The organism is Streptomyces sp. Y1 (assembly GCF_041053115.1).
Lineage (GTDB): Bacteria > Actinomycetota > Actinomycetes > Streptomycetales > Streptomycetaceae > Kitasatospora > Kitasatospora rubellomurina.
On sequence record NZ_CP163445.1, the window covers coordinates 3,247,454 to 3,360,702 of the forward strand.

At 73.3% G+C, this 113,249-nt stretch carries 102 protein-coding genes, 1 tRNA gene and 3 pseudogenes (2 of these 106 running past the window's edge); 43 read left to right on the forward strand and 63 right to left on the reverse strand.

What is annotated here, in order from left to right:
• The 10 genes from AB2U05_RS13565 to AB2U05_RS13610 all read left to right on the forward strand — a co-directional run.
• A protein-coding gene (locus tag AB2U05_RS13565; protein WP_369183330.1) for a hypothetical protein crosses the window boundary here: on the forward strand, window positions 1-332 show its 3' portion. 124 nt of this gene lie to the left of the window's left edge; the window shows 332 of its 456 coding nt (coding positions 125-456); its start codon lies beyond the left edge, outside the window; its stop codon occupies window positions 330-332.
• A gap of 50 nt (window positions 333-382) precedes the next feature.
• Window positions 383-532 (forward strand): hypothetical protein, encoded by a 150-nt coding sequence (locus AB2U05_RS13570; RefSeq protein WP_369183331.1) that lies wholly within the window; start codon window positions 383-385, stop codon window positions 530-532.
• Window positions 533-538: 6 nt separating this feature from the next.
• Window positions 539-4,027: a hypothetical protein gene (locus tag AB2U05_RS13575; RefSeq protein WP_369183332.1), complete on the forward strand. Its 3,489-nt coding sequence runs from the start codon at window positions 539-541 to the stop codon at window positions 4,025-4,027.
• Window positions 4,027-4,875, forward strand: a complete 849-nt coding sequence (locus tag AB2U05_RS13580) for a hypothetical protein (protein WP_369183333.1) — start codon at window positions 4,027-4,029, stop codon at window positions 4,873-4,875. Before AB2U05_RS13575 ends, AB2U05_RS13580 begins: the two co-directional genes overlap by 1 nt.
• A 9-nt stretch (window positions 4,876-4,884) precedes the next feature.
• On the forward strand, window positions 4,885-6,024 hold the full coding sequence (locus AB2U05_RS13585; RefSeq protein ID WP_369183334.1) for a hypothetical protein: 1,140 nt from the start codon (window positions 4,885-4,887) through the stop codon (window positions 6,022-6,024).
• Entirely contained in the window at window positions 6,024-7,214 is a 1,191-nt protein-coding gene (locus AB2U05_RS13590; RefSeq protein ID WP_369183335.1) for a hypothetical protein, read from the forward strand. Before AB2U05_RS13585 ends, AB2U05_RS13590 begins: the two co-directional genes overlap by 1 nt.
• Window position 7,215: 1 nt before the next feature.
• Window positions 7,216-8,019 (forward strand): hypothetical protein, encoded by an 804-nt coding sequence (locus AB2U05_RS13595; protein WP_369183336.1) that lies wholly within the window; start codon window positions 7,216-7,218, stop codon window positions 8,017-8,019.
• A 91-nt stretch (window positions 8,020-8,110) separates the two neighbouring features.
• Window positions 8,111-9,232: a peptidoglycan-binding protein gene (locus AB2U05_RS13600; RefSeq protein ID WP_369183337.1), complete on the forward strand. Its 1,122-nt coding sequence runs from the start codon at window positions 8,111-8,113 to the stop codon at window positions 9,230-9,232.
• A 14-nt stretch (window positions 9,233-9,246) separates the two neighbouring features.
• On the forward strand, window positions 9,247-9,525 hold the full coding sequence (locus AB2U05_RS13605) for a hypothetical protein (protein WP_369183338.1): 279 nt from the start codon (window positions 9,247-9,249) through the stop codon (window positions 9,523-9,525).
• Between the two features lie 35 nt (window positions 9,526-9,560).
• Complete coding sequence (locus AB2U05_RS13610; protein ID WP_369183339.1) at window positions 9,561-9,839, forward strand: hypothetical protein; 279 nt, start codon at window positions 9,561-9,563, stop codon at window positions 9,837-9,839.
• Between the two features lie 56 nt (window positions 9,840-9,895).
• Here the strand turns inward: AB2U05_RS13610 and AB2U05_RS13615 are convergent, their stop codons facing one another.
• Window positions 9,896-10,078: a hypothetical protein gene (locus tag AB2U05_RS13615; RefSeq protein WP_369183340.1), complete on the reverse strand. Its 183-nt coding sequence runs from the start codon at window positions 10,076-10,078 to the stop codon at window positions 9,896-9,898.
• A 109-nt stretch (window positions 10,079-10,187) separates the two neighbouring features.
• Between AB2U05_RS13615 and AB2U05_RS13620 the strand changes: the two genes are divergently transcribed.
• The 3 genes from AB2U05_RS13620 (at window position 10,188) to AB2U05_RS13630 (ending at window position 12,861) form a co-directional block, all read left to right on the forward strand.
• Window positions 10,188-10,814, forward strand: coding sequence for an HAD family hydrolase (locus tag AB2U05_RS13620; protein WP_369183341.1), 627 nt, complete (start codon window positions 10,188-10,190; stop codon window positions 10,812-10,814).
• 102 nt (window positions 10,815-10,916) lie between these two features.
• Entirely contained in the window at window positions 10,917-12,101 is a 1,185-nt protein-coding gene (locus tag AB2U05_RS13625) for a helix-turn-helix domain-containing protein (protein WP_369183342.1), read from the forward strand.
• A gap of 472 nt (window positions 12,102-12,573) precedes the next feature.
• Window positions 12,574-12,861 carry a hypothetical protein gene (locus AB2U05_RS13630; protein ID WP_369183343.1) on the forward strand — a complete coding sequence of 96 codons (288 nt, stop codon included), beginning with the start codon at window positions 12,574-12,576 and terminating at the stop codon, window positions 12,859-12,861.
• 496 nt (window positions 12,862-13,357) lie between these two features.
• Here AB2U05_RS13630 and AB2U05_RS13635 read toward each other — a convergent pair whose 3' ends face one another.
• The 5 genes from AB2U05_RS13635 to AB2U05_RS13655 all read right to left on the reverse strand — a co-directional run bounded on the left by AB2U05_RS13635 (window position 13,358) and on the right by AB2U05_RS13655 (window position 18,802).
• Window positions 13,358-13,597, reverse strand: coding sequence for a helix-turn-helix domain-containing protein (locus tag AB2U05_RS13635; protein ID WP_369183344.1), 240 nt, complete (start codon window positions 13,595-13,597; stop codon window positions 13,358-13,360).
• 527 nt (window positions 13,598-14,124) lie between these two features.
• Window positions 14,125-14,197: transfer RNA gene (locus AB2U05_RS13640), tRNA-Arg, on the reverse strand.
• Between the two features lie 277 nt (window positions 14,198-14,474).
• On the reverse strand, window positions 14,475-17,198 hold the full coding sequence (locus AB2U05_RS13645; RefSeq protein ID WP_369185947.1) for a glycosyl hydrolase: 2,724 nt from the start codon (window positions 17,196-17,198) through the stop codon (window positions 14,475-14,477).
• Between the two features lie 315 nt (window positions 17,199-17,513).
• Window positions 17,514-18,416: a M48 family metalloprotease gene (locus AB2U05_RS13650; protein WP_045709556.1), complete on the reverse strand. Its 903-nt coding sequence runs from the start codon at window positions 18,414-18,416 to the stop codon at window positions 17,514-17,516.
• Window positions 18,417-18,439: 23 nt separating this feature from the next.
• Window positions 18,440-18,802 (reverse strand): BlaI/MecI/CopY family transcriptional regulator, encoded by a 363-nt coding sequence (locus AB2U05_RS13655; RefSeq protein ID WP_045696357.1) that lies wholly within the window; start codon window positions 18,800-18,802, stop codon window positions 18,440-18,442.
• A gap of 332 nt (window positions 18,803-19,134) precedes the next feature.
• On the opposite strand from AB2U05_RS13655, the pseudogene AB2U05_RS13660 reads away from it, so the two are divergent.
• Window positions 19,135-20,336 (forward strand): annotated as a pseudogene (locus AB2U05_RS13660) (IS110 family transposase).
• 9 nt (window positions 20,337-20,345) lie between these two features.
• Here AB2U05_RS13660 and AB2U05_RS13665 read toward each other — a convergent pair.
• Window positions 20,346-20,675 (reverse strand): darcynin family protein, encoded by a 330-nt coding sequence (locus AB2U05_RS13665; protein WP_369183345.1) that lies wholly within the window; start codon window positions 20,673-20,675, stop codon window positions 20,346-20,348.
• Window positions 20,676-20,794: 119 nt separating this feature from the next.
• Here AB2U05_RS13665 and AB2U05_RS13670 point away from each other — a divergent pair, with 119 nt between their 5' ends.
• Both AB2U05_RS13670 and AB2U05_RS13675 read left to right on the forward strand, forming a co-directional pair.
• On the forward strand, window positions 20,795-21,502 hold the full coding sequence (locus AB2U05_RS13670) for a TetR/AcrR family transcriptional regulator (RefSeq protein ID WP_369183346.1): 708 nt from the start codon (window positions 20,795-20,797) through the stop codon (window positions 21,500-21,502).
• A 142-nt stretch (window positions 21,503-21,644) separates the two neighbouring features.
• On the forward strand, window positions 21,645-22,481 hold the full coding sequence (locus tag AB2U05_RS13675) for a hypothetical protein (RefSeq protein ID WP_369183347.1): 837 nt from the start codon (window positions 21,645-21,647) through the stop codon (window positions 22,479-22,481).
• A 72-nt stretch (window positions 22,482-22,553) separates the two neighbouring features.
• On the opposite strand, the gene AB2U05_RS13680 is transcribed toward AB2U05_RS13675, so the two are convergent.
• The gene (locus tag AB2U05_RS13680; protein WP_369183348.1) at window positions 22,554-24,806 is read right to left on the reverse strand and encodes a serine hydrolase; all 2,253 of its coding nucleotides are present in this window, start codon (window positions 24,804-24,806) and stop codon (window positions 22,554-22,556) included.
• Between the two features lie 298 nt (window positions 24,807-25,104).
• Between AB2U05_RS13680 and AB2U05_RS13685 the strand changes: the two genes are divergently transcribed.
• The 3 genes from AB2U05_RS13685 (at window position 25,105) to AB2U05_RS13695 (ending at window position 27,500) form a co-directional block, all read left to right on the forward strand.
• The gene (locus tag AB2U05_RS13685) at window positions 25,105-25,845 is read left to right on the forward strand and encodes a GPP34 family phosphoprotein (RefSeq protein WP_369183349.1); all 741 of its coding nucleotides are present in this window, start codon (window positions 25,105-25,107) and stop codon (window positions 25,843-25,845) included.
• A gap of 585 nt (window positions 25,846-26,430) precedes the next feature.
• Window positions 26,431-27,294 (forward strand): helix-turn-helix transcriptional regulator, encoded by an 864-nt coding sequence (locus AB2U05_RS13690; RefSeq protein ID WP_045696343.1) that lies wholly within the window; start codon window positions 26,431-26,433, stop codon window positions 27,292-27,294.
• Window positions 27,291-27,500 carry a DUF397 domain-containing protein gene (locus tag AB2U05_RS13695; RefSeq protein ID WP_045696341.1) on the forward strand — a complete coding sequence of 70 codons (210 nt, stop codon included), beginning with the start codon at window positions 27,291-27,293 and terminating at the stop codon, window positions 27,498-27,500. The genes AB2U05_RS13690 and AB2U05_RS13695 overlap by 4 nt, the downstream gene beginning before the upstream one ends.
• Before the next feature lie 130 nt (window positions 27,501-27,630).
• Here the strand turns inward: AB2U05_RS13695 and AB2U05_RS13700 are convergent, their stop codons facing one another.
• Both AB2U05_RS13700 and AB2U05_RS13705 read right to left on the reverse strand, forming a co-directional pair.
• Window positions 27,631-28,746 (reverse strand): ADP-ribosylglycohydrolase family protein, encoded by a 1,116-nt coding sequence (locus AB2U05_RS13700; protein ID WP_045696339.1) that lies wholly within the window; start codon window positions 28,744-28,746, stop codon window positions 27,631-27,633.
• Between the two features lie 170 nt (window positions 28,747-28,916).
• On the reverse strand, window positions 28,917-31,505 hold the full coding sequence (locus tag AB2U05_RS13705; RefSeq protein WP_045696337.1) for a bifunctional FO biosynthesis protein CofGH: 2,589 nt from the start codon (window positions 31,503-31,505) through the stop codon (window positions 28,917-28,919).
• A 182-nt stretch (window positions 31,506-31,687) separates the two neighbouring features.
• Between AB2U05_RS13705 and AB2U05_RS13710 the strand changes: the two genes are divergently transcribed.
• From AB2U05_RS13710 to AB2U05_RS13720, 3 genes are all read left to right on the forward strand, one after another.
• The gene (locus AB2U05_RS13710; protein ID WP_369183350.1) at window positions 31,688-32,983 is read left to right on the forward strand and encodes an outer membrane lipoprotein carrier protein LolA; all 1,296 of its coding nucleotides are present in this window, start codon (window positions 31,688-31,690) and stop codon (window positions 32,981-32,983) included.
• A gap of 126 nt (window positions 32,984-33,109) precedes the next feature.
• A complete protein-coding gene (locus AB2U05_RS13715) occupies window positions 33,110-34,042 on the forward strand; it encodes an ABC transporter ATP-binding protein (protein WP_244178762.1) in 933 nt (310 codons plus the stop codon).
• Window positions 34,029-34,931, forward strand: a complete 903-nt coding sequence (locus AB2U05_RS13720; protein ID WP_369183351.1) for an ABC transporter permease — start codon at window positions 34,029-34,031, stop codon at window positions 34,929-34,931. Before AB2U05_RS13715 ends, AB2U05_RS13720 begins: the two co-directional genes overlap by 14 nt.
• On the opposite strand, the gene rarD is transcribed toward AB2U05_RS13720, so the two are convergent.
• Both rarD and AB2U05_RS13730 read right to left on the reverse strand, forming a co-directional pair.
• Entirely contained in the window at window positions 34,921-35,925 is a 1,005-nt protein-coding gene (rarD, locus tag AB2U05_RS13725) for an EamA family transporter RarD (protein ID WP_045696333.1), read from the reverse strand. The two genes, AB2U05_RS13720 and rarD, sit on opposite strands and share 11 nt — an antisense overlap.
• Before the next feature lie 167 nt (window positions 35,926-36,092).
• Window positions 36,093-36,941, reverse strand: coding sequence for an SDR family oxidoreductase (locus tag AB2U05_RS13730; protein WP_369183352.1), 849 nt, complete (start codon window positions 36,939-36,941; stop codon window positions 36,093-36,095).
• Window positions 36,942-37,093: 152 nt separating this feature from the next.
• Here AB2U05_RS13730 and AB2U05_RS13735 point away from each other — a divergent pair, with 152 nt between their 5' ends.
• Window positions 37,094-37,429 (forward strand): helix-turn-helix domain-containing protein, encoded by a 336-nt coding sequence (locus AB2U05_RS13735; protein ID WP_045696425.1) that lies wholly within the window; start codon window positions 37,094-37,096, stop codon window positions 37,427-37,429.
• A 26-nt stretch (window positions 37,430-37,455) separates the two neighbouring features.
• Window positions 37,456-37,650: a DUF6011 domain-containing protein gene (locus AB2U05_RS13740; RefSeq protein ID WP_045696329.1), complete on the forward strand. Its 195-nt coding sequence runs from the start codon at window positions 37,456-37,458 to the stop codon at window positions 37,648-37,650.
• 48 nt (window positions 37,651-37,698) lie between these two features.
• Here the strand turns inward: AB2U05_RS13740 and AB2U05_RS13745 are convergent, their stop codons facing one another.
• A complete protein-coding gene (locus AB2U05_RS13745) occupies window positions 37,699-39,681 on the reverse strand; it encodes a hypothetical protein (RefSeq protein ID WP_369183353.1) in 1,983 nt (660 codons plus the stop codon).
• A 239-nt stretch (window positions 39,682-39,920) separates the two neighbouring features.
• On the opposite strand from AB2U05_RS13745, the gene AB2U05_RS13750 reads away from it, so the two are divergent.
• Complete coding sequence (locus AB2U05_RS13750; RefSeq protein ID WP_045709408.1) at window positions 39,921-40,637, forward strand: chitinase; 717 nt, start codon at window positions 39,921-39,923, stop codon at window positions 40,635-40,637.
• Window positions 40,638-40,699: 62 nt separating this feature from the next.
• Here the strand turns inward: AB2U05_RS13750 and AB2U05_RS13755 are convergent, their stop codons facing one another.
• Window positions 40,700-41,710 (reverse strand): oxidoreductase, encoded by a 1,011-nt coding sequence (locus AB2U05_RS13755; RefSeq protein ID WP_369183354.1) that lies wholly within the window; start codon window positions 41,708-41,710, stop codon window positions 40,700-40,702.
• Window positions 41,711-41,778: 68 nt separating this feature from the next.
• Between AB2U05_RS13755 and AB2U05_RS13760 the strand changes: the two genes are divergently transcribed.
• The 3 genes from AB2U05_RS13760 to AB2U05_RS13770 all read left to right on the forward strand — a co-directional run bounded on the left by AB2U05_RS13760 (window position 41,779) and on the right by AB2U05_RS13770 (window position 45,564).
• Complete coding sequence (locus tag AB2U05_RS13760) at window positions 41,779-42,186, forward strand: MerR family transcriptional regulator (RefSeq protein ID WP_045696320.1); 408 nt, start codon at window positions 41,779-41,781, stop codon at window positions 42,184-42,186.
• A 162-nt stretch (window positions 42,187-42,348) separates the two neighbouring features.
• A complete protein-coding gene (locus AB2U05_RS13765) occupies window positions 42,349-45,021 on the forward strand; it encodes an MXAN_6230/SCO0854 family RING domain-containing protein (RefSeq protein ID WP_369183355.1) in 2,673 nt (890 codons plus the stop codon).
• An 18-nt stretch (window positions 45,022-45,039) separates the two neighbouring features.
• Complete coding sequence (locus AB2U05_RS13770; protein WP_369183356.1) at window positions 45,040-45,564, forward strand: GNAT family N-acetyltransferase; 525 nt, start codon at window positions 45,040-45,042, stop codon at window positions 45,562-45,564.
• A gap of 22 nt (window positions 45,565-45,586) precedes the next feature.
• Here AB2U05_RS13770 and AB2U05_RS13775 read toward each other — a convergent pair whose 3' ends face one another.
• Window positions 45,587-46,099, reverse strand: a complete 513-nt coding sequence (locus AB2U05_RS13775; protein WP_369183357.1) for a winged helix-turn-helix transcriptional regulator — start codon at window positions 46,097-46,099, stop codon at window positions 45,587-45,589.
• A 111-nt stretch (window positions 46,100-46,210) separates the two neighbouring features.
• On the opposite strand from AB2U05_RS13775, the gene AB2U05_RS13780 reads away from it, so the two are divergent.
• Window positions 46,211-46,708 carry a hypothetical protein gene (locus tag AB2U05_RS13780; RefSeq protein ID WP_369183358.1) on the forward strand — a complete coding sequence of 166 codons (498 nt, stop codon included), beginning with the start codon at window positions 46,211-46,213 and terminating at the stop codon, window positions 46,706-46,708.
• Window positions 46,709-46,755: 47 nt separating this feature from the next.
• Here AB2U05_RS13780 and AB2U05_RS13785 read toward each other — a convergent pair whose 3' ends face one another.
• The gene (locus tag AB2U05_RS13785) at window positions 46,756-47,874 is read right to left on the reverse strand and encodes an esterase family protein (protein ID WP_045696310.1); all 1,119 of its coding nucleotides are present in this window, start codon (window positions 47,872-47,874) and stop codon (window positions 46,756-46,758) included.
• 135 nt (window positions 47,875-48,009) lie between these two features.
• On the opposite strand from AB2U05_RS13785, the gene AB2U05_RS13790 reads away from it, so the two are divergent.
• Window positions 48,010-48,408 carry a helix-turn-helix domain-containing protein gene (locus AB2U05_RS13790; protein WP_045709413.1) on the forward strand — a complete coding sequence of 133 codons (399 nt, stop codon included), beginning with the start codon at window positions 48,010-48,012 and terminating at the stop codon, window positions 48,406-48,408.
• Between the two features lie 12 nt (window positions 48,409-48,420).
• Here the strand turns inward: AB2U05_RS13790 and AB2U05_RS13795 are convergent, their stop codons facing one another.
• From AB2U05_RS13795 to AB2U05_RS13820, 6 genes are all read right to left on the reverse strand, one after another.
• Window positions 48,421-49,023, reverse strand: a complete 603-nt coding sequence (locus AB2U05_RS13795) for a ClpP family protease (protein ID WP_045696306.1) — start codon at window positions 49,021-49,023, stop codon at window positions 48,421-48,423.
• Between the two features lies 1 nt (window position 49,024).
• The gene (locus AB2U05_RS13800) at window positions 49,025-49,663 is read right to left on the reverse strand and encodes an ATP-dependent Clp protease proteolytic subunit (RefSeq protein WP_369183359.1); all 639 of its coding nucleotides are present in this window, start codon (window positions 49,661-49,663) and stop codon (window positions 49,025-49,027) included.
• 121 nt (window positions 49,664-49,784) lie between these two features.
• Complete coding sequence (locus AB2U05_RS13805; protein ID WP_369183360.1) at window positions 49,785-52,223, reverse strand: FtsX-like permease family protein; 2,439 nt, start codon at window positions 52,221-52,223, stop codon at window positions 49,785-49,787.
• Window positions 52,217-52,975 (reverse strand): ABC transporter ATP-binding protein, encoded by a 759-nt coding sequence (locus AB2U05_RS13810; protein WP_063773502.1) that lies wholly within the window; start codon window positions 52,973-52,975, stop codon window positions 52,217-52,219. The genes AB2U05_RS13805 and AB2U05_RS13810 overlap by 7 nt, the downstream gene beginning before the upstream one ends.
• A 190-nt stretch (window positions 52,976-53,165) precedes the next feature.
• Window positions 53,166-53,555, reverse strand: coding sequence for a nuclear transport factor 2 family protein (locus AB2U05_RS13815; protein ID WP_045696301.1), 390 nt, complete (start codon window positions 53,553-53,555; stop codon window positions 53,166-53,168).
• On the reverse strand, window positions 53,552-54,715 hold the full coding sequence (locus AB2U05_RS13820; protein WP_369185948.1) for an MFS transporter: 1,164 nt from the start codon (window positions 54,713-54,715) through the stop codon (window positions 53,552-53,554). The genes AB2U05_RS13815 and AB2U05_RS13820 overlap by 4 nt, the downstream gene beginning before the upstream one ends.
• Window positions 54,716-54,946: 231 nt before the next feature.
• On the opposite strand from AB2U05_RS13820, the gene AB2U05_RS13825 reads away from it, so the two are divergent.
• Window positions 54,947-55,534, forward strand: a complete 588-nt coding sequence (locus AB2U05_RS13825; RefSeq protein WP_369183361.1) for a TetR family transcriptional regulator — start codon at window positions 54,947-54,949, stop codon at window positions 55,532-55,534.
• A 24-nt stretch (window positions 55,535-55,558) separates the two neighbouring features.
• On the opposite strand, the gene AB2U05_RS13830 is transcribed toward AB2U05_RS13825, so the two are convergent.
• From AB2U05_RS13830 to AB2U05_RS13840, 3 genes are all read right to left on the reverse strand, one after another.
• Window positions 55,559-55,720, reverse strand: coding sequence for a hypothetical protein (locus AB2U05_RS13830; protein WP_369183362.1), 162 nt, complete (start codon window positions 55,718-55,720; stop codon window positions 55,559-55,561).
• A 124-nt stretch (window positions 55,721-55,844) separates the two neighbouring features.
• A complete protein-coding gene (locus AB2U05_RS13835) occupies window positions 55,845-56,753 on the reverse strand; it encodes a hypothetical protein (protein ID WP_045696292.1) in 909 nt (302 codons plus the stop codon).
• A 154-nt stretch (window positions 56,754-56,907) separates the two neighbouring features.
• Window positions 56,908-57,675, reverse strand: coding sequence for a nucleotidyltransferase domain-containing protein (locus AB2U05_RS13840; protein ID WP_369183363.1), 768 nt, complete (start codon window positions 57,673-57,675; stop codon window positions 56,908-56,910).
• 222 nt (window positions 57,676-57,897) lie between these two features.
• Between AB2U05_RS13840 and AB2U05_RS13845 the strand changes: the two genes are divergently transcribed.
• Window positions 57,898-58,611, forward strand: coding sequence for a hypothetical protein (locus AB2U05_RS13845; protein WP_369183364.1), 714 nt, complete (start codon window positions 57,898-57,900; stop codon window positions 58,609-58,611).
• 91 nt (window positions 58,612-58,702) lie between these two features.
• Here the strand turns inward: AB2U05_RS13845 and AB2U05_RS13850 are convergent, their stop codons facing one another.
• Window positions 58,703-59,302: a TetR/AcrR family transcriptional regulator gene (locus AB2U05_RS13850; protein WP_279616856.1), complete on the reverse strand. Its 600-nt coding sequence runs from the start codon at window positions 59,300-59,302 to the stop codon at window positions 58,703-58,705.
• 364 nt (window positions 59,303-59,666) lie between these two features.
• On the opposite strand from AB2U05_RS13850, the gene AB2U05_RS13855 reads away from it, so the two are divergent.
• Window positions 59,667-60,131, forward strand: a complete 465-nt coding sequence (locus tag AB2U05_RS13855; protein WP_157882259.1) for a DUF6542 domain-containing protein — start codon at window positions 59,667-59,669, stop codon at window positions 60,129-60,131.
• Window positions 60,124-61,800, forward strand: a complete 1,677-nt coding sequence (locus AB2U05_RS13860) for an LCP family protein (protein WP_369183365.1) — start codon at window positions 60,124-60,126, stop codon at window positions 61,798-61,800. The genes AB2U05_RS13855 and AB2U05_RS13860 overlap by 8 nt, the downstream gene beginning before the upstream one ends.
• 67 nt (window positions 61,801-61,867) lie before the next feature.
• Here AB2U05_RS13860 and AB2U05_RS13865 read toward each other — a convergent pair whose 3' ends face one another.
• The 20 genes from AB2U05_RS13865 to AB2U05_RS13960 all read right to left on the reverse strand — a co-directional run bounded on the left by AB2U05_RS13865 (window position 61,868) and on the right by AB2U05_RS13960 (window position 86,164).
• Window positions 61,868-62,938: a thiamine pyrophosphate-dependent enzyme gene (locus AB2U05_RS13865; protein ID WP_045709418.1), complete on the reverse strand. Its 1,071-nt coding sequence runs from the start codon at window positions 62,936-62,938 to the stop codon at window positions 61,868-61,870.
• Window positions 62,935-64,932: a 2-oxoacid:acceptor oxidoreductase subunit alpha gene (locus AB2U05_RS13870; protein WP_369183366.1), complete on the reverse strand. Its 1,998-nt coding sequence runs from the start codon at window positions 64,930-64,932 to the stop codon at window positions 62,935-62,937. The genes AB2U05_RS13865 and AB2U05_RS13870 overlap by 4 nt, the downstream gene beginning before the upstream one ends.
• A gap of 192 nt (window positions 64,933-65,124) precedes the next feature.
• Window positions 65,125-65,787 (reverse strand): response regulator transcription factor, encoded by a 663-nt coding sequence (locus AB2U05_RS13875; protein WP_045703613.1) that lies wholly within the window; start codon window positions 65,785-65,787, stop codon window positions 65,125-65,127.
• Window positions 65,788-65,884: 97 nt separating this feature from the next.
• Window positions 65,885-66,898, reverse strand: coding sequence for a polyprenyl synthetase family protein (locus AB2U05_RS13880; protein WP_045703639.1), 1,014 nt, complete (start codon window positions 66,896-66,898; stop codon window positions 65,885-65,887).
• A gap of 324 nt (window positions 66,899-67,222) precedes the next feature.
• Window positions 67,223-68,857, reverse strand: coding sequence for an NADH-quinone oxidoreductase subunit NuoN (gene nuoN / locus AB2U05_RS13885; protein ID WP_045709420.1), 1,635 nt, complete (start codon window positions 68,855-68,857; stop codon window positions 67,223-67,225).
• Entirely contained in the window at window positions 68,854-70,485 is a 1,632-nt protein-coding gene (locus AB2U05_RS13890) for an NADH-quinone oxidoreductase subunit M (protein WP_369183367.1), read from the reverse strand. The genes nuoN and AB2U05_RS13890 overlap by 4 nt, the downstream gene beginning before the upstream one ends.
• A 31-nt stretch (window positions 70,486-70,516) precedes the next feature.
• Complete coding sequence (nuoL, locus tag AB2U05_RS13895; RefSeq protein ID WP_045709421.1) at window positions 70,517-72,412, reverse strand: NADH-quinone oxidoreductase subunit L; 1,896 nt, start codon at window positions 72,410-72,412, stop codon at window positions 70,517-70,519.
• A gap of 14 nt (window positions 72,413-72,426) precedes the next feature.
• A complete protein-coding gene (gene nuoK / locus AB2U05_RS13900; RefSeq protein WP_045703619.1) occupies window positions 72,427-72,726 on the reverse strand; it encodes an NADH-quinone oxidoreductase subunit NuoK in 300 nt (99 codons plus the stop codon).
• Window positions 72,723-73,604 carry an NADH-quinone oxidoreductase subunit J gene (locus AB2U05_RS13905; RefSeq protein ID WP_369185949.1) on the reverse strand — a complete coding sequence of 294 codons (882 nt, stop codon included), beginning with the start codon at window positions 73,602-73,604 and terminating at the stop codon, window positions 72,723-72,725. Before AB2U05_RS13905 ends, nuoK begins: the two co-directional genes overlap by 4 nt.
• Window positions 73,604-74,206, reverse strand: coding sequence for an NADH-quinone oxidoreductase subunit NuoI (nuoI, locus tag AB2U05_RS13910; RefSeq protein WP_045703621.1), 603 nt, complete (start codon window positions 74,204-74,206; stop codon window positions 73,604-73,606). The genes AB2U05_RS13905 and nuoI overlap by 1 nt, the downstream gene beginning before the upstream one ends.
• A gap of 6 nt (window positions 74,207-74,212) precedes the next feature.
• On the reverse strand, window positions 74,213-75,541 hold the full coding sequence (gene nuoH, locus AB2U05_RS13915) for an NADH-quinone oxidoreductase subunit NuoH (RefSeq protein WP_369183368.1): 1,329 nt from the start codon (window positions 75,539-75,541) through the stop codon (window positions 74,213-74,215).
• Window positions 75,538-78,069 (reverse strand): NADH-quinone oxidoreductase subunit G, encoded by a 2,532-nt coding sequence (locus tag AB2U05_RS13920; RefSeq protein ID WP_369183369.1) that lies wholly within the window; start codon window positions 78,067-78,069, stop codon window positions 75,538-75,540. The genes nuoH and AB2U05_RS13920 overlap by 4 nt, the downstream gene beginning before the upstream one ends.
• Entirely contained in the window at window positions 78,066-79,427 is a 1,362-nt protein-coding gene (gene nuoF / locus AB2U05_RS13925; RefSeq protein WP_045703627.1) for an NADH-quinone oxidoreductase subunit NuoF, read from the reverse strand. The genes AB2U05_RS13920 and nuoF overlap by 4 nt, the downstream gene beginning before the upstream one ends.
• Complete coding sequence (nuoE, locus tag AB2U05_RS13930; RefSeq protein ID WP_369185950.1) at window positions 79,427-80,236, reverse strand: NADH-quinone oxidoreductase subunit NuoE; 810 nt, start codon at window positions 80,234-80,236, stop codon at window positions 79,427-79,429. Before nuoE ends, nuoF begins: the two co-directional genes overlap by 1 nt.
• Window positions 80,237-80,253: 17 nt before the next feature.
• Window positions 80,254-81,651, reverse strand: a complete 1,398-nt coding sequence (locus AB2U05_RS13935) for an NADH-quinone oxidoreductase subunit D (protein ID WP_369183370.1) — start codon at window positions 81,649-81,651, stop codon at window positions 80,254-80,256.
• Window positions 81,651-82,364 (reverse strand): NADH-quinone oxidoreductase subunit C, encoded by a 714-nt coding sequence (locus AB2U05_RS13940; RefSeq protein ID WP_045703629.1) that lies wholly within the window; start codon window positions 82,362-82,364, stop codon window positions 81,651-81,653. Before AB2U05_RS13940 ends, AB2U05_RS13935 begins: the two co-directional genes overlap by 1 nt.
• Window positions 82,361-82,915 (reverse strand): NADH-quinone oxidoreductase subunit B family protein, encoded by a 555-nt coding sequence (locus AB2U05_RS13945; RefSeq protein ID WP_045703631.1) that lies wholly within the window; start codon window positions 82,913-82,915, stop codon window positions 82,361-82,363. Before AB2U05_RS13945 ends, AB2U05_RS13940 begins: the two co-directional genes overlap by 4 nt.
• 146 nt (window positions 82,916-83,061) lie before the next feature.
• Window positions 83,062-83,421, reverse strand: coding sequence for an NADH-quinone oxidoreductase subunit A (locus AB2U05_RS13950; RefSeq protein ID WP_030060100.1), 360 nt, complete (start codon window positions 83,419-83,421; stop codon window positions 83,062-83,064).
• Between the two features lie 932 nt (window positions 83,422-84,353).
• The gene (locus AB2U05_RS13955) at window positions 84,354-85,049 is read right to left on the reverse strand and encodes a response regulator transcription factor (RefSeq protein ID WP_045692400.1); all 696 of its coding nucleotides are present in this window, start codon (window positions 85,047-85,049) and stop codon (window positions 84,354-84,356) included.
• Window positions 85,046-86,164: a sensor histidine kinase gene (locus AB2U05_RS13960; RefSeq protein ID WP_369183371.1), complete on the reverse strand. Its 1,119-nt coding sequence runs from the start codon at window positions 86,162-86,164 to the stop codon at window positions 85,046-85,048. The genes AB2U05_RS13955 and AB2U05_RS13960 overlap by 4 nt, the downstream gene beginning before the upstream one ends.
• Window positions 86,165-86,376: 212 nt before the next feature.
• On the opposite strand from AB2U05_RS13960, the gene AB2U05_RS13965 reads away from it, so the two are divergent.
• Window positions 86,377-86,949 carry a hypothetical protein gene (locus AB2U05_RS13965; RefSeq protein WP_369183372.1) on the forward strand — a complete coding sequence of 191 codons (573 nt, stop codon included), beginning with the start codon at window positions 86,377-86,379 and terminating at the stop codon, window positions 86,947-86,949.
• A gap of 58 nt (window positions 86,950-87,007) precedes the next feature.
• On the opposite strand, the gene AB2U05_RS13970 is transcribed toward AB2U05_RS13965, so the two are convergent.
• On the reverse strand, window positions 87,008-87,955 hold the full coding sequence (locus AB2U05_RS13970; protein WP_369183373.1) for a DMT family transporter: 948 nt from the start codon (window positions 87,953-87,955) through the stop codon (window positions 87,008-87,010).
• A gap of 176 nt (window positions 87,956-88,131) precedes the next feature.
• Entirely contained in the window at window positions 88,132-88,797 is a 666-nt protein-coding gene (locus AB2U05_RS13975) for a CatB-related O-acetyltransferase (protein WP_208615390.1), read from the reverse strand.
• 265 nt (window positions 88,798-89,062) lie between these two features.
• On the opposite strand from AB2U05_RS13975, the gene AB2U05_RS13980 reads away from it, so the two are divergent.
• The 3 genes and pseudogenes from AB2U05_RS13980 to AB2U05_RS13990 form a co-directional block, all read left to right on the forward strand.
• On the forward strand, window positions 89,063-89,770 hold the full coding sequence (locus AB2U05_RS13980) for a TetR/AcrR family transcriptional regulator (RefSeq protein ID WP_369183374.1): 708 nt from the start codon (window positions 89,063-89,065) through the stop codon (window positions 89,768-89,770).
• An 84-nt stretch (window positions 89,771-89,854) separates the two neighbouring features.
• Entirely contained in the window at window positions 89,855-90,565 is a 711-nt protein-coding gene (locus AB2U05_RS13985; RefSeq protein ID WP_045711476.1) for a peptidylprolyl isomerase, read from the forward strand.
• A 103-nt stretch (window positions 90,566-90,668) separates the two neighbouring features.
• A pseudogene (locus AB2U05_RS13990) lies at window positions 90,669-90,974 on the forward strand (MazG-like family protein); the annotation flags it as partial.
• A gap of 262 nt (window positions 90,975-91,236) precedes the next feature.
• On the opposite strand, the pseudogene AB2U05_RS13995 reads toward AB2U05_RS13990, so the two are convergent.
• The 7 genes and pseudogenes from AB2U05_RS13995 to AB2U05_RS14025 form a co-directional block, all read right to left on the reverse strand.
• A pseudogene (locus AB2U05_RS13995) lies at window positions 91,237-92,571 on the reverse strand (geranylgeranyl reductase family protein); the annotation flags it as partial.
• A 118-nt stretch (window positions 92,572-92,689) separates the two neighbouring features.
• The gene (locus AB2U05_RS14000; RefSeq protein ID WP_045692397.1) at window positions 92,690-93,385 is read right to left on the reverse strand and encodes a demethylmenaquinone methyltransferase; all 696 of its coding nucleotides are present in this window, start codon (window positions 93,383-93,385) and stop codon (window positions 92,690-92,692) included.
• A gap of 129 nt (window positions 93,386-93,514) precedes the next feature.
• Window positions 93,515-94,102, reverse strand: a complete 588-nt coding sequence (locus AB2U05_RS14005; protein WP_045711477.1) for a hypothetical protein — start codon at window positions 94,100-94,102, stop codon at window positions 93,515-93,517.
• Window positions 94,103-94,397: 295 nt separating this feature from the next.
• On the reverse strand, window positions 94,398-95,084 hold the full coding sequence (locus AB2U05_RS14010; protein ID WP_369183375.1) for a hypothetical protein: 687 nt from the start codon (window positions 95,082-95,084) through the stop codon (window positions 94,398-94,400).
• An 88-nt stretch (window positions 95,085-95,172) separates the two neighbouring features.
• Complete coding sequence (gene mqnC, locus AB2U05_RS14015; RefSeq protein WP_369185951.1) at window positions 95,173-96,384, reverse strand: cyclic dehypoxanthinyl futalosine synthase; 1,212 nt, start codon at window positions 96,382-96,384, stop codon at window positions 95,173-95,175.
• A gap of 209 nt (window positions 96,385-96,593) precedes the next feature.
• On the reverse strand, window positions 96,594-98,312 hold the full coding sequence (locus AB2U05_RS14020) for a serine/threonine-protein kinase (protein ID WP_369183376.1): 1,719 nt from the start codon (window positions 98,310-98,312) through the stop codon (window positions 96,594-96,596).
• A 204-nt stretch (window positions 98,313-98,516) separates the two neighbouring features.
• Window positions 98,517-99,386 (reverse strand): menaquinone biosynthetic enzyme MqnA/MqnD family protein, encoded by an 870-nt coding sequence (locus AB2U05_RS14025; protein WP_045692441.1) that lies wholly within the window; start codon window positions 99,384-99,386, stop codon window positions 98,517-98,519.
• A 577-nt stretch (window positions 99,387-99,963) separates the two neighbouring features.
• On the opposite strand from AB2U05_RS14025, the gene AB2U05_RS14030 reads away from it, so the two are divergent.
• A complete protein-coding gene (locus AB2U05_RS14030; protein ID WP_045692393.1) occupies window positions 99,964-100,167 on the forward strand; it encodes a cold-shock protein in 204 nt (67 codons plus the stop codon).
• A 375-nt stretch (window positions 100,168-100,542) separates the two neighbouring features.
• Here AB2U05_RS14030 and AB2U05_RS14035 read toward each other — a convergent pair whose 3' ends face one another.
• Window positions 100,543-101,889, reverse strand: a complete 1,347-nt coding sequence (locus AB2U05_RS14035) for a dicarboxylate/amino acid:cation symporter (RefSeq protein ID WP_369183377.1) — start codon at window positions 101,887-101,889, stop codon at window positions 100,543-100,545.
• Between the two features lie 398 nt (window positions 101,890-102,287).
• Here AB2U05_RS14035 and AB2U05_RS14040 point away from each other — a divergent pair, with 398 nt between their 5' ends.
• Window positions 102,288-103,496 carry an MFS transporter gene (locus tag AB2U05_RS14040; RefSeq protein WP_369183378.1) on the forward strand — a complete coding sequence of 403 codons (1,209 nt, stop codon included), beginning with the start codon at window positions 102,288-102,290 and terminating at the stop codon, window positions 103,494-103,496.
• 94 nt (window positions 103,497-103,590) lie between these two features.
• Here AB2U05_RS14040 and AB2U05_RS14045 read toward each other — a convergent pair whose 3' ends face one another.
• From AB2U05_RS14045 to AB2U05_RS14060, 4 genes are all read right to left on the reverse strand, one after another.
• Window positions 103,591-104,667, reverse strand: a complete 1,077-nt coding sequence (locus tag AB2U05_RS14045) for a LacI family DNA-binding transcriptional regulator (RefSeq protein WP_369183379.1) — start codon at window positions 104,665-104,667, stop codon at window positions 103,591-103,593.
• 20 nt (window positions 104,668-104,687) lie between these two features.
• Window positions 104,688-105,032: a DUF4229 domain-containing protein gene (locus AB2U05_RS14050; protein ID WP_045692389.1), complete on the reverse strand. Its 345-nt coding sequence runs from the start codon at window positions 105,030-105,032 to the stop codon at window positions 104,688-104,690.
• 125 nt (window positions 105,033-105,157) lie between these two features.
• Entirely contained in the window at window positions 105,158-105,685 is a 528-nt protein-coding gene (locus tag AB2U05_RS14055; protein WP_045692388.1) for a GNAT family N-acetyltransferase, read from the reverse strand.
• Between the two features lie 80 nt (window positions 105,686-105,765).
• Complete coding sequence (locus AB2U05_RS14060; protein WP_045692440.1) at window positions 105,766-107,007, reverse strand: MFS transporter; 1,242 nt, start codon at window positions 107,005-107,007, stop codon at window positions 105,766-105,768.
• 256 nt (window positions 107,008-107,263) lie between these two features.
• Between AB2U05_RS14060 and AB2U05_RS14065 the strand changes: the two genes are divergently transcribed.
• Window positions 107,264-108,250: a GlxA family transcriptional regulator gene (locus tag AB2U05_RS14065; RefSeq protein ID WP_369183380.1), complete on the forward strand. Its 987-nt coding sequence runs from the start codon at window positions 107,264-107,266 to the stop codon at window positions 108,248-108,250.
• Between the two features lie 545 nt (window positions 108,251-108,795).
• Here AB2U05_RS14065 and AB2U05_RS14070 read toward each other — a convergent pair.
• Window positions 108,796-109,272 carry an anti-sigma regulatory factor gene (locus AB2U05_RS14070; protein WP_052706598.1) on the reverse strand — a complete coding sequence of 159 codons (477 nt, stop codon included), beginning with the start codon at window positions 109,270-109,272 and terminating at the stop codon, window positions 108,796-108,798.
• 590 nt (window positions 109,273-109,862) lie between these two features.
• On the opposite strand from AB2U05_RS14070, the gene AB2U05_RS14075 reads away from it, so the two are divergent.
• Window positions 109,863-110,603 carry an RNA polymerase sigma factor gene (locus AB2U05_RS14075; protein ID WP_369183381.1) on the forward strand — a complete coding sequence of 247 codons (741 nt, stop codon included), beginning with the start codon at window positions 109,863-109,865 and terminating at the stop codon, window positions 110,601-110,603.
• Window positions 110,600-111,802, forward strand: a complete 1,203-nt coding sequence (locus AB2U05_RS14080) for a zf-HC2 domain-containing protein (protein ID WP_045692385.1) — start codon at window positions 110,600-110,602, stop codon at window positions 111,800-111,802. Before AB2U05_RS14075 ends, AB2U05_RS14080 begins: the two co-directional genes overlap by 4 nt.
• Before the next feature lie 15 nt (window positions 111,803-111,817).
• Here the strand turns inward: AB2U05_RS14080 and purU are convergent, their stop codons facing one another.
• Both purU and AB2U05_RS14090 read right to left on the reverse strand, forming a co-directional pair.
• A complete protein-coding gene (purU, locus tag AB2U05_RS14085) occupies window positions 111,818-112,684 on the reverse strand; it encodes a formyltetrahydrofolate deformylase (protein WP_045692384.1) in 867 nt (288 codons plus the stop codon).
• A gap of 121 nt (window positions 112,685-112,805) precedes the next feature.
• Window positions 112,806-113,249: the 3' portion of a hypothetical protein gene (locus tag AB2U05_RS14090; RefSeq protein ID WP_078859545.1), read on the reverse strand. 72 nt of this gene lie beyond the right edge of the window; 444 of the gene's 516 nt are visible here — the last part of the coding sequence; its start codon lies off the right edge, out of view — the gene reads right to left on this strand; the stop codon is at window positions 112,806-112,808.

The following is a 113,249-nucleotide window of genomic DNA, read 5'->3' on the forward strand; positions in this document are numbered from 1 at the left end:
GCGTGGCCGGCATCCAGACCGCCATCGATCAGACCGGCAACGGGGCGGCGTTCGGGCCGCTGATGGACCTGCTCGGCGCCGGGCTCGTCGGCCCGGGAGGCGGCTTCACCCCGCACGTGCGCCATCGGGTCGACGCGGCCGGCGCCCGCACCGTCGAGGAGATCCTGTACCGCCGCAGCAGCGACGGCCACGACCTCGGCGACCTCCTCGCCCCGCAGCACATCCACGAGTACGCCACCGCCATGCAGACCTCCCTCACCGCCGCGTTCGGCGCCGGCAGCTCGGGAAACGACGCGAGCCCGGAGACGACCGCATCTCCTGGGCTGACCTGATCTACCTCGGCACCGTCCCGCTCCGCCGCACCACCGCCGAGTTCTGGGACATGTCCCCGGCCCTGCTACACGCCCTGATCGACCGCCACCGCATCGCCACCGGTGCTGTCGAGCAGGACGAGCCCGACGACGACGATCCCGGCGCGTACGCGTCCCGGGAGGGCCTGCTGGCCCTGGCCCAGATGCCGATAGGAGGCTGACCCCCGATGGCGGGACCACAGATCGACCTGCCCCGGCTGGTCACCAGCCTCGACATCGACCTGTCCGGAGTCGCCGGGGCCGAGGCGCAGGCCACGCGCGAGGGCACCGCAGTCGGCAACCGGCTCGGAGCCTCAATGGGCGAGTCCGCCCGCGCCCGACTGCAGCAGGCGTTCCTCGCGATCCCCGCCATCGACCTGCACGCCGACGCCTCCGACGCCCAGCGCGAGGTGCAGGAGCTGCGCGCGCGGATGGTGGAGATCTGGGAACGGCCCGTCGATGTCGAGGTCGACACGGCTGCTGCCCGCGCGGAGATCGAGGAGATCCACGCCGCGTTCCGGCGGCTCGCCCTCGATCGGCCGACGATCGGATTCGACCTGAACACCGGCCGGATTCTCACCGAGCTGGAGAGCGTGGCCGGTGCGGTTCGGCACATCGACGACATGCGGGCCGACATCTACGTCGATGTCGATGCCGGCCGAGCGGTCGCTGAGCTGGAGGCCGTGCGCGAGGTCGCGGACCACGTCGGTGAATCGGAGGAGGGGCCAAACAGGGCCGGGCGCTCGCTGGAGCGGTTGACTGCATCGGCGGCTGGCTCGGTGGGGCCGCTGGGGGCTGTCGCCGGGGCGGGCGGCAGGATGGCCACCACTCTCGGCGGGACTATCCCAGTGCTGGCGGGGGTGGCCGCCGCAATGGCGGCGATGGCGCCGGCCGCCGCGCTCGCGGCGACCGCGATGCTGTCAGTCGGCTCGGCAGTGGGCGCGTTGAAAATCGGCACCCGCGGTATCGGGGAGGCGGTGCAGGCGGCGTGGGCGCCGGCAACCGGTGGCGCCGCGGCGGCTGCGGGCGCCGCTCAGCAGGCGGCGACGGCCCAGCGCGCGGTGCAGGATGCGATGCAGCAGGCCGCGGACGCCAACCAGCAGGCCGCGCGCCGGGTCGAGGATGCCCAGCGGGCGGTCGGCGACGCGACGAAGGCGTCCGCGGACGCACAGGTTCAGGCCGCCCGCGCGGTCGCGGCGGCGGAGCGCAACCTCGCCGACGCTCAGAAGGCCAGCCTGGCTGCTCAGCAGGCGCTGTCGGACGCCCGCCGGGGCGCCGAACAGGACCTGGAAGACCTGAACAACCGGCTCGCCGACAGCGGCCTGGAACAGCGCGCCAACACCATGCGGCTGCAGGAGGCCCAGGAAGCGCTGAGCAAGACGCTCGCGGACCCGTCCGCCACGGACCGGCAGAAGGAGGCGGCCCAGCTCGCCTACGACCAGGCTGCCCAGCGGCTGCGCGAGCAGGGCATCGCCCAGCAGCGCCTCAAGTTGCAGGTCGAGCAGGCGAACGCGGCCGGGGTCGAGGGCAGTCAGCGGGTCGCGGCCGCGCAGGCCAAGGTCGCCGACGCTCAACGCACCGTGGGTGACCGGGCCCAGGCCGTCGCCGACGCCCAGGTGCAGGGCGCCGACCGGATCGCGCAGGCAGACCGTGAACTCGCCGACCGCAAGCGCGCCCTGGCGGACGCCCAGATCGAGCAGGCCAAGACCGCCGAGAAGGGCCTGCGGCAGATCGCGGACGCCCAGGAAGCGCTCGCCCAGAAGGCCGGCGGGGCGGCGGGCGGCGTCGACAAGCTGGCCGAGGCCATGGCCAAGTTGAGCCCGGCGGCGCGGGCGTTCGTGGAGGCGCTGATCGGGCTGAAGCCACAGCTCGACGGCCTCAAGTTGGACGTGCAGCAGTCGCTGTTCCTGGGGCTCGGCGACTCGCTGCGGTCCACAGCCGAGCAGGTGCTGCCGGTGCTGCAGGACCGCCTGTCCGTCGCGGCGTCGGCGCTGAACTTGATGGCGAAGGGCGCGTTCGAGGCTGCCGGGACGATGGCCCGCAGCGGGGTGCTCGGGCAGGCTCTGGACTCGGCGACCCGCGGCCTGTACGACATGCGCGAGCTGCCGGCCACTGTGGTGCAGGGCCTGGTCCAGATCGGCGCGGCCGCGGGGCCGTCCTTCGAGAAGCTATCGACGGCCGCAGGCGCCTCGCTGGAGAGGCTGCGGCAGCGCATGGACGCCAGCTTCGCCAGCGGCGGGATGCAGCAGGCGATCGAGCAGGCCATCAGTCTGGTCGGGCAGATGGGCCACGTGCTCGGCAACGTCGGCAGCATTTTCGGCTCGGTGTTCGGCGCGGCCCAGGCGAACGGCGCCGGATTCGTGGCCGCGCTGGACAAAATCTCCGGAGCGGCGGCGACGGCGTTCGGCTCCCCGGAGGTCCAGGAGGGCCTGCGGGCGCTGATGGCCACGATGGGCCAGCTGGCCACCACTGTGGCTCCGCTGCTGGCCCAGGCTCTCCAGCAGCTCGGCCCCGTCATCGGCTTCCTGGCGCCCGGCGTACAGGCCCTGATCGCCGCGCTCGGGCCGGCGCTGTCCGCCGTGCTGACCGCGGCGGGACCGGTGCTTCAGGCCGCCGCGCAGGCGCTGTCGTCGATGGCGATCGCCGCCGCCCCCTTGCTCACGTTGCTCGGCCAGCTGGTCGCCGCGGTGCTGCCGAGCCTGACTCCGCTGCTCGACGGCGCGAACGACATCTTCCAGCAGCTCACCCCGGTGATCGCGGTTCTTGCCCAGGTGATCGGTGCCACGCTGACGCCTGTACTCGGGGTGCTGCCGCAGCTGCTCGACCCCTTCGTCCTGCTGATCACGACGTTGACGGCCACGCTGCTGCCGATCCTGACCCAGCTCATCCAGCAGCTGCCGCTGCCGGAGCTGGCCAAGGCCTTCGTGGAGATCGTCGTTGCCCTGGCGCCTCTCCTTACTCAACTCGCCACACTGACGGTGCAGTTGCTCAATGCGTTGATGCCGATTCTGCAGCCGATCATCTCGCTGATCGTACGGCTCGCTTCGGTGTTCGCTGGCGAGCTGGCTCAGGCGATCACCAGCATCGTTGTGCCCGCGCTGCGGTTGATCACGTCACTCTTGCACGGTGACCTGCACGGGGCGGTCGAGGCGGGGAAGCAGCTCCTGTCCGGGCTGGCATCCGCCGTGGTCAAGATCTTCTGGGACCTGCCGGGCCAGCTCGGCGAGGCGTTCGAGCGGCTGGCGAAGAGCTTGCTCGACGTCGGCAAGAAGATCATTTCCAGCCTGGTCGACGGCATCAAGTCCAGCTTCAACAAGGTGAAGGACACCCTGTCCGGGCTGACGGACCTGCTGCCGTCCTGGAAGGGCCCGGCCGAGCGCGACCAGCAGATCCTCACCCCCGCTGGCCGGCTCATCATGGACGGTCTGATGGCTGGCATCGGCGCCCGGGTCCCGGCCCTGCGCGACCAGCTGCAGGGCATCACCGCCCAGATCGCCGGGTCGCTGACCGGCGACAGCCTCGCCCTGGCGGGCAGCCCGGGCGCGCTGACCGGCGCATACGCCGGGGGCGCCCGGCCGGTGCTGCAGCAGAACACCATCAACATGTACGGATCGCAGGCCACAGGCCAGGAGCTCAGCCGTGAGCTGTCCTGGCAGGCCGGACTGGGGGTGCGGTAGTGGCCGCCATCGGACGCGTGGTGTGGAACGGCCTGCAGATGGGCCCGGGAACCCCCTACGCCATCAGCGACCTGCCCGACCTCGACGACATGCCGGACGTTCGCGCCTACGACGTCGACCGCACCGGCGCGCACGGCACCTGGACCGGCCCGGACTACGTCGGCGCCCGGGTCATCACCATGGGCATCACCCTGCGCGGTGCCGACCCGGACGACCTCGGCCGCCTGGTGATCGCACTCAAGCGGGCGATGCAGCCGACCCCGGCGCCGCTGCAGCTGACCTTCACCGACCGGCAGTTGATGGTGTGGGGGAAGGTTCGGCGGCGGCACATCCCGTACGACGCGACGTCGCTGCAGCGGATCTCCGTCGCGCAGGTGCAGTTCTACTGCACCGACCCCCGCCTCTACAGCCTGGTGTCGTACTCGGCCGGGCCGACAGCCGCGTACGCCCCCGCCTCGGGCCGCTCGTACCCGCGCACGTACCCGTGGCTGTACGGCACGGGCGGCGCCGGCGGCGCGTTGACGTGCGTCAACAACGGGGCCTCCGACACGTACCCGACGCTGCGGATCGACGGGCCGTGCGTACGGCCGAGCATCCAGCTCAGCGAGACCGGCGCCGTCCTCCAGCTCAACAACACCGTCGCGCCAGGCGACTACGTGCTGATCAACACCGCGAACCGGGCCGTCCTCGCCAGCGGCTCGACTCCGCGTCGAGACTGGGTCGTTGCCGGGTCGGACTGGCCCGTCATGCCGCCCGGGACATCGACCTTCGTCTACCGGTCCGATCCGTACGGCGACGGCACCATCCCCACCTACCTGACCGTGACCTGGCGCGACGCCACCCTGTAAGGAGCCCCGATGACGATCATCACCCCGCCGGCGTGGCAGCAGGCCGGTACGTACGCGGCCCGCACCGACCGCCTGTCGGTCCTCACCGGGCTGCTCGGCTACCACGGCAGTTCGGCCGACGAAGCGTCGCTCCGGACGCGGGGCGGCGTGCGTCCGTCCTACCAGCAGCAGCAGTTGGCGGTGGCCGCGCAGGCCACCCCGAACATGACCGTCGCTGTGTCCGCCGGGATCTGCTACGTGCAGAACAAGGACGTGGCGAACTACGGCGCGTACACCGTGGTGAACGACGCCCCGGTGAACCTCACCATCGCGGCGAGCTCGGGCAGCCAGTACCGCAAGGACACCGTATGCGTGCAGGTCCTCGACGCCGAGACCCTGGGCACCGTCAACTCCGCGTCGTTGGTGGTCGTGCAGGGGCCGTACGCGTCGACCTCGGGCGGCACCACGCGCGGCACCCTGCCGCCCAACAGCATCCCGCTCGCGGACGTCGCGGTTGACGCCGGGGTCACCAGCATCACCAACGCCAAGATCACCGACGCTCGCGCCTACCAGGTCGCGGCCGGCGGGGTGCTGCCCGTCGTCTCCACCGCGATGCCGGACCACCCGGCGCCCGGGCAGGTCATGTACGCCACCGACACCGACACGTTCCTCTACGGCACGAGCGCGGGCGCGACGCGGGCCCTCCTCGACTCCGCAGGCGCCGGCGTCGGATCGTTCCGGCAGGCCATGCGCACCAGCGACTCCGCGCCGATGACCAACTCCACCACGCAGACCGCAGACTCGCAGCTGACCATCCCCGTCGTGGCGAACGCCCGGTACGCGCTCGACGCCTGGATCGCCTTTACGGCGACACCCGGCACCGACATAAAGATCGACTGGACCACCCCATCCGGCGCCAGCGGCCTGTACGCGGCGCTGGGCACCGGCATCGCCAACTACACCGACTACGACTCCAGCGCGGTCGCGTTCAACGTCGCCCGAGGCGCCCGAGGGAACGCCGGCACCCCGCAGACCATCAGCTCCCGCGGCACCCTCACCACTGGCGCCACCGCGGGCAGCCTGACCCTGCGCTGGGCTCAGAACACCTCTGGTGCCGGCGCCACCACGGTCCTTGGCGGGTCGTGGATCCGCCTGCAGCGGATGGCCTGATGACGACCCCGGCCGGCGCCCCTGCGGTACACCAGTACACCTACCTGTTCTGCGACCTCGTCACCGACCGGGTCCTCGCCGAGCTGCCCGTCATCGGCGCCGAGTACAGCACCGAACTGAACGGCGTCGGCACGTTCCGGGGCACCGTGCCCCTGTCGGACGACGTCGCCCAGCTCAGCCCGATGGACGCCACCATCCCCGCCCGCACCGCCCTGTACGTCGACCGGGACGGTGTGATCGTGTGGGCCGGGATCATCTGGACCCGGCGGCCGCTCACCTCCGCCAACGGGATCATCTGGGGGATGGAGCTGCAGGGCTCGGAGTTCGCGTCGTACTGGCAGAACCGGTTCGTCAACAAGCTCCTGTCGACGGACTACAACCTGCTCATCTCCAACAAGGCCGACACCCGGTACGTGCCGGATGGGCAGCGGATGTACGACGATCAGGCGTGGATCGTGTGGTCGCTGCTGCGGTACGCCGAGGCCGACCCGTCCGGCGCCGGCACCATCCACGTCGACACCAACCCGCTGGTCAACGCCACCGGCGTGACCCGCTCCCGCACCTACGACCCGGGCCAGCAGCGGCCTGACATCCTCACCTCGATCCGCCAACTCGCGGCCGTCGACGGCGGCTTCGACTGGGGCATCGAAGCAGGCTGGAACGCGGACGGTACCCGGTACCGGCGGTGGGCAGTCTGGTACCCGCGCCGCGGGCGCACGGCCACGCAGACCGGGTTCCTCTTCCAGTACGGGCCCGGCGGCAACGTCGTCGTCCCGGACTGGCCCGAGGACGGCATGGGGTACGCCAACCGCTGCATCGCGCGCGGCTCCGGGGCGGGGCAGGACGTGGTGACCGGCATTGCAGAGGCCCCGGACCACTGGGGTGCCGGCTGGCCGCTGGTCGAGCGCGTCGCCACCTACGACGGCGTGACGCAGGCGAACACGATCCAGGCGCACGCACAGGCCGACCTGTACGCGCACAGCACGGCGTCGACGGCGCCGACGTTCGTGGTCGATGCGGACGCGGATCCGGTGCTCGGCTCCTACACCGTGGGCGACTCCGCCCAGTTCGCCATCGACCCGGGCCCGTATTACCCGCAGGGCCGCGTCCAAGCACTGCGGATCGTCAGCATCAAAGTCTCGGTGACCGGAGGTCCCGAGAAGGTGGCCCTGACCTGCACGGGAGCGTGACATGCCCCAGTACCTGCGCCAGCAGTCCCTCGAGGACCGGGTAGCCGAGCTGGAGCGCCGGCTCGCCGAGCTCACCCGCACCAACCAGGTCGGCAGCACCACGCTGACCAACGGCACGCTGCTGATCCGGCAAGGTGGCCGGATCCAGGTCATGTCCGCCGAGGACCCGACCCGCACCGTGGCGATCATCGGGGACATCGGCATGCCCGACGCCAACGGCACCCCGCAGATGGGCCTCCAACTGCGTCGCGACACACCCAGCAACGAGCTGCTGTTCGCCCAGCAGATGGCCGGCGCCTGGGCCGGCACCGGCTTCCCGACGCAGGGCTTGGCGATGTACGACCGGGCCGGGAACGTGATCATCTCGGCGGACACCACCAGCGGGAAGGGCGCGTCGTTCCCCCAGCGGCTGGTCCCCTTCGCGGGCGCCGGCTTCTTCGCCAGCCCTCGCACGTCCGCCACGACATGGCAGGACCTCCTGGTCGCGTCCATCCCCGGCGACACACCCCGCCTCTCTCTGGTGGTCGGCCTCCTCGGCGATCAGATCGGCGGCGTCAACACGGGCGGCAACTACCGCATCCTCGTCAACAGCACCACCGTCGTGGCCAGCGGCACCATCCCGGCGAACTTCACCTGGATGTACCCGAGCGCGCTGGTCGACATGACGCCTTGGTACGGGCCCGGCACGTCCGTGCGCGTTGCGATTCAGGTCCAACGGACGTCCGGCGCGACCACCGGCGGCACGGACGGCAACGGCGGCAGCATCCGGGCCGAGATGCAGGGCGCGCTCCTGATCGGGTCGTAGGCGGGTAGCCGGGCTGCCCTGTGGGGCGATCTCCCTACTGTCGCAGGGGATATGGCCCTCCCCGGGCCCAACTCCTGCCCCGGAGGCACCCGTGCGTGACGAGTTTGTTGCCCTGCTCGTGAGTCAGGAGGGCTACCACGAGGGTCGCGACAGCGACGGCACGTGGAACAACACCCAGAAGTACAGTCCGGCCGTCCCGGGCCTGGAGTGGTCGCAGGGGCAGGCGTGGTGTGCCACGTTCACCTCCTGGGGTGCCGTCCAGACCTCGGGCATGGGCGACCGGTGGCCGATCACGGCCTCCTGCGCGACTGCCGTGCAGTGGTGGCAGGACCACGGACGCTGGACCGAATACCCGGTCCTGGGCGGCCCGTTCTATCTGGGCTCGGCCGGTCAGGACCACGTCGGTGTGGTCACCGCCTACGACGACCAGTGGATCTACACGATCGAGGGCAACACCAACTCCGGTGGCTCGCCGCAGGGCGACGGGGTGTACGCCCGTCAGCGTCCGCGCCGCGGCCCGGGGTCGCCGTACGGGTACGGCGTGCCGGACTACCCGGAGGGGACGATCAGCGCGGACCCGGCGCTGGGCGGCGTCCCGTCCGCCCGCGTCGGTACGCCGTCTGGTTCGGTCGAGCCCGCTCCCGCCCCCGCGCCGGACCCGACTCCGGCCCGCTACCAGGCCACGATCAACGGGCTCCAGTACGGTTACGGCGCCCAGGGAGACCAGGTGACCGCGGTCGGCGAGGCCCTGGTCGCCCGCGGCTTCGGCGGCCACTACCAGCAGGGCCCGGGCCCGAACTGGAGCGACGCCGACACCAAGAACTACGCCGACTTCCAGCGGTCCCTCGGCTACTCCGGCGCGGACGCGGACGGCGTCCCGGGGCCGGCGTCGCTGCAGCAGTTGCTCGGCTACCTGCCCGGCGGCCGCACGGTGTCGCTCGCGCACCTGATCGCCGCCGCGCAGGCGGACCCGCCGGCCGAGCAGGGCCACCGCACGTACGGGCCCGAGGTGCAGGTCGTCGAGCAGGCCCTGGCCGATGAGGGGCTGCTCGAACAGCAGTGGGTGGATGGCTCGTTCGGCACCCGGACGGTCAGCGCGTACTCCGGGTGGCAGCAGCGCTGCGGCTACTCCGGGTCGGACGCGGACGGCATCCCCGGCCACGACTCCCTCCAGCGCCTCGGCGCCGCCCACGGCTTCAACGTCACCGACTGATCGAGGAGACTCCCATGCGTGACAGCACGCGCCGCACCATCCGCACCTCCCTGCAGACCGCCCTCAGCCTCGCGGCCGCCGCCCCGCTGATCGTGGACGCCTCCGGCATCCCGCAGACCGCCTGGGGCATCGGTGCCGGCCTGGCCGTCGCTGCTGGCGTCACCCGGGTGATGGCGCTCCCGGCCGTGGACGGGCTGCTGCCGTCGTGGCTGCGGATGGCCCCCGCGAAGGCGCCGCTGCCGGACCCGACCGCCGTCGACCCGGCGGCGCCGGACGCCGCGAGCCGCGAGTGACCAGCCCCCCGGCTGACCCGCTTCGGGAACTCGCTGTGGGCCTCGCCGAGTTGCGTGGCGACGTGGGCACCGGACTCGCCGAGATCAAGGGGGCGTTGGCCCTCCTGCGGCAGTCCGACAGCCACACCGGGCAGACGCTCACCGACCACGGCGCCCAGTTGGCCGACCATGAGAGGCGGATCAGCGCTGGTGAGCGTGAGCGCGCTGCCGCGGAGGAGGTTCGTCAGGCTGACCGTCGTCGTCTCCAGGCTCTCGCTGGGCTGGCGGGGGTCGCTGCTGCCGTGGCCGCTGTCGTCCCGGTCGTCGCACGCTGAACCAGCACGCCCCCGCTCGGCTTCGGCCGGGCGGGGGCGCTTCGTCGTGTCCGGGGTCAGCGCTGTGGCGGCGCGTCCGGGTACTGGCCGTCGAAGCCCTTGTACTTGGTGACGGTTTTGCGGCCGCGGCGGGCAAGCAGGAAGACCGGGATCCAGAGGCCGGCGGTGCAGAGCATCATGAAGATGTGGCCGGCGAGGGCGAACGGGCCCATCTTGCGGCGGGTGATGACCTTGGGCACGGAGGGTCCTCCTGCGGGCGTCGGTGGGCCACGAACCTACCGGCGCCCCACGCGACTTCGCCGCGGTGTGGCCGACCTGTGACCAAGCAGTCGGGCGTAGGCTCGTCCCATGCGATCCGTGGTGTTCGACATCGGCGAGACCCTGACCAGCGACACCCGGTACTGGGGTGATTGGGCTCGGTGGCTCGGCGTGCCCACCCACACCATGTCCGCGCTGGTCGGCTCGGTGCTGGCCCAGGGCCGGGACAACGCCGACGCGATCCGCATCATACGCCCGGGCGTGGACGTAGGCGCCGAGTGGCAGGCCCGGCAGGCCGCTGGTCGGGGCGACTTCCTCGATGAGTCCGACCTGTATCCAGACGTCCGACCTGCTCTGGCCCAGCTCCGGGACGCCGGGATGTGGGTGGGCATCGCAGGCAACCAGAACGCCGCCGTGTCCACGCTGCTACGCGAGCTGGAGCTGCCAGCCGACGCCATCGCCACCTCGGCTGAGTGGGGAATCTCGAAGCCGAACCCTGGCTTCTTCGAGCGGGTGATCGGGTGGGCACCGGGTGAGCCTCACGAGATCGTGTACGTCGGCGATCACCCGGTGAACGACGTGGCGCCGGCCCGGGCGGCCGGGCTGCGGACGGCCCATCTTCGTCGCGGTCCGATCGGACTGACCAACTCGGCGCCCGACGCAGACTGGAGCGTGGACTCGCTCACCGAGCTCGTCGAGGTGCTGACCGGCCTATAACAGGATCGCCCCGGCGGCATGGCTGTCGGGGCGATCCTGCGCGGCACCACCCGGGCGCCGGTACCGTTCCGAGTGCGACCACGGAACGGAGCCAGACAGACTATGCCCGGGACCACCGCCACCGCACTCGGCGAACGAGTCAAAACTGCCCGGCACGTCGCCGGGCTGACGCGGCGCCAGGTCTACGACCTGTCTGGCGTGAGCATCAGCATGCTCCGCAAGGTCGAGGACGGCGAGCGCTGGCCATCCGACTCGGTGCTCGACGCCCTGGCCAAGGCCGTCCAAACCACGCCGGAGGAACTGCTGGCCGGCCCGGGCCGCACCGACAGCCGGGTGCACCACGCTATCCCCGCGCTGCAGTGGGTGATCGCCGCGTACGACCTGCCGGACGACGGCCCGGTTCGACCGTTACCCCAGCTCGCGGCCGAGGTTGATCTGGCCGTCGAGGACCGGGTGCAGTCGCAGTACGCGCGCCTCGCCGAGCAGATGCCGTCGCTGCTGGAGGAGCTGTTCCGTGCGGTCGACCAGGCGCACGGTGCCGAGCGAGAACAGACCGCGCATCTCCTTGCGCTCGCGATCCGGTCGGCGGACGCGGTGGCCTACAAGTACGGATACCGGGACCTGTCAGCCAGGTTGGTCGAGCTGATGCGCTGGGCCGCATCGATCGCTGCCGAACCCGCGTTGGAGGCCGCGGCCGCGTATGTCCGCATGGAGACGTACTTCGCCGCCGATCAGCTCGCGCCAGGTCTCCGGTCGCTGCGAGCCGCCGTCGACCGGATGCCTGCACCGGCGACGGCCCCGCTCGCCGCGGCCAGAGCCGCCCTGCACATGCGCGCGGCCGTCACCGCCGGCCGCATGCGGCACGCGGATGAAGCGCGTGAGCATCTGCGCGCCGCCGAGGCCCTGGCCGGACGCGTCCGTGAGCAGTTGTACGACGGCACCGCGGTGGGGCCGGACAGCCTGGAGATTCACCGACTGGCAGTCGCGGTCGAGCTGGGCGATCCGCAGGATCTTCGGGAGGCGGTGACTGCCGCCAGTCGCTGGGCGCCTCCGAGGGAACTGCCGGCCGAGCGCAGGAGCCACTACTACATCGACCTCGGCCGGGCTCAGATGCTGCTGGGACAGCCGCAGCATGCGAAGGAATCGTTGCTGGTGGCGCGGCAGATCGCGCCGCAGCATGTGCGCGAGCACGGGCAGGTGCGGGCCGAGCTGGCCACGATGGTCCGGCTGTCGCGCGGCCGGGACGAGCAGCTGCTGCAGTTCGCGCGTTGGGCCAAGGCGGTCTGAGGGGGTGCCACAGGTTGTGGCACTTCTGGGGGTAGCGGCCGGGGACGCTTAGGGGCGTGACGACGATACCGTCCCCGGCTACTGCGGATGCCGGGAGCATCAGCCCGGCACGGCTCCATGGGGAGGCGTGCATCAACTGCGGCTCGCCGGAACCGCCGCTGGTTCCGGCCGGCCACGTCCACACTCCGACCGGCGCCCGCACGGCACCGCTCGGCTGGGCGGTCGTCGCGCACCCGACGTGTCTCGGGGAGTCGTCGTGACGGCCGTTCCGGCGTCGTGGCCGCCTCCGCCGGCCAGCGTCGTCGCGCTTCGACGTCGACCGGGGCGGCCGGTACGTCAGCGCGGAGTGCCAGCTTGGCGCCCACCACGGCTGTCCGGGCGGCATCCGCGACGAGGCCCGCGTGCCCGTGCTCGTCTGCCTCTGCCTCACCAAGGGCTGCTCGTGCAGCCGCCACCTTTCTGGAGGTACCTGATGCCCACGCCCGCGCCCAAGACGGCGGTGGAGCTCCGGCTGACCCACGGGCCCACCCGCACGATGCGAGTTACTGAGGCCCAGTGGGAGGGCCGCGCGTGCATCGTCGGCACGAACTGCACCGGGGATCAACTGGAAAACGTCGGCGACCTCTGCGACACCTCCACCGCGCCGGGGAGCCTGGGATACCTCAGGTCGGCGTACGCCCACCCGGAGTGCCGTGGGTTGGTGGAGCGACGCCCCAAGCTCGGTCTCGGCGGGGCCGGCACCGTACGGGCGGCCGAGTGAGCGTCGTCGGCGGGGAGCCTGCGCGGCGGGTGCCGGCGCGGGGGACGTGCCCGCGCTGCTACCGGTACGTGGACGGCTGGCTCATCCGAACTGTTGATGAGCGGCATGAGCTGGTCGGGCATGACAACTGCCCGGGGGAGCCGCGGCGCGAGGTCCGGGCCCGCACCTACAACGGCTGATCTCCCCCGCGCCGGCACCCGCCGCGCCACGATGGGTGCCTCAGCAGAGAGGACAGCCGATGAGCGCCGTAGTCCCACCTGACCGTCAGGGCCGTTGGCCCGGACGGCGCCGAGGAGCCGCCAGCCCGAACAGGCAGAAGTTCCACCCCACGATGCCACCGCCGGACGAGATCCCGGCGGTCGAGGAAACGGAGGACGAGATGACACCGCAGAAGGACCCGTCCGGCGGCAGCGGAGGGATCGGCGGCCCGAAGGCCCCGCCGGCCGCACCGAAGAGCCCGCCGCCGCCGAACCCGCCGCCGACCGAGTAGTTCGCGCTACTCGTCGCGGAACAGGGCCCAGCTCGGCACGCCGAGGCCGGACGCGATCCGGTAGATCACGTCGATGCTGATGGCGTGCCGGCCGTTCTCGGCCCGACTGATCGTCCGGTGGTCGAGGCCAGCCCGCTCGGCGAGCTGCACCTGGGAGAGGCCGACCGCGATCCGGTGTCCTCGGATGCGGCGCCCGACCTCCCAGCGGTGGCGCTGGACGGGGTCGTCGTGATCATCAGTGGGCACCAGCTAACGCTTGTGGCCGTTGACCTGCACTGTCTTTGCCAAGCGTGGCAAATCTGGCGACAATCAGTCGCCCCTCGACAGCTCCGCAAGGAGCCCAGTAGCGGGTCCGGAGGTTGCGTATCCCCCGGGCCCGTCAGATGCCGCCTGCCGGCATCCCGCCCCGGCGCCCTTCGGCGCCGGGGCGGTTTTCATTGGCCGAGATTCAGTTCTCATGGGCCGTACCAACCGGCTACGGTGACAACAGAAAGCCCCCCGCCGGTGAATGCGACGGGGGGCTTCCGCGTGGCTGGCCTAGGTTGTCCTCCCCTGCCTGCCACGTTCACGCGAAGGGGGCGTATCCGGCTGCTGCTGCCCACAGCCGCCCCTACGGGTACGACTGTACGCGACGCACCTTACGGGGGCGCAAGAGGTAGTTGAACGTTCTTTTGCCTCGACCGCCCGGGGTTGTGGATTTTTTGCGGACTTTCAAGATCAAAAGGAGCCCCGAACGCGATCTTGTTCGGGGCTCCGTACCTGGTCAGGCCCTGTGCCCCAGACAGGAATCGAACCTGCGACACCGGCTTTAGGAGAGCCGTGCTCTATCCCCTGAGCTACTGAGGCGGGGGTCCGCTCGCGAGCCCCGGGTGGCCGGCCCGGAGGTGGCCACCGAGGGCTCAGTGTAGCGGGTCGGGCGGCTCGGGGGTGGTTGACCGGTGATCTTGCGGGCTCAGGGGTGGGCGGGGACGGGGCGGGGGCGGTGCTGGAGGTCGACGGGGTTGTCGGGGTTGTCGGGGCCGGCCGGGGGCGGAGCCGGGGAGGCCGAGGAGGCCGGACGCGCCGGTGCCCGGCCCGCTCGGGGTGAGCGCGCCGGGCACCGGTGTCGTCGCGGGTGGAACGGTCAGCCCTGGTTGTCGTCGCCCTGGCTGTCGTCGTCCCCGGAGAGCGCGCGCGGGTTGATCGCCCAGATGCCGCGCCCGAAGGTGGCGGCGTAGAGCTTGCCGTCCGGGCCGAGCTTCAGCTGCTGCACCGAGGTGGTGGGCAGGCCCTTGCCGAGGACCGAGAACCGGCTCTCGCCCGGGGCGCGGTAGAACGCGGCGAGGTCGCTGCCGAGGGCGAGGCCGCCGTTCGGCAGGAGCTTGACCGAGGTGGCGGGGACGTCGGGCAGGTTGGCCGAGACGTCGGTCCAGGTCGCGCCGCCGTCGTGGGTCTCGAAGAGGTGGCCGATGCCGGCGCCGGGGCCCTCGGTCCAGGTCCGCGAGAAGCCGTTGAAGGCGACGAAGACGTGCTGGGCGTCCTTCTCGTCGACGGCGAAGGAGGAGATGTAGCGGTTGGGCAGGGTGCCGTCGACGGGCAGGTTCAGCTGGTGCCACCCGGTGCCGTCGGTCTTGCCGACCGCGATGCCGCGGCTGAAGCCCTGGTTGTTGCAGGGGCCGCACCAGCCCGCGTACACGGTGCCGTTGACGGTGGCGACGGCGGTGGCGACGTGGCCCGCGCCGAGGTCGTACGCGGAGGTCCACTCGCTGCCGCTGCGGATCGCGTAGCCCTTGTGCTGCACCCAGACGTGCCGGCCGCCGGCGACCCAGGTGTTGCCGTCCTTCGGGTCGGCGGTGATCGGCGCGATGAAGCGGGCGGAGCTGGTGTCCTTGTCGGGCGGGGCGACCTCGAAGGAGGTGGCCTTGCTCGGGTCCTTCGTCCAGCTGCCGTCGTTGACGGCGCAGTTCTGGGTGACCCACATGTCGAGGTAGACGTACTCCTCGGCGATGTTGCAGCCGTTGGCCGGGTCGACCAGGGTGTCGGCGCCGTCGCCGCCGAAGTTCGATCCCATCACCTTGTCGTGGGCGCGCAGGATCGACTCGCCGTTGTCCTGCAGGCCGCCGCTGACGATGACGCCCTTGCCGGAGCGGTCCGCCGGGTCCTTGCCGACGCCGACCGAGTAGTACTGCAGGGTGTCGATGGTGCCGTCCGCGAGGGACTTCCAGTCCTTGCCGTGGCCCCACTGGTCGAGCCGGCCGTTGGTCGGGCGGGTGTAGATGCCGCCGTCGTTGCCGACGTAGACGTTCGACTTGCCCTGGTAGCTGCCGAAGGCGACGGCGTGCTGGTCGGAGTGGGTGGTCGGCGAGCAGTCGCCGGTCTGCTTGGTCGGGTCGATGCTCCAGCAGGGGAAGCCGTTGTTCCAGTACGGGCCGACGGTCGACCAGTCGGCGCCGCCGTCGGTGGTCTCGAAGACCTCCTCCAGGCCCATGTAGACGTGGTCCGGGTTGGCCGGGTCGACCTGCAGGGACTGGTTGTACCAGGCCTGGATGCCGGGCTGGTAGCCCGGGTCCTGGAGCGCGGAGCCGGAGTTCTTCAGCTTGTCCTTGTCCGCGATCCGGGTCCACGGCCCGAACGGGGAACCGGACTTGGAGACGTAGACGCCCTTGAGGCCGGTGTCCGGGTCGTGCGCCATGACGTCCGGCGACTGGTCGATCGCGTAGTAGCGCGAGCCGTCCGCCGAGCGGGCGAAGGTGACGTTGCCGACGTTCGCGGCGTCGCTCGGCAGGTCGCCGAGCGAGGCCACCCGCTGCCAACTGCCGTCCGCGGCCTTGCTGTAGAAGCCGTTGTAGGTGTCGCCGCCGCGCCAGCCGACCGCCAGGACGACCTTGGACGGGTCCTTGGGGTCGATCGCGATGTCGTTGGCGATGTTCTTGTACGGCGCGCTCGGGTCCGAGGCCTTCGAACCGCCCGGCAGGTAGTCCGGGTTGGGCGCGAACTCCAGCACCCACGGGCCGGTCAGGTCGGTGGCGGAGTGGCTCCAGACGCCGCGGCTGGTGGCCGCCCACACCTTGCCGCCGCCGAAGCGCAGCGCGTGGATGATCGTGGACTCCAGCTCGTTGCCGCCGATGCGGTCGCCGGGCTTGAAGGTGCCGTGCTTCGGGTCGGCGAGCACGTACACGCCGGTGCCGACGTACGAGGTGGCGCCGGTGTTGGACTCGCCGGTGGCGTACCAGAGGCGGCCGGCGCCGTCGAGGCCCAGGGTGCCGGTGGACAGCGTGGGCAGCTTGTCCGCGATCGGCTCCCAGTTGCCGCCGCCGGTGCGGGAGCGGAACACGCCGCCGTTGGCGCCGCCCGCGTAGACGTAGCCGTCGCTGTCGGCCGCGATGCCGGTGATCCGGCCGGTGACGAAGCCGGCGCCGCCGCTGGAGTTGGAGTTGACGTCGCGATAGCGCGGGTCGTCCCCGTTGTAGGGCTGCTTGGTGACGTGCTTCCAGTCGCCCTCGGTGTGCGGCATGGACTGCAGGGCCGACCAGGCGGCGCCGTACGCGCCGGGGGCGACGACGCCGGGCGCGGTGCGGGCCTCGGTGTACTGCGCGACGCCCTCGGCGGAGTTCTCCGCCTCGTCGGAGCCGCCGTCGCCCGCGGTCTCGGCCTGGGCGGTGAAGGCGGCGTGCGGAGCGGCGGTGGTGCCGGAGCCCTGGACCTTGCGGGCGTGCTGCTGCCCGACCTCGGCGAGGTGCTGGGCCTGGCGCGAGCCCGGCTTGGGCGTCCCGGCAGGCGCGGCGAGGGCCTGGGTGGTGGTCAGTCCGAGCACGGTCAGGGTGACGGCGGGCAGCAGCAGCCGTCGACGTTGCCTGTTGGGCACGATGGTGGGTCCTCCCCATGGGCGGGGTCGCGCGGTCGCGCGGTTCCCGGCGGAAATCCGTCCGAAGCTTCGCCGGTCGGGGGCGGGCGACGGAAGGGGGTCAAACGTCACGAATGGTTAAAACCACGTCAGTTAAGACAGTTAACGCAGAACGGAACGGCCTCCCCGCCCGGGTCGGCGCGTGCGGCTCGGGCGCACGCGGACGCACGCGCGTGGTCCGCAACTCGGAAGTGTGGCCCCGGACATGACATCGCACAAGATGTGCGACCAAACCGCCGGTGGCGGCGCCGGGGACGAAGGCACCCGGACCGGGACGTCCTAGGAGGAAAGGACGGCGCCGAGGCAGCGCGCGAAGGCCACGCCGAGGTCCGCCGAAGCCGCGCCGACCACGAGCAGCGCGCCGGCGGCCGGCCAGACCCGGTGCCAGCGGTTCACCGGCCGCTCCCCCTGCAGCGCGGCCGCGCGGTCCGCGATCCGGTGCCGCAGATAGGCCAGGACGGGCGGCCCGGCCGGTCGGCAGGCGCCGGCCAGCGCCGCCCGGGCGAGCGAGCGGACGGCGAGGCGGCGGGAGCCGACCGCCTCCGCGGCGAGCTCGTCGGCCCAGCGCTCGACGCCGTACCCGACCTCGTCGCGCAGCCTCCCGAACAGCGGATTGACCAGCACCGCGGCCTGCGCGAGCGCCGCGTAGCGGTCGTGACGGCAGGCCAGGTGGGCGCGCTCGTGGGCGAGCAGCACGGCGCGCTCCTCCGCCGAGAGGGCGCGCAGCAGCCCGGCCGTCACCACGACCCGGCCCGGCCGGCCGGGCAGCGCGTAGGCGTCGGCCCGGTCGTCGGGCAGCACCAGCAGGTCGCCGGCGGCCGGGGCCGAGCGCACCGCGCCGAGCGCCCGCCGCCGGGCCGCGTGCCGCCGCCACCCGGTCAGCAGGCGCACCGCGACCACGGCGAGGAGGGCCGCGGCCAGCACGCCGAGCCCCCACGGCACCGGGTCGGCCACCGCCAGCGCCCGCCCTTCGCCGCCCCACCGCCCGTGCGGCCGCGGGAGGTTGGCCAGACCGGCGGCGGCGAGCGCGAACAGCCCCCAGCAGGTGGCCGCGGCGGCCGCGGCCAGCAGGGCGGTGAGCACCCGCACGGCGGCGGCGGGCGCGAGGTGGCGCGACACCGCCGGCCCGAGCGCGGCCAGCGCGACCGGGGCGAGGATCACCAGGTAGACGGTGAAGTACACGGTCGGTTCCTCGCTCGGCTCGGTCAGTCCCGGGTGTCGAGCAGGTCGCGCAGGGCCTGCTCGTCCGCCGGGTCGAGCCCGGCGACGAAGTGCTGCAGGACCGCCAGGCGGTCGGCGCCGCGGACGAGCGCCTGGTTCATCTGCGAGGCGACCTCGTCGGCCGGGCCCCGGTTCGGCGCGTAGGCGTGCGCCCGGCCGGTCCGCTCCCGGCCGAGCAGGCCCTTGGTGTGCAGCCGGCCGAGCACCGTGAGCACCGTCTTGGGGTGCAGGTCCGCGGCGCCCAGCGCCTCGTGGACCTGCCCGGCCGTCATCGGCCGGCCCTCGGCCCACAGGACGGCCATCACCTCGGCCTCCAGCGCGCCGTGGTCCCGCCGCTGCTCGCCCACGTCCGCCCCCGATCCTCCGTCACCTCGCGCTGGGGAGACCCTACCCACCCGGGCGGGCGGCGATCCGCCGGGCCCGGGCGGGCCGGGCATCGGGCGGGCTCAGGCGGCTCTACCTTCTGAGCCGGGTTGATCGGGCCATTCGTAAGGTTGGGTTGCCCAGGGGTTCTGGGTGTGGCTATCAGGCGGCTGCCGTTCGTGGCTTCCCTCGCTTCGCCGCCCGGTGCCCCACGACGACTCGGCCGCCGATTAGGAAGTGCGAGCAAGTCGCTGAGTAGAGCAATGCCGGCGAGGTCGTCCGTGGTACGAACTGCACGAACACGCACGTCAGGAGCATGATGAGCCGGATATGGGCGGGGATCGACAGTGGGAAGGGCCACCACCACGGCCTGGCCCTGGACATCGAGGGGAAGACCCTGCTGTCGCGGCGGGTGGCCAACGACGAGCCCGAGCTGCTCAAGCTCATCGGCGACGTCCTCGACCTGGCCGACGACGGCCAGGTCACCTGGGCGATCGACATGACCGGCGGGGAGCCGGCCCTGCTGCTGAGCCTGCTGATCGCCCATGGCCAGGAGGTCCTCTACATCCCCGGACGCCTGGTGAACCGGGCGTCCGACGGCTATCGGGGCGAGGGCAAGACCGACGCCCGCGACGCCTACGTGATCGCCGACCAGGCCCGGATGCGCCGCGACCTGCAGCCGATCCGCCCCCCGGCGACGAGGCCGCGATCGAACTCAAGCTGCTGACCGGGCGCAGGGCCGACCTGGTCGAGGACCGCACCCGGTCCGTCAACCGCCTCCGCGGCACCCTGCTGGGCATGTTCCCGGCCCTGGAGCGGGCCCTGGAGATGACCAACGCCGGCCCGCTGGTCCTCCTGACCGGCTACCAGACCCCGGCGGCGATCCGTCGAACCGGCGCCGCCCGGCTGGCGAAGTGGCTGGCCAACCGCAAGGTCCGCAACGCGAGAGCCCTCGCCGAGGCCGCAGTCGAGGCCGCCGAGCGCCAGTACACCTCCGTCCCGGGCGAGAAGACCATCGCCAGGCTGGTCCACACTCTGGCCTTGGAGGTGATGGCCCTCAACGAGCACATCGCCGAGATCGACAAGCTCATCGAGGGCCGGTTTCGCGAGCACGAACTCGCCGAAATAGTCGAGAGCGTCCCCGGCATCGGCACCGTGCTCGGTGCCGAGTTCCTCGCCGGAGTCGGTGGCAGCCTGGACGGCTTCGCCTCCCCGGACGCTCTGGCGGCCTTCGCCGGCGTCGCCCCCGCGCCCCGTGACTCGGGGAAGGTAAGCGGCAACCTCCACCGGCCGACCGTCTACCACCGCAGGCTCCAACGCGTCTTCTACACCTCGGCGTTGGTCAGCATCCGCTGTGATCCGAACTCGCGGGCGTTCTACGACCGCAAACGCTCGGAAGGCAAGCGGCACGTCCAGGCCGTGATGGCCCTGGCCCGTCGACGGGTCAACGTCCTGTGGGCCCTGATCCGTGACCGACGGTGCTACCACGTCACACCCCCAGTGACCGAGACGGCTTGACAAACGACATTAGGAAGCGAGGGTGCGTTCGAAGTGCTCGTGGCCGTCCTCGATGCCGAGCACGACGTCCTTGAAGGTCAGGTAGCCCTGGCCGACCAGCGGGGTGTCGCGCAGTTCCTCGACCAGGTGGTAGTAGGCCGTCAGGTCGTCGGTCTCGAACAGCGCGAAGTCGCTGAACCGGGTGTAGAAGGCCTCGGCGTCGAAGAAGCGGGCGCGCACCCGGTCCGCGTACTTCTCGATCAGCGGCGCGAGGTGGGCGGCCTTGAGCCGCTGCCGCTCGGTGCGGGGCAGGGCGAGCCACTGCGGCGAGATCGAGTAGCCGAGCATGACCACGTACATCCGCGGGTCCCTTCGTGTGCGGGCAGGCCGAGGAGGCGCGGGAGGGTCCCGCGCCGGCCCAGAAGTGCTAACGGTGTAAGCTAATGCTGACGGTGTTAACAAAGTCAAGGGGAGACGGGATGCCCGACCAGCCGCCCAGCCGCCGCGAGCTGCGGCGCGAGCAGACCGCGGCGGAGATCCTGCGGGCCGCCCGGCACCTGCTGGCCGAGGACGGACCGACCGCGCTGACCCTGCGCGCCACCGCCCGCGAGGTCGGCATGACCGCGCCCGGCGTCTGCCGGTACTTCCCCGACCACCGTGCCCTGGTCCAGGCCGTCGTCACCGACCTCTACCGCGACCTCGCCGCCGGGCTCGAAGCCGCCCGCGACGCCCGCCCCGACGCGCCCACCGCCGACCGGTTCACCGCCGCCGCCCGCGCCCTGCGCCACTGGGCGCTCGGCCACCGCAGCGAGTTCACCCTGCTCTTCGGCAAGCCCGTCCCCGACGCGGGGACCGCCCCCGAGGACCCGGCGCACGACGCGGGCTGGCGGTTCGGGCAGGTCTTCGTGGGACTGCTGGAGCAACTGTGGCTCGAGGGCGCGATCCCGGCCGAGCCCGCCACGGGGACCGTCCCCGCCTGGTGGTCCCAGTTCGACGACCTGCGCGAACACCTCACCGAGGACCTGCCGCTGCCCGTCCTGCACCGCTTCGTCCAGGCCTGGACCCGCCTCTACGGGCTCATCGCCCTGGAGGTGTTCGGTCACCTCGACTTCGCCATGGCCGACCCGGAGCCGCTGTTCGAGGAGAACCTGGGCCAGCTCGTCGACCTGCTGGCCCCCGACCGCTGACCCGGGCCGGGTCCGTAGCATGGCGGGCCTGCGCACAGCGGACAGCGAACAGCGGACAGCGAACAGCGGACACGGCGAGAGGGGCGGGCGGTTGAGCACGGGCGGGCTGACAGGCGGTCTGACGGGCGGGCTGGGACGGCTGGTGGGAGCGGCGGCGGAACTGGGTGACGCCGGACGGCGCGCGGTGCTGCGGGCCGGGCGCTCGGCGGCGGGCGGGCGGTGGGCGCTCTCGGCCCTCACCTCCGTCGCCCCGCCGGCCGTCCCCGCCGTCGAGCCGTGGAAGCTCTCGGTGGGCACGCTGCTCGGCCGCCACCCCCGCACACCGGCGGTGGCACACAAGCTGCTCGGGCTCCTCGACGACTACGGCGCGGTGCACCTGGGGCCGGAGAAGGTCGGCTTCGACGGCCAGGAGATCGACTGGGACAAGGTCGTCGAGATCTGCACCCGCAACGCCTTCGAGGTGCTGACGACCAGCTCGCTGGAACGGGACGTGGACCGGATCCGCGAGTTCCTCCCGCCGGTGCCCGGCCGCAAGTGGGCCGTCACCAAGGCCGGGGAGGCGCTGGCCACCGTCGTCCTCGCCGCCCTCGAACGCGGCTCGGTCGAGCAGCGCCTGGACGAACTGACCGTGCCGGCCCGGATCGTCCACCGCGGCGGCCTGCTCGGCCGCCAGCACACCCTGGACGCCGGGTCCTTCGCGGCCGCCGCCCTGGTCGTCGTCGGCCCGGCCGCGGAGAGCCTGATCGCGACGGCCCGGCAGCGCGGCATCCCGGTGCTGCCCGCCGAGCAGCCCGTCGAGGCCGAGCGGGCGGCCCGCGTCGCGGTGCTGCGCGAGCGCACCGACGCCGTCGCCCGGCTGCTGGGCCGGATCGAGCAGGGCGACCCGGAGGCGGAGGGCGGCCCGGCCGTGCCGCCGGTCGAAGCGGTCCCGCTCGACAAGGCGCCGCTCGACAACGGGCCGCAACCGCACGCCCGTTGATCGGCTGAAACGCGACGTGCCGCCGCCCGGTGGTCCGGGACGGCGGCACGTCGCGTTGCAGTCGCTCAGGCCTTAGAGGGTGCGGAGCAGCCGGGACTGGATGGACGGCGGGTCGAGGTCCGCTTGGAGGGCCACCGGGACCTCCACCTTGTCGTCGCCCGAGCCGACCCGCAGCGAGCCGACCACCTTGCCGGCCTTCTCCTGGTGGCCGAGCTTGCCCGCGTCCAGGGTGACGGTGCCGGAGATGCCGGGGAAGCCCGCCACGACGAGGTCCTTGGTCGCGACGACCGGGACCTTGCCGCCGAGGCCGTCGTCCACCGTGCCGACGACGTCGCCCTTCTTCACCACGGTCTGGCCGTTCAGGCCGTTCTGCGCGGCCTGGATCTGCTTGCCGCTGACCTTCAGCACGGTCGGCAGGATGCCGTCGCCCGGGGCGGAGGAGGTGGCCTGCTGGCCGAGGGTGACGCCGAGGATCAGCCGCTTCACGCCGCCGATGTCCTTGTAGGCGGCCCACATCAGGCAGCCGCCGGCCGGGGTGCTGGAGCCGGTCTTGACGCCGATCACGCCGGTCTTCGGGTTGATCAGGTTGTTGGTGTTGAGGATCTTCGTGTTGTTGAAGTTGGTCTCCGGGGTGGAGACGATCTGCCGGAAGATCTCGTCCTGCATGACCTGCTCGGCCAGCTTCAGCTGGTCCTTGGCGGTGGACTTGGTCTCCGCGTTGAAGCCCGCCGGGTCGGCGTAGGTGGTGTTGGTCATGCCGAGCTTGGCCGCGGTCTCGTTCATCAGCTTGACGAACGCCTCCTCGGAGCCGGAGTGCTGGCGGGCGAGCAGCCGGGCCACGTTGTTGGCCGAGGGCAGCATCAGCAGCTCCAGCGCCTGGTACTCGGTGAGCACCTGGCCCTCGGTCAGGGTGACCCGGGACTCGTCGCTGTTGCCGGACTCCTGCGCGGCCTGCTTGTCGACGGTGAACTTCTGGCCCGCGTCCCCCTTCTTCAGGGGCCACTTCTGCAGGATCAGGTAGGCGTTCATCACCTTGGTGACGCTGGCGATCGAGGCCGGCGTCTCCTGGCCCGAGCTGCCGAGGCTGCCGACGCCGACCACCTCGGCCGCGGACTGGCCCTTGGCCGGCCAGGCGAGGTCCAGCGGGTTCCCGGCGAAGCTGTAGCTCCCGGCGGCCGTCATCCGCACCTTGGCGTCCGGCAGCGGGCGCAGCAGCTGGGCCACCACGACGGCGCCGAGCACCACGGCCAGGAACACCGTCCAGATGGTGATCCGCTTGAGCGCGCGGCGCAGCGGCGACACCGGACGGGAGTTGAGGGTGGCCAGCACCTCCATCGCCTCGGCGGTGTTCTCCGGCGAGGGCAGCGGCTCGGGCGCCGGCAGCGGCGGGACGGGCGGCACCGGGCGCGGGTCGGGCTCGGGCAGCGGGGTGGGGGCCGGGCCGGGCTTCGGCGCGGGCTCGGGGGCCGGCTTCGGCAGCGGCTTCGGCGCGGGTTCCGGCTCCGGCAGCGGCCCGGGCTCCGGCGGCTCGGGAACCGTCCCAGCGGGGACGGCCCCGGCGGCGGACGGCAGCGCCGCGGGGACGGCGGCCGGACGCAGCGGCTCCGGCTTCTCCAGCTTCCCGGCACCGCCGGTGCGCTGACCAGGCTGCCCGGTCTTGGTCAGCACGACGGGGGCGACGGGCTCGGCGGGCGCGTCCTCGGTGTCGGGCTCGCCGCCATCCGCATCCTCGGCGTCCTCTTCGGCCTCCGGCTCGGCGACCGGCGCGCTGGTCCGGATGGCGAGACGCGGGTCGGCACCGGACGGCTTCTCCGCGGCCTTCCCCGGCTCCTCCCCCGCGGCCCGGGGCGCCGACCCGGACGCCTCGGACGTCTCGGAGGCCTCGGACACGTCGGACGCGTCGGACGCGTCGGACGCGTCGGACGCGTCGTCGGCGGAAGTCTCCTCATCGGCGGGCTTCAGCAGCTCCGCCGGCAGCCGCAACGCGGTGGTCCGGTTGTCCACCGGCAGCCTGAGCGAGGTGGTCCGGTTGTCGACGGGCAGCCGCAGCATCGCCGTCCGCTCGTCCGCATCCTGGACACGCAGCTGCACGGTCGAGCCGCCCCCGGTCCCTCCGGCGGAAGGCTCCGCGGAGTCGGCGGCCTTCGCGCCAGCGGCCTTCGCGTCAGCGGCCTTCGCGCCGGACGGCTTCGGGTCGGCAGCCTCGGAAGCCTTCGGGTCCGGTGCCTTCGCGGGCGTGTCGACGGCCGCCGCGCCGGCGCCGTCCCGTTCGCCCTCGCGCTCCCGCTCGCCGTCCCTCAGCACCCTGTCGGGGGACTCGCCCACGTATCCCAGCCTCCTCAACGCCCGGCGGGGCACCGGCGAACCCGATTTCGGGAAGCCGACGCCCCGCCCCGTGTACCTGTACAGTCTCCGCCACCGAGGGCCGATCCGGCCGCGCACACCCCGCCCGACCGGCGCTTATCGTCCGCGCGCGGCCGCGCCGCGGCCTGTTCACCGGTCAGACGCCGTGCCCGCGGCCACCGGTTCCGCGCCTTCACCGCAAGGTCACGATTCGGAGGCGTACTCGACAAGCCCGTGTGAGAGGCGTCACTCTGTCTCTCATCCACGCGGGGAGGCTTGGATGGGCAAGAGCCGCAGAACTGTTCCTGAGGAACTCTTGCTGCTCGCCTTGGACCCGACCACGGGTACCACGGCGCAGCCGCAGACCCTCGACCTCGGACTCGCCGGGGCGCAGCTCGTCGAGCTGTCCCTGGCCGGACGGATCGTACCGGAGGGTGACCGGATCGCCGTCGTGCTCGCACGGCCGACCGGTGACCCGACCCTCGACCACGCACTGGAACTGCTGCGCCGGCGCGGCAGTCCGGTCCGCGCGGCGCACTGGATCGGCGGGCCGCGACTGGGCCTGCGGCAGACCTACCTGGCGCACCTGGAGCGCTGCGGCATGGTCACGGCCGTGCCGGGCCAGGTGTGCGGCGTCCTGCCGACGACCCGGTACCAGGCGTCCGACGACTGCACCAACGCCGCGATCAAGCAGCGGCTGGACACCGCGATCCGCACCGGCGTGCCGCCGGACCCGCGGACGGCCGCACTGGCGGCCCTGGCCCACTCGGTGGGCCTGGGCAAGCACCTGTACCCGGGCAACGAGGGCAGGTCCTCACGGTCGCGGCTGCGCGACCTGATCCGCTACGACCCGTTGGGCGGGATGGTCGCGCACGCCGTGATGGACGTGCAGAACGGCCTGCCGACCCAGCAGAACCGTTCACCCCAGGGTTCCGGGACCGGCTCCGGCCGCTCCGGCGCCCGCGCGGCGGGCCGGAGCACCGGCGGGCGGGTCACCGCCACCCGGGTCGGCGTCCGCTAGTCAGCCAGTCCGCCGGCGCGCCACTGCGCCGGCCCGCCGGCCGGACCGGGTCCGGTCGCACCGGACGGGGCGCGCGCGGCGGCGCCCGGCAGCCCGTCCGCGCCGTCCGAGGAGGCTCAACGCCCCCTCGTGCAACCGGTTCCACCCCAGCACCACGCAGCACCGCGAACCGCACCGAGGGGCGGTCGCCCGCGACGCAAGTCGCCCGGCGACCGCCCCTCCGCCGTCCCCGACGCCGTCCCGGCGCCGCGCCGACGCCGTGCCGCCGCTCCCCCCGGTCCGTCCGGAGGTCCGTCGGGACGTCGGCCCGCGCACGTGCCAGGGGCAAGCGCGCCGCCGCCGGGGTACAGCATGCAGGTAGCAACACTGGTCCGATGCCACCGAGCCGCATTACCAGCTGGGAGCACCCGCTGTCTCACAGAAGCGCTTTTCCGATGGTTCGTCCCCCCGCGCTACTGGGATTCCCGGGCGCCGACCTGGCCCAAGGTGACATGCTGCTCCGAGTCAGGGGGGTTGGTCCCAATGTCCGAAGTGTTCCGAGGGCTGCCGTTCCCACGTTCACCAGAGGTACGGCCGGAGGTCGACGTGTCCGCGAACATCAATCCCACCGTGCGCCGCCGGCGCCTCGGTTCGGAGCTGCGCAGGCTCCGCGAGGGCCTCGGGATGACGGCGGAGGAGGTCGCCGGCCGGCTGATGGTCTCCCAGTCGAAGATCAGTCGGCTGGAGAACGGCCGCCGCAGCATCAGCCAGCGGGACGTCCGCGACCTCTGCGACGTGTACAACGTGACCGACGAGCAGATGCGCTCCAGCCTGATGGACATGGCCAAGGAGTCTCGCCAGCGCGGCTGGTGGCACGACTTCAACGACATGCCGACCCCCTACAGCGTCTACATCGGGCTGGAGGCCGAGGCCTCCTCGATCCGCGCCTACGAGTCCTCCTTCGTCCCCGGCCTGCTGCAGACCGAGCAGTACGCGCACGCCGTCGTCGAGGGCACCCAGCCGGACACCGACGCGTTCGCCGTCCAGCGCCGGGTGCAGGTGCGGATGAAGCGCCAGGAGCGCGTCAACGGCGAGAACCAGCTCGGCAGCCTGTGGACGGTGGTCGACGAGGCGGTGCTGCGCCGCGAGGTCGGCAGCCGCGAGGTGATGGCCCAGCAGCTGAAGCACATGCTGGAGCTGAGCCAGCGCAAGAACATCACCATCCAGGTGATCCCGTTCTCGCACGGCGCCCACCCCGGCATGACCGGGACATTCTCCCTGCTGGAGTTCCCCGAGTCAGCCGATTCCACGGTCGTCTACTTCGAAGGTGTGACGAGCGATCTCTACCTCGAGAAAGAGACGGACGTCCGTCGTTATACCGGTCTCTACGACTACCTGAGGGCGGCGGCGCTCGGGGTCGCGGAGAGCCGGACGCTGATAGCCCAGATTGAAGAGGAATACCACCGATGAGCACTTCCCCCGAGCACGGCACCCGCTGGCGCAAGAGCAGTTACAGCGGCGGCCAGGGCGCCTGTGTGGAGATCGCCGGTCCGACCGCCGGGGCGGTCGCGGTGCGCGACTCGAAGGACCCGCAGGGCCCGCAACTGCGGTTCTCCGCCGATGCCTGGCGCGCGTTCGCGTCGGCGGCGGCGACCGGGCTCTTCGCCTCCGCCTGACCCGACCGGCGCGTCCCGTGCGGGAGTTGCCCGCGGTGGCGCCCGTCGCCTCCCCCGGCGGCGGGCGCCACCGCGGGCAACCGCCGTCCCGGGGGCCGTCGTCCCGGGGGTGTTCGACCGTCCGCGGCTCTCAGCCCGCCACCGGGTAGCGCCCGGCCCAGACCGCCCCCTCCGGGCTCTGCCGGTCGTGCAGTTCGCCGCCGTGCACCAGCTCCAGCACCAGGTCGTCGGCGAGTTCGAGGATCGCGGCGCGCCCCTCCAGCCCGGCCACCAGGCCCGGCGGCAGCGCGGTGTCGCCGTGCAGCACCCCGAGCAGGCTGCCGCAGATCGCGCCGGTGGAGTCGCTGTCCCCGGAGTGGTTGACGGCGAGCAGCAGGCCGGAGCGCACGTCGTGGGCGACCAGCGCGCAGTAGACCGCGATCGCCAGCGCCTCCTCGGCGACCCAGCCCTCCCCCAGCGCCTCGACCCGGGCGGCGGACGGCTCGCCGGCCCGCACCGCGTCCAGCGCGGCCCGCAGCGCGGCCGTGGTCTCCTCGTGCGCCTGCCGCTCGGAGAGCAGCGCCAGCGCGAGGTGGACGCCCTCCTCCAGGGTGCCGCCGCGGGCCACCGCCTGGACGATCACCGCGAACGCGCCCGCCGCGAGGTAGCCGGTGGGGTGGCCGTGGGTGAGTACCGAGCACTCCACCGCGAGCTGGAAGACCAGGCCCGGCTCCCAGGTGGTGAGCAGCCCGAACGGCGCCGCCCGCACCACCGTGCCGCAGGCCTTGGAGTGCGGGTTCTTGGGGTGCTCCAGCGTGCCGAGCCGCTCGCCCTCCGCGCCGGTGAGGCCGGACAGGCAGCCCTGCCCGGGCGCGCGCCGGGCGTACAGCCACTCCTCGCGGCCGAGCCACCCGAGGTCGGGGCGGCGCTCGTCCGGGCCCCAGTCGCGCTGGGTGGCGGCCCAGCGCAGGTAGGCCAGGTGCAGGTCGGTGGGCGGGTGCCAGCTGCCGGTGTCGCGCCGGATGTGGGCGCGGATGAGGCCGTCGACCGTGAACAGGGTGAGCTGGGTGTCGTCCGTCACGGCGCCGGTGCGGCCGTAGGCGGGGACGTAGCCGGTGACCCCCTGCGGACCGTGCCGGTCGAGGATGTCCTCCAGCGGCTCGAACTCGACGCCGGCGCCGAGCGCGTCGCCGATGGCACCGCCGAGCAGACAGCCCCGCACCCGGCTGCGGAAGTCCTGCTGCTGGGCGCGTGACCACAGTGGCATCACGACGGGGCGCCTTTCGTCGGGGTCGGGGGCCGCCGCGCGCGGGGCCTCGGCCGCCGACGCGCCCTGGCACTGTATTCGAAGGCCCGAGCGAATCGGCGGCGTCCCTGCCGACTCGGCTCCCCGCCCCGGCCGCCCCTACGGAGGACGGCCGGGCCCGGGACGCCGCCTCAGTCGAGGACGGGCAGCAGCTCCGGCAGGTGCCCGTCCGAGGCGCGGGCGGCGGCCTGCCGCTCGGCCGGCACCTCGCCGTAGGTGGTGGTGCGCTGCCGGTGCGGGCGGCCCGCCGCCTCGGCGATCGCCTGCAGGTCGCGCACCGACTTGTAGCTGCCGTACGCGGAGCCGGCCATCCGCGAGATGGTCTCCTCCATCAGCGTGCCGCCCAGGTCGTTGGCGCCCGAGCGCAGCATCTCGGCGGCGCCCTCGGCGCCCAGCTTGACCCAGCTGGTCTGGATGTTGGGGATGTGCGGGTGCAGCAGCAGCCGGGCCATCGCGACCACCGCGCGGTTGTCCCGGGCGGTCGGGCCGGGCCGGGCGATGCCGGCCAGGTAGACCGGCGCGTTGGTGTGCACGAACGGCAGGGTGACGAACTCGGTGAAGCCGCCGGTGCGCTGCTGGATCCCGGCGAGCAGCCGCAGGTGGCCGAGCCAGTGCCGCGGGGTGTCCACGTGCCCGTACATCATCGTGGACGAGGAGCGGATGCCCAGCTCGTGCGCGGTGGTGACGACCTCGACCCAGGTGGCGGCGGGCAGCTTGCCCTTGGTGAGCACCCAGCGGACCTCGTCGTCCAGGATCTCGGCGGCGGTGCCGGGGATGGTGTCCAGGCCGGACTCCTTGGCCCGCTGCAGCCAGTCACGGATCGACAGGCCGGTCCTGGTCGCGCCGTTGACCACCTCCATCGGGGAGAAGGCGTGCACGTGGATGCCGGGCACCCGCTCCTTCACCGCGCGGGCGATGTCGAAGTAGGCCGTGCCGGGCAGGTCGGGGTGGATGCCGCCCTGCATGCAGACCTCGGTGGCGCCCACCTCCCAGGCCTGCGCGGCCCGGTCGGCGACCTGCTCCAGGGACAGGGTGTAGGCGTCGGCGTCGGTGCGGCGCTGGGCGAACGCGCAGAACCGGCAGCCGGTGTAGCAGACGTTGGTGAAGTTGATGTTCCGGGTGACGCAGTAGGTGACCTGCTCGCCGACGGTGTCCCGGCGCACGTCGTCGGCGATCCGGCACAGCGCGTCCAGCGCCGGGCCGTCCGCGTGGAACAGGGCGAGCGCCTGGTCGTCGGTGAGCGCGGTCGGGTCGTCGGCGGCCGTCGCCAGGGCCCCGCGCAGGTCCCCGGCCAGCCGCTCGGGGGCGCCCTTGGCGAGCACCTGTTCGCGCAGCACCTCCCAGTCGCCGTACACGTCCTCGAAGTCGGCCCGGCGGTCGGCGGTGCGGCCCTCGGTGTCGATGGTCGCGTGCAGGTCGGTGCGCCCGTACGACTCCGGCAGGTCCTCGGGCTCCTGCCAGGGCAGGCCGCGGACGGGGGCGTCCGGGTTCGCCAGGCCGGTGGCCGGGTCGGCCAGGGCGCGGACGTGCGGGAGCACCCGCGGGTCCAGCCAGGGCTCGCCGCGCAGCACGTACTCGGGGTAGACGGCGAGGCGTTCGCGCAGCTCGAAGCCGGCCGCGGCGGAGCGCTCGGCGAGCCGGTCGATCTGCGGCCAGGGGCGCTCGGGGTTGACGTGGTCGGGGGTGAGCGGGGAGACGCCGCCCCAGTCGTCGATGCCGGCCGCGATCAGCCGCCCGTACTCGCCGTCCACCAGGTTCGGCGGCGCCTGCAGGCAGGCGGCGGGGCCGAGCAGGTGCCGGGCGACGGCCACCGTGGCGACCAGCTCGTCGAGTTCGGCGTCGGGCATGCCGCGCATCGCGGTGTCCGGCTTGGCCCGGAAGTTCTGCAGGATCAGCTCCTGGACGCCGTGGTAGGCGCGGGAGACCTTGCGCAGCGCGAACAGCGACTCGGCGCGCTCCTGGTACGTCTCGCCGATGCCGATCAGCAGGCCGCTGGTGAACGGGACGGAGCTGCGGCCCGCGTCCTCCAACACCCGCAGCCGGACGGCCGGTTCCTTGTCCGGCGAGCCGTAGTGCGGGCCGCCGGGCTCGCTCCACAGCCGGGTCGCGGTCGTCTCCAGCATCATGCCCATCGAGGCGGAGACGGGCTTGAGCCGCTGGAAGTCCGTCCAGCTCAGCACCCCGGGGTTGAGGTGCGGCAGCAGGCCGGTCTCCTCCAGGATGCGGATCGACATGGCCCGCACGTAGGCGATGGTGTCGTCGTAGCCGTGCGCGTCCAGCCACTCGCGGGCCTCGGGCCAGCGGTCCTCGGGCTTGTCGCCGAGCGTGATCAGGGCTTCCTTGCAGCCGAGTTCGGCGCCGCGCCGGGCCACCTCCAGCACCTCGTCCGGGGACATGAACAGCCCGTGCCCGTCCCGGCGCAGCTTCCCCGGGACGGTGGCGAAGGTGCAGTAGTGGCACTTGTCGCGGCAGAGCCGGGTGAGCGGGATGAAGACGCTCTTGGAGTAGGTGATGACCCCGGGTCGGCCGGCCGCTTCGAGGCCCGCGTCGCGCACCCGGGCGGCGCTCGCGCAGAGGTCGCGCAGGTCCTCGCCTCTGGCCTGGAGCAGCACGGCGGCCTCGCCCAGGTCGAGCGCGACGCCGTCCCGGGCGCGGCGCAGGGCACGCCGCATCGCGTTCGCGGTCGGGGGGTTGCTTGCGTCCACGGGGGTTCCGTCCATGGCGCGACCCTACGCCAGGGGGCGTACGCGGGGACCGGTCAACCCTGAGCCGTCTCAGGGTCGGTGTACCCGCGAGGTTCACCCCCGATCTGGCCCCGCAGGGCGATGACGCCCCGCCGGCGGCGGCATCTAATGGGACGGCACAGTCAATCGCTCATGCCCACAGAGGAGTTGAGGACGCCATGACGAACGACACGGCGGTGGCGGCGGACGCGGAGGGCGGCGGCGTGCCGTACCGCTCGCGGCGCCGCATGCTGGTCCGGGCCGGGGTGCCGATCGCGGTGGCCGCGGCGATCGCCACCGGGATCGGGCTGGTGCCCGCGCTGGCCGCCGACTCCCCGCCCGACCTGCCGTCGCTGACGGCCGAGCAGGTGGTGGCCAAGGCGCTCGGCTCCGACGCGCAGTCCCTGTCCGGGACGGTCTCCGTCGCCACCGACCTCGGGCTGCCCACCGCGCTGCTCGGCGCGGCCGGCGGCCTCGGCGCCGCGAGCGGGCACGGCGGGGGCTCGTCCGCCTCGGCGGACCCGCAGGCCAAGCTGCTCGACCTGCTCGGCGGCGACCGCACCGTCCGGGTCGCGGTGGACGGCCCGGACCGCCAGCGGGTCGAACTGCTGGAGGACTCGGCCGGCTACACCGTCGTCCACAACGGCGACCAGGCCTGGGCCTGGGAGAGCGCCACCAACAGCGCCGAGCACTTCACCGGACAGCCCGGACGGCCCGGCGAGCACGGCGAGCACGGCGGGCTCCCGAAGGCCCCGGCCGCCCCACTGGCCGGCACGCCCACCACCCCGCAGGAGGCCGCCAAGCAGTTCCTGTCCGCGAGCGCCGGCACCACCACGGTCAGCGTCGCCGGCACGGCCCGGGTCGCCGGGCACGACGCCTACCAGCTGAGCGTCAAGCCCACCCAGTCCGGCTCGACGCTGGGCGAGGTGCGGATCGCCGTCGCCGCCGACAACGGCGTGCCGCTCGCGGTCGTGGTGAAGACCACCGGCGGATCCACCGTGCTGGACGTCCACTTCACCGAGGTGTCCTTCGCCAAGCCGGACGCCAAGACCTTCGACTTCACCGCGCCCAAGGGCGCCAAGGTCACCGAGCACGCGGCCGGCGCCCAGCCGAAGGGTGCCGCCAAGGGTGACGGAGCCAAGGGTGCCGAGGCCAAGGGGGACGGGGCCAAGGGTGCCGGCGCCGAGGGGCACGGCTCCGAGGTCAACCGCCCGCAGGTGATCGGCGAGGGCTGGACGGCGGTCGTCACCACCAAGCTGCCCGGCGGTGCCGAGGCGCCCCAGGGCGAGGGCAAGGGCAAGCACCAGACCAAGCCGTTCAACCCGCAGACCCTGGCCAAGTCGCTCGGCAAGCCGGTCGACGGCGGCACCCTGATCAGCACCAAGGTGGTCAACGTGCTGCTCACCGACGACGGCCGGGTCTTCGCCGGCGCGGTGACCCTGCCGGTCCTCCAGCACGCCGCCGGGGTGAACTGACGGATGACCGGGACTCCCGTAACGGGGGACGTTACGGAGGAGTCGGTCGGGGGTCGGGCCGCCGAGGTGCGCCCGGCCCCCGCTCCGTCCGCTCCGCCCCCCTCCCTCCCCGCCGGTCCGGACGACGTGATCCGCACCCGCGGCCTGACCAAGCGCTTCCGCGGCGGCCAACTCGCCGTCGACGGGCTGGACCTGACCGTGCCGCGCGGCAGCGTCTTCGGCTTCCTCGGCCCCAACGGCTCCGGCAAGACCACCACCATCCGGATGCTGATGGGCCTGATCGCCCCCACCTCCGGCACCGCCAGCGTGCTCGGCGCGTCGATGCCGCAGTCCGTCGCCACCGTGCTGCCCCGGGTCGGCGCGCTGATCGAGGGCCCGGCCCTGTACGGCTTCCTGACCGGCCGGGACAACCTGGACCGCTTCGACGCCGCCGACCCCACCGCCGACCCGCGCACCCGCCGGCAGCGGGTCGAGGCCGCGCTGGAGCGGGTCGGCCTGAGCGCGGCCGCCGGCAAGAAGGCCCGCGCCTACTCGCTCGGCATGAAGCAGCGGCTCGGTCTGGCCTCCGCGCTGCTGCGGCCGCGCGAGCTGCTGGTGCTGGACGAGCCCACCAACGGGCTGGACCCGCAGGGCATGCGGGAGATCCGGACCCTGGTGCGGGAGGTCGCGGCCGAGGGCACCACGGTGTTCCTCTCCTCGCACCTGCTGGACGAGATCGAGCAGGTCTGCAGCCACGCCGCCGTGATGTCCCGGGGCCGGCTGGTGGTGCAGGGCACCGTCGCCGAGCTGGCCGCCCGGGCGCAGGGCCGGCTGGTCGTCCGCACCCCCGACACGGCGAAGGCCGCCGAGGTGCTGGCCGCCCACCGGGTCGCCGGGCCGGCGGTCGAGGACGGCCGGGTGAGCGGCGAGTTGGGCGCCCTCGGCGAGGAGGTGCTGCCCGGGCTGTGCGCGGCGCTGGTGGCGGCCGGCGTCCGGGTGCACGGGTTCGGGCTGGAGCGGGGCACGTTGGAGGACGCCTTCGTGGCGCTGACCGGGGAGGGCTTCGATGTCGCGGGCTGACGTGTCGCGGGCGGAGGTGTCGCGGGCGGCGGCTCCGCCCGTTCCGGCCGGGCGGGGCCGGGGGACGGCCTCCGGCTACCTCGCGCTGTTCCGCAACGAGCTGCGCCTGGTGTTCCGCCGGCTGCGCACCCGGGTGCTGCTCGGCATCCTGGCGCTGCTGCCGGTCCTGATCGGCGTGGTGGTCAAGCTCAACACGGACAGCCCGCACGACGGGCGCGGCCCGAGCTTCATCGCGCAGACCACCCAGAACGGCGTCTTCCTGATCTTCACCGCGCTGGCCGTGGCGCTGCCGGTCTTCCTGCCGATGACGGTCGGGGTGGTCGCCGGGGACGCGGTGGCGGGCGAGTCCGCCGCCGGGACGCTGCGCTACCTGCTGGTCGCCCCGGCCGGGCGGACCAGGCTACTGGCCGCCAAGTTCACCGCCGGCCTGGTGTTCTGCCTGGCCGGCACCGTGGTCGTCACGCTGTCGGCGCTGGCCGCCGGGGCGGTGCTGTTCCCGCTCGGCGACGTCACGCTGATCTCCGGGGACACCATCGGCCTGGTCGACGCGCTGCCGCGGGCCGCGCTGGTGGCCGCCGTGGTGGCGCTCTCGCTGAGCGGCCTGGTGGCGATCGGGCTGTTCGTCTCGACGCTCACCGGCAGCGGCATCGCGGCGATGGCCGCGACCGTGGGCCTGGTGATCACCGTGCAGATCCTGGACGGCTTCCCGCAGCTGGACGCGATCCGGCCGTTCCTGTTCCCGCACTACTGGATGAGCTTCGGCGACCTGCTGCGGGCGCCGATGTACTGGGACAACATCCTGAAGGACCTCGGGCTGCAGGCCGCCTACGTCGCCGTGTTCGGCTCGGCGGCCTGGGCCCGGTTCACCAGCCGGGACATCAGCGCGTGACGCCGGCCTCCGCCGCCTCGGGCTGGAGGGGCTGAGCCGCTGCGACGGGCTGGGCGGACCGGGCCGCTGCGGCGGCCCGTCCGGCCCGGTCGACCCGCATCTGGCGCAGCGCGTCCCAGGTGAGCACCGCCAGCGCGGCCCACACCAGGGCGAAGCCGGCCCAGCGCGCGGGCGGCATCGACTCGTGGAACCACAGGACGCCGCACAGGAACTGGAAGATCGGAGCCAGGTACTGCAGCAGCCCGAGCGTGGTCAGCGGCACCCGGACGGCGGCCGCGCCGAAGAACAGCAGCGGGATCGCGGTGATCACCCCGCCGAGCATCAGCAGCGCCGAGTGCCCCCAGCCGTACGAACCGGGGACGGTGTGCCCGAAGGTGCCGTGCCCGGTGACCTCCAGGTAGACCAGGTAGCCGAGGGCGAAGGGGAACATGAAGGCGCTCTCCGCCGCCAGGCTCTCCAGCCCGCTCAGCCCGACCTGCTTCTTCAGCAGCCCGTAGGTGGCGAAGGAGAGCGCCAGGATGAGCGCGATCCACGGCAGTTGCCCGAAGGCGACGGTCAGCACCGCGACGGCGACGGCGCCGATGCCGACCGCCGTCCACTGGGCGGCGCGCAGCCGCTCCTTGAGCACCAGGACGCCGAAGCCGATGGTGACCAAGGGGTTGATGAAGTAGCCGAGGCTGGTCTCGACCACGTGTCCGGCGTTGACGGCCCAGATGTAGACGCCCCAGTTGACCGAGATCACGGCGGCCGCACCGGCCAGCATGGCGAGCCGGCGGGGCTGGCGCAGCAGCGGGCGTATCCAGCCCCAGTGCCGCTGGGCGGCCAGCATGCCGACGACGGCGATCAGCGACCAGACCATCCGGTTGGCCACGATGTCGTCGGCGGCGCTGGGCTCCAGCAGCGGCCAGAACAGCGGGAAGACCCCCCAGATGCCGTAGGCCGCGATGCCGTACCAGAGGCCTCGGCCGCTGTCCTGCTGGATCGTCTGTGGCATGGCCGAGTGCCCTCCCGCGCGCGTGTGTCGAAGGGCGACGGTAGCGGGCGGGAGGGCAGCCTGTCATCTCCGTTTTCGGATTTTGGTCATGACATTGCTTGAATGCTGGACGGGTTCGGCGTTTCCCGAGGTCAGACGGTTGCGCAAGGCATCCGCCGGCTGCTCGCTCAGGCGCCCAGGGCCGCCCGGACGGACACCGCCAGCGGCACGGTCGGACGGCCGATCAGCCGGGCCAGGTCGCCCGGGGTGCCGGCCAGCTCGCCGCGCGCGATGCCCGCGTCCACGTCCACCAGCACCTCGGCGAAGCCCTCCGGCAGGCCGGCGCCGACCAGGGCCGCCAGGTGGTCGGGCGCCGGGACGTTGCGGTGCTCGACCCGGCGGCCGGAGGCCTGCGCCAGCTCGGCGGCCAGTTCGCCGAGGCTCCACGCGGTGTCGCCGCTCAGCTCGTACACCGTGTTCTCGTGGCCCTCGCCGGTCAGGACGGCCACGGCGGCGGCCGCGTAGTCCCGGCGCGGGGCGCCGGCCACCCGGCCGTCGCCCGCGCTGCCGAGCACCACACCGCGCTCGACCGTCCCGGCCGCGTCGTCCAGGTAGTTCTCGGCGTACCAGCCGTTGCGCAGCAGCACGTACGGCAGCCCGGAGGCCCGGACCAGCTCCTCCGTCGCCTGGTGCTCGTCGGCCAGCCGGAACGTCGCCGCGCCCAGGATGCTGGTGTAGGCGAGCAGCGCCACGCCGGCCGCCGCCGCGGCCTCGACCACGGCCCGGTGCTGCGGGATCCGGCGGCCGAGCTCGTTGCCCGAGATCAGCAGCACCCGGTCCCCGGCGGCGAAGGCGCCGGCCAGCGACTCGGGCCGGTCGTAGTCCACCACCCGCACGGCCACCCCGCGCGCGGCCAGGTCCGCCGCCTTCTCGGCCGAGCGGACGGCGACCGCCACCTCGCCCGCGGGGACGGTGGCCAGCAGCCCCTCGACGACGAGACGGCCGAGCTGGCCGGTGGCTCCGGTGACGACGTACATGGCAGTGCTCCTTCTGGTGTCCCTGTCCTGACCTCGGAACTCACCCTAGGGATGGCACTAACCTTTCGAAAGTACGCACTTCGAAGTAGGGTACTGATGTGAAGGTAAGCACCGAGGTCCGCGAACTGCCGCCGGCGACCGTCTTCGACCGGATGTGCCCCTCCCGGGGTGTGCTGGAGCACGTCACCAGCCGCTGGGGCGTCCTCGTGCTCGGCGCGCTGCACGAGCGCGGCTACCGGTTCAGCGAGCTGCGCCGCCGGGTCGCCGGAGTCAGCGAGAAGATGCTCGCCCAGACCCTGCAGACGCTGGAGCGGGACGGCTTCGTGCTGCGCGAGGCGCACCCGGTGATCCCGCCCCGGGTCGACTACAGCCTGACCCCGCTCGGGCGGGAGGCCGCCGAGCTCGTCGCGGCGCTCGCGCACTGGTCGGAGCGGCGGGTGCCGGCCGTCGAGGCGGCGCGCGCCGAGTACGACGGTCGGGACGCCTGAGCGTTCGACGACTACCGTCTCTGCCCATGACCGATCCCGAACCGATCCCCGGCACCGACACCGAGCAGGCCGTGCGCCACCGGGTCACCTGCCGACGCTGCCACCGGCCGCTGCACGACCCGGAGTCGCGGATCCTGCGGCTCGGGCCGGAGTGCCGGGACCCGGCCGAGCGGGTCGCCCGGTACGACGTCGACCAGGAGCCGCTGCCGGGCGTGGACTGAGCGGGCCCGGCTCCCGGCCACGGCTTCCGGCCACGGCCCGGGCCTGCGTCAGCCCTTACCGAAGAGGCGGCGCAGCAGGCCGGGGCGGGGCTTCGGCTGCTCGGGCTCGCGTGCCGGCTCGGGCTCGCGCACTGGCTCGGGCTCGGCCGGGGCCTGCGGGGGCGCGGCCGCCCCGCCCTCGCGCTCGGTCGTGCGCTCGGTCTCGCGCGCGGTCTTCCGATCGGTCTTGCGCTCGGTGCGCCGCAGCAGTTCGCGCGCCAGGGCGAGGTCGTCCGGCTCCAGCCAGGGCGCGGCCAGGACCAGCCCGGCGAACGAGCGCTGGATCGTCACCACCCGGCTCCGCTGCGCCTCGGCGATGTGGAGCAGCCGCTGCCGGAGCAACTCCGCGATGTCGGGGCGGGTGTCCGGGTCCGTCCAGCCGATCGCGAGCAGGGCGAAGCCGGCCGCCTCGACCGCCCAGTCCTCGGGCCCGAGCAGCAGGTCGCGCAGCAGCCGGCGGCGCTCGGAGTCCGGCCACGGCTGGTCGGTGCGGTGGTGGGCGAGGCCGAGGCAGGCGAAGGCCTGGACGGCGCGCACCCAGACCTCGGGCTGGCGGGCGAGCAGGGCGCGGCCGAGGTCGTCCTCGCGCGGCATCGGCGGGTGGACGAGGACGCCGAGCAGGTCCGCCGGCGCCAGCCCGACCAGCCGGACGGCGTGGTCGTAGGCGGCGGGGACGGTCGGCCAGACGATCTCGGCGGTGGCGCGGACGAGTTCGGCGCTCTCCGGCGCGGGCGCGGCGACGGCCGGGCGCGGCTCGGTGCCGTCCCAGGCCCAGATCCGGGTGGTGGGCTCGGTCAGCGGCAGCCGGGGGTCGGGCTCGGGGACCTGCTGGTACGCGACGGTGGAGCGCGGCAGCGCGAGGTGGAGCGCCAGCAGCGAGCTGGGCGGCTCCAGGGCGGAGACGGTGCAGTCGATCTCGCTGTCGCGGCCGGTGTCCTCGTCGGCGAGCACCTGGCGCAGCACGTTGACGGTCGCCTCGGTGGTGCCGGCCACCATGCCGAGCCAGGGCTCGCGGTGGCTGAGCCGTTCCAGCAGCTCCTGGGCGTACTCGTGGTCGGGGTGGGCGCGGTGGTGGTCGGCGAGGCCGAGCAGGTGCGCCGGGTCGCCGTCGAGGGCGTGGCACAGCGCGTAGCGGGCCGGGCCGGCCTTGGGGTGGTCGGGTTCGGCGGCGAGCACCCGGTCCAGCCAGGGCAGGCCTTCGGCGGCGCGACCGAGGGCGCCGTACAGTTCGGCGACGTCGACGGCGAGGTAGCTGCTGGAGTCGTCCTGCTCGGGCGGGGTGCGGTCGAGCTCCGCCTCCCAGACGGCGAGCGCCGGCTCGGGGCGGCCGTCCGAGCGCAGCGCGTTGCCGAGCATCACGGAGGACAGGTAGCCGGGGGCCAGCCGGTGCGCCCGCTCGGCGAGTTCGACGGCGCGGGCGGTGGCGCCGAGGCGGCGGGTCAGGCCGGAGGCCATCGCCAGCAGCAGCGGGTGGTCGGCGTGCTGGGCCACGACGGCCTGCACGAACGCCTCGAAGGGGCGTACGGAGTCGGCGAGTTCGGCGGGCAGCGGGTCCGGCAGCGGGCCGGCGGCGCGGGCCACCGCCTGGGCGACGGCGTCCGGGTCGACCAGGGCGGGCAGGTCCTCGCGGGCGAGCCAGGCGGTGTGCGCCCAGGGGCGGGAAGGCTCGTACTGGATCGCCGAGGCGAGCAGGCCCACCGCGCTGTCCCAGTCCCCGGCGGCGGCCTCCACGTGGGCGCGGCAGACGACGGAGCCCAGGAACACCTGGCCCTCCAGCGGGAACAGCTCGCGGGCCGCGGCCGGCCCGCCCGCCGCCGCGCACAACTCGGCCAGCGCCTCGTGCAGTTCGGGCAGCTGCGGGTCGGCGACGATGGCGTCGGCGAGGTGGTCGGCGGCGTGATCGAGCTCGCCGGAGTCGATCGCCAGCCGGGCGACCGCGACCTCGCCCTCCGCCGCCAGCCGCTGGTCGTCCTCGTCCTCGGCGTGTCCCATGGCCCGTCCCCCGTCGTTCTCGCCTGGTGGTGCGCGCACGAGGCTATCCCGCGCGTACGACAGGCGGATGATCACCCCGGCGGCCGCCCCAACTGCCGTGCTGGATACAACCCTTACGAGTGGTTTAGGCCTCTCCTGGTTCACGTTCGAGTGTCCCTGCCGGGACGATGGTCGCGGTGGTTCGCCATCGAAGCACCACCGCGTTCTCCTCCCCCGTCGCCCCTGTCGAATGAGGACCGATGAAGCTCTCCCGCACCCTCGCCGCGGTCGCCTCGGCCGCCGTCCTGAGCACCCTCGCCCTGACCGGCCAGAGCGCCCCCGCGGCCGCCGCCGGCTCCTTCGTGGTCAGCGAGGCCCAGTTCGACAAGATGTTCCCGAACCGGAACTCCTTCTACACGTACAAGGGCCTCACCGACGCGCTCGGCGCCTACCCCGCCTTCGCCACCACCGGCGACGCCGCCACCCGCAAGCGCGAGGCCGCCGCCTTCCTCGCCAACGTCAGCCACGAGACCGGCGGGCTGCGGTACGTCGTCGAGCAGAACACCGCCAACTACCCGCACTACTGCGACGGTTCCCAGCCCTACGGCTGCCCCGCCGGCCGGAGCGCCTACTACGGGCGCGGCCCGCTGCAGCTCAGCTGGAACTTCAACTACAAGGCCGCCGGCGACGCCCTCCACATCGACCTGCTCCACGACCCCTACCAGGTCGAGAAGAACCCGGCCACCGCCTGGAAGACCGCCCTGTGGTTCTGGGACACCCAGAACGGCGCCGGCCGGATGACCCCGCACGACGCCATGGTCAACAAGAAGGGCTTCGGCGAGACCATCCGCAGCATCAACGGCGCGCTGGAGTGCGACGGCAAGAACCCGGACCAGCGCAACGACCGGATCAACCTCTACAAGCGGTTCGTCGGCGCCCTCGGCACCGACGTCGGCGGCGGCAACCTCTCCTGCTGAGGCCCCCGCGGCGGTCGGCGCCGGAGCGGGAAGTCGGCCTGGCCGACTTCCTGCGCGCGGGGTCAGGGCGTCCGGCCGGGTGGGGTGGCGCCGGTGGCGGCGAGGGAGAGGGACCACAGGTGGGTGGCCTCGGTGGGGTCCACGGCGTGGGGGCGGACGCCGCCGGCGTCCATCGGGGTGCCGGGGGCGACGAGGGGGGCGATGTCGCAGTCCTCCAGGTAGCAACCGCCCCGCCCGGCCAGGAGCGGGGAGGTCGCCGCCCAGAGGCCGGTGGCGGCGCCCTGGGCGGGGGTCTTGAAGCCGGCGCCGATCACCGTGCCGTGCTCGTCCACCCAGCCCAGCTCGACCTGCTCGCGCCTGCTCAGCTCGCGCTGCAGTCCGGTGATGATCTTTCCCGGGTGGAGCGAGAACGCCCGGACGCCATCGGCCCGTCCGAGGGTGTCGAGGTGGACGGCGAACAGCGCGTTCGCGGTCTTGGACTGCCCGTACGCCAGCCACCTGTCGTAGCCGGTGCGGAAGTGCGGGTCGTGCCGGCGGATGCCGGTCAGCGCGTGCCCGGCGGAGCTGTACGCCACCACGCGCGCGCCGCCCTCGCCGCCCGCCGCGGCCAGCAGCGGGTACAGCTCACAGGTCAGCAGGAAGTGCCCGAGGTGGTTGGCCGCGAACTGGCTCTCCCAGCCCGGCCCGACGTGCCGTTCCGGGGTGGCCATGACGCCGGCCGCGGCGATCAGGAGGTCGAGCCGGTCGGCGCCCGCCCGGATCCGGGCGGCGGCGGCGCGCACGCTGGCGGGGTCGGTGAGGTCCATCGCCAGCACCTCGACCCCCTCGGCGCACACGACATCGGGGCGGCGGGCGGGCACGAGGACGCGGGCCCCGGCGGCCGCGAGGGCCCGGACGGTCTCCAGGCCGAGGCCGGAGGATCCGCCGGTCACCACGGCCGTCCGGCCGGAGAGGTCGAGGCCGGCCAGGACGTCCCCGGCGGTGCTCGCCGCGGTGAACGGCGAGCCGAGCGGCTGTTGGGCGGTGCGGTCGGTGCGGTCGGTGCGGTCGGTGCGATCGGTGCGGTCGGTCATGCCGGGGACGCTAGGAGCTGGAGTGCGGTCCAGATCAACCCCGCCCCGCCCCGGCCTAGGCTGACCCCATGACAGGCACGGGCCTCGGCATCGGGGAGGTCGCCCGGCGGACCGGGCTGAGCATCGACGCGCTGCGCTTCTACGAGCGCGAGGGCCTGCTCGTCGGCCCGGTCGACCGCGACGCGGGCGGGCGGCGGCGCTACCGCCCGCTGGACGTCGAGTGGCTGGGGATCTGCGTGCGGCTGCGCGAGTCCGGGATGCCGCTCGCGGACCTGCGCCGCTTCGCCGGGCTGGTGCGGCAGGGCCCGGGCAACGAAGCCGAGCGCCTGCGGCTGCTCGACGCCCACCGGCGGCGCGTCGACGAGCAGATCCGGGCACTGGAGGAGTGCCGCTCGCTGATCGCGTGGAAGACCGCCGTCTACGCCGACCACCTGGCCCGCGGCGAGGCCACCGGCCTCTGGGATCCCACGGCCTGACGCCCCGAGAATAATTCGGTGGGCAGCCGCGGACGCTTCCGCTACGGTGGCCGAACAGGCGGCTCCGCGGCGCGCTTCCTTCTCACCCTTCCTCGAAAACCCAGTAGCGCGCCCCCTCTCCGCCTGTTTCTCCTTTCCGCCTCCGTGGGGGGATCTCACCGCATGCCCCGAGCCATCACGGCTCCTCCTTTCGACGCCCGCGTCGATCTCGATCTCGGTTCGTTCCTCCTCCGCCGGCGCGGCGTCGTCGCCGTCGACCCCGAGGAACTGCTGCCCGCCGCCGACCCGTGGAGCACCCGGGGCCTGGTCGCCCTGGACGCCGACCTGGTGGGGCGCGGATACCTGCTGACGACCCAACTGCGCGCCACCCTGGCCCGGTTGGCGCCGATCCGGCTGGCCGAGCTGGGCGACGGGCTGCTCGCCCGGATCGACCACCTGCTCGGCGCGGACCGCGAGCACCTGCCGCTGTTCCGCCGCTTCCCGGACGCCGTGCCGGACCACGCGCACGTCCTCTACAGCCGCCGGATCCGGGCGCTGCTGCTCAACCAGCCCCGCCAGACCTGCGCGCACTGCGGCCGGCGCAGCACCGAGGCCGGGATCGGCGCGCTCGCCCCGTGCGCGCACCTGCTGTGCGCGCCCTGCCTGGACGGCCTGGAGGCGCAGGGCCGGGGCGCCCGGTGCCCGCTGTGCGGCACCGGCCTGAGCGCCGGCACCTACCTCGGCGAGGACAGCTCGGCCGGCCGCAAGGCCGCCGAGGTGTCCGGCCTCGACCAGGCCCTGCGCCCGCTGCGCCTCGTCTCGGCGAGCCAACTGGCCGCCGCCATGGCCGAGTTCCACCGCCTGCTGGCCCGCCGCACCCCGCTCTCCCCGCAGGACCGCGACGACCTGGCCGCCCTGCTCGCGCACGCCCCCGCCGACCTGCCGCAGCGGCTGCCCGAGCGGATCCCGCTGCGCGAGACCAAGGCCGCCGTGCTCGCCGCCCTGCTGCGGCGCGACGGCGCGGGCGCCCTGCCCGTCCTCGCCGAGCGGATCGACACCGCCACCGACGTGCTGCGGCTGCTGTGGTCGTGGTCCGGCGCCGAACCCGACCTGCTGCCCGCCACCGCCCGCCGGCTGCGGCTGCGCAACGTCCCCCGGCCGCTGCGCCGGGGCCTGCTGGAGATCCTGGAGGCGCTGCCGCAGGCCACCCTGTTCGAGGACCTGCGCCGCCACCGCTCGGCCTGGCTGCGCGCGGGCGAGCTGCTGCACCCGTACGAGCACCGGAGCCGCTTCCCCCGGGTGACGGCCGCGTTCGTGCTGCTGCGCGAGACGGACCTGCGCACCCACGAGGTGGGCCGGGAGTTCGCCGAGCCGCCCGCGCCGCTGCGGGTGGTCGAGGCCGGGGAGCACACCCGGCTGGGCTTCACGGGCTTCGCCGGGCGGGTGGAGACCCGGCTCGCCGCCGGGGACGCGGCGGGCGCGGTGCGCGTGCTGGCCGCTCGCCCGGGCGAGCTGGTCCGCCGGCTGCACCACGTGCTGCGGGTGCACGCCGCCACCGCACCGGGCGCCCCGCTGCCGGACGGCCTGGCGGAGACGGTCGCGGCCGCGCTCGCCCGGGTCGCCCCGGGCCCGCTGCTCGGCGCCTACGGGCGGCTGCGCGGAGCCCGTACGGCGGGCGAGCGGCGGCTGTACTTCCCGCGCGGCACGGTCTCGCTGGCGCACGCCAAGGAGGACCACGGCACCGTCGTCCCGGCCGAACTCAGCGACCCCGTCTGCGCGTTGATCGAGGCCGAGCTGCTGCGCCGTGGCGCCGCGGGCGGCGAGCGGTACGAGCTGGCGCTGCTGGACGAGGGCCTGGTGGACCTGGTCGCGCCGTTCGCCGAACGGGCGGCGGCCAAGACGCTGGTGTCCGTGCCGCGCGGCAGCCGGCAGCCGCTGCCGCCCGGGGACCGGCTGCGGCTGTTCGTGCACTGGATGCAGCCGGAGCACCTGCGGGTGGACCTCGACCTGTCGGTCGCGCTGTACGACGCGCGGTGGAACTTCCACGGGCTGTGCGACTACACCAACCTGGTGCACGGCGAGCGCGCGGCCGTCCACTCGGGGGACTTCACGACGGCGCCGCCCCCGGACGGGGCGACGGAGTTCGTCGACCTGGACCTCGACCGGTTGGAGCGGGGCGGCGCCCGGTACGCCGTGGTGATCGTCTTCAGCTACAACGACGTCCCCTTCGAGGACCTGGACGAGGCGTTCGCCGGTTTCCTGGACCTCGGCGCGACGCCCGCCGGCGGCCGGCACTACCACCCGAGGGCGGTGCGCCAGCGGCTCGACCTGCAGGGGGACGCCAAGGTGTCGGTGCCGATGATCGTCGACCTGGCGGACCGCCGCTACACCTGGACGGACCTCAACACCGGCGCGGACGGCGGCTTCCACAGCGTCTACCGGCACCAGGCCGAGGTCGGCGCGCTCAGCCGGGACGTGCTCGCCCACTTCTCCCCCGAGAACCGCGCCACCCTGTGGGACGTCGCCTGCGCCCGGGCCGCGGCCTGCACGGACGAGGTCGCGGTGCGCGGCGCGGACGGCGCACGGCGCTGGCGGCGCGGCGCGGCGGAGACCGTCGAGGAGTTCGCGGCCCGGCTGCGGGCCCTGCGCGACCCGGACGGCGCCGTCGCCGGCCCCCTCACCGACCTGCTCGCCGGGCGCCGCGCCTTCGTCGCCCTGGTGAACGGGGACGTCCCGGCGCCGGAGAAGGCGGCCGGCACGCTGTACCGGCTCTACCCGGGGCCGGTGGACGCGGCGGGCGAGGAGCTGGAACGCTGGACGGCGGGGGATCTCGTCTCGGCCCTCACGCCGGGGTAGCGGAGGTGGCGGGGAACGATGGGCAGTGCGATCGAGTGGGCCGGCGACCCGGTGTCGTTCCGGCCCGCGACCGGCGAGCGGATCGACGAGGTGCTGGGCGTCCTCGACGAGGCGGGCGGCTGGCTGCACGCGCGCGGCATCACCACCCAGTGGCCGACCCGCTTCGACCCCTCCTGGGTGGCCGGTGACATCGCGCGCGGCGAGACCTGGCTGGTGAGCGTCGGCGGCGAGCTCTCCGGGACGGTCACCCTGAACTGGTCCGACGCCCTGTGGACGGACCTCGGCGGCGAGGCCGGCTACGTGCACCGGCTGGCCGTGCGCCGGCGGGCGAGGGGCCTGGGCGGCCTGATCCTCGACTGGGCCGGGGAGCGGGCCGCGCGGCACGGGGCCGACGCGCTGCGGCTGGACTGCGTGGCGCACAACCCCGCGCTGCGCGCCTACTACGAGGGACAGGGGTTCTCGCACCGGGGCGACGCCCCGGGGCAGTGGGGCGAGGCGCCGCCCGTGTGGCTCAGCCGCTACGAGCGGCCGTCCGCCCGGTAGCCGACCCGCCGGCCCGGGGCGGTCACAGGAAGCGGGCGCCCGGCCCCGGTGCCCGGTAGACCTCGTCGGTCGGCAGGTGGGTGTGCCCGGCGGCGCACTCCAGGACGAGCGAGACCGGCTCGTCGCAGCCGTGCGCCTCGTCGGCGACCCGGTGCCGGACGACGACCGGCGGGCCCTGCTCGTCCGCGAGGTACTTGTCGCCCCAGGCCAGCAGGGCCATCAGGGTCGGGCGCAGGTCCCGGCCCTTCTCGGTGAGCCGGTACTCGAAGCGCTGGCGGTCGCCGGGCTCCTGGTAGGGGACGCGCCGCAGGACGCCCGCCGCCACGAGGCCGTCGAGCCGGGTGGAGAGCAGGTTGCTGGCGATCCCCAGCCGCGCCCGGAAGTCGCCGAAGCGGCTGACGCCGTCGACGGCCTCGCGCACGATCAGCAGCGACCAGCGCTCGCCGACCACGGACAGGGCGCGCGCCATCGAGCAGTTCGACGGGTCGATCCGGCGCTGCTCCCGCGCCTCCGTGAGGTCTGCCTGGTCTGCCATGCCCCCGATGATACCGAGCCCGCGCCCTCTGGGTTGACAATCTCAACCCAGCACGGGCAGGCTCGGCCGCGACCTGAGTTGAGAAACAAAAGTCAGTTGGGAGACCAAGCCATGCCGATGCTCGACGTGTACATCCCGGACGGCGCGCTCCAGCCCCGGGCCGAGGCGGCGCTGCTCAACCGCATCACCGAGATCCTGATCCGCCACGAGGGCTTCGACCCCGCCGACCCGACCGTCCGGTCCGTGTCCTGGGTGTTCCTGCACCGCCCCGCCGCCGTCTACGTCGGCGGCGAGCCCGCCGACGCGCCCCGCTACCGGGTCGTCCCCTCCGTGCCCGAGGGGCAGTTCGCCGAGCAGACCCGGGCCGGCGTCATCGCCGACGTCACCGAGGCGATCCTGGACGCCGAGGACGGCACCTGGCCGCGCGACCCCGGCCGGGTCTGGGTGTTCCCCACCGAGATCCCCGAGGGCTACTGGGGCAGCTCGGGCCGGATCAGGCCGCTCGCGGCCATCCTCGCCCGCATCACCGGGAACGACCCCGACCGGGCCCGCACGCTCGCCGCGCAGCGCCTCGCCGCCAGCCGGGCCGAGCACGCGGCTCTGCCGTAGCGCGCCAGTGGTGCGGCGCCACCGCTGACCGGTGGCGCCGCACCCGCTCAGCCCGTCTTGCCGACCGTCTGGGTCAGCCAGGTGAACACGGACGGCACCAGCGGCTCCCAGGTGGACGTCAGGTGCGGGCCGTTGACCTCGACCGGAGTCACGGCCGTGGGCGCCTTCGCCGCCTTCTGCAGCGCCAGCGCGTCCTCGAAGCCGTCGCCCTTCTTCCCCGTCACGTACAGCGCGACGGGCGGCGGCGTCTGCGCCTGCTGGAGCATGTGCAGCGGGTTGGACACGTCGCGCAGGTGCGCGTCCTTGGCGGTCAGCGAGTCCGACTCGCCCATCGGGTCGTTGTAGCCGGACATGCTGACACCCGCGTGGTACCGGTTCGGGTGCCCCACCGCGAGCCGCATCGCGCAGTGCCCGCCCGCCGAGTAGCCGGCCACCGCCCAGTGGTCGGCGCCCGGCTCGGCGCGGAAGTTGTCGAGCACCATCTGCGTCACGTCGCGGGCCAGCCAGGTCTCGGCGTTGACCTTGCCCGGCACGTCCGCGCAACCGGTGTCGACGTGCGAGCCGAGCAGCACCACCCGCGGGGAGACCAGGATGAACGGCGCGACCTGCCCCGACTTCATCAGCGGCGCCAGCTGCTTGGAGACGTTCATGCTGCCGAACCAGGCGCTCGACGAGCCGGGGAAGCCCACCAGCAGCTCGACCACCGGGAACTTCTTGTCCTTGTACGCCGGGTCGTCGTACTGCGGCGGCGTCCAGACCAGCACCTCGCCGTCCACGCCGGAGACCCGCCCCTTCAGCTCGGTCCGCTTCACGTCCTTCGGCACGGCGTTGTCGTCGACGGACGTGAACTGCTGGACCACCTTGGGCTGGTCGGGCGCGTTCGCCGCCGCCGTCGCGTCCGTCGGCGGCGGGACGGGCACGGCCCGCACGTGGCTGCCCGTGCCCAGCAGGTCGTCCCAGCTGCCGTACAGCTGGTTGTCGTTGTTGACCATCACGAACACCAGCGTCACGGCCGTGAACTGGGTGAACGCGACCATGAGCAACCGCACGCCGAAGCGCGCGGCGCGCGGCCCCCGCACCCGGTTCCACAGGTACATCAGGAGCCCCACGGAGAGCGGGACGAGGAGGAGCGCGAGGACGAAGAACGGGGTGCCGGTGAGCTTCACACCAGTGAAAACGTCAGGGAACGGGTGTGCGGTTGCCTCCTGGGCGAACCAGGATCACGACGGTCCGGGCAGACTTCACCCAGGGCAGAACGCCGGTGCCTTCCCCCGGAGTCCCCCATCCCTGAATCTGAAGGGGTGAGCACTCAAGCGCCTGCGCCGAAAGAAGCCCGCGTCATCCCGCTGCGCCCGCAGACCCCGCCGCGCCCGGCCGGGGTTCCCCAGGCACCCCCGTCGCCGAGGGAACCCCTGTGGCGCAACCTCGTCGGCGACGCGCTGCGGCGCGAACGGCTCGCCCAGGAGCGCACGTTGAAGGACGTCGCGGAGGCCGCCCGGATCTCGATGCCGTACCTGTCCGAGCTGGAGCGCGGGCTCAAGGAGGCCTCCTCCGAGGTCCTCGCGGCCGCCGCCCGGGCGCTGGGGCTCGGCCTCGGCGACCTGCTCTCGCTCGCCCAGCAGGAGCTGACCCGGTACGAGACGGTTCGCCGCCGCACGGCGCCCACGGCACGCCACGACGGGCTCTGCCTCGTCGCCTGACCCGCTGTCCGATCAGGTGAACAGGGCCCGCCGGCTCAGCACCTCGTCCGCGAGCCCGTACGCCACGGCCTCCTCGGCGGTGAGCACCATGTCCCGGTTCATGTCGGCCCGCAGCGTCGCCACGTCGTGCCGCGTGTGCCGGGACAGCACCTCCTCCACCTGTGCCCGGATCCGGACCACCTCCTTGGCGGCGAGGCTCAGGTCGGACACCGTCCCCTGCCGCCCGCCGCTGGCCGGCTGGCCGAGCAGCACCCGCGCGTGCTGGAGCACGAACCGCCGCCCGGGATCGCCCCCGGCCAGCAGCACCGCCGCCGTCGAGGCCGCCTGGCCGACGCAGAACGTGGAGATCGGCGACTGCACGAAGGTCATCGTGTCGTAGATCGCCATGAGGGAAGTGAAGGATCCGCCGGGCGAGTTGAGGTAGATCGAGATCTCGCGCTCGGGGTTCTCCGACTCCAGGTGCAGGAGCTGCGCGATGACGACGTTGGCGAAGCCGTCGTCGATCTCGGTGCCGAGGAAGATGATCCGCTCGTTCAGCAGCCGGCTGAAGACGTCGTACGAGCGCTCGCCGCTCGGCGTCCGCTCGATGACGTACGGGACGGTGTAGGAGCCCATGTCAGAGTCCGATCCGTCGACGCGAGGAGGCCGGGCGGATGTCGGCGACCGACTCCACCACCCGGTCCACGATCCCGTACTCCCGGGCCTGCTCGGCCGTGAACCAGCGGTCCCGGTCGCCGTCGCGGGCGATCGTCTCCTCGCTCCGGCCGGTGTGCTCGGCGGTGATCCGCTCGATCGTCCGCTTGGTGAACTGCAGGTTCTCCGCCTGGATCTCGATGTCGGCCGCCGTGCCGCCGATGCCCGCCGAGGGCTGGTGCATCATGATCCGCGCGTTCGGCAGCGCGAACCGCTTGCCGGGCGCTCCCGCGGTGAGCAGGAACTGGCCCATGCTGGCGGCGAATCCCATCGCCAGGGTGGAGACGTCGTTGGGAATGAGCTTCATGGTGTCGTAGACGGCCAGGCCCGCGCTGACCGAGCCGCCGGGGCTGTTGATGTACAGGCTGATGTCGCCGCGCGAGTCCTCCGCCGAGAGCAGCAGCAACTGCGCGCAGACGCGGTTGGCCGACACGTCGTCGACCTGGGTGCCGAGCAGGACGATCCGCTGGGCCAGCAGCTGGGCGGCGAGGTGGTCGTCGAAGGGGGAGGGCGCGGTGTCGCCCTCGGCGGCGCGGGGCCGCAGCGGGGTGAGCGGAGTCATCGGATCTCCTCGTCTCGTCGAGGCAGGAATGCCGTCGACGTCCACTCTCACCGCTGCCGAGCCCCGGGACGCCGCTTCTCTGCCCGCCGCAGATTCGCCGGCGGCAGAGCCAGGACGGGCCCTACTCGCGGGTGCCCGCCGCCTCGATCGCCCGGTGGTGGGTCGTCCTGCCTGCCGCTCCCGAGGCCGTGACCACGGTGACCAGGGCGCACAGCGCGACCGTCGCCAGAACGGGCGTCCAGGGGACGACCGTCCGGGCGCTGGGGACGAGTTCGCTCAGGGACGCGTACTGCGTTGCCGCCGCAAGCACGGTCGCCACCGCCGCCAGCGCCGTGCCGACCACCACGGCCACGGCCGACTCGGCCGCCGCGACCTTCACGATCTGGCCGCGCACCGCGCCCGCCAGGCCCAGCAGCGCGAACTCCCGCTTCCTCCCCGCCATCGCCATGACCAGGGTGTTGGCGACCGCGATGAGCGCGTAGGCCAGCGCGATGCCCAGGATCACCACCGCCGCGTTGTCCGTCTGCCGTGCCGCACGCGCGCGTTGGGCCTCCAGATACGCGTCGTACGTGACGACCTTCGCCCCGGAGCCGTCCAGCGCCCGCCGCACCGCCGCCGTCTGCTGGTCGTCGAGCGCCCCCGCCGCCGAATCCAGGTAGACCAGGCTCGACGGCAGTGAACCGACCAGCGCCGACGACACGTACGTGTCATCACCGTGCAGCCCGCGCTCGACCACCGCCGCGATCACCGTCTGCACCCGCTCGCCACTGGGCAGCAGCGTGACCACCTTGTCCCCCACTGCCAAGTCGTCCGACTGGGCCGCGTGCGCGTCGATGACCAGGAAGTTCTCCGGCGCCGAAGCGAGCGAGCCGCCGACCACCGGCGGCGTGACGGTGGAGCCGAGAGCCCCCGCCGGCACCGCGTACGTGCTCAACGAGTCGATCTGCTCCCCCTTCTCGTTCCCGATCCGGATGTTCATCGACGCGACCGGCGTCACCCGCACCCCCGGCACCGCCGCCAGCCGTTCCACCGTCCGCGCGTCGATCCCCGCCCCGCCCGCGCCGGGCACGACCACGTCCGCCGCGTGCACCTCCTGCTGCTGGCGCGTCAGCACCGCCGCGTCCCCGGACTTCTGCATCGTCAGCAGCGTCCCGGCCAGCCCGACCGCGACCACGATCGGCGCCACCGTCGCGGCCGTACGCCGCCGCGCCGTCAGGATGTTCTCCCGCACCAGCAGCGGCCCCGCCTTGCGCGAGCGCCGCAACGGCCAGGTCAGCAGCCCGGTCACCGGCCGGAGCAGCACCGGCGCCAGCAGCGCGACCGCCCCCACGTACAGCACCGGCACCATCTGGTACTTGCGCGCACTCGCCGCCAGGTACGGCTCCGTCCGGGCGATGACGACCCCCGTCACCACCGCCCCGACCAGCATCCCCACGCCCAGCAGCCAGCGGACCGGCGTCATCCCCCGCCGCTCGACCGCGCTCTCCCGCAGCACCTCGATCGGCCGGATCAGCGACACCCGCACCAGCGTCGCCGCCGAGCCCGCCAGCGCCGCCGCCACCCCGATCACGAAGGCGACCAGCAACGGCAGCGGGTTGAACGCAATCGTGAACCAGGACGGCGCCACCTCGTGGTCGACCATCCACGACCGCAGCGGCACCACGCACAGCGGCGCCAGCGCACATCCCACGACCGCCGCCGCCACCCCGACGATCAGCGCCTCGCCGAGCACCATCCGCCGCACCTGCCGGGGCGCCGCGCCCACCAGCCGCAGCAGCGCCAGCTCGCGGCGGCGCTGCTCGGTGGCGAAGGCGAAGGTCGCGATCACCACGAAGACGGCGACGCACACCGCGAGCCCGGCCGTGCTGCCCGCCATGGCCTGGGCGCTGGTCAACGCCTGGGCGCCGCCGGTGTCGTCGGGGTCGACCCGGGTCAGGTCCTCCCCCTGCACCGCCACGGCGCGATCCCCGACCAGCGCGGACAACTGCCCGGCCGGCAGGTCGCTGACCAGGGCGTTCACGCCCGGCGACAACCGCTGCGCCTCCGCGTCGCTGAAGAAGACGGCGCTCTCGAACCAGCGCCCGTCCGTCACCCCCACCACCCGGTACCGACCCGCACCGACCGGGACCTGCCGCCCGACCGACTCCGCCGAACCGCCCCCGACCACCACCTCGTCGGCGGCCTGCGGCGCCCGCCCGTCCACCAGGCGGTAGCCCGCGAAGCCCGCCGAGGCCCACGGGTGCCCGGTCGCCGCCCCGGCAGCGGTGTTCACCGGGAAGCTGCGGTCGGCCACGGCCCCGCCCGCCGCCGTCACCTTCGCCACCACCTCGGGCGGCAGCACCGCCGGCGCCGTCATCGGACGCCCCTCGAAGCCCTGCGGCGCGACCACCGAGCCCGTGACGGCCCGGAACCGCTGCGGCCCCGGGTGCGGCGTCCCGAAGGTGGCCCCCAGGGTCAGCGCCATCACGCCGATCATCGTCGTGCCGAGCGCGAGCGCCAGGAACGCGCCGACGAAGCCCGTCAGACGGTGGCGCAGCGTGGCCAGGGCGAGGCTCAGCACGGCTGCGCCCCGCCCCGGCCGGGCTCCAGCGCGGCCATCCGCAGGGCCACGCCCTCCGCGGTCGGCTCGACCAGCTCGCCCGTGACGCGGCCGTCCGCGAGGAAGACGACCCGGTGCGCGTACGAGGCGGCCACCGGGTCGTGCGTCACCATGACCACCGTCTGGCCGTGCTGCTCGACGACACCGCGCAGCAGCGCCAGCACCTCGCGCGCCGTCGCCGAGTCGAGCGCGCCGGTCGGCTCGTCCGCGAAGACGACCTTGGGCCTGGTCGCCAGGGCCCGCGCGATGGCGACGCGCTGCTGCTGCCCGCCGGACAGCTCGGCGGGCCGGTGGTCGCCGCGCTCGGCGAGGCCGACCTCGGCCAGCCCCCGGTCGATCACCGCCGGGTCGACGGCCGTTCCCGCCAACCGCAGCGGCAGCTCGACGTTCTGGCGTGCGGTCAGTGCCGGTATCAGGTTGAAGGACTGGAAGACGAAGCCCATGTGCTCGCGCCGCAGTTCGGTCAGGGCCCGCTCGGAGAGTTCGTGCAGCGGCGCGCCGTCGAGCAGCACCCGGCCCTCGTCGACCCGGTCGAGGCCGGCCGCGCACTGCAGCAGCGTCGACTTGCCGGAGCCGGACGGGCCCATGATCGCGGTGAAGCTGCCCGGCGCGAAGCCGAGGTCCACCCCGTCGAGCGCCGGTACCGCCTGGGCGCCGCGCCGGTACGTCTTGCGCACGCCGTCCAGCCGGACGACGTCGCCCCCGTCCACCACGCCGACGTCCGAAGTCCGCGCCGCCGCGGCCCTGTTCCAGAACACCTGCTCGCCTTCCCCCTGAGGGCATGATCATCTGCCGCACAGACAATAGGGGTCGCCGGGCATCCGCGCCTCCGGGCCTGCCCTGATCCGGACCCTGACGCTCCCCTGACCGCCGCTCGCCCCGGAGCGCCCGGCGCGCGGCGGGTCAGTCGGCGAGCTGGGCCCGGAAGACGCCGAGGTTGAAGTACGCCTTGGCCTCCCGGATCAGGCCCGCGTCGTCCAACTCGTAGGTGTTGATGCCGGACCAGTTGACGGGCCTGCCGTCCAGCGCGACGGCGGCGCCGCGCCACATCACCGCGACGTGGCGGCCGGTGGTGTGCGCCTCGACGGGCGTCAGCCCCAGGAACGGCCGGAAGCCCGGCAGGACGGAGGCGATGAACGCGCGGATCGCGGTGCGCCCGGTGATCGGGGCGGTGCCGATCGGGTCGTGGAAGACGCCGTCCTCGGCGAAGGCGTCCGCCCAGGCGTCGGCGTCGCCCTCCTGGGAGGCGCGGAAGAACTGCAGGACGGCGAGGGGCATGGCGGGGAACGTCATGAGTGGTCCTTCGAGGTGGTGGTTGACGACAGGGAGCGGAGGCCGCGGGCGGCGAGGCCGGCGCCCGCGGCGAGGGCGACGAGGCCGCAGACCCCGGCCCAGCCGAGCCGGCCGTAGGCGCGGACGCCGAGCCAGGAGCCGGCGCTGCCGCCGAGGAACGAGCAGGTCATGTAGGCGGTGTTGAGCCGGCTGCGGGCCTCCGGCCGCAGCGCGAAGATCCGGGCCTGGTTGGCGACCTGGCTGCACTGCACGGCCACGTCGAGCAGCAGCAGGCCGAGCGCGAGGGCCACCAGCCCGGCCGCGCCGCCGACCGCGCCGCCCGCGAGGACGGCGGCGGCGAGGAGCGTGGCCGCCGTGCAGCGGCCGTTGACCCGGTCCGGGCCGCTGCGGTCGACCAGGCGTCCGGCGGCCGGGGCGCACAGCATGCTGGCCGCGCCGATCAGGGCGAGCAGGCCGACCGCCTGGGCGTCCAGGCCGTAGGGCGGGCCGGTGAGCAGCAGGGCGAGCGCCGTCCAGGCGGCGCTGAAGCCGCCGAAGAGCGTCGACTGGTGGAGCACGGAGCGGCGCAGGCCGGGTTCGGTGCGCAGCATCCGCAGGGTGTCGGCGAGCAGTGCCGGGTAGCGCTCGCGGGTGGCGGGCGGGACGGTGGGCAGGGCGAGGCCGAGGACGAGGGCGAGCAGTCCGGTGAGGGCGGCGGCGGCCAGGTAGGGGGCGCGCCAGCCGAGGTGTTCGCCGAGGACGCCGCCGAAGGTGCGGGCCAGCAGGATGCCGCCGATCAGGCCGCCCTGCAGGGTGCCGATGACGGCGCCGCGCCGGTCGGGCGCGACCAGGCCGGCCGCGAGGGGCAGCAGCAGCTGGGGGACGACGGTGGCCAGGCCGACCGCGGCGCCGGCGGCGGCGAGGACGCCGGTGGTGGGGGCGAGTCCGGCGGCCAGCAGCGCGCAGCCGGTGACGGCGAGCAGGGCGGTGACCAGCGGGCGGCGGGGCAGCCGGTCGCCGAGCGGGACGAGCAGGAAGATCCCGGCGGCGTAGCCGAGTTGGGTGAGGGTGGCGACGTTCGCGGCGGCGCCGGGGGCGATCCGGAAGGCGTCGGCGACGAGCGGGGTGAGGGCCTGCGGGAAGTAGACGTTGGCGACGCCGACGCCGCAGGCGAGTGCCATCAGCAGCGGGAGCCGCCGGTCCGGCCCGGCGGGCGGGGCGGTGGTCGTGGCGGTGGTCGTGGCGAGTGCGGGCGGGGGATCGATCCCGGTCCGGGGCGTGCGTGACATGCGTGACTCCAACCGAACGAACTAGATGGTTCGGATTTCCGTGGAGAGCGTCGCAGACCGCCCGCGCGGCCGTCAACCGACCTCGACCGCGCGCCCAACGAACCGGTTCGTTACCATCGCCCCATGGCGTACGACTCCACGGCGACCAAAGAGCGGATCCTCACGGCGGCGACCGCCGAGTTCGCCGCCCACGGCGTCGCCGGCGCCCGCGTCGACCGCATCGCCGCCCAGGCCCGGGCGAACAAGCGGGCCATCTACGACTACTTCGGCGACAAGGACAAGCTCTTCGCCGCCGTCCTCGAACGCCTGATGGCCGACCTCGCCGAGGCCGTCCCGCCCGGCGACGACGACCTGCCCGCCTACGCCGAACGCCTCTTCGACCACCACCGCGCCCACCCCGAGGCACTGCGGCTGCTCCTGTGGGAGGCCCTCGAACTCGGCGACCGGCCCGTCCCCGGCGAGGAGGCCCGCACCCGCCACTACCGGGACAAGGTCCGGGCGGTCGGCGGCGAGGACTCCCGCACCCGCCTGTTCCTCGCCCTCGGCCTGGTCGGCTGGAGCCTCGCCATGCCCCAGCTCCGCCGCATGATCCTCGGCCCCGACGACGGCCCCGGCGACGACCCCGAGCGCGCCCTCGACCGGCTCCGCTCCGACATCGCCCGCGCCGTCCGGGCCCTGCCCGCCACCGGCCCGGCGGCCGAGCAGGCCTGACGCGGCACGGGAGCGGGCCGCCCGCTACTCCTTGACGATCAGGCCGACCAGGATCAGCACGCCGGAGACGGCGGCGCCGATCCGCTGGCGGCGGCTCCAGTTGTCCCAGCCGCGCACGCCCTTCGAGGCGACGAGCAGGCCGATCATGCCCGCCCCGAACACCAGGAACCCGATCAGGTGCCTCATCGCGCCGCCCCCTCCCCCGCGGCCGCCGGACCCCCGGCGACCCCGACTCCGACACTCCCGCGGCGCAGCGTACCGCCGTCCCGCTCCGCCCGGCAGGCGCCGGACCGGGCCCGGCGCCCGGCTCTCACCGCCGGGAGGACGCCCCCTGCACCCCCACCTGCACGGCCGGCGTGCAGATCACGTTCGCGACGAGGTTGCGGTGCTCGATGTCACTGGTGTTGTAGGCCGTGACTTCCCATCCGCCGTCGTAGCCGATCCAGGACGACATGAGGAGGGCGTAATGGTCGGGGTCGGTGCCGTTGAACGAGGCGCGGCCGCCACCGCCGGTCACCTCCTCGCCGGCCGGGCAGAACGCCCTGGCGATGGCCTCCCCGTTCGGCGGCAGGTCGACCACGGCGCCGGCGTGGATGACGTGCGGCGCTCCGGTGATACAGACCACGAACGAGCTGAGCTCCCGCGGATCGGTGGTGGCGCTGACGCCCCTGGTGTGCCAACCGGTGTACGTCGGATACGTCCCCAGCGTGAGCGCGTCCCCCGCGTCGGTCCAGAAACCGCCCCCGCTCGGCACGTAGCCCTGGGGGCAGGTCGCGGTCACGGCATCGGTCCACGGCGAGTGGCGCGGCAGGTAGATCCGCTGCGAGTCGAAGCTCTCGTGGACCAACTGGCTGCAGACGACGTACGCCGAGGCGTACGCCGGGGTGCCGGTCTCGTTGCTGTAACTGACCTCCCAGAGGTAGCCGTTGATGGAGGAGGCGTTGAGGAACATCCCCAGCTCCCCGCTCACTCCGCCGCCCCCGCTGGGCTCCCAGCCTGCCGGGCACTCGGCCCTGGCGATCGCGCTGTCGTGGGCCGGCACGAGGACGTCGGGGCCCCGGACCCCGAAGTGCCTCGGGGACGGCTGGCGGGCCGGGGCCGGTGCGGCGGCACCGGCCGGCGCCTGCGCCTGCGCCGCGGCGGTCATGCCACCGGCGGTCGTGCCACCGGCGGTGAGGACCAGCGCGGCGAGTGCGGCGGGGATGGTCAAGCGGGTCATGGTCGGGTCTCCTCGGGATCGGCTGCCGGGCCGCAGCTCCTAGCCCAAGGTGAGAAGCCGTGACGCCCGGCCGCAATCCGGTGGCGGCGGCCAGGTGACCAGCCGGAGCAGGAAGTCGGCCGGGCCGACTTCCTGCTCCGGCCGCTCCGGGCGGCTAGACCGTCCGGACGATCGCCCCGCCCCAGTCCCGCCGGTAGCCCTCCGCCAGCGGGCCGCCCGTCAGGTCGAGCACCCGGCGGGCGGCGGCGGACAGCGGCCCCGCCGCGCCCGTCTCGCAGAGCAGGCGGTGACCCGCCAGCAGCTCCGGGCCGAGCTCGCCGTCCGCCTCCCGCAGCCGGCGCGGCAGCCACTTGCCGCCGCCCAGCCAGGCCCGCCGGTGGTCGCACAGCAGGTCGGCGGCGGCGGTGAGGACGTGGCCGGCGACGGCCAGCCGCTCGTACGGGTCGCGGGCGTCCGCCAGGTCGTCCAGCAGGTCGGTGAGCCCGTACCGCATGGTCTCCACCGTGTCGGCGGCCAGTGCGGGCGGGCCCTGGCGCAGGTCGGCCAGCGCCTGCTCGCGGGCTCGGGCGCCGTGGCCGTGCGGGTCGGAAAGCAGCAGGCCGGTGGCGTACATGCTCTGGATGACGGCCCGACGGGAGGTGGCGTCGGCGGCGCGCAGCTCGGCGAGCCCGGCCCCGGTGTGCACGAACAGCTCGACCAGCCGGCCCTCGTACCGCACCGTCTCCCGGTAGGTGGCTCCGCCGTCCGGGACCAGGACGGCGAGGTCGAGGTCGCTGGTGGCGGTGGCGCGGCCGGCGGCGGCGGAGCCGGCCAGCAGGACGGCGAGCGCGTCGGGGAAGCGCTCGGCGGCCACCCGCCCGGCCTGGGCGATCATCAGTTCGGGGGCCTGTCCATCGGTCTGTCCGGTCGTCTGCTCGGTCACGGCGGACAGCCTCGCACGTACTCGCCGGAGCCGCCCCGGCGGCCGTGGCCTCGCGGATCACGACTCGGCATCCCTTGTCACGGAGCGGCGACAGAGCGGCGAGAGACTTGTCACGACGACGTCGATTCGGCCCGCCCTCCGTGGCGGACAACGCTCCGTTTGCGCTAGAAAGTTCCCTCGGAAGGGCCGCGATCCTGCGGCCCCTGAACGGGGGACGTCATCTTGAAGCCCATCAGCAGTACCCGCCGCACCCTGGCCGTGGCCGCCCTGGCCGCCGTCAGCGCGCTCTCCCTGAGCGCCTGCAACGACGACGCGTCCAACGGCGACACCGTCGCCACCCAGCCGCCGGCGGCCACCACCCCGGCCGGCGCCCCGACCTCGGCGGCGGCCACCACCCCGGCCGCTCCGGCCGGCACGACGCCCGCGCCGGGCGGCATCGGCGGGACGACCGCCCCGGCTCCCGCCGGCGGCGGCGCGGCCGGCGCGGCCCCGGCGGCCGGCACCACGGTGAAGATCGGCGAGGCGATCCAGTTCCCGTACAAGTACGGGCACACCGAGGGCAAGGTCTCGCTCACCGTGACCGGCATCACCAAGGGCGACCCGGCCGACCTGGCCAAGTTCAACCTGGGCGACCGCGCCAAGGGCCTGGTGCCGTACTACGTCAACTACAAGGTCACCAACGTCGGCAGCACCGACATGTCCTTCGCCAGCCTGACCCAGATGAAGGGCCTGCTGGCGGACGGCTCCGAGGCGCAGGAGCTGTCGATCATCGGCAAGTTCGACAAGTGCCCGAACAACTCCTTCCCGAGCGGCTTCACCAACGGCCAGTCGGTCACCTCCTGCGTGGTGGCCATGTCGCCGGAGGCCTCCAAGGTCGCGGGCGCCGAGTTCTGGGGCGACCCGTACACCCTGGGCAAGGGCCTCAACTGGAAGTAGAGCGACCGGAAGTAGTCGCATCGGCGCAGCACCGCCGGAGGGCGGGGACCGGCACCACGCCGCAGTCCCCGCCCTCCGGCGTCCCCGCCGCTCAGGCGGCGGCCGGCACCCCGTGGATGCGCAGGAAGGCGTCCACGCCGTCCGCCGCGATCCGCCCGGCCTCCTCCTCGGCCACCGGCAGCACGCCCCAGAACGAGCGCTCGGCCACGCCGTGCAGCGTGAGCAGGGTGAACCGCTCGGCGGCCCGCTCCGGGTCGTCCACCGCCAGCAGCCCGCGCCCGGCGAGCGCCGCCAGCCGGTCCGCGAGGTCGCGCCGGGTGGCGACCGGGCCCGCCTCCCGCCAGGCCTCCAGCACGTCCGCCGGGACGTTCGCCACCTCGGCGCGGATCGCCCGGCCGACCGCGCCGTGCTCGCCCGCGGCGAGGACGACGCGCGCCCGCGCGACGGCGAAGCCGACCAGGGCCCGGCGCGGGTCCTCGGCCCGATCCAGGTGCTCGGCCATCAGCCGCCGGACCTGCTCGGCCAGCCCGGCCGAGCTGCGCAGGGCGACCGTGAGGAAGAGGGTCTCCTTGTCGGGGAAGTGGTTGTAGACCGTGCGCTTGGACACCCCGGCCTCGGCGGCGATCGCGTCCATGCTGGCCCGCAGGTACCCCTCGCGTCCGAACACCGCCGTCGCGGCCCGCGTGATCACCCTGCGCTTCTCCGGCCGCCCTGCTCCGCCCGTCCCCGTCACGGCCCCTCCTCCTCGGCCGGCCCGCTCGCCGACCGTTCGAAATCGCCCGTTATGGCCGGCGCCGCCCCTTTCGGAGCGGGCTTGCCGGCGAACAGGCGTGCTCTATGCTGCCTACGATCTCTACATCCTCTACACCCGTGTAGAGGAAAACCGAAACGGGCCTGCCCCCGATCCGCGACGGGAAACCGCCGCCGGGAACCGGCAGACCGACCTGAGCGTCCAGAACTGGCAGCGCCGCAACCGTCGTTGAAGCACGGCACCCGGCGTCGGCGCCGGCGCCGCGATCGGCGCGCGGGACGCGGAAAATTCCGGGGGTGAGTACGTGGCAGGGCAGCGAGGACGGGCGTCCGAGCAGGGAGCACGGCGACGGGCGGCGGGCAGACCCGCGGCGGCCACCCCGACCCGCCCGCTGTCCGGCGGCCCGGCGCTGCCCGCCGTCGTGGCGGTCGGACTGCCGCTGATCGGCGCGGCCGTCGACGAGCTCTCCGGCCCCGGCATGGGCTGGGTGTTCGCGGTCTGCGCGGTGCTCGGCACCGGGCTCGCGGCCGCGCTGTGCACCCGCAGCGGCTGGTGGTGGGTGCTGGCGGCCTCGCCGGTGGTGGTGCTGGCCGTGACGGCCGGCGCCGAACTGCTGGCCAACAGCGAGAAGTACCACGGCACCGCCCTGGCCACCGGCTCCACGAAGTGGGTGGTGTACGGGTTCCCCGTGATGGCGAAGGCCGCGGCCGCGGCCCTGCTGGTGATCGTGGTCCGGGTGATCCGGGGCCGGAGGAGGCAGCATGACTGAGCAGAGCGACAACGGCCGGCCGGACGGCGGCCGGGACGCGGGCCGGCCGGAGGGCGGCCGCTCCGCCCGCCGCGGCCGCCCCGCCGGGCCCTCCCGCCCCAGCCCGGCGCTGATCGCCGCCCGCACGGTCGCCTGCACGGCCGGCCTCGCGGTGTTCGTGGCCAGCGGCGTCGCCTGGTACGGGTTCAACGAGCTCACCGGCGGGATGACGACCTCCAACGCCATCGCCGAGACCAAGAAGGACGCCCCCAAGCACCTCGACAATTCGGTCAACCTGCTGCTGATCGGCCTGGACAGCCGCAAGAACATGGACGGCTCGGACATCGACCCGCAGTTCATCCAGGACGAGCTGCACGCCGGGCACAGCTCCGACGTCGGCGGCTACAACACCAACAGCCTCATCCTGCTGCACATACCCGCGGGCGGCGGCAAGGTGCAGGCCGTCTCCATCCCGCGCGACGACTACGTCATGACGTACAAGGGCGACGGCACCAAGATGGGCATGGCCAAGATCAAGGAGGCGTACGGCAACGCCAAGGACCAGGCCAACCCCGGCCTCCAGGCCAAGGGGCTGAAGGGCGCCGACCTGGAGAAGGCCGGCCGCGACGCCGGGCGGGCCGCCACCATCCGGACCGTCCAGACCTTCCTCGACCAGCCCATCGACCACGTCGCCGAGGTCAACCTCATGGGCTTCTACGACATCGCCAAGGCCGTCCAGCCGATCAAGGTCTGCCTCACCCACGACACCAAGGACCCGGCCATCGAGGGCCAGGGCTCCGGCGCCGACTTCCACAAGGGCATCAACGAGCTCAACGCCTCCCAGGCGCTGTCCTTCGTCCGCCAGCGCCACAACCTGGACGGCCCGGACGGCAACACCGGCGACTTCGCCCGCACCCACCGCCAGCAGGCCTTCATCTCCTCCGTCGTGCACAAGCTCAAGGAGGACGGCATCATCAGCGACCTGGGCAAGCTCAAGGGCCTGTTCAGCGCCGTGCAGAAGGACCTGGTCATCGACAACGAGTGGAACATCCTCGACTTCGCCGAGCAGGCCCCGGCCCTGACCGGCGGCAACGTCGAGTTCAACACCCTCACCTTCGACGGCTTCGGCAAGAAGAACGGCCAGGACGTCAACCTCGTCACCCCGGCCAAGATCCAGAAGGTCGTCAAGCAGATCTTCGGCTACGCCGACGCCGCCGCGCCCGCCCCGGCCGACGGCGCGACCGACACCCCGAGCGCCCCCGCCCAGCAGCCCACCGCCACCCCCACCAAGGCCGCGGCCACCGCGACCGTGGACGTCTACAACGGCTCCTCGGCGGCCGGCGTCTCCTCCACCGCCGAGGGCAAGGCCCTGGAGGGCATGGGCTTCAAGGTGGGCACCACCGGACCGGCCCGCACCAAGCAGAAGGCCACCACGGTGACCTACGGCAAGGGAGCCAAGGACGCCGCCGACCAGATCGCCGCCCGCTACGGCGTGAGCGCCACCGAGTCCGCCTCGGCGGGCGCCGACCGGGTGGTCGTCACCCTCGGCAGCTCCTTCACCGGCGTCGCCGACAAGGCCGACAAGCCCAGCACCCCGGCGGCGCCCGGCGGCGACCCGGCCGCCAACGTGCCCGTCCAGGGCCCCGGTGTCGACGCCCAGTCCGACGGCGGGATCCCCTGCGTCTACTGATCCCGCCCGCGCGTCGGCGCCCCCGCCCGCACCGGGCGGGGGCGCCGACGCGTACGGGCGGGGCCGGTCAGTCCACCGTCCAGGTGTCGCCGCCGGTGAGCAGCGCGGCCAGGTCGCCCGGGCCGCGGTGCGCGGCGGCGGTCGCCAGCTGGCTCGTCATCAGCTCGTCGTAGACCGGCCGCCGGACGTCCCGCAGCACCCCGATCGGGGTGTGGTGCAGGGTGTCCGCGTCGGCGATCCGGGACAGCGCGAAGGCCGTGGCGGGGCCGGCCGCGTGCGCGTCGTGCACCAGCACCCGCGCCTCGTTCTCCGCGGTGACCGGGGCCACGAACAGCTCGCCGTCCGCGCCCCGGAACACGCCGCCCGCGCCGTCCGCGCCGAAGCGGATCGGCTGCCCGTGCTCCAGCCGGATCAGCGCCTCGTCCCGGGTGCCCGGCTCCTTCAGCACCTCGAAGGCGCCGTCGTTGAAGATGTTGCAGTTCTGGTAGATCTCCACCAGCGCCGTGCCCTCGTGCCGCGCGGCCGCCCGCAGCACCGACTGCAGGTGCTGGCGGTCCGAGTCGATGGTGCGGGCGACGAAGGAGGCCTCGGCGCCGATCGCCAGCGACAGCGGGTTGAACGGCGCGTCCAGCGAGCCCATCGGCGTCGACTTGGTGATCTTGCCGAGTTCACTGGTCGGCGAGTACTGGCCCTTGGTGAGGCCGTAGATACGGTTGTTGAACAACAGGATCTTCAGGTTCACATTGCGCCGCAGCGCGTGGATCAGGTGGTTGCCGCCGATCGACAGCGCGTCGCCGTCCCCGGTCACCACCCACACGCTCAGGTCCCGCCGGGAGGTCGCCAGCCCGGTCGCGATCGCCGGCGCCCGGCCGTGGATCGAGTGCACGCCGTAGGTGTTCATGTAGTACGGGAAACGGGACGAGCAGCCGATGCCGGACACGAACACCGTGTTCTCGCGCCTGATCCCCAGCTCCGGCATGAAGGACTGCACCGCCGCCAGGATCGCGTAGTCCCCGCAGCCCGGGCACCAGCGCACCTCCTGGTCGGTCTTGAAGTCCCTTGCGCCCTGCGGCTCTTCGGCCCTGGGCACCAGCCGCAGCGACGGGAAGCCGCCCTCGTCCACAACGGGCTCGCTCATCGGTGGTCCTCCTCGTCCAGGGTTCCGATCGCCGCCCACAGCACGTCCGCCAACTGCGCCGCCTTGAACGGCAGTCCGCGCACCTGGTTGTAGGACTCGGCGTCCACCAGGTACTTGGCGCGCAGCAGCAGGGCCAGCTGGCCCAGGTTCATCTCCGGCACGATGACCTTCTCGTAACTGCGCAGCACCGTCCCGAGGTTGGCCGGGAACGGGTTGAGGTTGCGCAGGTGCGCCTGGGCGACCTCGCCGCCGTCCGCGCGCACCCGGCGCACCGCGGCGGTGATCGGCCCGTAGGTGGAGCCCCAGCCGAGGACCAGTACCCGGGCGTCGCCGCTCGGGTCGTCGACCTCGACCGGCTTGACGGTGATGCCGTCGACCTTGGCCTGCCGGGTGCGGACCATGAAGTCGTGGTTGGCCGGGTCGTAGGAGATGTTCCCGGTGCCGTCCTGCTTCTCGATGCCGCCGATCCGGTGCTCCAGGCCCGCCGTGCCGGGCACCGCCCACGGCCGGGCCAGCGTGTGCGGATCCCGCAGGTACGGCCAGAAGGCGCCGTCCTCCCGGTTCGGCCCGGTCGCGAAGTCCGGGTCGATCAGCGGCAGTTCGCCGACCTCCGGGATGCGCCACGGCTCCGAGCCGTTCGCCAGGTAGCCGTCCGAGAGCAGGAACACCGGGGTCCGGTAGGTGACGGCGATCCGGGCCGCCTCCAGCGCCGCGTCGAAGCACTCCGCGGGCGTCGCGGGGGCGACGATCGGCACCGGCGCCTCGCCGTTGCGGCCGAACATCGCCTGCAGCAGGTCCGCCTGCTCGGTCTTGGTCGGCAGGCCGGTGGACGGGCCGCCGCGCTGGATGTCCACCACCAGCAGCGGCAGTTCGAGCGAGACGGCCAGGCCGATCGTCTCCGACTTGAGCGCCACCCCGGGCCCGGAGGTGGTGGTCACCCCCAGCGCCCCGCCGAAGGCCGCGCCCAGCGCCGCGCCGATGCCGGCGATCTCGTCCTCGGCCTGGAAGGTGCGCACCCCGAAGTTCTTGTGCTTGGACAGCTCGTGCAGGATGTCCGAGGCCGGGGTGATCGGGTACGAGCCGAGGTACAGCGGCAGGCCCGAGCGCTCGGCGGCGGCGATCAGCCCGTAGGACAGCGCCAGGTTGCCGGAGATGTTGCGGTAGCGGCCGGCCGGGAGCTTCGCCGGCGGCACCTCGTAGGACACCGCGAACGACTCGGTGGTCTCGCCGAAGTTCCAACCCGCCCGGAACGCCGCGATGTTGGCCTCGGCGATCGGCGGCTTCTTGGCGAACTTGGCGCGCAGGAACTGCTCGGTGCCGTGGGTCGGCCGGTGGTACATCCAGGACAGCAGGCCGAGCGCGAACATGTTCTTCGCCCGCTCGGCGTCCTTGCGGGCCAGCCCGCTCTCCTTGAGCGCCTCCAGGGTCAGCGTGGTCAGCGGCACCTTGTGCAGGTGGTAGCCGTCCAGCGAGCCGTCGCCGAGCGGGTCCGCCGGGTAACCCACCTTCGCCAGCGCCCGCTTGGTGAACTCGTCGGTGTTGACGATGATCTCCGCGCCGCGCGGCAGGTCCGGCAGGTTCGCCTTCAGCGCCGCCGGGTTCATCGCCACCAGCACGTTCGGGGCGTCCCCGGGGGTGAGGATGTCGTGGTCGGCGAAGTGCAGCTGGAAGGACGAGACGCCGGGCAGGGTGCCGGCGGGGGCGCGGATCTCGGCGGGGAAGTTCGGGAGCGTGGAGAGGTCGTTGCCGAAGGACGCCGTCTCCGAGGTGAAGCGGTCACCGGTGAGCTGCATGCCGTCACCGGAGTCGCCGGCGAATCGGATGATCACCCGGTCGAGTCTGCGCATGGGCTTGGCCCGCCGCGGCGGCGTGCCGCCCGGGCCGGGAGGGACGGCGGGCGCGCCCGGACCGGAGTGCCGCGCGCCGCCGCCGGCCCGCTCCTCGCCGTCGTCCGAGCCGTCCACTGCTTCCGACTGATCGACCTGACTGGTCACTGCCGCGGACCTCCTCGTGGGCGCACCACCGCGGGCGCGGCCCCGTGCCCCGTCCGCCTGGTGCACCTCTCGCATCCTATGCGCGCGAGGTCGGCGGGGGCCGGAACTCCCGCATGCGGCGGGAAACCGCCGGGCGCCGTCCGTGCCGCACACCCTGCACAACGCCCCGGCGGCGGCGACCATTCCGGCCGGCTACGAGTTGAGGTAGGTCAGCACCGCGAGCACCCGGCGGTGGTCCTCCGGGCTCTGCGCCAGGCCCAGCTTCAGGAAGATGTTGCTGACGTGCTTCTCCACCGCGCCGTCCGAGACCACCAGTTGCCGGGCGACCGCCGCGTTGGTGCGGCCCTCGGCCATCAGCCCCAGCACCTCGCGCTCGCGCGGGGTGAGCCCGGCCAGCACGTCGCCCCTGCGGCTGCGGCTCAGCAGCTGCTGCACCACCTCCGGGTCCAGCGCGGTGCCGCCGTCGGCGACCCGCAGCACCGCGTCCGCGAACTCGCGCACCTCGGCGACCCGGTCCTTCAGCAGGTAGCCGACGCCCCGGGTGGAGCCCGCCAACAGCTCGGAGGCGTAGCGCTCCTCCACGAACTGCGACAGCACGAGCACGCCCAGTCGCGGGTAGCGGGCGCGCAGTTCGACGCAGGCGCGCAGCCCCTCGTCGGTGTGGCCGGGCGGCATCCGCACGTCCGAGACGACCACGTCCGGCAGCGCGCCGGCCGCCGCCAGCCCGTCCACCGTCCGTACCAGCGCATCGCCGTCCCCGACGCCCGCGACCACCTCCAGGCCGCGGTCGGTGAGCAGCCTGGTCAGGCCCTCCCGCAGCAGTACGGAGTCCTCGGCGATGACGACACGACGCATGGCGACCTTCCCCCGGAAGTGGTGCGGACGGAGGCCAGTCTCCCCCATGCCGGGCACCCCGCGGTCCACGAGCCCTCAGGGCCCGCCCGGCGGCCGCTCACATGGTGCGGATCGCCACCGAGTCGCACAGGCCTTCCAGGGCCGCCTTCGCCGGGCAGTCCGGCAGCGTGGCGAGGATCGCCCGGGCCTCCTCGGCCTGGCGCAGCGTCTCCCGGCGGGCCCGCTCCAGCGCGGGGTGGCGGCGCAGCAGGCGCAGCGCCTCGGCGTGCAGGGCGTCGTCGGCGGACAGGTCCCCGGCGAGCAGCTCGCGCAGCCGGGTGTCCTCCGGGTCGGCCGGGTCGGCCGGCATCTGCTGCAGCAGCAGCGTCGGCAGCGTGGCCACGCCCTCGCGCAGGTCGGTGCCGGGGGTCTTGCCGGACTCGTGGCCGTCGCTGGCGATGTCCAGCACGTCGTCGGCCAGCTGGAAGGCGATGCCGATCCGCTCGCCGAAGTCGCCGAGGGTGTCCACCACCCACGGCTCGGCGCCGGCCGACTGCGCTCCTATCCGGCAGGCGACGGCGATCAGCGAACCGGTCTTGCCGGCCAGCACGTCCAGGTAGTGCAGCAGCGGGTCGACGTCCGGGCCCGGGCCGCGGGTCTCCATGATCTGGCCGGTGACCAGCCGCTCGAACGCCTCCGCCTGCATCCGCACCGCCTCCGGGCCGAGGTCGGCGAGCACCTGGGAGGCGCGGGAGAACAGGAAGTCGCCGGTCAGGATGGCGACCGAGTTGTCCCAGCGGGAGTTGGCGCTGGGCGCGCCCCGGCGCACCGGCGCCTCGTCCATCACGTCGTCGTGGTACAGGGTGGCCAGGTGGGTGAGCTCGACGACGACGGCGGCCGGCACCACGCCGGGCGCCCCCGGGTCGCCGAACTGGGCGGCGAGCAGCAGCAGGAGCGGACGGAAGCGCTTGCCGCCGGCCTCGATCAGGTGGCTCGCGGTGACGGTGATGAACGGGACGTCGCTCTTGACGGTCTCGGCGAGCGCCGCCTCCACCGCGTCCAGTCCGGCCTGGACGTCCCGGGTCAGGTCGCGGTCCTGCACGCTGAGCCCGAAGGGTCCCACGACGGTCACGAAGACCACTCCTCTGTCCCTGGTCGATCTAGCGGCCTGGTCCTTGAGTGCCGCCGCTGGCCATACAGGCAGGGTATCCGGTCGTGAGTGGATCACTGCACGGGCGTGCTGGTCCTGTCACGATCCGGCCGGAAGGCCTGGTCAGACGGGCTGCGCGGGCCGGTCGGCGGCGGGGTGGAATCGGCCGCGCATAAAGACGCGCGCGAGGACGCGACAACGACGCGCACAACGACGCGTGGAACAACGTGCGCAAGGACGCGCACGAAACGCCGGAGGCCGGTCCGGGAATCCCGGGCCGGCCTCCGCCGCGGCGACCGGAACCGGTCAGTACGCGAACAGCGAGGCCTTCGACGCGAGGTCCAGGAAGTACTGCGGCAGCAGGCCCAGACCCAGCGTGACGAGCACCCCCACCCCGATCGCCGTGGCCGTGAACGCGCTCGGGATCGCCACCGTCGGGCCGCCCGGCTGCGGGTCCGAGAAGAACATCAGCACGATCACCCGGATGTAGAAGAACGCGGCCACCGCCGAACTCAGCACACCCACCACCACCAGCGGCGTCGCCCCGCCGGCCGCCGCCGCCTGGAACACCGCGAACTTCCCGGTGAACCCGGACGTCAGCGGGATCCCGGCGAACGCCAGCAGGAACAGCGCGAACACGCCCGCCACCAGCGGCGACCGCCGGCCCAGCCCGGCCCAGCTCGACAGGTGCGTCGCCTCGCCCTTCGAGTCGCGCACCAGCGTCACCACGGCGAACGCGCCCAGCGTCACGAACGAGTACGCGGCCAGGTAGAACAGCACCGAGGACACGCCCTGCCGGTCGAGCGCGATCACACCGGTCAGGATGAACCCGGCGTGCGCGATCGACGAGTAGGCGAGCAGCCGCTTCACGTCCTGCTGGGTCACCGCCAGCACCGCGCCCACCACCATGGTCAGGATCGCGACACCCCACATCACCGGCCGCCAGTCCAGCTTCAGGCCGGGGAACGCCACGTAGAACAGCCGCAGCAGCGCCCCGAACGCGGCGACCTTGGTGGCCGCCGCCATGAAACCGGTCACCGGCGTCGGCGCGCCCTGGTAGACGTCCGGCGTCCAGGCGTGGAACGGCACCGCGGCGACCTTGAACAGCAGCCCGACCGCCAGCAGCCCCAGGCCCGTCAGCAGCAGCACGTCGCTCTGGGTGCTGCTCAGCTGCGCCGGGGTGGACATCGCCTTGCCGGAGACGACGTCCGCGATGTCGCCGAGCTTCACGCTGCCCGCGTAGCCGTACAGCAGGGCCGTGCCGAACAGGAAGAACGCCGAGGCGAAGGAGCCGAGCAGGAAGTACTTGACCGCCGCCTCCTGGGACAGCAGCCGGCGGCGCCGGGCCAGCGCACACAGCAGGTACAGCGGCAGGGAGAAGACCTCCAGGGCCACGAACATGGTCAGCAGGTCGTTCGCGGCGGGGAACAGCAGCATGCCGCCGACCGCGAACATGGTCAGCGGGAACACCTCGGTCGTGGTGAACCCGGCCCGGACCGCGGCCCGCTCCTGCTCGCCGCCGGGAGTGGCGGCGCCCTGCGCGGCGAACGCGTCCGCGGGCAGGCCGCCGGCCTTCGGCTCCAGCCGGCGCTCGGCGTAGGTGAGCACCGCGACCACGGCGACCAGCAGGATCACGCCCTGCAGGAACAGCGCCGGGCCGTCCATCGCCACGGACTCCATGGCCAGCAGCTCCAGGTGCGGGGCCCGGCCCTGCGCGGCCAGCACCACCACGGCGACGAACGCGCCGGCCAGGCCCGCCAGCGCGAGCGGCACCTGCGTCCAGTACCGGTGGCGGCGGGGCACGAAGGCCTCCACCAGGATCCCGGCCACGGCCGCCCCGAACACCACCAGCATCGGCGAGAGCCGGCCGTACTCGATGTGCGGCGCCGGGATGCTGGGCGTGTTCCCGCCGAGGGCGGCGAGCACTGCGATGGCGCTCACTTCCGCTCACCTCCTGAGCTGGCGGCGACCGGGTGGACCGGCGCCGGGTCGGTCCGGTGGACCTGCGAGAGCGTGGCGTCCACCGAGGGGTTCACCAGGTCGGTGAGCGGCCTGGGGTAGACGCCGAGCAGCACCGTCAGCGCCACCAGCGGCGCCACCACGGCGAGTTCGCGCGCCTTCAGGTCGGGCATGGCGCGCACGCCCTCCTTCACCGGGCCGGTCATGGTGCGCTGGTACAGCAGCAGCGCGTACAGCGCGGCCAGCACGATCCCGAAGGTCGCGACGATCCCGACCGCCGGGTAGCGGGTGAACGTGCCCACCAGCACCAGGAACTCGCTGACGAACGGCGCCAGCCCCGGCAGCGACAGGGTGGCCAGGCCCCCGATCAGGAACGTCCCGGCGAGCACCGGCGCGACCTTCTGCACGCCGCCGTAGTCGGCGATCAGCCGCGAACCGCGGCGCGAGATCAGGAAGCCGGCCACCAGCATCCACGCCGCGGTGGAGATGCCGTGGTTCACCATGTAGAGGGTGGCGCCGCTCTGGCCCTGGCTGGTCAGCGCGAAGATCCCCATGATGATGAAGCCGAAGTGCGAGATCGAGGCGTAGGCGACCAGCCGCTTGATGTCCTTCTGGCCGATCGCCAGCAGCGCGCCGTAGACGATGCCGACCAGCGACAGCACCAGGATCGCCGGGGCGAAGGTCCGCGACGCGTCCGGGAACAGGCCGAGGCAGAAGCGCAGCATCGCGAAGGTGCCGACCTTGTCCACCACGGCGGTGATCAGCACCGCCGTCCCCGCCGTCGCCTCGCCCATCGCGTTCGGCAGCCAGGTGTGCAGCGGCCACAGCGGGGCCTTCACCGCGAAGGCGAAGAAGAAGCCGAGGAACAGCGCCTTGTCGGCGGTGCCGCTCAACTGCAGCCGGCCGTCCGCGACCGCGTCGGTCAGGGTCCGCAGGTCGAAGGTGGCGACGCCCTGGTCCTGCGCCAGCACGTACAGGCCGATCACGGCGGCCAGCATCACCAGGCCGCCGAGCAGGTTGTACAGCAGGAACTTCACGGCCGCGTAGCTGCGCTGGCGCGCCGACTCGGGGCCGCCCGCCCGGTCCCCGAAACCGCCGATGAGGAAGTACATCGGGATCAGCATGGCTTCGAAGAACACGTAGAAGAGGAAGACGTCGGTGGCGTAGAAGGAGACGATCACCATCGCCTCGACGGCCAGGATCAGGGCGAAGAAGCCCTGGGTGCGGCGCTTGCCCTCGATCGTGCCCGCCTCGGCGCCGTCCGGGCCGGGCGCCACCGGGTCGGCGTCGTGCCAGGACGCCAGGATCACCACGGGCACCAGCACGGCCGTCAGCAGCGCGAGCACCGCGCCGATGCCGTCCACGCCGAGCGAGAAGGTGATGCCGAAGGAACGGATCCAGCTGTACGACTCGGTCAGCTGGTACCGGGCACCGTGCGGGTCGAACCGCGCGGCCACCACGGCGGCCAGCACCAGGGCCACCGCCGAGACGCCCAGCGCGACGGCCTTGGTGGTGCGGCGCCGGGCCTCGGTCGAGCCGGCCGGCAGGGCCGCGGTCAGCACCGCGCCGGCCGCCGGGACGACGCAGGTCGCGGTCAGCAGCGCGCTCACGGCTTGCCTCCCCCGCGAGTTGTGGATTCCATCAGACGGACCTCATCAGGAGAGTCGAGGCGACCAGCACCAGCGTGCCGCCGAACATGGAGAGCGCGTACGAGCGGACGAAGCCGTTCTGGATCCGCCGCAGCCGCCCGGACAGGCCGCCGATGGTGGCGGCCAGGCCGTTCACGAAGCCGTCCAGGCCCCGGCTGTCGAACCAGACCAGGGTCGCGGTGAGCGCCGATCCCGGCCGCACCAGCACGGCGTGGTTGATGTCGTCCTGCAGCAGGTCGCGCCGGGCCGCCCGGGTCAGCGGGGAGCCGACCGGCGGAACCACCGGCACCGGCGAACGCCAGTACATCAGGTAGGCCAGGCCGACACCGGCCAGCATGCAGGCCGTGGTCAGCCCGGTGACCGTCCACGAACTCAGCGGCGAATCGCCCTCGCTGTGCCCGGTCACCGGCTCCAGCCACCTCAGGAAGGAGTCGTGGAAGGCGAACAGCCCGCCCGCGAAGACCGAGCCGAACGACAGCAGGACCATCGGGATCGTCATCGTCCGCGGCGACTCGTGCGGGTGCGGCAGCTCACCGCTCTCGTCGGGCTGCCAGCGCTTCTCGCCGAAGAAGGTCAGCACCATCACCCGGGTCATGTAGAACGCGGTGACGGCCGCGCCGACCAGCGCGCACAGGCCCAGGATCCAGCCCTCCGTGCCGCCCTTCGCGAACGCCGCCTCGATGATCCTGTCCTTGGAGAAGAACCCCGACAGGCCCGGGAAGCCGATGATCGCCAGGTAGCCGAGGCCGAACGTGACGAAGGTGACCTTCATGTGCCGCCACAGGCCCCCGTAGTGACGCATGTTCACCTCGTCGTTCATGCCGTGCATGACCGACCCGGCGCCCAGGAACAGCCCGGCCTTGAAGAAGCCGTGCGTCACCAGGTGCATGATCGCGAAGGCGTAGCCGATCGGGCCGAGGCCCGCCGCCAGCACCATGTAGCCGATCTGCGACATCGTCGAGCCGGCCAGCGCCTTCTTGATGTCGTCCTTCGCGCACCCGACGACCGCACCGAACAGCAGCGTGACCGCGCCGACCACCACGACGGCCGTCCGGGCGTCCGGCGCCAGGTCGAAGATCGCCGAGGAACGGGTGATCAGGTACACGCCGGCCGTCACCATGGTCGCCGCGTGGATCAGCGCCGACACCGGCGTCGGACCCTCCATCGCGTCCCCCAGCCACGACTGCAGCGGCACCTGAGCCGACTTGCCGCACGCCGCCAGCAGCAGCATCAGGCCGATCGCCGTCAGCTTCCCCTCGCTCGCCTCGTGCGCCCCGTCGAACACCGGGGTGAACGCGAAGGAGCCGAACTCGGCGAACATCAGCATGATCGCGATCGACAGGCCCATGTCGCCGACCCGGTTGACGACGAACGCCTTCTTCGCCGCCGTCGCCGCACTCGGCTTGTGCTGCCAGAAACCGATCAGGAGGTACGAGGCCAGCCCCACGCCCTCCCAACCCACGTACAACAGCAGGTAGTTGTCCGCGATCACCAGCAGCAGCATGGCCGCCAGGAACAGGTTCAGGTACGCGAAGAACCGGCGCCGGCGCTCGTCGTGCGCCATGTAGCCCACCGAGTACAGGTGGATCAGCGTGCCCACCCCGGTGATCAGCAGCACGAAGGTCATCGACAACTGGTCCAGCCGGAACGCCACATCGGCCTGGAAACCGTTCACCGGCACCCAGCTGAACAGGTGCTTCGTCACCGCCCGGTGCTCGGCCTCCCGGCCCAGCATGTCCGAGAACAACGCCAGGCCGAAACCGAACGAGAGCGCCGCGAGCGCCGTGGCCAGCCAGTGACCGAACCGGTCCAGCGCCCGCCCGCCGAGCAGCAGCAGGGCGGCACCGGCCAGTGGAGCCGCCACCAGCAGCGGAATGAGAGAGTTCACCGAAGGCCCTCCGCCTACAGCTTCATCAGATTGCTGTCGTCGACCGAAGCGGAGTGCCTCGTCCGGAAGATGGACACGATGATGGCGAGACCGACCACGACCTCCGCCGCCGCCACCACCATCGTGAAGAACGCGATGACCTGCCCGTCCAGCGTCCCGTGCAGCCGCGAGAACGTCACCAGCGCCAGGTTCGACGCGTTCAGCATCAGCTCCACGCACATGAACAGCACGATCGCGTTGCGCCGCACCAGCACCCCGGCCGCGCCGATGGTGAACAACAAGGCCGCCAAGTACAGGTAGTTGACCGGATTCACTGCTCGCCCTCCTCCGGCTCGTGGTTCCCGGCCGGCTCCAGCGACCTGCGCGGAGCCGCCACCACCGGCCGCTCCGACGACGCCCGGCCCAACCAGTCCGCCGTCGCGTTCTCCAACTCGGCCATCCGGCGCCGCATGTCCTCGCTCACGTCCCGGACCTGGCCGCGCTCGCGCAGCGTCGCGTTCACCGACAACTCCGCCGGCGACCCGTCCGGCAGCAGCGCCGGCACGTCCACCGCGTTGTGCCGCGCGTACACCCCCGGCGCCGGCAGCGGCGGCACCTGCAGGTTGTCCCGCACCCGCTGCGCCGCCAGCTCCCGCTGCGTCTTCGGCGCCTTCACGTGCTCCCGGTGCGTCAGCACCATCGCACCGATCGCCGCCGTGATCAGCAGCGCGCCCGTCACCTCGAACGCCCACACGTAACGGGTGAAGATCAGCCGCGCCAGCCCCGGCACGTTGCCCTCGGCGTTCGCCTCCGACAACCCGGTGAAGTGGTCCAGCTTCGCGTTCGCGATCCCCGCCACCAGCAGCACGCCGAAACCCAGCCCGCACAGCGCCGCCGCGAACCGCTGGCCCTTCAACTGCTCCTTCAACGAGTCCTCGCTGGTCACCCCGACCAGCATCACCACGAACAGGAACAGCATCATGATCGCGCCGGTGTACACCACGATCTGCACCACGCCCAGGAACACCGCGCCCTGCGCCATGTAGCAGACCGCCAGCGCCAGCATCGTCGCCGCCAGGCACAGCGCGCTGTGCACCGCCTTGCGCATCAGCAGCATGCCCAGCGCGCCGCCCACCGCGACCACCGCCAGCACCCAGAACTGGACGGCCTCACCCGTCGAGGTCGTCCCGGTGGCTTCCGCGAGACCCGCGATCACTGCCGCACCTCCTTCTCCCGGTCGGTGCGCTCCTGCTGGACCGTCCCCGGCGCCGCCGCGGTGATCTCACCGCGGTAGTACGCGCCCTCGTCGGCGCCCGGGAAGATCGCGTGCGGGGTGTCCACCATGCCCTCGGACAGACCCACCAGCAGCTGCTCCTTGGTGAAGATCAGATCCCGGCGCGACGAATCCGCGAGCTCGTACTCGTTCGTCATCGTCAGCGCCCGCGTCGGACAGGCCTCGATGCACAGCCCGCACAGGATGCAGCGGGCGTAGTTGATCTGGTACACCGCGCCGTAGCGCTCACCCGGCGAGTACCGCTCCTCGTCCCGGTTGTCCGCGCCCTCCACGTAGATCGCGTCCGCCGGGCACGCCCAGGCGCACAACTCGCAGCCCACGCACTTCTCCAGGCCGTCCGGATGCCGGTTCAGCTGGTGACGGCCGTGGAAACGCGGAGCGGTCGGCTTCTTCTGCTCCGGGTACTGCTCGGTCAGCCGCTTCTTGAACATGGCCTGGAAGGTCACGCCGAAGCCGGCGGCCGGGCCGAGCAGCGACGGCCGGTCGGGCCGGTCGGCCCGCTCCGTCTGGTCGGACGACATCTCGGATCAGCTCCCTTCGGGATGGTCCGCGCCGTTGAGCGCGTCCTGCAGTTGCTTCGGAGCCCGGCTCGGCCTGCGCGGCACCGGCGGCAGCACCTGGCCCGGCATCGGCGGCACCGGGTAGCCCCCGGCCATCGGATCGAACTCCCCATCGGTCTCCGGCACTTCGGGCTCCGGCTGCTTGCGCAGGAAGTCCCGCAACAGCGCCAGCAGCAGCACCACCCCGACCGGGGCACCCACGTACAGCACCACCTCGCCGAAGCCGTACCCCTCGTTGCGCAGCGCCCGCACGCTCGCGATCAGCACCAGCCACACCAGCGAGACCGGGATCAGCACCTTCCAGCCCAACTTCATGAACTGGTCGTAGCGGAACCGGGGCAGCGTCGCCCGCAGCCAGATGAAGAAGATCAGCAGCAGATGGATCTTCAGCGTGAGCCAGAGCATCGGCCACCAGCCGTGGTTCGCGCCCTCCCAGAACGTGGAGACCGGCCACGGCGCCCGCCAGCCGCCCAGGAACAGCGTCGACGCCACCGCCGACACCGTCACCATGTTCACGTACTCGGCCAGCATGAACATCGCGAACTTCAGCGACGAGTACTCGGTGTTGAAACCGCCCACCAACTCGCCCTCGGCCTCCGGCAGGTCGAACGGCGCCCGGTTCGTCTCCCCCACCATCGCGATGATGTACACGATGAACGACACCGGCAGCAGCGCCGCGAACCACGTCGACTGCTGGTGCGCCACGATCTCCGACGTCGACATCGACCCCGAGTGGATGAACACCGCCGCGAACGACAGGCCCATCGCGATCTCGTAGCTGATCATCTGCGCCGTCGAACGCAACCCGCCCAGCAGCGGGTACGTCGAACCCGACGACCAGCCCGCCAGCACGATCCCGTAGATGCCCACCGAGGCCGTCGCCAGGACGTACAGCAGCGCCACCGGGAAGTCCGTCAGCTGCAGCGGCGTCCGCGTCCCGAAGATCGACACCTCGCCGCCCGCCGGGCCGAACGGGATCACCGCGAACGCCATGAACGCCGGAATCGCGGCCACGATCGGAGCCAGGACGTAGACCACCTTGTCCGAGCCCTTGACCACCAGGTCTTCCTTCAACGCCAGCTTCACACCGTCCGCCAGCGACTGCAGCAGGCCCCACGGCCCGTTCCGGTTCGGCCCGATGCGCAACTGCATCCAGGCCAGCACCTTGCGCTCCTCGATGATCGTGACCAGCACCGTCACCAGCAGGAACGCGAAGCAGAACACCGCCTTCAGCAGCACCATCCACCACGGGTCGTGGCCGAAGAAGTGGAGCATCTCGTACGGCTGCGGAGTCATCGGACCTCCCCCTCGACGTCGGCGCCCGCCTCGCCCTCCACCGCGGACGGCTCGGCCACCGGCTCGGCGGCCGGCTCGGCGACCGCCGCGGCGATCGTCACCAGATGGCCGACCGACGTCCCGAGCGCGCGGTACGCGCCACCCGGCGTCGAATTCAGCGGAACCCACACCGTCCGCTCCGGCAGCACCTCCGCCACCTCCCACGGCAACGTCAGCGAACCCGCCGGCCCCGTCAACCGCAGCAGACCACCCGGCACCGCCCCGACCTCCGCCGCCGTCACCGCCGACAACCGCGCCACCGCCCGGTGCCGCGTCCCCGCCAGATGCGGATCACCCTCCTGCAGCGACCCCCCGTCCAGCAGCAGCCGCCAACCCGCCAGCACCGCCTGCCCGGCCGCCGGCCGCGGCAACACACCCGGATGCGCCGCCGGATCCGCCGCCCGATCCCCCACCCACGGGGCGAAACGGTCCAGCTCCAGCCGCGCCGCCCGCACGTCCGACAGACCCAGCCGGTGCCCCAGCGCATCCGCCAGCATGTCCAACACCCGCAGATCCGACTGCAAATGGCGCCCCATCAACTGGTCCGGCTTCAACGCGGCCTCGAACATCCGCACCCGGCCCTCCCAGTCCAGGAACGTCCCGGCCTTCTCCGCCACCGCCGCCACCGGCAGCACCACGTCCGCCCGCTCCGTCACCCCCGACGGACGCAACTCCAGCGACACCACGAACGGCACCGCCGCCAACGCCTCCGCCGCCAGCGCCGGATCCGGCAGATCACCCGGATCCACCCCGCCCACCAGCAGCGCGTCCAGATCACCCCGCGCCGCCGCCGTCAGCATCTGACCCACGTCCCGGCCCGGCCGCGACGGCAACTCCGCCACCCCCCAGGCCGCCGCCGCCTCGGCCCGCGCCGCCTCCACCGCCACCGGACGGCCACCCGGCAGCAACGACGGCAACGCGCCCGCCTCCACCGCCCCGCGCTCACCCGCCCGACGCGGCACCCACGCCAACGCCGCACCCGTCGCGTGCGCCAACCGCAACAGCGCCGTCAACGCACCCGGCACCGCCGCCAACCGCTCACCCGCCAGGATCACCGCACCCGGCGCACGCAACAACTCCGCCGCCCGGCCCGCGTCATCGTTCAACGGCTCGTCCGCCGCCAACGCCGCGAACCACTCCGGCTCCGTCCCCGGCGCCGCCGGCAACAGCGCACCCCGCAGCTTCGCCAACCCCCGCGACGCCAACGCCGCCACCGAGTACACCTTCAACCCGCCACCGCGAGCCGCCTTGCGCAGCCGCAGGAAGACGATCGGCGACTCCTCCTCCGGCTCCAGACCCGCCAACAGCACCGCCGGCGCCTGCTCCAGCCGCTCGTACGACACCCCCGAGCCGTCCACGTCCACCCCGCGCCCGGCCACCGCCGCCGCCAGGAAGTCCGCCTCCTCGCCACTGTGCGCACGCGCCCGGAAGTCCACGTCATTGGTCCCCAGCACCACCCGCGCGAACTTCCCGTACGCGTACGCGTCCTCCACCGTCACCCGGCCGCCCGCCAACACACCGGCACGCGCCCCGCGCAACCCCTCCGCGGCCCGCGCCAACGCCTCCGGCCACGACACCGGCACCAACTCGCCGCGCCCGTCCCGCACCAGCGGCGCCGTCAACCGGTCCCGCTGCTGCGCGTACCGGAACGCGAACCGGCCCTTGTCGCAGTTCCACTCCTCGTTCACCGCCGGATCCTCACCCGCCAGCCGGCGCAACACCTTGCCCCGCCGGTGGTCCGTGCGCTGCGCGCAGCCCGCGGAACAGTGCTCGCACACGCTCGGCGAGGACACCAGGTCGAACGGACGGGAACGGAACCGGTACGCCGCCGAAGTCAGCGCGCCCACCGGGCAGATCTGGATCGTGTTCCCCGAGAAGTACGACTCGAAGTCGTCCCCCTCCCCCGTCCCCACCTGCTGCAACGCCCCGCGCTCCACCAGGTCGATGAACGGGTCCCCCGCGATCTGCTGCGAGAAACGGGTGCAGCGCGCGCACAGCACACAACGCTCCCGGTCCAGCAGCACCTGGCTGCTGATCGGCAGCGGCTTCGCGTACGTGCGCTTCATCCCCTCGAAGCGGGAGTCCGCGGCGCCGCTGGACATCGCCTGGTTCTGCAGCGGGCACTCGCCGCCCTTGTCGCAGACCGGGCAGTCCAGGGGGTGGTTGATCAGCAGCAGCTCCATCACGCCGCGCTGCGCCTTCTCCGCCACCGGCGAACTCAGCTGGGTGCGCACCACCATGCCCTCGGCGACCGGGATCGTGCACGAGGCGACCGGCTTGCGCTGGCCCTCGATCTCGACGATGCACTGCCGGCAGGCGCCGGCCGGGTCGAGCAGCGGGTGGTCGCAGAAGCGCGGGATCTGGGTGCCGATCGCCTCGGCGGCCCGGATCACCAACGTCCCCTTCGGGACCTGCACTTCGACGCCGTCGATGGTGAGCGTGACCAGTTCGACCGCGTTCGCGGCGGCCGTCGGCTGCGTGATCGTCACGCGTGCACCTCCCTCTCGGTGGCGGACGGGTGGCCGGGGCGGGGGCCGTCGGCCCAGACGGTGGAGGCGGCCGGATCGAACGGGCAGCGGCGCTCGGCCAGGTGCTGCTCGTACTCGGCCCGGAAGTGCTGGAGCGAGGAGACGATCGGGCTCGCCGCGCCGTCGCCCAGCGCGCAGAACGACTTGCCGTTGATGTTGTCGGCGATGTCGAGGAGCTTCTCCAGGTCCCCCTCGACGCCCTCGCCCGCCTCGATCCGCTCCAGCAGCTGGACCAGCCAGTAGGTGCCCTCCCGGCAGGGCGTGCACTTGCCGCAGGACTCGTGGGCGTAGAACTCCGTCCAGCGGGTCACCGCGCGCACCACGCAGGTGGTCTCGTCGAACACCTGCAGCGCCTTGGTGCCGAGCATCGAGCCGGCCGCGCCGACACCCTCGTAGTCCAGCGGGACGTCCAGGTGCTCCTCGGTGAACATCGGCGTCGAGGAGCCGCCCGGGGTCCAGAACTTCAGCCGGTGCCCGGCCCGGACGCCGCCGCTGAGGTCCAGCAGCTGGCGCAGGGTGATGCCCAGCGGGGCCTCGTACTGGCCCGGGTTGGTGACGTGGCCGGAGAGCGAGTACAACGTGAAGCCCGGCGACTTCTCGGTGCCCAGGCCCTTGAACCACTCCTTGCCGCGGGCCAGGATCGGCGGCACCGAGGCGATCGACTCGACGTTGTTCACCACCGTCGGGCAGGCGTACAGGCCGGCGATCGCCGGGAACGGGGGCCGCAGCCTCGGCTGGCCGCGGCGGCCCTCCAGCGAGTCCAGCAGCGCCGTCTCCTCGCCGCAGATGTACGCGCCGGCGCCGGCGTGCACGGTGATGTCGAGGTCGATGCCCGAACCGAGGATGTCCCGGCCGAGCAGCCCCGCCGCGTACGCCTCGGCGACGGCCGCGTGCAGGCGGCGCAGCACCGGGACGACCTCGCCGCGCAGGTAGACGAAGGCGTGGTCGCAGCGGATCGCGTAGGAGGCGATGATCATGCCCTCGATCAGCGCGTGCGGGTTGGCGAACAGCAGCGGGATGTCCTTGCAGGTGCCCGGCTCGGACTCGTCCGCGTTCACCACCAGGTAGTGCGGCTTGCCGTCGTTCTGCGGGATGAACTGCCACTTCATCCCGGTGGGGAAGCCGGCGCCGCCGCGGCCGCGCAGGCCGGCGTCCTTGACCAGGGCGATCACGTCGTCCGGGGGCATGGCCAGGGCCGCCTTCAGGCCCTGGTAGCCCTGGTGGCGGCGGTAGGTGGCGAGCGTCCAGGGGCGGGCGTCGTCCCAGGAGGCGGACAGGACGGGGGTGAGCAGCTTCTCGGCCGGCTCGGCGGAGGTCATCACGCTTCGGTCCCTTCCTGGCCGGGCTCCTCGTGGCGGGGCTCTTCGACGCGGAGCTCCTCGTGGCGGGGCTCCTCGTGGCGGGGCTCCTCGTGGCGGGGCTCCTCGTGGCGCGGGGAGACGACCCTGGTGCCGGGGGTACCGGGCAGGGCCTCGCCGCGGGCCAGCCGCAGACCGGCCAGCGAGGGGGCGCCGCCGGCGCCGGACTCGTCGTTGGCGCCCGGGCGCTCGTCCGGGAAGCCGGCCAGGATGCGGGCCGTCTCCTTGAAGCCGCACAGCCGCGCGCCCCGGGTCGGCCGCACCTCGCGGCCGGCCCGCAGGTCGTCCACCAGCTTCCGGGCGCTCTGCGGGGTCTGGTCGTCGAAGAACTCCCAGTTGACCATCACCACGGGGGCGTAGTCGCAGGCCGCGTTGCACTCGATGTGCTCGATCGAGACCGTGCCGTCCTCGGTGGTCTCGTTGTTGCGGATGCCCAGGTGCTCCTGGAGCTCCTCGAAGATCCGGTCGCCGCCGAGCACCGCGCACAGCGTGTTGGTGCACACCCCGACGTGGTACTTCCCGGCCGGGCGCCGCCGGTACATGGTGTAGAAGGTCGCGACGGCGGTCACCTCGGCCGTCGTGAGGTCCAACTGCTCGGCGCAGAACCGGATCCCGGTCGCGCTGACGAAGCCCTCCTCGGCCTGCACCAGGTGCAGCAGCGGCAGCAGCGCCGAACGGGCCTGCGGGTAGCGGCCGATCAGCTCGGCGGCATCGGCGGCCAGCCGGGCGCGCACCTCCTCGGGGTACGGCGGGGCCGGCAGCGCCGGCAGGCCGAGTTCCACGTTGGTCACCGGTCCACGCCTCCCATCACCGGGTCGATCCCGGCCACCGCGACGATCACGTCGGCCACCTGGCCGCCCTCGCACATCGCCGCCATCGACTGCAGATTGGTGAACGACGGATCCCGGAAGTGGACCCGGTACGGGCGCGTCCCGCCGTCGCTGACCACGTGCACGCCCAGCTCGCCCTTGGGCGACTCGACCGCCGCGTACGCCTGGCCCACCGGGACCCGGAAGCCCTCGGTGACCAGCTTGAAGTGGTGGATCAGGGCCTCCATCGAGGTGCCCATGATCGTGCGGATGTGGTCGAGCGAGTTGCCCATGCCGTCCGGGCCGACCGCGAGCTGGGCCGGCCAGGCGATCTTCTTGTCGGCCACCATCACCGGGCCGGGGCGCAGCCGGTCCAGGCACTGCTCGACGATCCGCAGCGACTCCCGCATCTCCTTCAGCCGGATCAGGAAGCGGCCGTAGGAGTCGGCGGTGTCCGTGGTCATGACCTCGAAGTCGTAGTCCTCGTACCCGCAGTAGGGGTCGGTCTTGCGCAGGTCGTGCGGCAGGCCGGTGGCGCGCAGGATCGGGCCGGTCGCGCCGAGCGCCAGGCAGCCGGCGAGGTCGAGGTGGCCGACGTCGCACAGGCGGGCCTTGAACACCGGGTTCCCGGCGGCCAGTTTGTCGTACTCGTGCAGCCGGGAGCGCAGCAGCTTCACCGCCTCGCGGACCTGGTCGACGGCGCCGGGCGGCAGGTCCTGGGCGAGGCCGCCCGGGCGGATGTACGCGTGGTTCATCCGCAGGCCGGTGATCAGCTCGAAGACGTCCAGGATCAGCTCGCGGTCCCGGAACCCGAAGATCGCCAGGGTGGTGGAGCCGATCTCCATGCCGCCGGTGGCCAGGAACACCAGGTGGGAGGTGATCCGGTTGAGCTCCATCATCATCACGCGGATGACGCTCGCCCGCTCCGGGACGTCGTCGGTGATGCCGAGCAGCTTCTCGACCGCCAGGCAGTAGGCGGTCTCGTTGAACATCGGGATCACGTAGTCCATGCGGGTCACGAAGGTGGTGCCCTGGACCCAGTTGCGGAACTCCATGCTCTTCTCGATGCCGGTGTGCAGGTAGCCGATGCCGCAGCGGGCCTCCTTCACCGTCTCGCCGTCGATCTCCAGGATCAGCCGCAGCACGCCGTGGGTGGACGGGTGCTGCGGGCCCATGTTGACGACGATGCGCTCGTCGTCGGCCCGGCCGACCGCCTCGACCACCTCGCCCCAGTCGCCGCCGGTGACGGTGAAGACCCGGCCCTCGGTGGTCTCGCGGGACTGCGCCCGGTGCGCCTCCCGGGCTTCCTCGCCGGCCCGGTCATCGGCCCGGTCGCCGGCTCCTGCGCCGGCCCTCTCGTGGTGCTGAGTACTCATCAGCTGTACGACCTCCGCTGATCGGGAGCCGGGATCCGGGCGCCCTTGTACTCGACGGGGATGCCGCCGAGCGGGTAGTCCTTGCGCTGCGGGTGGCCCAGCCAGTCGTCCGGCATCATGATCCGGGTGAGCGCCGGGTGGCCGTCGAAGACCAGGCCGAAGAAGTCGTAGACCTCGCGCTCGTGCCAGTCGTTGGTCGGGTAGACGCTCACCACCGACGGGACGTGCGGGTCGGCGTCCGGCGCGGTGACCTCCAGCCGGATCAGCCGGCCGTGGGTGATCGAGCGCAGGTGGTAGACCGCGTGCAGCTCGCGGCCCCGGTCGCCCGGGTAGTGCACGCCGCTGACGCCCAGGCACAGTTCGAAGCGCAGGGCCGGGTCGTCGCGCAGGATGCGGACGGTCCGCAGGAGGTGGGCGCGGTCGATGTGGAAGGTCAGCTCGCCGCGGTCGACGACGGTCCGCTCGATCACCTCGGCCGGGTCCAGGCCCTGCTCCTCCAGGGCGCCCTCCAGCTCGTCGGCGAGCTCGTCGAACCAGCCGCCGTACGGGCGTTCGCTCGGGCCGGGCAGCACGATCGGGGCGGCCAGGCCGCCGAAGCCGGAGGTGTCGCCGCTGCCCGTGGTGCCGAACATGCCCTGGCGGCGGCCGACCACCTCGACCGGGATCTCGCGGACCGGGCGCTCGCGGCGGGTCTCGGGTACCTGCTCGTTCATCGCAGCTGCCCCCGCATCTCGCTGATCGGGGTGGCCTGCAGTGCGAGGGCCTCGCCGAGCTCCTCGGCGCGGCGGCGGTTCACGCCCAGCGGCTCGTGCTGGATCTTGTCGTGCAGCTTCAGGATGGCGTCCATCAGCATCTCCGGGCGGGGCGGGCAGCCGGGCAGGTAGATGTCCACCGGGACGATGTGGTCGACGCCCTGCACGATCGCGTAGTTGTTGAACATCCCGCCGGAGGAGGCGCAGACGCCCATCGAGATGACCCACTTGGGGTTGGGCATCTGGTCGTACACCTGGCGCAGCACCGGGGCCATCTTCTGACTCACCCGGCCCGCCACGATCATCAGATCGGCCTGTCGGGGGGAGGCCCGGAAGACCTCCATCCCGAACCGGGCCAGGTCGTAGCGCCCGGCGCCGGTGGTCATCATCTCGATCGCGCAGCAGGCCAGACCGAAGGTGGCCGGGAAGACGGACGCCTTACGCACCCAGCCGGCGACCGACTCCACGGTCGTGAGCAGAAAGCCGCTCGGCAGCTTCTCCTCGATTCCCATCAGATCCCTCTCAGTGCCCTCAAGTCCTCTGGTTCACCGGCCCCGGTACCTCGGGCGCGGGTTCTCGGGCCCGGTTCACCGGCCCTGGTACGTCGGCCCGTTCGGGCTTGTCCGCTCGTTCACAAGGGCTGCGGCCGGCCCCGCGCTCAGTCCCACTCCAGGCCGCCGCGGCGCCACACGTAGGCGTAGGCGACGAAGACGGTGGCGATGAACAGGAGCATCTCGACCAACCCGAAGATCCCCAGGGCGTCGAAGGTCACCGCCCAGGGGTAGAGGAAGACGATCTCGATGTCGAAGACGATGAAGAGCATCGCCGTCAGGTAGTACTTGATCGGGAACCGACCGCCGCCCACGGGCTGCGGGGTCGGCTCGATGCCGCACTCGTACGCCTCCAACTTGGCCCGGTTGTAGCGCTTGGGGCCGGTGAGCGAGGCCATCACGACGGAGCCGACCGCGAACGCCGCCGCGATGGCACCGAGTACGAGGATCGGCGCGTAGGCATTCATAGCCCCCGCTCCCTCCGTCCAGTCGTCCTTGACTGCAGATCGGAACCGGCGGGTCACGCTGAGGTGAACCCGCCCTCCAGTTCCCGGGATCCGCCCCATGTGAGGCAGTTCACAAGGCCTGGAGTGAGCGCATCCTATGCCTGTTGGCTTGTGATCTGCGACACGCAGTTCATCGCCTTCTTTGTGATCTATGACACTCCGGCGATGGGATTGGAGGTGGACATGCCCAGAAGCGTCAACACAGGGGAGCTAAATGATCACATGCGGTCGCAATTACTGTGGAAGCGGCCGATCGATGGCGCGCTTCTATATCAACTATGCTCCGCTGTAGGCAAATTTCTGGGCGCCATGTTGACGTGATATGGAGGCTCACTCTGAGGGGTGGTGGGGGTGGGAACGTGCGCTTGACCCTTCGTTCACAAGCGCGCGAGCGCGCGCAGGGGTTTCCTTTCCCCCTCCCCCTCCCCCACCCGCCCGCCGCCCGCCGCCCGCCGCCCGCCGCCCGCCGCCCGCCGCCCGCGCGAGCCTTCGCCCAGGCTGGGCCGGCCGGTCCCAGCACAGGGGGCATCGCGCGCCCGCCCACCACCCACCCACCACCCGCGCACCCGTCTACCCGCGCGCTCACGCCTGCGCTCCCGCGCAGTGCCCGTGCACTTCCCGTGCACCTACTCCTCCGCGCCTCCGCGATCTTGCGCTCGCGCGGACCCGCACGCCCTCGTGCCCGCCCACCCATGGCCCTTCGGCGAGGGGCTACCTTGGCCCCGGCCCGACCTCCTTCTGGGCAGACCACCCTTTCTCGCGCGGTCCTCAATCCCCGGCCCGATCCCCGGGCCCGCCATCACCCTTGGCCCTGCCTCCCTTTCCCTTCCGCGCGTCGCCCTCCTGCGGGCCCTGTCTCCGATCCGCCCTCGCCACTTCGGGCCAGGGGCCGGTCACCGGTTACCGGCCGCCTGCTCCCACACCCAGGCCGCGATGCCCACCCGGTTACGGGCACCGAGCTTGCGCTGGACGTTGGCGAGGTGGTTCTTCACCGTCCCCGGTGAGATGAACAGCCCGGCGCCGATCTCTGCGTTGGTCGCGCCATCGGCCACCAGCTCAGCAATCTCCCTTTCCCTCGCAGTCAGTTCCTCCGCCGGGCCGGCTATCAACGGCCCGGCCACACCCGGCCCGGCATCGGGCACGGGCCGTACATCCGGTTCGGTGACCGCCATGTGCCGCAGCAGCCGCACCGTGACCTGGGGGCTGATCAACGCGTCCCCGGCCATCGCCGCCCGGACCGCCTCGATCAGCAGCACCGGGCCCGAGCGCTTCAGCAGGAATCCCGCCGCACCGTGCCGCAGGGCCGTGTGCACGTACTCGTCCAGGTCGAAGGTCGTCACCACGACGACCTTGCACTGGCCCTCCAACTGCCGCGTCACCTCAAGGCCGTCGAGCTTCGGCATCCGGATGTCCGCAATGACCACATCCGGCTTCAGCCGCCGCGCCTCCTGCACCGCGAGCGCACCGTCCGGCGCCTCCGCCACCACCGTCATGTCCGGCTGGGCGTCCAGAACCATGCGGAACGCGCTGCGGACATCCGCCTGGTCGTCGGCGATCAGGATGCGGATCGGCCCCGCCTTGCTGCTCATACGTGAATCACCCCTCTCACGGCCTGGCCCTGCTTCTGCACCGACCGCTCCTGCCCACGGTGGGCTCCCTCCACGGGCAGCGATGCTGCCACCCGCCAGGAGTCCTGTCCGTGCGGACCCGCATCGAGTGATCCTCCGAGGGCTTCCACCCGGGCGGTCAGCCCCGGCAGTCCGCTCCCACCGCCTCGACGCGGCCGGGCCGAAGTCTGGCCCCGACCGTCGTTGATCACGGTCAGCTCCAGCCATCCGCCCGTACAGCGGGCCTGGATCTCGACCGTGCGCGCTGCCGCCGCGTGCCGCCTGACGTTGGTCAGAGCCTCGACGACGATCCGGTGGACCGTGCCCTCCACCTCACGCGGGACGGTCTGGTCCGGTAGCTCCAGCCGAACGTCCGCACCTCCCGATGCGGTGAACTGCTCGGCCACCTCGATGAGTTCGGCCAATCCGGGCTGCGGGTCCCGGCCACCGCCGTCCTCGGAGCGCAGCAGCTGCACCGTCCGGTCCAGCGAGGCCAGGGCCCGCTGGCCGGCCTGCTCTATCCGCTCGAACATCTCCACCGCCCGCGCCGGATCGATCGCGGCCAGGTAGGCCCCGGCCTGCGCCTGCGCGACCATGCCGCTCACGTCGTGTGCCACGAAGTCGTGCAGGTCATGGGCGAGTTCCAGACGCTGGGTCCGCTTCGCCTCGGCCACCGCGCGGTTGCGGGCCTCATCCACGCCCCGCAGGTAAAGGCCGACCAGGACGGCGGGGAGGGAGAGCATCGACCCGAATCCGAAGAGGGTGAGGGTGTCGCCGGGCCCGGCGATCGCCTCGAAGCGGGACAGCCACAGCGTGACCGCTCCACAGGCCGTCCAGGCCGCCGCCGCGCAGCGCGGGCCGTCCTCGGAGCGCAGGCTCAAGATCACCGCCAGGAGCAGGGCGGCCAGTTCGACCAGGCCGAGCAGGCCAGGCCAGCGATCCTCCTCGGTCCAGCGGCCGAGGATCCAGACACCGGCGGTGACGGCCACCGACACCGCCCCGAGTGCGGTGGTCACGGCCGCCGCTCCGTACCGCCGCCGTGCCGCCCAGGCCGGCAGCAGCAGGACCAGGACGACTCCCGACAGGAGTTGAGTCACCGTCACCGCCTCCTTTCCGCGTGTTCGTCTCTTCGACTGCCGTCACATTACGACGCCGCCCAGGTGGCGCGCTTGTGCCGATCGGCATATTTCATCGGCCTGTTGAGCTGGAGGAACAGCCCGATCGGCACTGCCGCGAACCCCTGGAGTGCGGTCAGTCTTGGGTCATCGCAGCCGGCCAAGGGCGCCGGTTCGAGGAGGGGTTCACCGCCATGTCGAAGATCATGCTCAAGTCCCGTGTCGGCGACCGGCCCGCCGCGGCCGTCACCACCGGCGTGCCGCCCGCGCCCCGCTGGGCCGAACTGGCCGCCAGGGCCACCCTGTGGACGACCGTGCCCTCGGGGGTGTGGCGGATCGCGTTCGGCTTCGGTGTTCCGGTCGGCTTCACGGGAGCCACGGGCGCGGCGTTCGCCGAGCACCAGCCGGGCTGGGGCACCGTCTACGTGATCGTGCTGAGCGCCGTGGCCGAGTCGCTGGCCTTCCTGACCGTCGGCCTGGTCCGGCCGTGGGGGCAGGTGGCGCCCCGGTGGATACCGCTGATCGGCGGCCGGAGGGTCCGCCCGCTCGCCGCGATCGTCCCGGCCGCACTGGGCTCGGTGGTGCTCACCTGGACGGGCATGTCCGCACTGTTCGGGGGATGGGCGCGGGACATGGCAGACCCGGACTCGCCTCAGGGCTTTGCCGCTGCGGTGATGACCCTCGCCTACCTGCCGCTGGTCGCGTGGGGGCCGCTGCTCGGGGCGGTCACCGTCGACTTCGCGCGCCGTACCCTGCGGCGCCGGTGACGACGGCCGCGGTGATGACGGCCACGGTGACGAGGACCGCAGTGACGAGGACCGCGGGTCAGGCCGGGACGGACTCCGGCACCGGCTCGGACGCCTCATGGCGCTCGAGGGTCGGGGCAGTGCGGCGGCCCCACTCCGTCGCCACCAGGACCAGGGCTCCCCCGAGCAGTGCGAGCGGGCCCATCCGGTTCCCGGCGATGGTGATGCCGAAGACGGCGGCCCACAGCGGTTCGGTGCCGAGCAGCAGGCTCACCCGGGACGGTGAGCTCTCCCGGACGGCCCACGTCTGAACGAAGAAGGCGAAGAGCGTGCAGAACAAGGACAGGTGCAGCAGCCAGGCCCACTGGCCGGCCCCGTACGAGCGGGCGACGGCCCAGGGCGAGGGGCCCACGGACAGCGCAACGACGGCGAACACGGAGGTGGCGACGGTGAGTTGGATCCAGGTGATGGCGAGCGTGTCGGTGTCGCGGACGGCGCGCGTGCGCGCGGTGCCGAGGACGTACGCCGAACGGACCAGGGCGGCGCCCAGGACGAGGAGGTCGCCGAGCGTGGGAGGGCGCAGCCCGCCGTCCCCGGTGAGCAGGGCGACGCCGGCGACGGCGAGCCCGGCTGCCGCGAGGAAGGCTCGCGGTGGCGCGGTTCGGGCGAGTGCGCTCTCGCCGAGCGGGGTGAGCACCATCGCGAGGCTGATGATGAGCCCCGCGTTGGTGGCGGAGGTGTGCACGGCGCCGTAGGTCTCGAGCAGGAAGATCCCGCTGAGCACCAGCCCGAGGGCGGCACCGCCGAGCCACTCGGCGCGGCTCAGCCTTCGCAGCGACCGCCAGGCGACCGCTCCGAGCAGGGGGAGCACCAGCCCGAACCGCAGGACGAGCATGGCCACGGCCGTCCTCGGCTCGGCCACTCGTTGGACGGCGAGGAAGCTCGACCCCCACACGACTGCCACGAGCAGGACCGGTAGGTCGCGGAGCATCGATGAGGACGAGGACACGGACAGGGAGGCACGCATGAGGAAGAACCCTCCGAGCGGACGGAACCGGCGGGCGCGAGTACCGTACGGCGTCGGACGGACCCAGGTGCTGGGCGGCAGGCCCAGTGGTGAACAGGGCGGGGCGTGGGGCAGGGGTGCGCCATCCTCGCGTATCGGCCCGCCGGCGGGCAATGCCCGGCTCGGCTCGCTGAGGGTCAGGCAGCGAGCAGACCGTTCGCAGCGGCGATCGCCTCGATCTCGGCCGGCGTGCCGGACATGACGGTGCGGACGTGCTCGGTGACGAGTTCGACGGGCCAGTCCCACCACGCCGAGCGAAGCAGGCGCTCGGTGTCGGGGTCGTCGAAGCGGCGGCGGATCGGGCGGGCGGGGTTGCCGCCGACGACGGTGTAGGGCTCGACGTCTGCGGTGACCATCGCTCCGGCCGCGATGATCGCTCCGTCGCCGATCCGGACGCCGGGAAGGACGGTGGCGCCGAAGCCGAACCAGACGTCGTTGCCGATCACGGTGTCCCCTCGGCTGGGGAGGCCGGTGACGATGTCGAGGGTCCGCTCGGTCCAGGCGCCGCCGAACATGGTGAAGGGAAAGGTGGAGACGCCGATGGCCGGGTGGGCGGCACCGGCCATCAGGAACCGGGTCCCGGTGGCGATGGCGCAGTACTTGCCGATCACCAGCCGCTCGGGCCCGTAGGCGTAGAGGACGTTGCGCTCCTCGAAGCGGGTGGCTCCGTCCGGGTCGTCGAAGTAGGTGTACTCGCCGACCTCGATCCGGGGGTCGGTCACGAGCGGGCGCAGCAGGACCACTCGGTCGTGGCCGGTGAGCGGGTGAAGGGCGGTGGGATCGGGGATGGAGGTGGCGGACAAGCGGACTCCTCTCGTAATGCGACTGGCGTCGCATTACGATGATCATGGCAGGTTGCCGCCTTCACGGCAAGCACTAATGCGACTGGAGTCGACTTTGCATGCAGCCCCACACCCCGAGCGCGACCACTCGGCCGGCCCGCGGGCCGGCCTGCCGCTCGACGAACCGGCGAGCCACCCGGGAGCCGAGCGATCCGGGCGCCCCCGCGCCGCGGCCCCCGATCGACCCCGCACGCCGACGCCACGGCCCGGCGGGCGCAGCTCCCGCGTGCGGGCGGACGTGGTCGCCGCCACGCTCGCCGAGGTCACCGAGAAGGGCTACGACGGCCTCACCGTCGAAGCGGTCGCCACCCGTTCCGGGGTCCACAAGGCGACGCTCTACCGACGCTGGGGCGGAGTGGACGGCTTGGTCGCGGAGGCCTTGACCGCGTCAGCCGACCAGGCCTGGCCGCTACCCGACACCGGAGACCTCCAGGAGGATCTCCGCCGCATTACGCAGGAGGTGCATGCCGTCTTCACCGACCCGGACCAGGCCCCCACTCCGATCGCGCTGATCGCCGCCGCCCAGCGCTCGGACACCGGCGCCGCCGCCCTGCGCGCGTTCTTCGCGGCCCGCCACCACCAGGCCGCAAAGGTGGCCGAACGGGCCGTCGCCCGGGGGGAGTTGCCCGCAGAGACGGATGGCGCGGAAGTGGTGCGGGCCGCCACCGCGCCGCTCTACTACCGCCTGTTCGTCACCGGCGAACCGCTGGACGCCCGCACAGCCGAGCGGGCTGCCGACGCCGCCGCCCTGGCCGCCCGAGCCGGCCTGTTCAACCCGAGCCCGAAGCCCGAGCCCAGCCCCGGACCCGGCCCCGAGCCCAGCCCCGGACCCGGCCCCGAGTCCGGGCCCGGACCCGACCCGGGCGCCGAACCCGCCTCGACGCCCGAAGCCCCCACCACCCAACGGAAATCGATGACCCCGAACGACAACTGACCGACCATCGGCACCGGTCGGCCGACGGAAGCGCCACCGCCCCGCCCTCTATCGGACGCCCACCCCGCCGTGGATGATTCCTCCATGACAATCCAGCCGTCCACCACCCCACGGAAGGCCCGTCACGTGAAGCGCAAGCACTGGGCTCTGGTCGCCGCCGCCACCGTCCTGCCGCTCGTCGCGAGCACCGGCACCGCCGTCGCGGACGCCGCACCCCGGCCCGCGACCGCTGCTGCCGCCTGCACCTACACGCCCGCCGTGCCGGCCGACAACTTCAAGGGCATCCCCGTCTTCGACCCCGAGGAGGCAGCGGAGCCGTACCGCGCGACGCTGCGGACCAGCCAGGGCCGGATCACCTTCGAGGCGCTGACCGACAAGGCGCCCTGCACCACCTTCTCCTTCCGCTTCCTTGCCGAGAACGACTACTTCGACCGCAGCCACTGCCACCGCCTCACCACCCAGCGGATCTACGTCCTGCAGTGCGGGGACCCGACCGGGACGGGCAGCGGCGGCCCCGGCTACTCGTTCCCAGATGAGAACCTGACCGGCGCCACCTACCCGGCCGGAACGGTCGCCATGGCCAACGCCGGCCCGAACACCAACGGCAGTCAGTTCTTCTTCGTCTGGAAGGACACCAAGCTCTCTCCCGCCTACACCCCGTTCGGCCGGGTCACGGAGGGCCTGGACGTCCTGCAGAAGATCGCCGCCGGCGGCGAGGACGACCAGAACAACCCCGGCGACGGCTTCCCCAACCTCCCGGTGAACATCCGCCACGTGAAGATCAGCACCAACTGATCGGACAGGAAGGACCGCCCCTCGCCCACTGGACCCGATCGAGCGTCGCCGCTCCCGTACGGTGGCAGCAGGCACCGACCACACCGCACGGGAGCAGCGCCGCATGGACAGCCGGATCTGGGAGAGCGTCGACCACCTGGTCGCATGGCTCGACGAGGAGAGCACGCAGTCGCCCCAGGAGGAGCGTCTGCTGCGGCTCCTCAAGCTCTCCGAGGAGGTCGGCGAGGTCGGCGCAGCCGTGATCGGGGCCACCGGTCAGAACCCGCGCAAGGGTGTCACCCACACCTGGGAGGACGTCCAGCACGAGCTGTGCGACGTCGTCTTCACCGCACTCGTCGCGCTCAGGACGCTCACCCCGGACGCGTCCCGGGTCTTCGCCGAACGCCTCGCCTACGTGGAGCAGCGCTCAGCCGCCTCCCGCGGCGACGACGCCCCCAGCGACGAAGACGGCGAAGATGGCGACGGCGAAGCACTCAACGGCGACACCCACACCAACAGCACCAGCAACACGCCCCGGAGCACCACCGCCCCCACGCCCTGACACACACCAGGCGCCCCGAGGCCCCGACGCCCCGACGCCCCGCGGCCCCGCGGCCCCGAGGCCCCGAGGCCCCGAGGCCCCGAGGCCCCGAGGCCCCGAGGCCCCGAGGCCAAGCATCCGGCGCGATGCCTCAGGAGTTCGGCGCGACCTTCGTGAGGCCGTTGATGACGCGGTCCATCACGTCGCCGCCCTGCGGGTCGCGGAGGTTGGCGAGCAGCTTGAGCGTGAAGCGCATCAGCAGCGGGTGGGTGAGGCCGCGCTGGGCGGCGAGCTGCATCACCTTCGGGTTGCCGATGAGCTTCACGAAGGCGCGGCCGAGCGTGTAGTAGCCGCCGTAGGTGTCCTTGAGGACGCGCGGGTACGCGTGGAGGGCACGCTCGCGTCCGGTGGCGGTCACCCGGGCGAGTGCCTGCACGATGACCCCGGCGACGAGCTGTCCGGATTCCATCGCGTAGGCGATGCCTTCGCCGTTGAACGGGTTGACCATGCCGCCGGCGTCGCCGACGAGCAGCAGCCCGCGGGTGTAGTGCGGCTGCCGGTTGAAGGCCATCGGTAGGGCGGCGCCGCGGATCGGCTCGGTCATGTTCTCGGGGGTGTAGCCCCATTCCTCGGGCATGCCGGCGCACCAGGCCTTCAGCACCTCGCGCCAGTCGAGCTCGCCGAAGGCGGGCGAGGAGTTGAGGATGCCGAGGCCGACGTTGGAGGTGCCGTCGCCCATGCCGAAGACCCACCCGTACCCGGGCAGCAGCTTGCGCTGGCCGTCGCGGGTGTCCCAGAGTTCCAGCCAGGACTCGAGGTAGTCGTCGTCGTGCCGCGGCGAGGTGAAGTACGTCCGGTAGGCGACGCCCATGGGGCGGTCCTCGCGGCGGTGCAGGCCCATGGCGAGCGAGAGCCGGGTGGAGTTGCCGTCCGCGGCGACGACGAGCGGGGCGCGGAAGGTGACCGGCCGCTTCTCGTCGCCGAGCTTGGCGGTGACGCCGACGATCCGCCCGGTGCGGTCGTCGAGGACGGGCCCGCTGACGTTGCACCGCTCGTAGAGCCGGGCGCCGGCCTTCTCGGCCTGGCGGGCGAGCAGTTCGTCGAAGTCGGCGCGCTTGCGGACCAGCCCGTAGTCGGGGAAGGAGGACAGCTCGGGCCAGTCGAGTTCCAGCCGGACGCCGCCGCCGATGATGCGCAGGCCGCGGTTGTGCAGCCAGCCGTTCTCGGTGGAGACGTCGATGCCCATGTCGACCAGCTGCTTGGTGGCGCGCGGGGTCAGGCCGTCGCCGCAGACCTTCTCGCGCGGGAAGGCGGTCTTCTCCAGCAGCAGCACGTCCAGCCCGGCCTGGGCCAGGTAGTAGGCGGTGGTGGAACCGGCCGGGCCCGCGCCCACCACGATGACGTCGGCGGTGCTCTCGACCGTGCTCTCCGGCTTCGTCAGATCGGCTGCGGTCTCGGACACGTGGACACACTCCTGGAGCTGCGACGGGGTCGGGGGGAGGGGGACGGCGGCTTCGTCCCCGGCAGTCTAGTTCCGCTCACGCCGCCGGGAACGCCCCCGCCCCACCCGTGCGGACGCCTTTCAGCACAGCACAGCACAGCCGCTACGCGAGCTTGTACCCCCGGTGCAGCGCGACGATGCCACCGGTCAGGTTCCGCCAGGCGACCTTGGACCAGCCGCTCTCCTGCATCCGGCCGGCCAGCGCGGGCTGGTCGGGCCAGGCCCGGATGGACTCGGCGAGGTAGACGTACGCGTCGGGGCTGCTGCTGACGGCGGTGGCCACCGGCGGCAGGGCACGCATCAGGTACTCGGTGTAGACCGTGCGGAAGGGCGTCCAGGTCGGGGTGGAGAACTCGCAGATCACCAGCTTGCCGCCGGGCTTGGTGACCCGGTGCATCTCGCGCAGCGCCGCGTCGGTGTCGTGGACGTTGCGCAGGGCGAAGGAGATCGTCACCGAGTCGAAGGTGTCGTCCGCGAAGGGCAGCCGGGTGGCGTCGCCGGCGGTGAGCGCCAGCTCGGGGTGACGGCGCTTGCCCTCGACGAGCATGCCGACCGAGAAGTCGCACGGGACGACCTGCGCCCCGGCCTCGGCGAAGGGCAGCGAGGAGGTGCCGGTGCCGGCCCCGAGGTCGAGCACGAGGTCCCCCGGTCCGGCGGCGACCGCCTCGGCCACGGCCCGGCGCCAGAAGCGGGCCTGGCCGAGGGAGAGCACGTCGTTGGTGCGGTCGTACTTGGCCGCGACGTCGTCGAACATGGCGGCGACTTCGTGCGGCTTCTTGTCCAGGGAGGCTCGGGTCACGCCCCCCATTGTTCACCCTGGCGTCCGCTCACCGACCACGCACCCCGGCCACGCCGCCGCCGACGCGCCGCGACCGTGCCGCCGCCGCGCCACCACCGCGCCGCGCGCCGTGCCGCAGGCCCCGCCCGTTCAGCGCGGGCCGCGGCGCCCGCCCGCGCGCCGCCGCCGGCGGGAACGCTTGCCCTGCGTTATCGCCGGCATCCCCTCGGCCAGCGCCCCGGTCGCCAGCGCGAGGTTGGCGGCCAGCCGCCCCTGCCGGGTGCGGACGGCGAGGGCCCGCCGGTGGCGCCGGATGCGCAGCACGCAGATCACGAAGAGCACGACGGCGACCGGCACGCTGTACCGGGCCAGCCCGACGCCGACCGGCTGCGGATAGGTGTCGCCGCAGATCCGCACCGCGCCCGGGTCGTCGGCGGCGTGCTCCAGGCAGATGGTGTCGCCGAGCTTGGTGCCGTCCGCGAGCGGCAGCGCGGCGGCGGTGTGCGGCTGTCCGGCAGCCCGGTAGCTGACGGCGCTGTAGCTGCCGCCCCCCGTGGGGAGCTGGGTGACGACGCCTTCGACTCGCACCGGGTGGGCCTCGATCCGGTCGGCCTGGTCGGCCTGGCGCCAGCCGAGCAGGCACATGCCGAGGGCCATCACGGCGCTGAGTACGGCGGCGAGGTACCAACCACGGCCCATCCGCGGGGAGCGCGGCGGGGGAACGATCGCGGTTCGCATGGTTCCTGTCCTGGCTTGCCTTCGGGGCCTGGGACGTGGCCCCGCCGCCCGCGGGCACGGACGGTGGTGTGGTGAGGGTACGGAGTGAGCGCTGTCGGGGATCGTATCCGCTGGCGGGCCTTCAGGTCACGGCGAAGGGGGAATCACCCCCTTACGAGGGCACCGGAGTTCGGGTGCACACGAAGGAAGTCCCGTACGCCACACGGGAATCCGACTACTGACGAGTACGTCACACCGTCACCGGAAGGCCCGTGCGGTCCGGCCCGCACCGGACGGCCCCCGCCGCGGCCGGGCCTCACCGGCGCCGGTACACCAGCCGCCCGCCCAGCACGGTGGCCAGGCACCCGCCCGCCGCCGGTCCGGGGCGCCCCTCCCCCGAGCCGTCCACCACGCCCTCCACCGAAACCATCGGAACCACCGGGAACACCGGAACCACCGGGAACACCGCGAAGTCCGCCCGCCCGCCGGCCGCCACCCGCCCGTGGACGGCCTCCGCGAACGGCAGCACCGCCAACGGGTCCAGCGCCCCCACCGCCCCGGCCGCCGACGGCAGCACCGCCAGCCCCGACCGCGCCACCGCCGTCCGCACCGCGGCCCGCTCGAACGGCCCGGCCACCGCCGTCACCCCGTACCCGAGCATCCGCTGCAGCCCGCGCCGCGCACTCGCCCCGAACCGCGCCTCGTCGGCGCAGCCCACCAGCCCGTCCGCGACCGGCTCGACCCCGACGTCCTCCCGCGGGTCGGGGTGGTAGTCGCGTTCGAGCAGCCGGTGCCCGGACGGGTGGCGCAGCCCGGGCGCGAGCAGCGAGCCCGGGCCCCAGTCGCGCACCCGCGCGCCGGGGTGGGCCGCCGCCAGCTCCGGGTACGGCCCGACCGCCTCCACCCACTCGCCGCGCACCAGCACCGCCCCGTCCGGGAGGGACGGGGCGGCGGGGTCGGCCGGGTCGGGCAGCACGAACGCCGCCCGGTGCAGGGTCAACACATCAGCTCCGGGGTCAACACGTCGTCACGAGAACGGCCGGCCCCGGGGCCGGCGCGGCAGCCCCGGGTGGGCAGGGGAGCGACCGGCCTCAGTTGTCCAGGATCTTCAGCTCGGGGTGCGCGGTGCCGCCCTCGATCGCCGTGGAGGCGATGTGCGAGGCGACCCGCGGGTCGACCGGGTCGTTGGCCGGGTCGTCCAGCACCCGCAGGTGCTCGTACGTGGTGGAGCGCTGCGCCGGGACGCGGTCGGCGGCCCGGATGAGGTGGATCAGCTCGGTGAGGTTGGAGCGGTGCTTGGCGCCGGCCGCCGAGACGACGTTCTCCTCCAGCATCACGGATCCGAGGTCGTCCGCCCCGTAGTGCAGCGACAGCTGGCCGGCCTCCTTGCCGGTGGTCAGCCAGGAGCCCTGGATGTGGGCGACGTTGTCGAGGAACAGGCGGGCGATCGCGATCATCCGCAGGTACTCGAAGACGGTCGCCTGGGTCGAGCCCTTCAGGTGGTTGTTCTGCGGCTGGTAGGTGTACGGGATGAACGCCCGGAAACCGCCGGTGCGGTCCTGCACGTCGCGGATCATCCGCAGGTGCTCGATCCGCTCGGCGTTGGTCTCGCCGGTGCCCATCAGCATGGTGGAGGTGGACTCGACGCCGAGGCCGTGCGCGGCCTCCATGATCTCCAGCCAGCGCTCGCCGGACTCCTTCAGCGGGGCGATGGCCTTGCGCGGCCGCTCCGGGAGGAGTTCGGCGCCGGCGCCGGCGAAGGAGTCCAGGCCGGCCCGGTGGATCCGGGTGATGGCCTCCTCGATCGAGACGCCCGAGATCTTGGCCATGTGCTCGACCTCGGAGGCGCCGAGGGAGTGGATCACCAGCTGCGGGAAGTCGGCCTTGATCGCCGAGAAGGCGCGCTCGTAGTACTCGACGCCGTAGTCGGGGTGGTGGCCGCCCTGGAACATGATCTGGGTGCCGCCCAGTTCGACGGTCTCGGCGCAGCGGCGCAGGATCTCGTCGAGTTCGCGGGACCAGCCCTTGTCGCTCTTCGGCGGCACGTAGAAGGCGCAGAACTTGCAGGCCGTCACGCACACGTTGGTGTAGTTGATGTTGCGCTCGATGATGTACGTCGCGATGTGCTCGGTGCCGGCGTAGCGGCGGCGGCGCACCGCGTCGGCGGCGGAGCCGAGCGCGTGCAGCGGCGCGAAGCGGTAGAGGTCGAGCGCCTCCTCCGGGGTGATCCGGCCGCCGGCGGCGGCGCGGTCGAGCACGGCCTGCAGGTCGGTGCTGGACGCATCGAGGGTGGTCGCTGCGATCTCGGTCACCTGTCGGCCTTCTCTCTCTCGGATACTGCTCGGATGCTGCTCGGATGCTGCGCGGGTACTGCCCCGGTGCTGCCCGGGTACTGCTCGGTCCCCGCTCCGCTGGTGCGTTTCCGCTGCTCGTCCAGCGCTGCCGGAGGCCGGACAAGGGGCGTCCGGGTACGGCCGAACCAGCCTACGCCAGCTGATTTCAGGCGCCCGCGTCAGCCCGCCGCGCCCGTGCCCGGCGCCGTCCCGTCCACCTTGCGCAGCGTGCCGGACGGGTTCCCGGCCGCCGGATCGGCGGAGTTGAAGCGGATCGTGCCGTCGGTCTGCAGGGTGAGCGTCTCCGTGTTGGAGCCGCTGGTGCAGGCGCCGGGGATCGAGGAGTGGAGCAGCCGGGACTGGAACACCAGCTTGCCGTCGGCAACCGACTTGAGCGTCCAGGCGCCCTCGCAGCTGATCGAGAACAGGCCGGTGAGGGCGTTGCGGCTGGTGGTGCTCTCCTGCCCGATCGCGCCGGGGTGGACGGTGACCGTGGTGGTCCCGGCGGACAGGCCCTTCTCGGTGGCCATCTCCCCGCGCCAGGTGCCGAGGAACGCGGCCGGCACCGCGCTCGGCCCACCCGTCCCGGACGCCACGGGCGCCGCCGAAGCGGTGCCCGAGGCAGTGCCCGCAGTAGGACCCGTAGGAGGAGGGGACGGCGCCGGCAACGGTCCGGTGGCCCCCGGGCTCCCGGACGCCGTCGCATCAGCGACCGGCCCGACCGGCCCCACCGGCTCGTCCCGGTGCAGCCCCGCGTACAGCCCGTACCCGCCGCCCGCGAGCACCGCCACCGCCAGCGCCGCCCCGGCGGTCCTCCGCCCGGTCCGCGACCGGCCCGCCCGCGACCGCTCCGCCCCCGCCGGCGCCGCGCCTGCCGGCACGTCCGACACCACCGGCGCCGGATCCGTCGGCCCCGGATCCACCAGCACGGGCTCCACCAGTGCGGGCTCCGCCGGCCCGAACCCCCCGGAACCCCCCGAACCGCCCGGCTCCTCCCCCTCCAGGTCCAGCAGCTCCACCGCGCTGCGCCCCACCGCCGCCGCCAGCGCGGGCGGCAGCCACCCGCCCTGCCCGAGCCGGGCGGCGGCACCGCCGTCCGGGTCGAGCCGGTCCCGCAGCTGCCGCGGGGTGGGTCGGGCGGCCGGGTCCTTCGCGAGGCACGCCAGGACGATCCCGCGCAGCGGCTCGGTGAGCCCGGCGACGTCGGGTTCCTCGTGCAGCACCCGGTAGAGGAGGACGGCCGCGCTGACGCCCTCCCCGAAGGGGTGGACCCCGGTGGCGGCGAAGGCGAGGACGGCGCCGAGCGAGAAGACGTCGCCGGCCGGGCCCGCGGTCTGTCCGTTCGCCTGTTCGGGCGACATGAAGCCGGGTGAGCCGACCACGTACCCGGACTGGGTGAGGCCGCTGCTCGCGTCGAGTGCGCGGGCGATGCCGAAGTCGATCAGCCGCGGCCCGGCCAGGGTGAGCAGCACGTTGGACGGCTTGACGTCCCGGTGCACCAGCCCGAGCCCGTGGACGTGCTGCAGCGCCTCGGCGAGCCCGATGCCGAGGGCGCGCACGGCGGGTCCTGGCAGCGGCCCGAAGTCCTGGACGGCGGTGCCGAGCGCGGGGCCGGCCACGTAGCCGGTGGCGACCCAGGGCTGCTCGCCCTCGGTGTCGGCATCGAGGACGGGCGCGGTCCAGGCGCCGCCGACGCGCCGGGCGGCGGCCACCTCCTGGCGGAACCGGGCGCGGAACTCGGCGTCGTCGGCGAGTTCGCCGCGCACCACCTTGACGGCGACGGTGCGCCCGCCGGCCGTGCGGCCGAGGTAGACGCGGCCCATCCCGCCCGCGCCCAGCCGCCGCAGCAGCCGGTACGCGCCGACCTGGCGCGGGTCGTCCGCCCCGAGTGCCCGCATGCCCGTACGCTCCCCTCGCCCCGCGCCCGCGCGGTCGCCGTCGCCGTGCCGCTCGGGCGCGCCGGGAGCGGACCCGCTCCGGGAGCAGACCGTACCGGGCCCGCCCTCCCTCGCGCCCGCCCCGACACCCGAACGCCCGGGCGCACGAACGCCCCGACACCCGAACGCCCGGGCGCGCGAACGCCCGGGCGCGCGACCGGCCGCCTACACCGCCGGCGCGGCGCTCACCGGCAGCGCCACCGGTTCCAGCAGCCGCACCGCCACGTCCGGCGCGAACCCGCTGTCGTGCGCGACCCGCCGGGCGAACTCGGCGATCCCGGCGAGCTGCCGCTCGCCGAGCGAGAAGTCGAGCGCCTCGCTGAAGTACTTCTCCAGCACGTCGGCCCCGAAGGTCTCCCAGCGGGCGGCCTGTTCGGCGACCTTGGCCGCCTCGACGAGCGACAGGTCGCGGGACTCCAGGAAGGCCCGGTGGACGGCCGCGGTCAGCTCGGGGCGGCGTTCGGCGAACTCGCGGCGCACGGCCCAGACGGCGAAGACGAACGGCAGGCCGGTCCACTCCTTCCACATCGCGCCGAGGTCGTGCACGGTGAGGCCGAGTTCGGCGGCCTGGCCGAGGTGGGCGCGCAGGGCCGGGTCGCCGATCAGGACGGCGGCGTCGGCCTCGGCGAGCATCTGGCCGAGTTCGGGCGGGCAGCTGAAGTAGTCGGGGCGCACGCCCTCGCGTTCCTCCAGGAGCAGCCGGGCGAGCCGGACGGAGGTGCGGCTGGTGGAGCCGAGGGCGACCCGGCGGCCGTCGAGGTCGGCGAGCGGCACCTTGCTCACGATGTGGCAGGACATCACCGGGCCGTCGCTGCCGACCGCGATGTCGGGCAGGATGAGCAGGTCGTCGGCGTTGCGCAGGTACTCCACGCAGGTGATCGGCCCGATGTCGAGGGAGCCGTCGACGAGTTGGTCGCTCAGCTTCTCCGGGGTGTCCTTGGTGAGGTCCAGGTCGAGCAGGTTGCCGGTCCTGGCGAGGCCCCAGTAGAGGGGGACGCAGTTCAGGAACTGGATGTGGCCGACGCGCGGCCTGATCGGTGCGTCCTGTTCCGGCGCCGGGGGCTTCGCCGGGTTCGAGGGCGCCGGGGGCTTCGAGGGGTCCGAGGGCGCCGGGGGCTTCGAGGGGTCCGAGGGCTTCGCGGGGTTCGAGGGCTCGGAAGGCTCCGAGTGCTCCGGTGAGTGCGCGTCCGGTGCTGCCACTGTGCCGCTCCCTTGCTGTTCGTACGGCTACTCAGCAGCGTATGCCCGGGGTCGGCGGGGTCCGGCGGCGGGCCTCGCGACACGCGCTCGGGGGCTCGCGGCGGGCGGGCCCGGAGGCCTCGCCGCACCCGTCCCACGGCCGTCCCGGCACCCCTCCGGAGGCCTTACGACACGCGCCGTCCGCGCCGCAAGTCACCCCTGGTCGTCACAGCGGCCGCATGCTAGCGTTGCCCTCAGTTGCAGTTTGATTCCCCTTGCAGTACTTGAAGCCTGCGGAGCATGTAACCGCGGGCTTTTTGTAGTTTTTCAGCAATATCGAAAAACTTCGGACTCGTCCGAAGGCAGGGCGATCAGCGCAGCGGACCGGGTGTCACACGGTGTGGCCCCCGACACGCATCGCAAGGAGAACGGCATGGCCACGGGAACCGTCAAGTGGTTCAACGCTGAGAAGGGCTTCGGCTTCATCGCCCAGGAGGGCGGCGGCCCCGACGTCTTCGTCCACTACTCCGCCATCAACGCGAACGGCTTCCGTTCGCTGGAGGAGAACCAGGCGGTCACCTTCGACGTCACCCAGGGCCCGAAGGGCCCGCAGGCGGAGAACGTCACCGCTGTCTGACCATCCTCTGGTGTTCTGATCGCTCGGGACCTGTACGGGTCCGCCGGCGGCTCCCGACAGCCGCCACCATGAGCACAAGAGCAGTACCCAAGGGGGCCCGCCGATCGGCGGGCCCCCTGCCTTTTTCCCCAACGGCCGACGAAACGACGAAACGCAATGTCGCGGCAGCGACGTGTCGGGGAGTCGGAAGTCGGGGAATCACGCGAAAAGGCCCGGTCCCGAACCGATGATCGGTTCGGGACCGGGCCTTTTCGGCCATTCTTCCGCTCACCCACTCATGGCGAGCGAAAAACAGCCCCTCGCTTTTCGGCCATCCGGCGGTTTTCGGCCGCCGGACGCCCGTCCGGCCGTTCCCGCGCGCACATCAGCCGTCCGTCAGGCGGCCTTCGCGACGGCGGCGCCGGAGGCTCCGGCACCGACGGCACCGGCCGGGGCCTCGTACAGGTCGCCCGAGGGGTTGTTGTACGCGGCGACGTCGAGGATCCGCTCCCGGGCCGCGACCACGACCGGCACGACCACCTGGCCGGCGACGTTCGTGGCGGTGCGCATCATGTCCAGGATCGGGTCGATGGCGAGCAGCAGGCCGACGCCCTCCAGCGGCAGGCCCAGGGTGGACAGGGTGAGCGTCAGCATGACGATCGCGCCGGTGAGGCCCGCGGTGGCGGCGGAGCCGACGACCGAGACGAAGGCGATCAGGATGTAGTCCTTGATGCCGAGGTCGATGTTGTAGACCTGGGCGACGAAGATCGCGGCGACGGCCGGGTAGACCGCGGCGCAGCCGTCCATCTTGGTGGTGGCCCCGAACGGGACGGAGAAGGACGCGTACTCGCTCGGGACGCCGAGGCGCTCGGTGACGCGGCGGGTGACCGGCAGGGTGCCGACCGAGGAGCGGGAGACGAAGGCCAGCTGGATGGCGGGCCAGGCGCCCTTGAAGAAGTGCAGCGGGTTGAGGCCGGCGGCGAAGCGCAGGACCAGCGAGTAGACGACGAACAGCACCAGCGCGCAGCCGACGTAGATGTCGAGGGTCAGCGTGGCGAAGGGCTTGAGCAGGTCCCAGCCGTACTTGGCGACGGACTTGCCGATCAGGCCGAGGGTGCCGAGCGGGGAGAGCCGGATGACCCACCACAGGGCGGTCTGGGTGAGCTCGAGCACGGACTCGCTGAGCTTGAGGACGGGCTCGGCCTTGGCGCCGAGCTTGATGATCGCGGCGCCGACGACGACCGCCATGAAGACGATCTGCAGCACGTTCACCTTGGCGAAGGCGTCGACGATGTTGGTGGGGAAGATCCCGGTCAGGAAGTCGATCCAGGAGCCCTTGTCGTCGAGCGCCTTGAGGCCCTCGGTCTTGAGGTTGGTGCCCTTGCCGGGGTTGGTGAGCAGGCCGAGGCCCAGGCCGATGCCGACCGCGATCAGCGAGGTGAGCATGAACCAGAGCAGCGTGCGGGTGGCGAGGCGGGCCGCGTTGGTGACGCCCCGCAGGTTGGCGACGCTCACCACGATCGCGGTGAACACCAGCGGCGGGACGGCCAGCTTGAGCAGCTGGACGAAGATCTTGCCGATGGTCTCCAGGGTGGTGGCCAGCCAGGAGATGTCGGCGGCGCGGGCCAGGTAGCCGAGGCCGACGCCGAGCACGAGGCCGGCGACGATCTGCACCCAGAACGGCGTCTTGCGGATGCGGGCGAGCACGGACGGCGACGAGGTCGCCTCGGGCGCTGTGGACATGGGGGTGCGACTCCGGGGGAGGGCGTTGCTGACGGCGGGGGGTGGGGCGGGGGTGGGGACGGCGGCACGGCGCGCGGCGGCCGGACGGCAGGGGTCGCGGCCCCGGTCAGGGGCGTGCCGCCCCGATACAGCTGAGGTCGGTGCAGCTCATGGCGCGACAACGGCGCGGGCTGTCCACAGCACCGGTCAGAGCGCACGGGCGGGCGGCGCCGGGCAGCTGGCCCGGGCCGTGCATCCGCAGTGCGTCTGAGGCTGTCATGGCCGACACGTTAGCAGTAAAGGTTTGAGATGTTCAAAGTAGTTGTTTGAGATGGCGTTGACCGGCGGGCAGTTATACGTATAACTTGGTCGTCACACCACCCCTGCCCGCCCGCCACGCATCGGAGAAGGACCCGCCGATGGGCTACCTCGCCCTGCTCCGCGCCCCGCACGTCACCCGACTCCTGCTCGGCACCCTGCTCGGCCGCCTGCCCGCCGGCATGACCGCCCTGGTCATCGCCCTCGCCCTGCGCGACGCCGGGGTGCCGTACGGCCGGATCGGTCTGGCCACCTCCGCCTACGCGATCGCCGCCGCCATCGGCGGACCGGTGCTCGGCCGGATCGTCGACCGCACCGGACAGCCCCGCGTCCTGCTCGCCGCCGCCGTGGTCGCCGGCGGCGGGTACGCGCTGCTCGCCCTCGACCCCGGCTCCGCGATCGCCGCGCCGGTCGGCGCCGCGATCGCCGGCCTCGCCATGCCGCCGCTGGAGCCCTGCCTGCGCTCGCTGTGGCCGGACGTCGTCGACGAGGAGCAGCTCGACACCGCGTACGCCTTCGACTCCGCCTCCCAGCAGATCCTCTACGTCGCCGGGCCGCTCGCCGTCGCCGCGATCTCCGGCCTGTTCAGCCCGGTCGCCGCGCTCTGGGTGGCCGCCGGGCTGGGACTGGCCGGCGCGCTGATCGTCGCCACCACCGGGCCCGCCCGGGCCTGGCGCGCCCCGGCCCGGGAGAAGTCCGCCGGGCTGCTCGGTCCGCTGCGCTCCCCCGGGCTGGTGCTGCTGCTGGTCGGGCTGGCCGGCGCCGGCTGGGCGGTCGGCGCGCAGAACGTGCTGTTCATCGCCTACGCCGAGCGGCACCCCGACGCGCTGCCGGGCGGCGCCGGCACCCTGCTGGCGCTGGCCGCGCTCGGCGGCCTGCTCGGCGCGCTCGCCTACGGCGCGGTCACCTGGCGGCGCAGCACCGCCGCCCGCACCTGGCTGATGGCGCTGGCGATGGCCGCCTCCTACCTGCCGCTGGTCACTCTGCCCGGCCCGTACCCGATGGCGGCGCTGGCCTTCCTCTCCGGGATCGGGCTGGCCCCGCTGCTGGCCGCCGCCTTCGTGCTGGTCGCCGAGCTGGCGCCGACCGGGACGGTCACCGAGGCCTTCGCCTGGCTGGTGACGCTCTTCGCGACCGGCAACTCGCTCGGCTACGCCGTGTCCGGCAAGCTCGCCGAGGGCCCGCTGGGCCCGGTGGCGCTGTGCGCGGCCGGCGGGATCGCGCTCGGCGGGCTGCTGCTGGTCGCCGCCCGGGGCCGACTGGAGACGGCGCCGCCCGCACCGGCGGCGCGGCCCGTCCCGGTGGGCTGACCCGCCCCACGAACGACCGCGCCCGCCGGGGGTCTGGCCCGGCGGGCGCGGTCCGCTGCGGCCGCGCCCGCGCGATCAGCCGGGGAGCCCCGGCCTACGCGGGTGCGGTGGAGGAGCGCAGCACCAGCGAGGTCGCCAACGGCGGCACCGGCGGCACCGGTTCGCCGTGCAGCAGGCCGGCGAGCGCCGCCGCGCCCGCCCGTCCCAGCTCCTCGCCGGGCAGGTCCACGGTGGTCAGCGGCGGGGCGAGCAGGGCGGCGACCGTGACGTTGTCCATGCCGACCACGGACAGGTCGTCCGGCACCCGCAACCCCCGCTCGGCGGCGGCCTGGTAGACGCCGGAGGCGACCACGTCGTCGTCGCAGACCACCGCGCGCGGGCGGTCCGCCCGCTCCAGCAGTTGCCCGGCGACGATCCGGGCGGCCGCGTGGCCGTCGTTCAGGCTCACGCCCAACTCGACGACCTCCAGGCCGAGTTCGCGGACGGCCTGCTCGAAGGCGGCCTGCCGGCGGCGGAAGGTGTAGGCGGCGTGGGTGGAGCGCAGGTGTCCGATCCGGCGGTGGCCCAGGGCGGCCAGGTGCTCGACGGCGGCGCGCATCCCGCCGGCCACGTCGAGTTCGACGGTCGGGCGGGCCCGGTCGGTGCCGGGGTCGGCGTCCAGGAAGACGGCGGGGGTGTCGGGGGGCAGCTCGCCGAGCTGGCTGTCGTCCGGGGAGCAGATCAGCAGGCCGTCGAAGCGGCCGGCGGTGGCGGCCTCGGTGAGGGTGGCGCTGCCCCAGCCGGAGCTGACCACGACGGCCAGGCCGTGCCGGCCGGCCTCCTGGTGGACGCCCTGCAGCACCCGGCCGAAGAACGGGCCCTGCAGGTTCGGCACCGCCAACATGATCATCCCGCTGCGGCCGAGCCGCAGCTGACGGCCCGCGGCCTGCGGGCGGTAGCCGAGGCTGTCGGCGGCCTGCCGGACCCGCTCCCGGGTGGCCTCGGAGACCCGGCGGCCGGCCTCGGAACCGGAGAACACCAGCGAGACGGTGGCCTGGGAGACCCCGGCGAGCCGGGCCACGTCCCGCCCGGTGGGCCGGCGCGCGGGCGGCGGCCAGGTCCCGGCCGTGCTCCCGGCGGACGGCGTCCCGGCGGGGTCGGTGGCGGGCGTCCCCGGGTCGGTGGCGGGCAAGGGCGGGGCTCCGGCCGGGGTCAGTTCTGCCGCGCCGCGGCCGCGCGGGCGGCCTCGTCGGCGGCGTCCTCCTCGGCGTTCTGCGCGGCGATCCGCTCGGCGGTGCGGCTGCGCATCCCGGAGACCTTGGTGCTGATCTGGGCGGACATCTCGTCGCGCTGCTTGCTCAGCAGCGCGTAGCTGAGCGGCGCGGAGGCGAGCGCGGCCAGCAGGAACAGGAAGATCACGCCGGCCTCGCCGCTGACCGGGATGATCCCGAAGTGGCCGAGCAGCAGTGCCACCAGCAGACAGCCGAGGAAGATGCTGACCCGCAGGGAGGTGTAGCGGAGCGTGGCGTGCGACTTCTCCTGGCCGTTGCTGCTCACTGGAACACTTCCTTCTCGCTGGGCGTGGGGGGCGGGGGCCGGCCTCCCAGTGAAGCATGCCCGACGGCCGGCGGGGGGAACGGGGCACCCGGAGCCGGGCCGCCGAACGCCTGCCCGGCGGAGTGTCAGCGCAGGTCGAGCCACATGGTGACGTCGTCCCGGTCGTCGCCGGGGGCGACCCGGATCGCGGCCGGCACCCGGCCGACCTCCTGGTAGCCGGCGCGGCCGTAGAACCGCTCCAGGCCCTGGCCGCCGCGCAGGGTCAGCCGCAGCGACTGCAGGCCCCACGCCCGGGCGATCCGCTCGGCCTCGGCGAGCAGTTCGGCGCCGCGGCCGAGGCCCTGGAGGTCGGGGTGCACCATGACCGACCTGAGCGAGCGCCAGTGGTCCATGATCTCGTAGCGCGTCGACTCGAAGAACAGCAGGCCGACCAGCCGGCCCGTCCCGCTCTCGTGCGCGACCAGCAGCCGGTCCGGGCCCTGCGGCGCGACGCCCGCGAACTGCCGTTCGGCGGTGTCCCACACGTCGTCCTCGGTGACCGGCGGCACGAAGCCGACCGCGCCGCCGGCGTTGCTCACGTCCGTCCACAGCCGGACGATGTCCGACTTCAGGCCGCGGTCGAGCGTCGGGTCCAGGGTGAAGGTCAGCGCCATGCCCGGAGCCTAGGCCCTCCGACACCCCGGAAGCCCCGGCCACCCCGGAAGCCCGGCCGCCCCCACGCCGCTCACCCCGCTCAGGCCACGGCCGGAGCCGCCGCACGCCCGCCGCGCAGCGCCAGGCAGAGCCCGACCGCGATCACGCACAGCCCGCCGGCGCCGTACCAGGCGAGGTCGTAGTTCCCGAGCGCGTCCCGGGCCAGGCCGGCCAGCCCTGCGACGACGGCGGCGCCGATCTGGTGGCTGGCGAGCACCCAGCCGAAGACGATCGGGGCGTCCTCCCCGAAGTTCCGGCGGCACAGCGCGACGGTCGGCGGCACGGTGGCGACCCAGTCCAGGCCGTAGAAGATCACGAAGGCGAGGATCGGCGGCTGCAGCGAGCCGGCGAACAGCTGCGGCAGCAGGAGCAGGGACACGCCGCGCAGCCCGTAGTAGACGGTGAGCAGCAGCCGGGAGTCGACCCGGTCGGTGAGCCAGCCGCTGAACACGGTGCCGACCACGTCGAAGACGCCGATCAGGGCGAGCAGGCTCGCGGCGGTGGTGACGGGCATGCCGTGGTCGTGCGCGGCCGGGATGAAGTGGGTGCCGACCAGGCCGGCGGTGGTGGCGCCGCAGATCGCGAAGGAACCGGACAGCAGCCAGAACGCCCGGCTGCGGGCGGCCTCGCGCAGCACCCGCAGCGAGCGGGCGATCGCCCGGCCGTCCTGCGCGGGGGCGGGCGGGGGTTCGGTGGCGCCGTACGGGAGCAGGCCGAGGTCGGCGGGGCGTTCGCGCATCAGCAGCAGGACGGGCACGGCGACGGCGCAGGCGGCGAGCGAGACCACGACGACGGCGGAGCGCCAGCCGTGCTGCTCGACCAGCCAGGCGCCGACCGGCAGGAAGACCAGGTTCCCGGCCGCGCCGGCGGCGGTGAGCACCCCGGTGACCAGCCCCTGGCGGGCCTGGAACCAGCGGCCGGTGATGGTGGTGGCGAAGGCGCCGGCCATCGAGCCGCTGCCGAGGCCCACCAACACGCCCCAGCAGAGCACGAGTTGCCAGGGCTGGCGCATCAGCATGGTGAGGCCGGCGCCGATCGAGATGGTGAGCAGGGCGCAGACGACGACCAGGCGGACGCCGAAGCGGTCCATCAGGGCGGCGGCGAAGGGGGCGGTGAGGCCGTAGAGGGTGAGGTTGACGGAGGTGGCGCTGGCGATCGTCCCGTTCGACCAGCCGAACTCGTTGTGCAGGGCGTCCATCATCAGGCTGGGCGTGGAGCGGAAGCCGGCCGAGCCGAGCAGGACGAGCAGGGCGACGGCGGCGACCACCCAGGCGTAGTGCACCCGGGGGCGACGGGCGGAGCGGTCGGCGGCGGGGCCGTCCGCGGTGGGGGCGGCGGGGGCGGCGGGGGGTGCGGCGGTGGGGGCGGAGGCGCGGCGTTCGGTCACGCGGACGAGTCTCCCGAGGCGCCGGGGCCGCCACGAGTGGCCTGAATGACAGCTTTCGCAAGGATCGGGCCACCACCGGGCGTACCCTGGCCCGGACCACCGCACCGGCCACCGTGGTGGCCGGCAGCCACCGCACTCGGGAGGGAACGGCATGACGCACCTGGTCGCGGTGCTCGCCCTGGACGGCGTGATCGCGTTCGAACTCGGCATCCCGGCAAGGATCTTCGGCGGCGCCAGGGATCCGGCCGGCCGCCCGCTCTACCGGGTGGCCACCTGCACCCTGGACGGCGGCCCGGTCGCCACCAGCGCCGACTTCCGGATCGCCGTCGACCACGGGCCGGAACTGCTGGAGCGGGCCGACACCGTGGTGGTCCCGGCCTCCGCCGACTCCAGCCCGGAGGCGGTGGACGCCGCCTTCACCCCCGCCCTGGCCGCCGCGCTGGCCCGGATCCGGCCCGGCACCCGGCTGATGTCGATCTGCACCGGCTCCTTCCTGCTGGCCGCCGCCGGGCTGCTGGACGGCCGCCCGGCCACCACGCACTGGCGCTACACCGAGCGGTTCGCCCGGTTGTTCCCGCAGGTGCGGCTGGATCCGGACGTGCTCTACACCGACGACGGCGACGTGCTCACCTCCGGCGGGGTGGCCGCCGGGGTGGACCTGTGCCTGCACGTGGTGCGCCGCGACCACGGCAGCGCGGTGGCCAACGCGGTGGCCCGCAACTGCCTGGTGCCGCCGTGGCGCGAGGGCGGCCAGAAGCAGTACGTCGAGGCGCCGAGCCCGCCGGCCGCCACCGGCCAGGGCACCTCCGCCGTGCGCGCCTGGGCGCTGGAGCACCTGGACCGGCCGCTGGCGCTCAAGCAGCTCGCCGACCGGGCGGGCATGAGCGTGCGGACCTTCACCCGGCGCTTCCGCGAGGAGACCGGTTCCAGCCCCGGGCAGTGGATCACCGTGCAGCGCGCCGAGCGGGCCCGGCAGCTGCTGGAGCGCACCGACCTGAGCATCGACCAGGTCGCCCGGGAGTCCGGTTTCGGCACCGCCGCCTCGCTGCGGCTGCAGCTGCGCGGCCGACTGGACGTCGCGCCGAGCGCCTACCGGCGGACCTTCCGGGCCGACCCGGGGGTGCGGCGCACCTCCTGAGGCTCCGGTCGTGTGAAGCGTGCCTGAGTGAAGCCTGGGAAGAGACTGGGCGGTTGGCCGGAAAACGCCGCCCGTGAGCCGCCCGCCGAGCCGCCGCCCGGTCGTCACCCGGCCGCCGGCGAGCCACCGGTGATCCACCGCCGCGCCGCCCGCGCACCGCTGCCCAACCGCCGCCGGGCCACGCCGGCGGCATCCGGGACGTACGGGATCGGACGGCGCCCGGCCGCGCACCCCCCGCGCGCGGCGCCACGGGCCGCCGTCCGATCGCGACGCTCGGGTCCTGGACCCGGGTCGCACCCTCCGCGTTCGCCGAGGAGCGGCCCGCCTCCGGCGGTCCACGGATCCCCCTGCTGACGCGTTCCCCCTGAACAGCAGCACCGTGACGGCGGACGGACGTCCCCTCGGCGTCCCCTCGCAACGGAGAGCCGGACCCAAGCGTGATCAGTCGGATACGTCACGTCAATGGGTTGTCGGAAATTCGGAATGGTTGCGTCACCTTTCGGCCGGGTGATCGTCACCGGCCGCGGGCCCGCGCCCCGGCGGCGCTATTGCGCCAGAGCCGCCCAGTCCACGTCGGCCAGCGGGTCCACCGGACGGGCGTCCGCGCCGATCTCGCACCACACCCGCTTGCCCGAGCCGTCCGGGTACCAGCCCCAGCGCTCGCAAAGCAGCTCGACCAGCTCCAGCCCGCGCCCGTTGGTCGCGTCCTGGTCGGCCCCGGCGTGCCGCGGGGCCGGCGCGCGGGTGCTCGCGTCGGCGACCTCGACCCGCAGCAGGCCGGCCGGTCCGCCACCCGCCGGGCCGTCCTCGACGACCGGCAGGCACAGCCGCAGCACGGCCGGACAGCCCGTGTGCACGACGGCGTTGGTCACCAGCTCGGAGACCACCAGCACCACCGTCTCGGCCATCGGCGCGTCCGGGTCCACCCCGTGGTTCAACAGCCGCGACCGCACCCACCGGCGGGCCCGGCCCACCTCGGCCGGGTCCGCCTGCACCGCCAGCTGCACCTGAAGAACCTGCACCGCTCCACCACCTGCACTCGCAGTTCGGCCATGTCCCGATCGGGCCGGATCGGCCGGCCGGCGGGTCCTCGCACCTCGCCCGGTGCCACCCGGGCCGTCACTTCCGGGCGCCCGCCCGGCCTGCCCGCCCACGTCGGCTCGTCCGCGCCGCCCAAGGCCCGTCTCTTGGCCGCCGCACACCGGCCGCGACACGAACTCGCCTCAGGATGGGCGGGCTGACGGGCCGCAGCAAGCGCTTCGGGCATATTCCAGCGATCGGGGGACAGGGCAGTGCATACTGTCCCGTTCACTCTCGCGAGCTTCGCACCGGCGCTCGTCCGGCCCGGGCCGACCGGCCGGTTTTCCGCAGACCGGAACCTACCGCCGCACACCCCCCGCACCGCCGCCGCCACTCGCGAACCACCCGTGCGACATATGTCCAGCCGATCTCGAACAGCGGCATCGCCGGACCGTCCCACCAGCGGACTGTCCCACCATGTGACGATCCGTGAGAGCCCGTTCCGTTCTTGCCGGATTCCCTCCCGCCGCGGACCGGCCGCAAGATACCGTGGAGTAAGCCAGCGAACCCGGGCAGGAGGGGGTGGTTCCCGATGGCCGCCCCGGACGAGACCCCGCGCTGGGACGAGCGGTTGCAGCGCCGCCTCGCCCGTGGCGAGGAGACCGCGCTCGGCGAACTCTACGACCAGCTCTCGCCGATGGTGCACGGCCTGGCCGGCCGCGTCCTCGGCGACCAGGCCGCCGCCGCGCGGCTCACCCGGGAGGTCTTCGCCCGCGTCTGGGAGCGCCCCGAGGACTTCGACCCCGCCCAGGGCTCCCTGCGCTCCTGGCTCGGCGCGCTCACCCACCGCCTCGCCGTGGAACGGCTGCGGGCCCGGCGCGCCGCCGACCTCGTCCCCACCCGGGCGGCGGGCGGCACCGCCGACGACCCCGCGGCCGCCGAAGCGGCCGAAGCGGCCACCGGGGCCCACGAGGCCCCCGAGTCCGCCGAGTCCGCCGAGGCGGAGATCCGCGCCGTCGCCGCCGCCGCACGCGCGCAGTACGTGGTCGAATCCCTGCCCGCTCCCCTGCGTGAGACGATCGCCGTGACCTACTACGACGGCCGCACCTACCAGGAGACGGCCCGGCTGCTCGGCATCAGCGAGCAGGCCGCCAAGCAGCGGATGCGGCTCGGCCTGGCCCTGCTGGCCACCGAACTGGCCGAGGACGCCACCCGCCCGGACCGGCCCCGCGACCCGGACACCGGGCAGCACCCGGACACCGAGCGGCACCCGGACACCGGGCAGGACACCGACGGCGGGGGCCGCCGGCACGAGGGGGACGGGGGCACGTGACGACCACCGACGACCGGCACGACGCCCTGCGCTCGCTGCTCGGCGCCTGGGCCCTCGGCGCCTGCCCGCCGCACGAGGCCGCCGAGTTGGAGCAGCACCTGCGCGCCTGCCCGGAGTGCGCCGAGGAGGCCGCCCGGCTGCGCGAGGCGGCCGGCTGGCTCGCCCTCGACGAGCCGCTGGACCAGCCCGGCTCGCTGCGCCAGCAGGTGCTGGACTGGTGCCTGACCCGCCGCCCGGCCGAACTGCCCGTGCCCGCCTGGGGGTTGCCGTTCGCCGCGGAGACCGCGAAGCTCGACGCGCTGCTGCGCGACCTCGGCCCGCAGGAGTGGCAGGAGGTGGCCGAACTGCCGTGGCACGGCGGTACCGAGCACCTGCGCCCGGCCGAGGTGCTGGGCCACCTGACCGCGGTGGACGGGCTGCTGGCGCTCGCCCTCGGCCTGCCCGACCCCGTCCCGGCCGCCCCGGGCAGCCCGCCCGCCCCGGCGCCGGAGCCCCGGGTGCCGCCGCAGGACGCCGCCGGGCCGTCCCCCGCTCCCCGGGTCCCGCCGCAGGGCGGCCCGTACGCGGGGATCGCGGCGCGCACCGCGCGGCTGGTCGCCGAGCAGGCCGGGCAGCCGCCGGGCGCGGTGCGGGCGCGCTGGCGCCGGCACGCGCACGACCTGGTGCGCAGTGCCGCGCTCGCGCCGCGGGGCAACACCCCGGTCGACCTGGGCTTCGCCGTGCTGCCGCTGCGCGACGCCTTCGTGGACCGCGCGCTGGAGTGCTACGTGCACGGCGAGGACGTGGCCCGCGCGGTCGCCTACCCGTACGATCCGCCGGCGGCGCAGCACCTGCGGCAGATGGTGGACCTGACCGTCCGGCTGCTGCCCGGCGCGCTGGCCGGGCTGCGGGCTGCCCGGCCCGAGCACGCGGGCGCCCCGGGCGTCCCCGGTGCCGGTCCGGCCGAGGAGCCGGGCGGGCGGCGGCTGCGGCTGCTGGTCGACGGCCCGGCGGCCGGCGAGTGGCTGGTGCCGCTGGACGGCCCGGAGGCGGGGCCGCCCGGCGGGGAGCCGGTGGCGACGATGGTGCTGGACGCGCTGGAGCTGTGCCAGCTGGCCGCCGCGCACCGCGACCCGGACCGGCTGCCGGTCGGCGCGCACGGCGACCGGGCCGCGGTCCGCGAGGTGCTGCACGCGCTCCCGCTGCTGTCCCGGCCCTAGCCGCCGCTCAGCGCGTCAGGCGAAGACGACCGTCCGGCTCCCGTTCAGCAGCACCCGGTGCTCGCTGTGCCACTTCACCGCACGCGCGAGCGCCTGGCACTCGACGTCCCGGCCGAGCGCGACCAGCTGGTCCGGGCTGACGTCGTGGGTGACCCGGGCCACCTCCTGCTCGATGATCGGGCCCTCGTCGAGGTCGGCGGTGACGTAGTGGGCGGTGGCGCCGATCAGCTTCACGCCGCGGGCGTGCGCCTGGTGGTACGGCTTGGCGCCCTTGAAGCTCGGCAGGAAGGAGTGGTGGATGTTGATCACCCGGCCGGACAGCTCGGTGCACAGCTGGTCGGAGAGCACCTGCATGTAGCGGGCCAGCACGACCAGTTCGACGTCCTCCTTGGCGACGAGGTCGAGCAGCTGCTGCTCGGCCTCGGCCTTGGTGTCCTTCGTGACCGGGATGTGGTGGAAGGGGACGCCGTGGCTCTCGGTCAGGTCCCGCAGGTCGGTGTGGTTGGAGACCACGGCGACGACCTCGACCGGCAGGGCGCCGATCCGGGTGCGGTAGAGCAGGTCGTTCAGGCAGTGCCCGAACTTGCTGACCATCAGGACGATCCGCATCCGCTCGGCGGAGGAGTGGATCTGCCAGTCCATCCCGAAGGAGGCGCCGATCGCGGCGAAGCTGGCCCGCAGCTTCTCGGCGGTGACCGGCTCGGCGGCGGAGAAGTGCACCCGCATGAAGAACAGGCCGCTGTCCGCGTCCCCGAACTGCTGGCTGTCGATGATGTTGCAGCCGGTCATGAAGAGGTAGCTGGAGACAGCGTGGACGATGCCCTGCTTGTCGGGGCAGGACAGCGTGAGGACGTACTGGGCGCTGGCCGGCTGCTGTTCCACTGGGGTAATCCGTCCTTGGTCGTGCGTGCGTGAATGGTCCAGCGTGTCACATTCCGGACGGCCGTCGCCCCGCTGCCCACGAGCTGGACGGGGACGGCGGGGCGGGCGCGGGCGGAAGGGATCAGACCTGGGTGAGGATGCGCAGCACGTCCAGCGACTTGGGCGCCGCGTCCGGGTCGTCCCCGTCGTTGACGGCCAGCGCGACGTGCGCCTCGCGGGCGGCCCGGACGGTCTCCGGCCAGTCGGGGTGGCCGAGGTAGGCGGCGGCCGGGGCGTCCGCGCCGACCTCGTGCAGCAGTCGGACGGCCCGCAGCACCGCGGTGTCCACCAGGGCGGCCTCGGTGGAGTCGCGGAAGATCGCGCCGACGTACTTCTCGGCCGACCAGCGGTCCAGCCAGGTGTCCTCGACCAGTCGGTAGACGGCGTCGGTGACGTCGCCGTAGCCGTCCCGGCCGGTCAGCCAGGCCTCCTGCTGGAAGCCGGGGTCGGAGAGCATGTGCAGCGCGGAGCGCAGTCGGGCACGCCAGCGCCACCAGGGCAGGTCGTTGAGCGGCATACCGCCCAT

What these genes read in the sequence shown, in the direction of transcription:
- AB2U05_RS14020 (WP_369183376.1), bottom strand. Translation starts at nt 98,312, where the DNA reads ATGCGGGCACTCGGGGCGGACGACCCGCGCCAGGTCGGCGCGTACCGG.
- AB2U05_RS13750 (WP_045709408.1), top strand. Translation starts at nt 39,921, where the DNA reads ATGAAGCTCTCCCGCACCCTCGCCGCGGTCGCCTCGGCCGCCGTCCTG.
- AB2U05_RS14040 (WP_369183378.1), top strand. Translation starts at nt 102,288, where the DNA reads ATGGGCTACCTCGCCCTGCTCCGCGCCCCGCACGTCACCCGACTCCTG.
- AB2U05_RS13575 (WP_369183332.1), top strand. Translation starts at nt 539, where the DNA reads ATGGCGGGACCACAGATCGACCTGCCCCGGCTGGTCACCAGCCTCGAC.
- AB2U05_RS13935 (WP_369183370.1), bottom strand. Translation starts at nt 81,651, where the DNA reads ATGAGTACTCAGCACCACGAGAGGGCCGGCGCAGGAGCCGGCGACCGG.
- AB2U05_RS13700 (WP_045696339.1), bottom strand. Translation starts at nt 28,746, where the DNA reads ATGCCACTGTGGTCACGCGCCCAGCAGCAGGACTTCCGCAGCCGGGTG.
- nuoI (WP_045703621.1), bottom strand. Translation starts at nt 74,206, where the DNA reads ATGTCGTCCGACCAGACGGAGCGGGCCGACCGGCCCGACCGGCCGTCG.
- AB2U05_RS13730 (WP_369183352.1), bottom strand. Translation starts at nt 36,941, where the DNA reads ATGTACGTCGTCACCGGAGCCACCGGCCAGCTCGGCCGTCTCGTCGTC.
- AB2U05_RS13605 (WP_369183338.1), top strand. Translation starts at nt 9,247, where the DNA reads ATGCGTGACAGCACGCGCCGCACCATCCGCACCTCCCTGCAGACCGCC.
- AB2U05_RS13950 (WP_030060100.1), bottom strand. Translation starts at nt 83,421, where the DNA reads ATGAATGCCTACGCGCCGATCCTCGTACTCGGTGCCATCGCGGCGGCG.
- AB2U05_RS13740 (WP_045696329.1), top strand. Translation starts at nt 37,456, where the DNA reads ATGACCGATCCCGAACCGATCCCCGGCACCGACACCGAGCAGGCCGTG.
- AB2U05_RS13625 (WP_369183342.1), top strand. Translation starts at nt 10,917, where the DNA reads ATGCCCGGGACCACCGCCACCGCACTCGGCGAACGAGTCAAAACTGCC.
- AB2U05_RS13585 (WP_369183334.1), top strand. Translation starts at nt 4,885, where the DNA reads ATGACGATCATCACCCCGCCGGCGTGGCAGCAGGCCGGTACGTACGCG.
- AB2U05_RS13780 (WP_369183358.1), top strand. Translation starts at nt 46,211, where the DNA reads ATGCCGATGCTCGACGTGTACATCCCGGACGGCGCGCTCCAGCCCCGG.
- AB2U05_RS13795 (WP_045696306.1), bottom strand. Translation starts at nt 49,023, where the DNA reads ATGGGCTCCTACACCGTCCCGTACGTCATCGAGCGGACGCCGAGCGGC.
- AB2U05_RS14030 (WP_045692393.1), top strand. Translation starts at nt 99,964, where the DNA reads ATGGCCACGGGAACCGTCAAGTGGTTCAACGCTGAGAAGGGCTTCGGC.
- AB2U05_RS13970 (WP_369183373.1), bottom strand. Translation starts at nt 87,955, where the DNA reads ATGCGTGCCTCCCTGTCCGTGTCCTCGTCCTCATCGATGCTCCGCGAC.
- AB2U05_RS13760 (WP_045696320.1), top strand. Translation starts at nt 41,779, where the DNA reads ATGACAGGCACGGGCCTCGGCATCGGGGAGGTCGCCCGGCGGACCGGG.
- AB2U05_RS14055 (WP_045692388.1), bottom strand. Translation starts at nt 105,685, where the DNA reads ATGGCGCTGACCTTCACCCTGGACCCGACGCTCGACCGCGGCCTGAAG.
- AB2U05_RS13630 (WP_369183343.1), top strand. Translation starts at nt 12,574, where the DNA reads ATGCCCACGCCCGCGCCCAAGACGGCGGTGGAGCTCCGGCTGACCCAC.
- AB2U05_RS13735 (WP_045696425.1), top strand. Translation starts at nt 37,094, where the DNA reads ATGTGCCCCTCCCGGGGTGTGCTGGAGCACGTCACCAGCCGCTGGGGC.
- AB2U05_RS13685 (WP_369183349.1), top strand. Translation starts at nt 25,105, where the DNA reads ATGGGCAAGAGCCGCAGAACTGTTCCTGAGGAACTCTTGCTGCTCGCC.
- AB2U05_RS13705 (WP_045696337.1), bottom strand. Translation starts at nt 31,505, where the DNA reads ATGGACGGAACCCCCGTGGACGCAAGCAACCCCCCGACCGCGAACGCG.
- AB2U05_RS13800 (WP_369183359.1), bottom strand. Translation starts at nt 49,663, where the DNA reads ATGACTCCGCTCACCCCGCTGCGGCCCCGCGCCGCCGAGGGCGACACC.
- AB2U05_RS13590 (WP_369183335.1), top strand. Translation starts at nt 6,024, where the DNA reads ATGACGACCCCGGCCGGCGCCCCTGCGGTACACCAGTACACCTACCTG.
- AB2U05_RS13835 (WP_045696292.1), bottom strand. Translation starts at nt 56,753, where the DNA reads ATGACCCGCTTGACCATCCCCGCCGCACTCGCCGCGCTGGTCCTCACC.
- AB2U05_RS13710 (WP_369183350.1), top strand. Translation starts at nt 31,688, where the DNA reads ATGACGAACGACACGGCGGTGGCGGCGGACGCGGAGGGCGGCGGCGTG.
- AB2U05_RS13815 (WP_045696301.1), bottom strand. Translation starts at nt 53,555, where the DNA reads ATGACGTTCCCCGCCATGCCCCTCGCCGTCCTGCAGTTCTTCCGCGCC.
- AB2U05_RS13770 (WP_369183356.1), top strand. Translation starts at nt 45,040, where the DNA reads ATGGGCAGTGCGATCGAGTGGGCCGGCGACCCGGTGTCGTTCCGGCCC.
- AB2U05_RS13765 (WP_369183355.1), top strand. Translation starts at nt 42,349, where the DNA reads ATGCCCCGAGCCATCACGGCTCCTCCTTTCGACGCCCGCGTCGATCTC.
- AB2U05_RS13965 (WP_369183372.1), top strand. Translation starts at nt 86,377, where the DNA reads ATGTCGAAGATCATGCTCAAGTCCCGTGTCGGCGACCGGCCCGCCGCG.
- AB2U05_RS13570 (WP_369183331.1), top strand. Translation starts at nt 383, where the DNA reads ATGTCCCCGGCCCTGCTACACGCCCTGATCGACCGCCACCGCATCGCC.
- AB2U05_RS13830 (WP_369183362.1), bottom strand. Translation starts at nt 55,720, where the DNA reads ATGAGGCACCTGATCGGGTTCCTGGTGTTCGGGGCGGGCATGATCGGC.
- AB2U05_RS13940 (WP_045703629.1), bottom strand. Translation starts at nt 82,364, where the DNA reads ATGAACGAGCAGGTACCCGAGACCCGCCGCGAGCGCCCGGTCCGCGAG.
- AB2U05_RS13860 (WP_369183365.1), top strand. Translation starts at nt 60,124, where the DNA reads ATGACTGAGCAGAGCGACAACGGCCGGCCGGACGGCGGCCGGGACGCG.
- rarD (WP_045696333.1), bottom strand. Translation starts at nt 35,925, where the DNA reads ATGCCACAGACGATCCAGCAGGACAGCGGCCGAGGCCTCTGGTACGGC.
- AB2U05_RS13745 (WP_369183353.1), bottom strand. Translation starts at nt 39,681, where the DNA reads ATGGGACACGCCGAGGACGAGGACGACCAGCGGCTGGCGGCGGAGGGC.
- AB2U05_RS13670 (WP_369183346.1), top strand. Translation starts at nt 20,795, where the DNA reads ATGCCCGACCAGCCGCCCAGCCGCCGCGAGCTGCGGCGCGAGCAGACC.
- AB2U05_RS13945 (WP_045703631.1), bottom strand. Translation starts at nt 82,915, where the DNA reads ATGGGAATCGAGGAGAAGCTGCCGAGCGGCTTTCTGCTCACGACCGTG.
- AB2U05_RS13755 (WP_369183354.1), bottom strand. Translation starts at nt 41,710, where the DNA reads ATGACCGACCGCACCGATCGCACCGACCGCACCGACCGCACCGACCGC.
- AB2U05_RS14075 (WP_369183381.1), top strand. Translation starts at nt 109,863, where the DNA reads ATGGCCGCCCCGGACGAGACCCCGCGCTGGGACGAGCGGTTGCAGCGC.
- AB2U05_RS13825 (WP_369183361.1), top strand. Translation starts at nt 54,947, where the DNA reads ATGGCGTACGACTCCACGGCGACCAAAGAGCGGATCCTCACGGCGGCG.
- AB2U05_RS13875 (WP_045703613.1), bottom strand. Translation starts at nt 65,787, where the DNA reads ATGCGTCGTGTCGTCATCGCCGAGGACTCCGTACTGCTGCGGGAGGGC.
- AB2U05_RS14035 (WP_369183377.1), bottom strand. Translation starts at nt 101,889, where the DNA reads ATGTCCACAGCGCCCGAGGCGACCTCGTCGCCGTCCGTGCTCGCCCGC.
- nuoF (WP_045703627.1), bottom strand. Translation starts at nt 79,427, where the DNA reads ATGACCTCCGCCGAGCCGGCCGAGAAGCTGCTCACCCCCGTCCTGTCC.
- AB2U05_RS13595 (WP_369183336.1), top strand. Translation starts at nt 7,216, where the DNA reads ATGCCCCAGTACCTGCGCCAGCAGTCCCTCGAGGACCGGGTAGCCGAG.
- AB2U05_RS13820 (WP_369185948.1), bottom strand. Translation starts at nt 54,715, where the DNA reads ATGGCACTCGCCTGCGGCGTCGGCGTCGCCAACGTCTACTTCCCGCAG.
- nuoH (WP_369183368.1), bottom strand. Translation starts at nt 75,541, where the DNA reads ATGACTCCGCAGCCGTACGAGATGCTCCACTTCTTCGGCCACGACCCG.
- AB2U05_RS13720 (WP_369183351.1), top strand. Translation starts at nt 34,029, where the DNA reads ATGTCGCGGGCTGACGTGTCGCGGGCGGAGGTGTCGCGGGCGGCGGCT.
- AB2U05_RS14005 (WP_045711477.1), bottom strand. Translation starts at nt 94,102, where the DNA reads ATGCGAACCGCGATCGTTCCCCCGCCGCGCTCCCCGCGGATGGGCCGT.
- AB2U05_RS13955 (WP_045692400.1), bottom strand. Translation starts at nt 85,049, where the DNA reads ATGAGCAGCAAGGCGGGGCCGATCCGCATCCTGATCGCCGACGACCAG.
- AB2U05_RS14065 (WP_369183380.1), top strand. Translation starts at nt 107,264, where the DNA reads ATGACGCACCTGGTCGCGGTGCTCGCCCTGGACGGCGTGATCGCGTTC.
- AB2U05_RS13775 (WP_369183357.1), bottom strand. Translation starts at nt 46,099, where the DNA reads ATGGCAGACCAGGCAGACCTCACGGAGGCGCGGGAGCAGCGCCGGATC.
- AB2U05_RS13985 (WP_045711476.1), top strand. Translation starts at nt 89,855, where the DNA reads ATGACAATCCAGCCGTCCACCACCCCACGGAAGGCCCGTCACGTGAAG.
- AB2U05_RS13865 (WP_045709418.1), bottom strand. Translation starts at nt 62,938, where the DNA reads ATGAGCGAGCCCGTTGTGGACGAGGGCGGCTTCCCGTCGCTGCGGCTG.
- AB2U05_RS13620 (WP_369183341.1), top strand. Translation starts at nt 10,188, where the DNA reads ATGCGATCCGTGGTGTTCGACATCGGCGAGACCCTGACCAGCGACACC.
- AB2U05_RS13695 (WP_045696341.1), top strand. Translation starts at nt 27,291, where the DNA reads ATGAGCACTTCCCCCGAGCACGGCACCCGCTGGCGCAAGAGCAGTTAC.
- AB2U05_RS13665 (WP_369183345.1), bottom strand. Translation starts at nt 20,675, where the DNA reads ATGTACGTGGTCATGCTCGGCTACTCGATCTCGCCGCAGTGGCTCGCC.